General features: G+C 72.4%; 88 protein-coding genes, 1 pseudogene and 1 riboswitch (2 of these 90 cut by a window edge). Of the genes and pseudogenes, 65 read left to right on the top strand and 24 right to left on the bottom strand.

Going from position 1 to position 115,343, the window contains the following annotated elements; translation table 11 throughout:
- From ACFYXU_RS01450 to ACFYXU_RS01430, 5 genes are all read left to right on the top strand, one after another.
- Positions 1 to 272, top strand: the 3' portion of a protein-coding gene (locus ACFYXU_RS01450) for a DUF3817 domain-containing protein (RefSeq protein ID WP_329850006.1). The gene continues 82 nt to the left of window position 1, outside the view; the window shows 272 of its 354 coding nt (coding positions 83-354); the start codon falls outside the window, past its left edge; it ends in the stop codon at positions 270 to 272.
- Positions 269 to 562: an MTH1187 family thiamine-binding protein gene (locus tag ACFYXU_RS01445; RefSeq protein WP_046909184.1), complete on the top strand. Its 294-nt coding sequence runs from the start codon at positions 269 to 271 to the stop codon at positions 560 to 562. The genes ACFYXU_RS01450 and ACFYXU_RS01445 overlap by 4 nt, the downstream gene beginning before the upstream one ends.
- Before the next feature lie 220 nt (positions 563 to 782).
- The gene (locus ACFYXU_RS01440; RefSeq protein WP_376513875.1) at positions 783 to 1,505 is read left to right on the top strand and encodes a hypothetical protein; all 723 of its coding nucleotides are present in this window, start codon (positions 783 to 785) and stop codon (positions 1,503 to 1,505) included.
- Positions 1,502 to 2,185: a DUF4166 domain-containing protein gene (locus tag ACFYXU_RS01435; protein WP_376513877.1), complete on the top strand. Its 684-nt coding sequence runs from the start codon at positions 1,502 to 1,504 to the stop codon at positions 2,183 to 2,185. The genes ACFYXU_RS01440 and ACFYXU_RS01435 overlap by 4 nt, the downstream gene beginning before the upstream one ends.
- Positions 2,182 to 2,856, top strand: a complete 675-nt coding sequence (locus ACFYXU_RS01430; protein WP_376513879.1) for a TetR/AcrR family transcriptional regulator — start codon at positions 2,182 to 2,184, stop codon at positions 2,854 to 2,856. The genes ACFYXU_RS01435 and ACFYXU_RS01430 overlap by 4 nt, the downstream gene beginning before the upstream one ends.
- Before the next feature lie 43 nt (positions 2,857 to 2,899).
- On the opposite strand, the gene ACFYXU_RS01425 is transcribed toward ACFYXU_RS01430, so the two are convergent.
- A complete protein-coding gene (locus ACFYXU_RS01425; protein WP_389408066.1) occupies positions 2,900 to 3,892 on the bottom strand; it encodes a DUF5937 family protein in 993 nt (330 codons plus the stop codon).
- A gap of 77 nt (positions 3,893 to 3,969) precedes the next feature.
- Here ACFYXU_RS01425 and ACFYXU_RS01420 point away from each other — a divergent pair, with 77 nt between their 5' ends.
- From ACFYXU_RS01420 to ACFYXU_RS01405, 4 genes are all read left to right on the top strand, one after another.
- Positions 3,970 to 5,511 (top strand): MFS transporter, encoded by a 1,542-nt coding sequence (locus ACFYXU_RS01420; protein ID WP_389456178.1) that lies wholly within the window; start codon positions 3,970 to 3,972, stop codon positions 5,509 to 5,511.
- Positions 5,512 to 5,531: 20 nt separating this feature from the next.
- Complete coding sequence (locus ACFYXU_RS01415) at positions 5,532 to 6,041, top strand: MarR family transcriptional regulator (protein ID WP_329849996.1); 510 nt, start codon at positions 5,532 to 5,534, stop codon at positions 6,039 to 6,041.
- 100 nt (positions 6,042 to 6,141) lie between these two features.
- Entirely contained in the window at positions 6,142 to 6,474 is a 333-nt protein-coding gene (locus tag ACFYXU_RS01410; protein WP_329849995.1) for a DUF3817 domain-containing protein, read from the top strand.
- A 72-nt stretch (positions 6,475 to 6,546) separates the two neighbouring features.
- Positions 6,547 to 8,247: a methylmalonyl-CoA mutase family protein gene (locus ACFYXU_RS01405; protein ID WP_361402325.1), complete on the top strand. Its 1,701-nt coding sequence runs from the start codon at positions 6,547 to 6,549 to the stop codon at positions 8,245 to 8,247.
- A 150-nt stretch (positions 8,248 to 8,397) separates the two neighbouring features.
- On the opposite strand, the gene ACFYXU_RS01400 is transcribed toward ACFYXU_RS01405, so the two are convergent.
- Positions 8,398 to 9,036 carry a TetR/AcrR family transcriptional regulator gene (locus tag ACFYXU_RS01400; protein WP_376513896.1) on the bottom strand — a complete coding sequence of 213 codons (639 nt, stop codon included), beginning with the start codon at positions 9,034 to 9,036 and terminating at the stop codon, positions 8,398 to 8,400.
- 337 nt (positions 9,037 to 9,373) lie between these two features.
- On the opposite strand from ACFYXU_RS01400, the gene ACFYXU_RS01395 reads away from it, so the two are divergent.
- From ACFYXU_RS01395 to ACFYXU_RS01370, 6 genes are all read left to right on the top strand, one after another.
- The gene (locus ACFYXU_RS01395) at positions 9,374 to 10,339 is read left to right on the top strand and encodes a tetratricopeptide repeat protein (RefSeq protein ID WP_376513885.1); all 966 of its coding nucleotides are present in this window, start codon (positions 9,374 to 9,376) and stop codon (positions 10,337 to 10,339) included.
- A gap of 593 nt (positions 10,340 to 10,932) precedes the next feature.
- Positions 10,933 to 11,619, top strand: coding sequence for a DUF6230 family protein (locus tag ACFYXU_RS01390; RefSeq protein ID WP_384574851.1), 687 nt, complete (start codon positions 10,933 to 10,935; stop codon positions 11,617 to 11,619).
- A gap of 118 nt (positions 11,620 to 11,737) precedes the next feature.
- On the top strand, positions 11,738 to 12,307 hold the full coding sequence (locus ACFYXU_RS01385) for a DUF6114 domain-containing protein (protein WP_389408071.1): 570 nt from the start codon (positions 11,738 to 11,740) through the stop codon (positions 12,305 to 12,307).
- Positions 12,297 to 13,616, top strand: a complete 1,320-nt coding sequence (locus ACFYXU_RS01380; protein ID WP_389408072.1) for a hypothetical protein — start codon at positions 12,297 to 12,299, stop codon at positions 13,614 to 13,616. Before ACFYXU_RS01385 ends, ACFYXU_RS01380 begins: the two co-directional genes overlap by 11 nt.
- A gap of 232 nt (positions 13,617 to 13,848) precedes the next feature.
- Entirely contained in the window at positions 13,849 to 14,745 is an 897-nt protein-coding gene (locus ACFYXU_RS01375; protein WP_389408073.1) for an FG-GAP repeat domain-containing protein, read from the top strand.
- A gap of 32 nt (positions 14,746 to 14,777) precedes the next feature.
- Positions 14,778 to 19,244, top strand: coding sequence for a polymorphic toxin type 27 domain-containing protein (locus ACFYXU_RS01370; RefSeq protein ID WP_389456175.1), 4,467 nt, complete (start codon positions 14,778 to 14,780; stop codon positions 19,242 to 19,244).
- Positions 19,245 to 19,750: 506 nt separating this feature from the next.
- Here the strand turns inward: ACFYXU_RS01370 and pyk are convergent.
- From pyk to pta, 3 genes are all read right to left on the bottom strand, one after another.
- Positions 19,751 to 21,181, bottom strand: a complete 1,431-nt coding sequence (gene pyk, locus ACFYXU_RS01365; protein WP_329849987.1) for a pyruvate kinase — start codon at positions 21,179 to 21,181, stop codon at positions 19,751 to 19,753.
- An 82-nt stretch (positions 21,182 to 21,263) separates the two neighbouring features.
- Entirely contained in the window at positions 21,264 to 22,493 is a 1,230-nt protein-coding gene (locus ACFYXU_RS01360) for an acetate kinase (RefSeq protein ID WP_361402310.1), read from the bottom strand.
- The gene (gene pta, locus ACFYXU_RS01355; protein ID WP_329849983.1) at positions 22,490 to 24,571 is read right to left on the bottom strand and encodes a phosphate acetyltransferase; all 2,082 of its coding nucleotides are present in this window, start codon (positions 24,569 to 24,571) and stop codon (positions 22,490 to 22,492) included. Before pta ends, ACFYXU_RS01360 begins: the two co-directional genes overlap by 4 nt.
- A 306-nt stretch (positions 24,572 to 24,877) precedes the next feature.
- On the opposite strand from pta, the gene ACFYXU_RS01350 reads away from it, so the two are divergent.
- A complete protein-coding gene (locus tag ACFYXU_RS01350; RefSeq protein ID WP_376514776.1) occupies positions 24,878 to 25,903 on the top strand; it encodes an ATP-dependent 6-phosphofructokinase in 1,026 nt (341 codons plus the stop codon).
- 424 nt (positions 25,904 to 26,327) lie between these two features.
- Positions 26,328 to 27,239: a hypothetical protein gene (locus ACFYXU_RS01345; RefSeq protein ID WP_389456173.1), complete on the top strand. Its 912-nt coding sequence runs from the start codon at positions 26,328 to 26,330 to the stop codon at positions 27,237 to 27,239.
- 19 nt (positions 27,240 to 27,258) lie between these two features.
- On the opposite strand, the gene ACFYXU_RS01340 is transcribed toward ACFYXU_RS01345, so the two are convergent.
- The 4 genes from ACFYXU_RS01340 to ACFYXU_RS01325 all read right to left on the bottom strand — a co-directional run bounded on the left by ACFYXU_RS01340 (position 27,259) and on the right by ACFYXU_RS01325 (position 31,298).
- Positions 27,259 to 27,999, bottom strand: a complete 741-nt coding sequence (locus ACFYXU_RS01340) for a tyrosine-protein phosphatase (protein WP_389456171.1) — start codon at positions 27,997 to 27,999, stop codon at positions 27,259 to 27,261.
- Positions 28,000 to 28,028: 29 nt separating this feature from the next.
- Positions 28,029 to 28,700: a helix-turn-helix domain-containing protein gene (locus ACFYXU_RS01335; RefSeq protein WP_389408078.1), complete on the bottom strand. Its 672-nt coding sequence runs from the start codon at positions 28,698 to 28,700 to the stop codon at positions 28,029 to 28,031.
- 103 nt (positions 28,701 to 28,803) lie between these two features.
- The gene (locus ACFYXU_RS01330; RefSeq protein WP_329849975.1) at positions 28,804 to 29,499 is read right to left on the bottom strand and encodes a response regulator; all 696 of its coding nucleotides are present in this window, start codon (positions 29,497 to 29,499) and stop codon (positions 28,804 to 28,806) included.
- Positions 29,496 to 31,298 carry an ATP-binding protein gene (locus tag ACFYXU_RS01325; protein ID WP_389456169.1) on the bottom strand — a complete coding sequence of 601 codons (1,803 nt, stop codon included), beginning with the start codon at positions 31,296 to 31,298 and terminating at the stop codon, positions 29,496 to 29,498. Before ACFYXU_RS01325 ends, ACFYXU_RS01330 begins: the two co-directional genes overlap by 4 nt.
- Before the next feature lie 195 nt (positions 31,299 to 31,493).
- Here ACFYXU_RS01325 and ACFYXU_RS01320 point away from each other — a divergent pair, with 195 nt between their 5' ends.
- Complete coding sequence (locus tag ACFYXU_RS01320) at positions 31,494 to 32,846, top strand: cation:dicarboxylate symporter family transporter (RefSeq protein WP_389456167.1); 1,353 nt, start codon at positions 31,494 to 31,496, stop codon at positions 32,844 to 32,846.
- A 239-nt stretch (positions 32,847 to 33,085) separates the two neighbouring features.
- A complete protein-coding gene (locus ACFYXU_RS01315; protein ID WP_389456165.1) occupies positions 33,086 to 35,380 on the top strand; it encodes a HelD family protein in 2,295 nt (764 codons plus the stop codon).
- Here ACFYXU_RS01315 and glgB read toward each other — a convergent pair.
- The 5 genes from glgB to ACFYXU_RS01290 all read right to left on the bottom strand — a co-directional run bounded on the left by glgB (position 35,367) and on the right by ACFYXU_RS01290 (position 44,555).
- Entirely contained in the window at positions 35,367 to 37,601 is a 2,235-nt protein-coding gene (gene glgB, locus ACFYXU_RS01310; protein WP_376514788.1) for a 1,4-alpha-glucan branching enzyme, read from the bottom strand. The genes ACFYXU_RS01315 and glgB overlap by 14 nt on opposite strands.
- Before the next feature lie 399 nt (positions 37,602 to 38,000).
- Complete coding sequence (locus tag ACFYXU_RS01305) at positions 38,001 to 39,341, bottom strand: maltokinase (RefSeq protein WP_376514790.1); 1,341 nt, start codon at positions 39,339 to 39,341, stop codon at positions 38,001 to 38,003.
- Between the two features lie 244 nt (positions 39,342 to 39,585).
- Positions 39,586 to 41,280 (bottom strand): maltose alpha-D-glucosyltransferase, encoded by a 1,695-nt coding sequence (gene treS / locus ACFYXU_RS01300; protein WP_376514792.1) that lies wholly within the window; start codon positions 41,278 to 41,280, stop codon positions 39,586 to 39,588.
- Positions 41,277 to 43,262 (bottom strand): alpha-1,4-glucan--maltose-1-phosphate maltosyltransferase, encoded by a 1,986-nt coding sequence (locus ACFYXU_RS01295; RefSeq protein WP_389456163.1) that lies wholly within the window; start codon positions 43,260 to 43,262, stop codon positions 41,277 to 41,279. Before ACFYXU_RS01295 ends, treS begins: the two co-directional genes overlap by 4 nt.
- A gap of 351 nt (positions 43,263 to 43,613) precedes the next feature.
- Positions 43,614 to 44,555 (bottom strand): SDR family oxidoreductase, encoded by a 942-nt coding sequence (locus ACFYXU_RS01290; protein WP_376514797.1) that lies wholly within the window; start codon positions 44,553 to 44,555, stop codon positions 43,614 to 43,616.
- Between the two features lie 118 nt (positions 44,556 to 44,673).
- Between ACFYXU_RS01290 and ACFYXU_RS01285 the strand changes: the two genes are divergently transcribed.
- The 6 genes from ACFYXU_RS01285 to glgP all read left to right on the top strand — a co-directional run bounded on the left by ACFYXU_RS01285 (position 44,674) and on the right by glgP (position 53,891).
- The gene (locus tag ACFYXU_RS01285) at positions 44,674 to 45,672 is read left to right on the top strand and encodes an AraC family transcriptional regulator (RefSeq protein ID WP_376514799.1); all 999 of its coding nucleotides are present in this window, start codon (positions 44,674 to 44,676) and stop codon (positions 45,670 to 45,672) included.
- A 138-nt stretch (positions 45,673 to 45,810) separates the two neighbouring features.
- Positions 45,811 to 47,241, top strand: coding sequence for a 4-hydroxyphenylacetate 3-hydroxylase family protein (locus ACFYXU_RS01280; RefSeq protein ID WP_376514801.1), 1,431 nt, complete (start codon positions 45,811 to 45,813; stop codon positions 47,239 to 47,241).
- The gene (locus ACFYXU_RS01275) at positions 47,238 to 48,680 is read left to right on the top strand and encodes an MFS transporter (RefSeq protein WP_376514803.1); all 1,443 of its coding nucleotides are present in this window, start codon (positions 47,238 to 47,240) and stop codon (positions 48,678 to 48,680) included. The genes ACFYXU_RS01280 and ACFYXU_RS01275 overlap by 4 nt, the downstream gene beginning before the upstream one ends.
- A gap of 81 nt (positions 48,681 to 48,761) precedes the next feature.
- Entirely contained in the window at positions 48,762 to 49,868 is a 1,107-nt protein-coding gene (locus ACFYXU_RS01270) for a monodechloroaminopyrrolnitrin synthase PrnB family protein (protein WP_376514805.1), read from the top strand.
- 33 nt (positions 49,869 to 49,901) lie between these two features.
- Entirely contained in the window at positions 49,902 to 51,236 is a 1,335-nt protein-coding gene (locus ACFYXU_RS01265) for an FAD-dependent monooxygenase (protein WP_376514807.1), read from the top strand.
- Positions 51,237 to 51,335: 99 nt separating this feature from the next.
- A complete protein-coding gene (gene glgP, locus ACFYXU_RS01260; protein ID WP_376514809.1) occupies positions 51,336 to 53,891 on the top strand; it encodes an alpha-glucan family phosphorylase in 2,556 nt (851 codons plus the stop codon).
- Between the two features lie 77 nt (positions 53,892 to 53,968).
- On the opposite strand, the gene ACFYXU_RS01255 is transcribed toward glgP, so the two are convergent.
- Both ACFYXU_RS01255 and ACFYXU_RS01250 read right to left on the bottom strand, forming a co-directional pair.
- Positions 53,969 to 55,993 (bottom strand): M4 family metallopeptidase, encoded by a 2,025-nt coding sequence (locus ACFYXU_RS01255; RefSeq protein ID WP_389456159.1) that lies wholly within the window; start codon positions 55,991 to 55,993, stop codon positions 53,969 to 53,971.
- A gap of 559 nt (positions 55,994 to 56,552) precedes the next feature.
- A pseudogene (locus ACFYXU_RS01250) lies at positions 56,553 to 60,082 on the bottom strand (ABC transporter ATP-binding protein).
- Positions 60,083 to 60,351: 269 nt separating this feature from the next.
- On the opposite strand from ACFYXU_RS01250, the gene ACFYXU_RS01245 reads away from it, so the two are divergent.
- From ACFYXU_RS01245 to ACFYXU_RS01230, 4 genes are read left to right on the top strand one after another with little or no spacing between them, the layout of a single operon-like run.
- Positions 60,352 to 61,254, top strand: a complete 903-nt coding sequence (locus tag ACFYXU_RS01245) for an ABC transporter ATP-binding protein (RefSeq protein ID WP_389456157.1) — start codon at positions 60,352 to 60,354, stop codon at positions 61,252 to 61,254.
- Positions 61,251 to 62,000: an ABC transporter permease gene (locus tag ACFYXU_RS01240; RefSeq protein ID WP_376515359.1), complete on the top strand. Its 750-nt coding sequence runs from the start codon at positions 61,251 to 61,253 to the stop codon at positions 61,998 to 62,000. Before ACFYXU_RS01245 ends, ACFYXU_RS01240 begins: the two co-directional genes overlap by 4 nt.
- A gap of 17 nt (positions 62,001 to 62,017) precedes the next feature.
- A complete protein-coding gene (locus ACFYXU_RS01235) occupies positions 62,018 to 63,316 on the top strand; it encodes a sensor histidine kinase (RefSeq protein WP_389408088.1) in 1,299 nt (432 codons plus the stop codon).
- Positions 63,313 to 63,954, top strand: coding sequence for a response regulator (locus ACFYXU_RS01230; RefSeq protein WP_389456155.1), 642 nt, complete (start codon positions 63,313 to 63,315; stop codon positions 63,952 to 63,954). Before ACFYXU_RS01235 ends, ACFYXU_RS01230 begins: the two co-directional genes overlap by 4 nt.
- 463 nt (positions 63,955 to 64,417) lie before the next feature.
- Here the strand turns inward: ACFYXU_RS01230 and glgX are convergent, their stop codons facing one another.
- Positions 64,418 to 66,622 (bottom strand): glycogen debranching protein GlgX, encoded by a 2,205-nt coding sequence (gene glgX / locus ACFYXU_RS01225; protein WP_376515352.1) that lies wholly within the window; start codon positions 66,620 to 66,622, stop codon positions 64,418 to 64,420.
- Positions 66,623 to 66,787: 165 nt separating this feature from the next.
- Between glgX and ACFYXU_RS01220 the strand changes: the two genes are divergently transcribed.
- The 7 genes from ACFYXU_RS01220 to ACFYXU_RS01190 all read left to right on the top strand — a co-directional run bounded on the left by ACFYXU_RS01220 (position 66,788) and on the right by ACFYXU_RS01190 (position 73,790).
- Complete coding sequence (locus ACFYXU_RS01220) at positions 66,788 to 68,017, top strand: Ig-like domain-containing protein (protein WP_376515350.1); 1,230 nt, start codon at positions 66,788 to 66,790, stop codon at positions 68,015 to 68,017.
- A gap of 172 nt (positions 68,018 to 68,189) precedes the next feature.
- The gene (locus ACFYXU_RS01215) at positions 68,190 to 69,449 is read left to right on the top strand and encodes an Ig-like domain-containing protein (RefSeq protein ID WP_389456153.1); all 1,260 of its coding nucleotides are present in this window, start codon (positions 68,190 to 68,192) and stop codon (positions 69,447 to 69,449) included.
- An 81-nt stretch (positions 69,450 to 69,530) separates the two neighbouring features.
- Positions 69,531 to 70,298, top strand: a complete 768-nt coding sequence (locus ACFYXU_RS01210; RefSeq protein WP_376515348.1) for an enoyl-CoA hydratase/isomerase family protein — start codon at positions 69,531 to 69,533, stop codon at positions 70,296 to 70,298.
- A gap of 240 nt (positions 70,299 to 70,538) precedes the next feature.
- Positions 70,539 to 71,045 (top strand): ATP-binding protein, encoded by a 507-nt coding sequence (locus tag ACFYXU_RS01205; protein WP_389456150.1) that lies wholly within the window; start codon positions 70,539 to 70,541, stop codon positions 71,043 to 71,045.
- Positions 71,046 to 71,432: 387 nt separating this feature from the next.
- Positions 71,433 to 72,215 (top strand): polysaccharide deacetylase family protein, encoded by a 783-nt coding sequence (locus ACFYXU_RS01200; RefSeq protein ID WP_376515344.1) that lies wholly within the window; start codon positions 71,433 to 71,435, stop codon positions 72,213 to 72,215.
- On the top strand, positions 72,215 to 73,387 hold the full coding sequence (locus ACFYXU_RS01195; RefSeq protein ID WP_376515341.1) for a YncE family protein: 1,173 nt from the start codon (positions 72,215 to 72,217) through the stop codon (positions 73,385 to 73,387). Before ACFYXU_RS01200 ends, ACFYXU_RS01195 begins: the two co-directional genes overlap by 1 nt.
- A 187-nt stretch (positions 73,388 to 73,574) precedes the next feature.
- Entirely contained in the window at positions 73,575 to 73,790 is a 216-nt protein-coding gene (locus tag ACFYXU_RS01190) for an EF-hand domain-containing protein (protein WP_361402221.1), read from the top strand.
- A 245-nt stretch (positions 73,791 to 74,035) separates the two neighbouring features.
- Here the strand turns inward: ACFYXU_RS01190 and ACFYXU_RS01185 are convergent, their stop codons facing one another.
- From ACFYXU_RS01185 to gcvT, 4 genes are all read right to left on the bottom strand, one after another.
- Positions 74,036 to 75,406 (bottom strand): L-serine ammonia-lyase, encoded by a 1,371-nt coding sequence (locus ACFYXU_RS01185; RefSeq protein WP_329850414.1) that lies wholly within the window; start codon positions 75,404 to 75,406, stop codon positions 74,036 to 74,038.
- A gap of 162 nt (positions 75,407 to 75,568) precedes the next feature.
- Positions 75,569 to 76,837: a serine hydroxymethyltransferase gene (glyA, locus tag ACFYXU_RS01180; RefSeq protein WP_389408091.1), complete on the bottom strand. Its 1,269-nt coding sequence runs from the start codon at positions 76,835 to 76,837 to the stop codon at positions 75,569 to 75,571.
- Positions 76,838 to 76,868: 31 nt separating this feature from the next.
- Positions 76,869 to 77,246 carry a glycine cleavage system protein GcvH gene (gene gcvH / locus ACFYXU_RS01175; RefSeq protein ID WP_329850412.1) on the bottom strand — a complete coding sequence of 126 codons (378 nt, stop codon included), beginning with the start codon at positions 77,244 to 77,246 and terminating at the stop codon, positions 76,869 to 76,871.
- Positions 77,247 to 77,323: 77 nt separating this feature from the next.
- Complete coding sequence (gene gcvT, locus ACFYXU_RS01170) at positions 77,324 to 78,448, bottom strand: glycine cleavage system aminomethyltransferase GcvT (protein WP_376515336.1); 1,125 nt, start codon at positions 78,446 to 78,448, stop codon at positions 77,324 to 77,326.
- Positions 78,449 to 78,608: 160 nt separating this feature from the next.
- Positions 78,609 to 78,708, bottom strand: a riboswitch (glycine riboswitch).
- Between the two features lie 160 nt (positions 78,709 to 78,868).
- Between gcvT and ACFYXU_RS01165 the strand changes: the two genes are divergently transcribed.
- The 11 genes from ACFYXU_RS01165 to ACFYXU_RS01115 all read left to right on the top strand — a co-directional run bounded on the left by ACFYXU_RS01165 (position 78,869) and on the right by ACFYXU_RS01115 (position 91,912).
- On the top strand, positions 78,869 to 79,528 hold the full coding sequence (locus ACFYXU_RS01165) for an AAA family ATPase (RefSeq protein ID WP_376515333.1): 660 nt from the start codon (positions 78,869 to 78,871) through the stop codon (positions 79,526 to 79,528).
- Between the two features lie 216 nt (positions 79,529 to 79,744).
- A complete protein-coding gene (locus tag ACFYXU_RS01160) occupies positions 79,745 to 80,485 on the top strand; it encodes an enhanced serine sensitivity protein SseB (protein ID WP_329850407.1) in 741 nt (246 codons plus the stop codon).
- A gap of 79 nt (positions 80,486 to 80,564) precedes the next feature.
- Positions 80,565 to 81,356: an enhanced serine sensitivity protein SseB C-terminal domain-containing protein gene (locus tag ACFYXU_RS01155; RefSeq protein ID WP_376515331.1), complete on the top strand. Its 792-nt coding sequence runs from the start codon at positions 80,565 to 80,567 to the stop codon at positions 81,354 to 81,356.
- A 362-nt stretch (positions 81,357 to 81,718) separates the two neighbouring features.
- The gene (locus tag ACFYXU_RS01150; RefSeq protein WP_329850403.1) at positions 81,719 to 82,738 is read left to right on the top strand and encodes an ABC transporter permease; all 1,020 of its coding nucleotides are present in this window, start codon (positions 81,719 to 81,721) and stop codon (positions 82,736 to 82,738) included.
- A gap of 111 nt (positions 82,739 to 82,849) precedes the next feature.
- The gene (locus ACFYXU_RS01145) at positions 82,850 to 84,613 is read left to right on the top strand and encodes an ABC transporter substrate-binding protein (RefSeq protein ID WP_389456147.1); all 1,764 of its coding nucleotides are present in this window, start codon (positions 82,850 to 82,852) and stop codon (positions 84,611 to 84,613) included.
- A 113-nt stretch (positions 84,614 to 84,726) separates the two neighbouring features.
- Positions 84,727 to 85,725 carry an ABC transporter permease gene (locus tag ACFYXU_RS01140; protein ID WP_329850400.1) on the top strand — a complete coding sequence of 333 codons (999 nt, stop codon included), beginning with the start codon at positions 84,727 to 84,729 and terminating at the stop codon, positions 85,723 to 85,725.
- Positions 85,722 to 86,828, top strand: coding sequence for an ABC transporter ATP-binding protein (locus ACFYXU_RS01135; RefSeq protein ID WP_376513547.1), 1,107 nt, complete (start codon positions 85,722 to 85,724; stop codon positions 86,826 to 86,828). Before ACFYXU_RS01140 ends, ACFYXU_RS01135 begins: the two co-directional genes overlap by 4 nt.
- Positions 86,825 to 87,889: an ABC transporter ATP-binding protein gene (locus tag ACFYXU_RS01130; protein WP_389456145.1), complete on the top strand. Its 1,065-nt coding sequence runs from the start codon at positions 86,825 to 86,827 to the stop codon at positions 87,887 to 87,889. The genes ACFYXU_RS01135 and ACFYXU_RS01130 overlap by 4 nt, the downstream gene beginning before the upstream one ends.
- Positions 87,890 to 88,337: 448 nt before the next feature.
- Positions 88,338 to 89,015, top strand: coding sequence for a trimeric intracellular cation channel family protein (locus ACFYXU_RS01125; protein ID WP_329850394.1), 678 nt, complete (start codon positions 88,338 to 88,340; stop codon positions 89,013 to 89,015).
- 23 nt (positions 89,016 to 89,038) lie between these two features.
- A complete protein-coding gene (locus tag ACFYXU_RS01120; protein WP_389456143.1) occupies positions 89,039 to 89,890 on the top strand; it encodes a thioesterase family protein in 852 nt (283 codons plus the stop codon).
- 858 nt (positions 89,891 to 90,748) lie between these two features.
- Entirely contained in the window at positions 90,749 to 91,912 is a 1,164-nt protein-coding gene (locus tag ACFYXU_RS01115; protein ID WP_329850390.1) for a cysteine desulfurase family protein, read from the top strand.
- A gap of 52 nt (positions 91,913 to 91,964) precedes the next feature.
- Here ACFYXU_RS01115 and ACFYXU_RS01110 read toward each other — a convergent pair whose 3' ends face one another.
- Positions 91,965 to 92,639, bottom strand: a complete 675-nt coding sequence (locus tag ACFYXU_RS01110; protein ID WP_389456726.1) for an N-acetylmuramoyl-L-alanine amidase — start codon at positions 92,637 to 92,639, stop codon at positions 91,965 to 91,967.
- 61 nt (positions 92,640 to 92,700) lie between these two features.
- On the opposite strand from ACFYXU_RS01110, the gene mnmA reads away from it, so the two are divergent.
- Positions 92,701 to 93,819 carry a tRNA 2-thiouridine(34) synthase MnmA gene (mnmA, locus tag ACFYXU_RS01105; protein WP_389456140.1) on the top strand — a complete coding sequence of 373 codons (1,119 nt, stop codon included), beginning with the start codon at positions 92,701 to 92,703 and terminating at the stop codon, positions 93,817 to 93,819.
- On the opposite strand, the gene ACFYXU_RS01100 is transcribed toward mnmA, so the two are convergent.
- Entirely contained in the window at positions 93,816 to 94,370 is a 555-nt protein-coding gene (locus tag ACFYXU_RS01100; RefSeq protein ID WP_389456138.1) for an alpha/beta hydrolase, read from the bottom strand. The two genes, mnmA and ACFYXU_RS01100, sit on opposite strands and share 4 nt — an antisense overlap.
- Positions 94,371 to 94,448: 78 nt before the next feature.
- Between ACFYXU_RS01100 and ACFYXU_RS01095 the strand changes: the two genes are divergently transcribed.
- The 17 genes from ACFYXU_RS01095 (at position 94,449) to ACFYXU_RS01015 (ending at position 115,205) form a co-directional block, all read left to right on the top strand.
- Positions 94,449 to 94,982, top strand: a complete 534-nt coding sequence (locus ACFYXU_RS01095; protein WP_376513562.1) for a TIGR00730 family Rossman fold protein — start codon at positions 94,449 to 94,451, stop codon at positions 94,980 to 94,982.
- A gap of 183 nt (positions 94,983 to 95,165) precedes the next feature.
- Complete coding sequence (locus tag ACFYXU_RS01090; protein WP_389456136.1) at positions 95,166 to 95,588, top strand: hypothetical protein; 423 nt, start codon at positions 95,166 to 95,168, stop codon at positions 95,586 to 95,588.
- A complete protein-coding gene (locus ACFYXU_RS01085) occupies positions 95,585 to 97,393 on the top strand; it encodes an alpha/beta hydrolase (RefSeq protein ID WP_389456134.1) in 1,809 nt (602 codons plus the stop codon). Before ACFYXU_RS01090 ends, ACFYXU_RS01085 begins: the two co-directional genes overlap by 4 nt.
- Positions 97,390 to 97,965: a hypothetical protein gene (locus tag ACFYXU_RS01080; protein WP_389456132.1), complete on the top strand. Its 576-nt coding sequence runs from the start codon at positions 97,390 to 97,392 to the stop codon at positions 97,963 to 97,965. The genes ACFYXU_RS01085 and ACFYXU_RS01080 overlap by 4 nt, the downstream gene beginning before the upstream one ends.
- 14 nt (positions 97,966 to 97,979) lie before the next feature.
- Entirely contained in the window at positions 97,980 to 98,678 is a 699-nt protein-coding gene (locus ACFYXU_RS01075) for an SDR family oxidoreductase (protein WP_389456130.1), read from the top strand.
- Between the two features lie 11 nt (positions 98,679 to 98,689).
- Positions 98,690 to 99,679: a methionine synthase gene (locus ACFYXU_RS01070; protein ID WP_389456724.1), complete on the top strand. Its 990-nt coding sequence runs from the start codon at positions 98,690 to 98,692 to the stop codon at positions 99,677 to 99,679.
- A gap of 16 nt (positions 99,680 to 99,695) precedes the next feature.
- Positions 99,696 to 101,876: an NAD-dependent DNA ligase LigA gene (ligA, locus tag ACFYXU_RS01065; RefSeq protein WP_376513571.1), complete on the top strand. Its 2,181-nt coding sequence runs from the start codon at positions 99,696 to 99,698 to the stop codon at positions 101,874 to 101,876.
- A 315-nt stretch (positions 101,877 to 102,191) separates the two neighbouring features.
- Positions 102,192 to 104,306 carry a putative bifunctional diguanylate cyclase/phosphodiesterase gene (locus ACFYXU_RS01060; RefSeq protein ID WP_389408099.1) on the top strand — a complete coding sequence of 705 codons (2,115 nt, stop codon included), beginning with the start codon at positions 102,192 to 102,194 and terminating at the stop codon, positions 104,304 to 104,306.
- Between the two features lie 93 nt (positions 104,307 to 104,399).
- Positions 104,400 to 104,696 (top strand): Asp-tRNA(Asn)/Glu-tRNA(Gln) amidotransferase subunit GatC, encoded by a 297-nt coding sequence (gatC, locus tag ACFYXU_RS01055; RefSeq protein WP_015036350.1) that lies wholly within the window; start codon positions 104,400 to 104,402, stop codon positions 104,694 to 104,696.
- Between the two features lie 6 nt (positions 104,697 to 104,702).
- Entirely contained in the window at positions 104,703 to 106,202 is a 1,500-nt protein-coding gene (gene gatA / locus ACFYXU_RS01050; RefSeq protein WP_389456128.1) for an Asp-tRNA(Asn)/Glu-tRNA(Gln) amidotransferase subunit GatA, read from the top strand.
- A gap of 5 nt (positions 106,203 to 106,207) precedes the next feature.
- Positions 106,208 to 106,441: a hypothetical protein gene (locus tag ACFYXU_RS01045; protein ID WP_376513604.1), complete on the top strand. Its 234-nt coding sequence runs from the start codon at positions 106,208 to 106,210 to the stop codon at positions 106,439 to 106,441.
- Positions 106,442 to 106,457: 16 nt separating this feature from the next.
- The gene (gene gatB / locus ACFYXU_RS01040) at positions 106,458 to 107,969 is read left to right on the top strand and encodes an Asp-tRNA(Asn)/Glu-tRNA(Gln) amidotransferase subunit GatB (protein WP_329850375.1); all 1,512 of its coding nucleotides are present in this window, start codon (positions 106,458 to 106,460) and stop codon (positions 107,967 to 107,969) included.
- A gap of 369 nt (positions 107,970 to 108,338) precedes the next feature.
- Positions 108,339 to 110,579: an MMPL family transporter gene (locus ACFYXU_RS01035; RefSeq protein WP_389456126.1), complete on the top strand. Its 2,241-nt coding sequence runs from the start codon at positions 108,339 to 108,341 to the stop codon at positions 110,577 to 110,579.
- Positions 110,557 to 111,114: a GNAT family N-acetyltransferase gene (locus ACFYXU_RS01030; protein ID WP_384563602.1), complete on the top strand. Its 558-nt coding sequence runs from the start codon at positions 110,557 to 110,559 to the stop codon at positions 111,112 to 111,114. The genes ACFYXU_RS01035 and ACFYXU_RS01030 overlap by 23 nt, the downstream gene beginning before the upstream one ends.
- A 26-nt stretch (positions 111,115 to 111,140) precedes the next feature.
- Positions 111,141 to 111,782 (top strand): hypothetical protein, encoded by a 642-nt coding sequence (locus tag ACFYXU_RS01025; RefSeq protein WP_389456123.1) that lies wholly within the window; start codon positions 111,141 to 111,143, stop codon positions 111,780 to 111,782.
- Positions 111,783 to 111,952: 170 nt separating this feature from the next.
- Entirely contained in the window at positions 111,953 to 112,141 is a 189-nt protein-coding gene (locus tag ACFYXU_RS01020) for a hypothetical protein (protein WP_329850366.1), read from the top strand.
- A 7-nt stretch (positions 112,142 to 112,148) separates the two neighbouring features.
- Entirely contained in the window at positions 112,149 to 115,205 is a 3,057-nt protein-coding gene (locus ACFYXU_RS01015; protein ID WP_389456121.1) for an AAA family ATPase, read from the top strand.
- A gap of 12 nt (positions 115,206 to 115,217) precedes the next feature.
- Here the strand turns inward: ACFYXU_RS01015 and ACFYXU_RS01010 are convergent, their stop codons facing one another.
- Positions 115,218 to 115,343: the 3' end of a DUF6191 domain-containing protein gene (locus ACFYXU_RS01010; protein ID WP_389456119.1), read on the bottom strand. 219 nt of this gene lie beyond the right edge of the window; 126 of the gene's 345 nt are visible here — the last part of the coding sequence; the start codon falls outside the window, past its right edge — the gene reads right to left on this strand; it ends in the stop codon at positions 115,218 to 115,220.

Below are 115,343 nucleotides of genomic sequence, written 5' to 3'. Positions count from 1 at the left end.
TCTGCTCGGTGCTCAAGCGGACGACGGAGTTCAACGCGGTGCCCGTCATGGGCGCGGTCCACGGCATCCTCTTCGTCCTGTACGTCCTCTTCTGGCTGGACGCCTGGAACCGCACCCGGTGGAGCTTCGGGAAGGCCGCCCTCTACTTCGTCCTCTCGGTGCTGCCCTTCGGCGGCTTCTACGCCGAGCGGAAGCTGAAGCGCGAGGCGCAGGACGCGGTGATCGCCTCCCGCGCCCGTGCCGAGCGGGCCCAGGGCGCGGTGAAGGCATGATCGTCGCGTTCTCCGTGACCCCCCTGGGCGTGGGGGAGGAGGTCGGCGCCTACGTCGCCGACGCCGTCCGGGTCGTCCGCGAGTCCGGGCTCCCGAACCGTACCGACGCCATGTTCACCTCGATCGAGGGGGAGTGGGACGAGGTCATGGACGTCGTGAAGCGGGCCGTCGCCGCCGTCGAGGCCCGCGCGCCGCGCGTCTCGGTGGTCCTGAAGGCCGACATCCGGCCGGGTGTGACGGACGGTCTGACCTCGAAGGTCGAGACGGTGGAGCGTCACCTGGGGGCGTGATCCCCGGCGTGACGGTGGAGCGTCATCCCCGGCGTGACGGTGGAGCGTCCACCTCGCGGCCTGATCCCCGACGCCGCACTGAGGAGCCCCCGGTCCTGGACCCAGGACCGGGGGCTCCTCAGTGCCCATCGGTTGAGCGACTGCTCAAAATCGGCTACGTTCCCTCCCGAGGCAGTTTTGAGCAGTCGCTCAAAATGCTGGAGGAGCCGGGGGAACAGCCATGGGTCTCTACATCGAGACACGGATACGCACGGACCTGGAGACCCTCTGGGAACGCACCCAGGAGCCCGACCGTCACCAGCGGTGGGACCTGCGGTTCACGGAGATCTCCCCGCTCCCGCACACCGAGGGCGAGCCCCGGCACTTCCGCTACGCGACCCGCGTCCTGCCCTTCCTGACCGTCGCCGGCACCGGTGTCTCCGCGGGGGAGCGCCACCGGGCCGGCGGCGACCGGGTCTCCGCCCTGCGCTTCGCCTCGCCGCACCCGCTCTCGCTCCTCGCCGAGGGCAGCGGCTACTGGCGCTACCTCCCCACCCCCGACGGCGTCCGCTTCCTCACCGGCTACGACTACCGGCCCCGCTGGGGCCGCGCGGGCCGCACCGCCGACCGGCTCCTCCTCCGGCCCCTCATGGGCTGGGCCACCGCCTGGTCCTTCGACCGGCTGCGGCTCTGGTGCGAGCGGGACATCACCCCCGAGCGCTCCCGCGACCGCTGGCTCCTCGAAGCCGCCGCCCGGATCCTGCTCGTGGCCGTGCCCTGGCTCGCCACCCTGCTGCCCCTCGGGCTCGTGTCCCTCCTGGCCCTCCCGCTCACCGTCCTCGGACTCGCCGCCGCCGTCCTCGTACCGCCGTCCTCACGCGCCCCCGCGGCCCGGCGCTGTCTGCGCACCCCGCCCGCCCGCCACCGCGAGCCCCGGCTCCTCGCCACCCTGGAGCGGTCATGACCTCGATCTTCCGCACCGCCATGGGGGACGCCGCCTTCGAGCGGCTGCACCCCGAGCTCCAGCGGCGTTTCTCGGTCGGGCTCGCGAGCGGCGAGCTGTGCGTCGGACGCGGCGTCATGGACCGCGTCTGGCACGGCCGGGCCTTCGTGAAGCCCTTCCTCGCCCTCGGCGGGCTGCGGAACATCCTGCTGCCCCGCACCGGCCGCGACGTCCCCTTCACCATCGAGAACGTCCCCTACCTCGACTCGTACGGGCGGGAGACCGTCACCTTCGTCCGCACCTTCGCCCTGCCCGGCGGCCCCCGGCGCTTCGACGCCACCATGGTCCACAGCCCCGAGCGCGACTGCGTCCTCGACTACCTCGGCACCCACCAGCACCTCGCGAGCGACCTCCACCCCACCGCCCAGGCCGACGGCTCGCTGCTCATCACCTCCGGCGAACACCGCTTCCGCGAGGGCCCGCTCGACGTGCGCGTCCCCGAACTGCTCGGCGCCCGGGCCGAGGTGCGCGAGTCCTTCGACGAGCGCACCGGCCGCTTCCACATCGACGTCCGGGTGGTCAACCGCTACGCCGGGCCCCTCTTCGGCTACCGGGGGTCCTTCACCGCCACCTACGCCGACGTACGCTCCCACGGGGTGCGCGCCGGGCTGCGCCCCGTGCGCGAGGAGGTACGGGCATGAGCGGGCGGGCCGCGGCGGACGCGAAGGGACGGGACGCCAGGAGCCGGGAGACCCGGGAGAAGCTCCTCGACGGCGCCCTGCGCACCCTCGTCGAACAGGGCATCGCCAAGACCTCCGCGCGCGCGATCGCGACCACCGCGGGGGTCAACCAGGCGCTCGTCTTCTACCACTTCGGCTCCGTCGACGAACTGCTCTCCGCCGCCTGCCGGCACGGCGCCGAGCGCCGGGTGGCCCGCCACCGCGAGCGGCTCGGCGCCGTCACCAGCCTCTCCGAACTCCTCGCCTTCGGGCGCGAGATGCACGCTGAGGAGCGGGACGCCGGCCATGTCGCCGTCCTCGGGCAGCTGCTCGCGGGCGCCCAGACCCACCCCGGGCTCGCCCCGGCCACCGCCGCCGGGCTCGACCTGTGGATCGCCGAGATCGAGCGGGTGCTCGTCCGCGTCCTCGCCGGGACGCCGCTCGCCGGCTTCACCGACCCCGCGGGCCTCGCCCGCGCGGTCGCGGCCTCCTTCGTCGGGCTCGAACTCTACGAGGGCGTCGACCCGGCGGGCGCGGAGGCGGCGCTCACCGCGCTCGAACAGCTCGGCGCGCTGATCGCGGCGGTGGAGGAACTGAACCCGGTGGCGCGCAAGGCCGTCACGTACACGCTGCGGCGGCGGCTGGACGCGTGACCGGTCCCCCCGGGGCGAGGGGCCGAGGCCGGGCGGCTCACGGTCACCCCGGGTCCGGCTGCGACAGCGCGATGCCCAGCGGGGTCCGCTCGTACAGCACCTGGTGGCCGTAGCGCCGAGAGGTCAGCAGCCCGGCGTCCCGCAGCACCGCCAGGTGCGCCGAGACGGACGAGGGCGCCCGGCCCAGGAGGTGCGCCAGGGCCGTGGTCCCCGTCGGCTCGGCCAGGGCGCACAGCACGCCCGCCCGCACCGGGCCGAGCAGCCGGGCCAGCGCCTCCGGGGTGCGGTCCCCGGCCTCCGACCACAGGCCGCCGATCCCGCGCGCCGGGTAGACCACCGTCGGCTGCCAGGGCGGATCGAAGCCGCTCACCACGTCGGGCCAGGTGAACACCGACGGCATCAGCACCAGTCCCTGCCCCGCCAGCGGCCGGATGTGCTCACCGGCGTAGTCCACGGTGAGCGTCGAGGTCCCCGCGTCCCAGGCGAAGGTCGGGTGCAGCTCGCCCAGGAGGCGTTCGAGCCCGCCCTCCGCGAGCCGGCGCGAGTGGTACGCCACGTCCGCCTCCAGGAGCGCGCGCAGCCGGGGCCAGTCCGGGGCGATCAGCGCCTCCCAGGCGGCCCGGAGCAGCGCGGCCAGCCGCTCCACCGCCCCCGCCGGATCGGCGAGCATCCGGCGCCCCTCGGCGGTGTCCGCCGCCCCCGGCGTCTCGGCGAGCGCCCGCGCGAAGTCGTCCAGGGCCAGCGCCGGATCGGTCTCCCGCACGGCCCGGATCTCCTCCTCGACGGTGGCGGCGGGTCCGAGCGGCGGCGGATAGAGGAAGTCCGGGCTGTGCCCGCGCAGCGGCATCAGCAGTTGGAGGGGCGCGAGGTCGACCTCACGGGCGGCGTCGGCGATCCGCCGCATCCACGGCAGGTGGTACCCCTGCTTGGACGGCCGCGCGAGCACCCGCACGGCGGAGTGCGTCTCCCAGAGCGGCGAGATCGCGAACCGGATCCGCAGGGGGTCGGCCTCGCCGAAGTGCAGGTGGTACGGCACGGGCGTCCTCCGGTACGGAACATTCGCCTGGAGCCGAAAGTCTAGGGCCCGGCCGCCGCGCCGGGCACGCTGCCGCCATGCCCGAGAACGACACCCGGACGCCCTCCCGAGCGCCCGCGCCCACCCCTCCCCACGGCCCGGACGACCCGCCGGTCACCGCCCCCGCCGCCCCGGGCGCGACGCCGGAGCCGCTGCCGACGGGACCCGCGGCGACGGGCCCGGTGCCGCCGGATCCCGGGCCGCCCGGGGCCGCGACACCCGCACCCTCACCGTCCACGCCCGCGTCCACCGGGACGGCGCCCCCCGCCTCCGCCGTCGTGCCCACCAGGGCCGCTCTCCCCGCCCCCGTTCCCGCCGCCGCGTCCACCGGGACCGCGTCCCCCGCCCCCGCCTCCGCCGCCGCGCCCCCCGCCCCCGGCTACCGCGCCGTCTTCGCCGTGCGGGAGTTCCGGGTCGTCTTCGTGGCACACCTCTTCTCGCTGCTCGGGGTCGTCGTCAGCGAGCTCGCGCTCACCGTCCTCGTCTACGACCTGACCCGCTCCCCGCTCCTCTCCTCCCTCACCTTCGCGCTCGGGTTCCTCCCCTACCTCCTCGGCGGCACCCTCCTCGCCGGGCTCACCGACCGGCTGCCGCCCCGGCGGATCCTCGTCGTCTGCGACCTCGTCTGCGCCGGCTGCGTCGCCCTCATGGTCGTGCCCGCCACCCCCGTCGCCGTCCTGCTCGTCCTGCGCTGCGCCATCGCCGTCGTCTCGCCCGTCTTCAACGGCACCCGCATGGCGACCCTCGCCGACATCCTCGGCGAGGGCGACCTCTTCGTCCTCGGACGCTCGCTGCTGCGGATCGTGTCGCAGAGCGCGCTGCTCACCGGATTCGCCGCCGGCGGCGTCCTCCTCACCCTCGTCCCCCCGCGCGGCGCCCTCGCCGTCACCGCCACCACCTTCCTCGTCTCCGCGCTGCTGCTGCGTCTCGGGACCGCGCGCCGTCCCGCCCGGGCGGGTGCCGGGACCGGCGGGCTCTCCGGGACCTGGGCGGTGCTGCGGAACCGCCGGGTGCGGGCCCTGATGCTGATGTTCTGGGTCCCGCCGCTCTTCGCCGTCGTCCCCGAGGCGCTCGCCGCGCCCTACGCCGACGAGATCGGCGTCTCCACCGCCGCCCTCGGCCTCCTGATGTGCGCCCTGCCCGTCGGCACCATCGCGGGCGAGCTCTTCGCCGGATCGTTCCTGTCCGCCGCCGCCCGCGCCCGGATCGTGCTGCCGCTCGCCGTCACCGGCGTCCTGCCGTACCTCCTGTACGCCCCCCGGCCCGGCGTCTCCCTCGCGGCCGTCGCCCTCTTCCTGGCCGGAGCCACCGGCGCGTACACCCTCGGCCTCGACGCCTGGTTCGTCGCCGCCGTCCCCGAGGAGCAGCGGGGGAGGGCCATGACCCTGATGACGGCGGGCATGATGACCGTCCAGGGCGTCGGCATGGCCGGGGCGGGGATCGCCGCCGAGTTCGCCCCCGTCCACACCGTCGTGGCCGGGACCGGGGTCCTCGGCACCCTCTGCCTCCTCGCCGCCGCGGCCGAGCTGCGGGCGACCGCGCCGCGACCGAAAGGCGAGACGGGGCTGACCGGCATATGACCAGTCGGTATGGTCGACGGGTGCCGAAGCCGCTCAGTCTCCCCTTCGACCCCATCGCCCGAGCCGACGAACTGTGGCAGAAGCGCTGGGGCCCGGTCCCCTCGATGGCCGCGATCACCTCGATCATGCGCGCCCACCAGATCCTCCTCGCGGAGGTCGACGCGGTCGTCAAGCCGTACGGGCTGACCTTCGCGCGGTACGAGGCACTGGTCCTGCTCACCTTCTCGAAGGCGGGCGAGCTGCCGATGTCCAAGATCGGCGAGCGGCTGATGGTCCACCCCACCTCGGTGACGAACACGGTGGACCGCCTGGTGAGGTCGGGCCTGGTGGCCAAGCGGCCCAACCCCAACGACGGGCGCGGCACCCTCGCCTCCATCACGGAGAAGGGCCGCGAGGTGGTCGAGGCGGCGACCCGCGACCTGATGGGGATGGAGTTCGGCCTCGGCGCCTACGACGCCGAGGAGTGCGCGGAGATCTTCGCGATGCTGCGCCCGCTGCGGGTGTCCGCGCACGACTTCGACGAGGGCTGAGCACGCCTTCTACGAGGGCTGAGCACGACTTCCGCGAGGGCTGAACCGGAAGCGGAACCCCCGCGAAGATCGCCCGGAACGTGCCGTTACGCTCGGAGCCATGAAATCCAGCGTGCTGACCCGCTACCGCGTCATGGCGTACGTGACCGCCGTCATGCTGCTCGTGCTGTGCACCTGCATGGTCTTCAAGTACGGCTTCCAGATGGGCGAGGACGTGACCTTCGCGGTCTCCCAGGCCCACGGCGTCCTCTACATCATCTACCTGGTCTTCGCCTTCGACCTGGGCTCCAAGGCCAAGTGGCCCTTCGGCCGGCTCCTCTGGGTGCTGCTGTCCGGGACCATTCCCTTCGCCGCCTTCTTCGTCGAGCGCAAGGTCGTCCGCGACACGCTTCCGCTGGTCAGCGGTGTGCGCCCGGAGCCGGTCAAGGCCTGAGGACTCGCCCCCGCACGGATGTGCGGGGGTTTCCCATCGACATTTACTAGGACGTCCTAGTAAATTCGAAGCATGGACGCTGACGCCATCGAGGAAGGCCGCCGTCGCTGGCAGGCCCGTTACGACAAGGCCCGCAAGCGGGACGCCGACTTCACCACGCTCTCCGGCGACGCCGTCGAGCCGGTCTACGGGCCCCGGCCCGGCGACACCTACGAGGGGTTCGAGCGCATCGGCTGGCCCGGCGAGTACCCCTTCACCCGGGGCCTGCACCCGACCGGCTACCGCGGCCGGACCTGGACCATCCGCCAGTTCGCCGGCTTCGGCAACGCCGAGCAGACCAACGAGCGGTACAAGATGATCCTGGCCGCCGGCGGCGGCGGCCTCTCCGTCGCCTTCGACATGCCGACCCTCATGGGCCGCGACTCCGACGACCCCCGCGCCCTCGGCGAGGTCGGCCACTGCGGCGTCGCCATCGACTCCGCCGCCGACATGGAGGTCCTCTTCAAGGACATCCCCCTCGGCGACGTCACGACGTCCATGACGATCTCCGGCCCCGCCGTCCCCGCCTTCTGCATGTACCTGGTCGCCGCCGAGCGCCAGGGCGTCGACCCGGGCGTCCTCAACGGCACGCTCCAGACCGACATCTTCAAGGAGTACATCGCGCAGAAGGAGTGGCTCTTCGAGCCCGAGCCCCACCTGCGCCTCATCGGCGACCTGATGGAGCACTGCGCGGCCAACATCCCCGCGTACAAGCCGCTCTCCGTCTCCGGCTACCACATCCGCGAGGCCGGCGCGACGGCCGCGCAGGAGCTGGCGTACACCCTCGCCGACGGCTTCGGGTACGTGGAGCTCGGCCTCTCCCGCGGCCTCGACGTCGACGTCTTCGCCCCCGGCCTCTCCTTCTTCTTCGACGCGCACCTCGACTTCTTCGAGGAGATCGCCAAGTTCCGCGCCGCCCGGCGCATCTGGGCGCGCTGGATGAAGGAGGTGTACGGCGCCAAGACCGACAAGGCGCAGTGGCTCCGCTTCCACACCCAGACCGCGGGCGTCTCCCTGACCGCCCAGCAGCCGTACAACAACGTCGTGCGGACCGCCGTCGAGGCCCTCTCCGCCGTCCTCGGCGGCACCAACTCCCTGCACACCAACGCCCTCGACGAGACCCTCGCGCTCCCCAGCGAGCAGGCCGCCGAGATCGCGCTGCGCACCCAGCAGGTCCTCATGGAGGAGACCGGCGTCGCCAACGTCGCCGACCCGCTGGGCGGCTCCTGGTACGTCGAGCAGCTCACCGACCGCATCGAGGCCGACGCCGAGAAGATCTTCGACCAGATCAAGGAGCGCGGCCGCCGGGCCCACCCGGACGGGCAGCACCCCATCGGCCCGATCACCTCCGGCATCCTGCGCGGCATCGAGGACGGCTGGTTCACCGGCGAGATCGCCGAGTCCGCCTTCCAGTACCAGCGCTCCCTGGAGAAGGGCGACAAGCGGGTCGTCGGCGTCAACGTCCACCACGGCTCCGTCACCGGCGACCTGGAGATCCTCCGGGTCAGCCACGAGGTCGAGTGGGAGCAGGTCCGCGTCCTCGGCGAGCGCAAGGGCCGCCGGGACGACGCCAAGGTCCGCGCCTCGCTCGACGCGATGCTGGCCGCCGCCCGCGACGGCTCGAACATGATCGCCCCCATGCTGGAGGCCGTACGCGCCGAGGCCACCCTCGGCGAGATCTGCAACGCCCTGCGCGACGAGTGGGGCGTCTACACGGAGCCCCCGGGCTTCTAGGACCCCGCGCACGGAAGGGGCGGTACGGGAACTCCCGTACCGCCCCTTCGTCGTCCCGTGCCCCGGGCCTCTCAGGCCCCGTCGTCCGGGGGCTCCGGCGCCTGGGCTCCGTGGCCGTTCCCGGGCCCCCGGCCTCGGCCCTCCGGCCGCTCAGGCCCCCGCCGTCGCCACCGCGCCCAGGCCGCCGACCAGGAGCGCGGAGAGCCGGGCCACCCAGGGCGCGTCGACCGGCTCGGCGCTGACCAGCGCCCGGTGCACGACCGCGCCCGCGATGACGTCGAAGATCAGGTCGTCGGTGGCGTCCGCGGCCGACGGGTCGCGGCCCGGCGGGAGTTCGCCGCGCAGCTGGGCCCGCTCGCGGCCCGCGAGGACCAGCCGCTTCTGGCGGTCGACTATGGAGGCGCGGATGCGCTCCCGCAGCGGCTCGTCCCGGGTGGACTCGGCCACCACCGCCATCAGGGCGGTCTTCGTCTCGGGCCGTTCGAGGAGGGCCGCGAACTGGAGCACGACGTGCTCGATGTCGGCCTGGAGGGAACCCAGGTCGGGCAGTTCGAGTTCGTCGAAGAGGACGGCGACCGCGTCCACCACCAGCTCGTTCTTGTTGGCCCAGCGGCGGTACAGCGTCGTCTTCGCCACCCCGGCGCGGCCGGCCACGTCCCCCATCGTGAGCTTGGACCAGCCCAGCTCGACCAGGGCCGCGCGGGTCGCCTCCAGGATGGCCGTGTCGGCCTCGGTGGAGCGGGGACGCCCGGTACGGCTGCTGGGGCGGGGGTTGGTGCGGCGGCACATCGACGACATGGAAAGGGACCATACCCGCCGGTAGGTATACCGCCAGAGGCCGGTGATGTGAGGCAGTTCACCGTCCGGATCGCGCCCGCGCCCTCCCGCCGGATCCACGCCTGGAGTTACGCTACGACCTGTAGCGAAAGGCAATGAGCGGCCTGAGCGACAACCACAGTGCCGGGTGGGGACCCGGTGCGACAGAAGGCTCCGGGTGGGGACCCGGCGCCGACGAAGACGAAGGACCGTGTCGTCCGCACGCCTCGCACACCGGCGGGAGGCGCCCGGACGGCACGGTTCAGCCATGACTTACCGGTTACGCGCGCGGAAGGGGGAGGATGTAGCCATGCAGCCCCGAAACATGTCCATGAGCGGCGTCGTCGACCTCGCCGCTGTGAAGGCGGCCGGAGAGGCCAAGACGAAGGCGGAGCAGGCCCGCGCCGAAGCCGCGCGGCAGGGCGGATCCGCCGCCGTGCCCCCGTCGGCCCTGGTGATCGACGTCGACGAGGCCGGCTTCGAGCGCGATGTGCTCCAGCGCTCCGCCGAGGTCCCGGTCGTCCTCGACTTCTGGGCCGAGTGGTGCGAGCCCTGCAAGCAGCTCGGCCCCCTCCTGGAGCGCCTGGCCGTCGAGTACAACGGCCGCTTCCTCCTCGCGAAGATCGACGTCGACGCCAACCAGATGCTGATGCAGCAGTTCGGCATCCAGGGAATTCCGGCCGTTTTCGCGGTGGTCGCCGGTCAGGCGCTGCCGCTGTTCCAGGGCGCGGTGCCCGAGGCGCAGATCCGGGAGACCCTCGACCAGCTGATCCAGGTCGGTGAGGAGCGCTTCGGTCTCACGGGCATCGCCGTGGACGCGGACGCCGACACCTCGGCCCCCGCCGAGCGGCCGGCCGGCCCGTACGACGCCCTCCTCGAAGCGGCCATGTCCGCGCTCGACGCCGGTGATCTGGCGGGCGCCGTCCAGGCCTACAAGAACGTGCTCGCCGACGACCCGGCCCACCCCGAGGCGAAGCTCGGCCTCGCCCAGGCCGAACTGCTCACCCGCGTGCAGGATCTGGACCCGGGCGCCGTCCGCAAGAACGCGGCGGACGATCCGGCCGATGTCACCGCGCAGATCGCCGCCGCCGACCTCGACCTCGTGGGCGGCCACGTGCAGGACGCCTTCGGCCGCCTCGTGGAGACCGTGCGCCGCACGGCGGGCGAGGACCGGAACGCCGCACGGCTGCGGCTCCTGGAGCTGTTCGAGGTGATCGGTGCCGACGACCCGCGCGTGACGGCGGCCCGGCAGGCCCTCGCCCGGGTGCTGTTCTAGCTCCGAGGGTCGGCCGGATCGTCCGACGATTTGGCAGCAGGGTGACAAAACGCGGCCGCGCTTTACCAAAACTTGGTAATCGCGGCCGCTGTTACTTGCAGTAAATCGAACCCGTCGTTCTGTCCGGATTCATCAGATGATCTCCTGACATTCCCTGTCGCTCGAACGCACCGAGCGTGCCCGTTCGGTCCCGTCCCGCCATGACGTGGTTATCCACCCGTTACTAGCCAGTAACGAACCCCCTTGTGCGGGGGCCCGGAATGGACCACGATCGGCCACGCTCGGTCCGAACCGCACCACCCCGGAAACCACCCGGGTCCGCGGCGAGGGTCCCCACCGAGTGGACCGGTGTTCCGGCACCGGTCGTGGACAGGGGGGTTCCCGCTCTCACCGAACGGGGCCTGTCCAATCAGGCCGTGCCCGATGGCGCGGCCCATGGTTGTCGCTCGGGGGTGATCGCCGGTGATTAGGACGCGCATCGCGCCGCCTGATGCCTCGGCGCTCTCCTTCCCGAGGACGTAGCTCTTCTCCCATCCCAGGGTGGCCCCCCGGGGGTCCCTTCGGAGATGTACGTCCGAGAAGGAGGAATTCTCATGAAGTCCCAGGTTCGTGGCGGGACCAGATGGAAGCGGTTCGCCGTCGTCATGGTCCCGAGCGTGGCCGCGACGGCCGCGATCGGCGTCGGTCTGGCCCAGGGCGCGCTGGCCGCGTCCTTCAGCATTTCCGGCCAGGAGTTCAAGGTCTCGGCCCAGAGCCTTGAGGGCAACGACTTCGTCCAGTACGGCAGCGTGGACGTCGGCAAGACCCTGGAGGGCAAGGACTTCGCCGCCCCCGTGGCGGTCTCCGGCTTCTCCGAGGCCTGGATCACGAAGATGTGCCAGTCGGTCGTCACGCCGAAGGTGCCGTTCATCAACGACTCGGTCACCCTCCGCCTGGAGGCCGGCACCAAGGCCGCGTCGACCGGTGAGAAGAAGGACGCGGTCTACGCGAAGGACATCTACCTCGATGTCTCCGACCTGAAGTCCGACGCCGAGTTCGGCAACATCGACATCGGCGTCGCCGCCGGCAAGCTCAACGTGGGCCCCGACGGCAAGCCCGTCGACGGCAAGCCGGGCATCCAGCCGAACACCGCGGCCAACCCCTACGGCTTCGGCCAGCGGGCCCAGAAGGCGACGCTGAGGAACGTGGAGCAGAAGGCCTGGGCGACCACGGCCGGCACCTTCAAGCTCCCCGGTCTGCACCTGTCGCTGTCCAAGGGCACGGACACCGAGTGCTACTAGGACCGGCCGGTCCCTGAGGACCGATCGTCCTGAGGGTGGGGCCGCCGCGTGCGGTCCCACCCCCCAGGTCCCTTCTCTTCGTCTTTTCTCAGCAACACCGCTTCCAGGGAGCTGTTCCATGAGCGCCGAGATCCCCGCCTCCCGCGAAGTCCCCAAGAAGGAGAACCGGTTCAAGGTCTGGCGCCAGACCCGGCCGTTCTGGGCGGGACTGTTCACCATGATCGGCGGCGTTCCGATCGCGTACCTCCCCTACGGGGACATGCGGCTCGGCAACATGACGCTCGCCATGCAGACCACCGCCGGGTCGGCCGCGCTGATCATCGGCGTCCTGCTCATCACGCTCGGACTGACGATGTGGTTCCAGCCCATCGTCCGGGTGTTCGCGGGTGTCGCGTCGATCGTCCTGGCACTCGTCTCCATCCCGGTGTCGAACTTCGGCGGCCTCGTCGTCGGATACCTCTTCGCCCTCATCGGAGGCGCCATGTCCGCCTCCTGGGCCCCCGCGCCCCCGGTCGAGGAGACCGAGGAAGCGCAGCACGACGGTCACCCCGAGGCCTCCTACGAGGCCGGTGCGGAGCCCGAGACGCAGGCCGTGCCGATGGCCGCGTTCCCGGAGCAGCGCGAGGCGGAGCACCTGGCGACCGAAACCACGACCGACGCCAACGGCGGGAGGAACAGTGCGGGGTGACGAGAATCAGTCGGCGCTCGCGAAGGGGGGCCCGCGGCACGCGGCCCCGCGCAAGTCGCTGCTGACCAGGATCCAGGGCCCGGCCGGGAAGGCGATGGCGCTGGCCGCCATGCCGACCGCGGTACTGGTGGGCATGGGCCTCACGCCGAAGCTGGCCCTCGCGGACGACAAGGACATCCCCTTCGCCCCCGGCCCCTGTGTGACGCGCTCGGACGAGCCGACGCCGGAGGCCTCGGAGACGGCGAAGCCGGAGGAGAGCACCAAGCCGACCGCCACGGCCACGCCGACGGACACCCCCTCGGTGACCGCCACGCCGTCCGCCACCGCGACACCGCCGGCGACCCCGACGCCCACCGCGACGGCGACCGGACAGACGGCCGCGCCGCAGACGCAGACGCAGCCCCAGGGACAGGCTCAGGCGACGAACACCCCCGCGCCCACGGCCACCCCCTCGCCCACCAAGTCCAAGAACCCGCTGGACCCGCTGGGCCTGGGCGACGCCCTGAAGGACCTCTTCGACGGCCCGGACAAGACGCCGACGGCCACGCCCACGACGACGGCGCCGACGACGGCCGCCCCGACGCCGACGCAGGCCCCCGCCGACAAGGCGCCCGCGACCGACGCCCCGGCCCCGACGGCCACCGCGTCCGCGAAGCCGAAGTCGAAGTCGAAGCCGGCGGTGGACCCGGACGCCGAGCGTACGAGGAAGGCGATCGAGGCGGCCGCCGCGCAGGCCGGCGCCGAGGTCGAGGAGCTCCCCGAGGACGCCAAGGGCCTCGACGCCAAGCCGGACACGGACATACCCGACGGCGCCAAGCCCCGCTTCCCGTGCCCCGAACTCGACGAGAAGGCGCTCGCCGACGCCCAGCTGGAGCCGGGCATCCCGCTGCTCCCGGACGTGCCGTGGCGCCTGGAGAGCTCGGTGCTCAAGCTGCACGGCCTGAAGTACCACGGCATCGTCGAGGTGAAGACCGGCAGCGGCAAGATCAAGAAGGTCCTCAAGTTCACCGCCAGTGGGGTCGAGATCAAGGACCTGCACCAGATGACGGACCACTCCGAGGGCCGCACCGCCCACATCCGCTCGGAGAAGGGCTCGAACTCGACCATCACGGGCGGCACGGTGACGATGTACACGGAGGAGCTGAAGGGCAACCTCCTCGGCATCATCCCGATCACCTTCAGCCCGCAGTCCCCGCCCCCGCTGAACCTCCCCGAGGTTCTCTTCACCAACGTGAAGCTGAAGCAGGCGGGCCAGTTCGGCGGCACCCTCAAGGTCAAGGGCCTCCGCAACACGATCGAGCCCAACTGACCCCCGAACCACTCCGGGAGCCGCACACCGCCGTAGCCCGCGCTCACACCGAGCGCGGGCCACGGCGGTTCTCACAGAGACTTGAAAGAATCTTCACAGAATCAAACTGATGTTCTATTTTGATCATGGTTGAAGCGGATCCGCTTCAGCGTGCGGGCGTCGGGGGGCGGCCGTCGTGCAGCGTTCCTCCTTGCGTCCGCGCAGGCAATCCCTGTGAGGACCCACCAGATCCATGCTTCGTCCACTCGACCGCCCGCTTCGCCGGGCGGCGATCTGCGTGGCCGTACTGAGCGGCCTGCTGGCCGCGCTTCTCGCGGCCACGAGAGCACCCTCGCCATGGAATGACCGGACCGACAATGCGGCCGCGCAGCAGGCCCAGGCGGCGCCGGGTCCCGTCATGTTCCCGCTGTTCGCCCGTAAGTCCGGCCGGCTCTACGACTACGAGCCCAAGGGGACCGGCGGCGTGAAGCCGATGGTCGACATGGGCGGCGGATGGGCGGAGGCCGACGCCCTCGTCCAGGCCAACATCTCGGAGGGCGGAAAAGGCAACGACGTCTATCACCGCCTCGGCACCACACTCTTCTACACGGCCGAGCACGGCAACGACACCAAGGTCGTCGGGGGCGGCTGGCAGATCTACGACAGGCTCGTCTCCGTCGGCAACATGGGCGGATCGGCGGAACCCGATCTCGTCGCCCGTCAAACGGACGGAACTCTCTGGCTCTACCAGGGCAAGGCAGACGGCACCCTCCAGGCGCGCGTGCGCATCGGCAGCGGCGGTTGGAACGGGATGACCGCGCTTGCCGGGCGCGGCGACTACACGGGGGACGGGAAGACCGACCTGGTGGCGCGGTCGACGGACGGCACGCTCTACATCTACCCCGGCACCGGCAACCTCGTGGCGGACGGAGTGCTCGGCTCGCGCATCACTGTGGGCGGCGGCTGGAACATCCACAAGCTGATCGTCTCCACGGGCGACAACGACGGTGACGGTAAGACCGACCTGATCGCCGCGGACACGGCTGGACCGCTGTGGCTTTTCAAGGGCACGGGGAATTCCAGCGCGCCCTTCGCGCCGCGGGTCCAGATCGGCACCGGCGGCTGGGCCGCCTTCGACCACCTCTTCTGATCGGGACGGCATCACATATGCGTAGAAGAACCATGCCGCTCGCGCTCCGGCGAGGTGCTTGGAGAGGGCTCCTGGCGGCAACGGCCCTGACGACAGCGCTGGCCGCTGTTGCGTCAAGTTCCGGCCTTCAGTCATTCGAAACAGTGCGCGGCCAGTCCATTGCGTCGGCGGCGGATGTGCCGGTTGATTTCGATCTCGGAAATGCGGAATGGGTCCGCAAAGACCAGTGTCGTCTCAACTATGTTCTCCGTAAGAGCGTTGGAGAGATGGCATCCGTTGCGAGAAGCGGTTTCGCCGCCGGCAGCGAAGACCAGCTCCATGCGATTGCGTGGGATAAGTACTGGGAGGGCACGCCCCTGAGTCGTGCATTCAGTAAGGACAGGGAATATGCTGTTGCCAAGAGTGCCGAGCTGACTCAACGGGTAGGCGAATGGCAGAAAGAGCTCAATGTTCCCACCTCGTATGTTCCTGGATATAATAACTGGCCCCCGGGTGCCACGGGCGACACAGAGGACGATATTTTCGTCCAAACAGGATATACGAAATGGGTTGGCAATACATACTGGGCGGATTCTGAGAGTGACTTTTACGTCAACGTAGCCCCCGTAGCGTCGCGAGAATCTGCAGATTCTGTCCACCGACTCATGGCCTCCCTTTACCATGAAGACGAATATGCGGACATGAAAGGTTGGCAGGCCTGGAAGGACCTGACCTGGTTCCATCCGATGTATGCGGATGACGCACGCCTCGTTCTCCAGTACGGGGACTTTCCGAGGAGTGCACCCGAGCCGGACTCTGCGGAATTTCGCATCGACGTTGAAAATCTTAAAGCTCGCTTCGCCTCCTGCGTCAGCAGTAATCCGCCCGACCCGTACAACGTTCTCGGGGCTGAGGTTGCCGTCGCGTCCGTCGAGTGGCAACAGGAGATTGCAGGGCAGAAATCTCAGTTCGACGCCGTACTTGCCGCGGGAGTGCAGGCCAACAAGGCATTGCAAGTAGCGGTTCAGGCGATGGGTGAGGCGCTTGGCCAGTCCATGATCGCGAGCCGTCTCGCCTCTTGGCGGGCCTACTGGACGACTCAGTCGCCCGATTCGGACAACTATCCGACGGCCACCGAGTTCGCCGAAGTCGATAAACACATCCAGTACGCGCAAGGGCGTGCCGGTGGCCGCCTCTACGTCGCCAGCCGGGCCATGATCGATGCCAATGCACAGGTCGTGAAGGCCGAGAAGGCGAAGGCCGAGGCCTATGCGATCGCTGACGCGGCCGGTCTGCCGCGTGGCCGGGGCTTGATGTACGGCCTGCAGGCTGTACAGGTCGCTAAGGCCTCCGCTGCTGCTGCCGCCGCCGCAGTGAAAGCCACGGAAACCGCCCTTCATGCCACCCGTGCCTCGGCCGCCGACGCCAAGGCGCTGTCCGCCCTGGCGATGACCCAGGCGCACGCGGCGAAGGCCGACTTCCGCCGTGAAGCTGCGGAGGAAGCGGCTCGACAGGCGAAGGCTGCGGCCGAGGGAGCTGCCGCCCAGGCCGCGAAGGCGTCTGAGAACGCCGCCAAGGCCAAGGCTGCCGAGACCAAGGCGAAGGAAGCCGAGGCCAAGGCGAAGACCGCAGCCGAGGCCGCCGACGCCAAGCGGGTCAAGGCCCAGGCCGAGGCCGCGTACGCGAAGTCCCAGAAGGAGCTGGCGGACGCGGAAAGAGGCAAGGCCTCTGCCGCGGAGACGAAGGCGAGGAACGAGAGGCAGACGGCGGCGGACCAGCTGGCCGCCGCGCAGGCTGCGGGAGAGACGGCTGCATCCAAGAAGGACGCGGCTTTGGCCGCTGAAATCAAGGCGAGCAAGGCACGTGACGGCGCACGCGAAGCCGAACGTCGGCGTGACAGTCTCGTGGCCAAGGCGGAGGCGGCCGAGGCTCTGTTTGCTGCGGTCGACGGCACGGCCGCGGCGATTGAGGCGCGTGACGCGGCTACCAAGGCCCGGACCGCGGCCAATAATGCTGGCACAGCCGCCACTTCCGCCCGGTCTGCTGCCAATCAGGCCACCGACGCGGCGACGAATGCACGTGAGGACGCCACGCGGGCTGAGGGAGCGGCCAAGCGAGCCCAAGCTCTTGCCGACGGTGCGAAGCGTGATGTGGCGGTCACCGAGGCTGCGTTGAAGACCGCACACGCCGCCGCCGCTGAAGCCATCGACGCCGCAGGCGCCGCCAAGTGGAACGCTGTACTTGCCAAGGCCGAAGCGGAGACCGCTCAGCTCAATGCGCGTAAGGCCAAGGCCGATGCGGCTGTGGCTCGTTCGGAAGCGGTCCTGGCCGGCAGAGAAGCAGTCCGCGCTGCTGGATTCGCCTATGCCACCGCTCAGGCCGCGAAGGCGGCAGGCGAGTCGGCACAGAAGGTGATCAAGCCGGCTAACGACGCCATCGAGCTGGGGGCTCCCTACCAGGACACGGACGCGTCGGCGGGCCTTGCCGTACTGACCGGCCAGGCGGCAAAGTCGGCTGCTGTCCAACAGGCCGCACTGGCCAAGGCCAAGGCCGACCAAGCTGCCGCGGCGGCGAAGCTGGCCCAGAAGGTCGCTGCGGAGGCGAGCGCCGATGCCAAGGCAGCTGCTGTGGCGGCTGCCGAGGCCGCAGTTTCCAGCGCCCAGGCACTGGCTTCCGCGGAAGCGGCGCAGAAGTCGTCGAACGCGGCCGATGCCTCGGCCAAGGCCGCGCAGCAGTCCGAAGCGAACACGACGAAGTATCACGAGGACGCGGTCGAGGACGCGGCCGCTGCCCAGTCGTCTGCTGATACGGCTGCGAACTACGCCGATCAGGCAGATGCCGCAGCGACCGAGGCGGAACAGGACGCTGCATCTGCACGCAGCTCCGCTGACTCTGCCGAAGCGGATGCCGGCAAGGCGAACAACGTCGCCGATCGCGCGGAGCAGGACGCGACCGCAGCGGAGGAAGCGGCCGAGAACGCGCGGAACCTGGCGGTGGAGGCGGTCTATGCCGCCATTCGCACCGAGAACGACACCGACGAAGTCGAGCAGGAGCAGGAGCGATCCGGCACAGGCCCTGTGGGTATCGACGGTGTCGTGATGCGGCCCAGCGACGAGACGCTGGTCGACATCGACCCGAAGAGCGACTGTGTGGGTACGCACAGCGGTGGCGAGATCGGCTGCGAGATCGATCTCGAGTACCACATCTACGGCGAGATGGACTTCTACCTGGAGTCCTGTCCGACGCCCGGGGTCAGTCGTGCGAGCTGCGGCAGCAGCATCAAGCGTGACTATCTGATGAGTGCTCCGTTGGACGTCCGGTTCCGTGAGAACAAGGTCCATGTCGACGGCCTGGAATTGAGTGCATCTGTCCTCAAGGCGCTGGCTATGGGTGCAGTGCAGGATATTTGGGGCTGCCTTAACCTCAAACTAGGCAACTGCCTCTGGCTCGCGGGGTCCCTCCTCATACCTCCGGCGCTGTCTGTGGCTGCCAAGGCGGCCTTGGCTGTGCGTGCGGCGGTGGTGAGCGGGCTTCGGATATCTACAGCTCTGTGGGGCCTGCGTGGCTCGGGGCTGAGTGCCTCTGCGATCGCCAACCTTGAACGAGCGGGTACCGAAGCGCTCTTGGGTAGATGCTTTCCGGCCGGGACTAAGGTATCTACGGAGAGCGGCGCAAAGCCGATCGAGCAGATCAAGATCGGCGATCGAGTTTGGTCTTCCGACCCGGTTACAGGGAAGAAATCCCTTCAACGGGTGCTCAATCTTTTCAACCGCTCAGTGGACCAGCTGGTGCGGGTCGAAACAGCCACAGGATCAGTTGAGGCAACTGACTCCCACCGGTTCTGGGTGGAGAGCCGTGGCTGGGTCGAAGCGCGTGATCTGCGTGCCGGCGACAGGTTCAGGACCAAGGAAGGTGCTACCGAAAAGGTAAGAGGCACTGCCCTCGTCAAGGGCACGACCAAGGTCTATAACTTCGAGGTCGAGAACCTCAACTCGTACTATGTGTACGCAGGCCCCACCCCCGTTCTCGTTCACAACGAGTGCACGCAGGCAATCATCGGTGACCTTGTCAGGGAGGGGGATCACATCGTCCTTGGTGTCAATCCGTACTCCGACACACTTGCAGAGTCACTCAAGGGCGGGGCCCGGACGTTCAACGCCAGAGAACCCTATGGTTCACCCCATCCCAGCGGTGATGGGCGCCCGATCTGGATGGTTGCTGTCGAGAGCGCGTTCGAGACGCCGAACGTTACACTCTCGATAACCCTTGACGGCGTTGCCGACGCCACCAGCGCCGATCGGGCGATCCAGTTGCTCCTGGAGCGTGGAAAGCCGCTGATCGGTCCGGATTGGAGGCTGGCGGCGCAGGGTGGCAACGGTACGGCGTGGGAAATAGCGACCCTACGCCTCAAGGTGCTTCGTGGTTTCAAAAACTGGGACGATATCAAGTGGTATATGACCAAGCCTGGCAAGAAGGAGCCTAGTCTCGTGGAACCTTCCAAGCCCGACTGGGCTTACTAGGTCAAGCGGTGGGAGATTAAATAATGTCAGAGTTTGTGCGCCGAGGTCGGTTGTTTCGAGTGGTGAGTTTCAATCCCTCCCACCGTCAGCTGGTCCTGCGCAGCGATGCGACCTTGATCGACGGGACTGACACCAGGGTCGAGGTGTACTTCGGGCATGTCGAGCTCATGCTCCTCAAACCTCTTTACCGGGAGGGGCTTCATGTTCGACGGGCATCCGCCAGCGAGTTCGCAGAGCTGCGGGAGCGTCACCATCTGACGGCGGATGCTGCCGCCTCAACGTGGATGATCGAAGGAGGCGGAGGTGACTTCGTAGTCTCTGGTTCCCCTGCCTGGCGCGAGGCGGTCCGGAAGTTTGAGGACCCCTCCTTGTTCGACTTCTCCCAGCCCTGGCCACCGGTTTTTCGGGCGGACTCGGGCACAGTCGAATAGCCCTGCTCGCCAAACGCCGGTGGGCCGCACCCCTGGAAGGGGGTGCGGCCCACCGGCCGTTCGGTGTCGCGCGCGTCAGCCCTGCTGGGCTTCGCCCAGGTGGTGGACGCGGACCATGTTCGTGGTGCCGGGGACGCCGGGGGGCGAGCCCGCGGTGATGACCATCGTGTCGCCGGCGTTGTGGCGCTTGAGCTTCAGGAGCTCGGCGTCCACCAGGTCGACCATGGAGTCCGTGTTGTCCACGAAGGGGACCAGGAAGGACTCGACGCCCCAGCTCAGGGTGAGCTGGTTGCGGGTGCCCTCGTCCGTGGTGAAGGCGAGGATCGGCTGCTGCGTGCGGTAGCGGGACAGGCGGCGGGCCGTGTCGCCGGACTGGGTGAAGGCGATGAGCGCCTTGCCGTCCAGGAAGTCCGCGATCTCGCAGGCCGCGCGGGCGACGGAGCCGCCCTGGGTGCGCGGCTTCTTGCCCTGGACCAGGGGCTGGAGGCCCTTGGAGAGCAGCTCCTCCTCGGCCGCGGCGACGATCTTCGACATCGTCTTCACGGTCTCGATCGGGTAGGCGCCGACCGAGGACTCCGCCGACAGCATGACCGCGTCGGCGCCGTCCAGGATCGCGTTGGCGACGTCGCTCGCCTCGGCGCGGGTGGGCCGCGAGTTGGTGATCATCGACTCCATCATCTGGGTGGCGACGATGACCGGCTTGGCGTTCCGGCGGCACAGCTCCACGAGGCGCTTCTGCACCATCGGGACCTTCTCCAGCGGGTACTCCACGGCGAGGTCGCCGCGGGCCACCATGACCGCGTCGAAGGCGGCGACGACGTCGGCCATGTTCTCGACGGCCTGCGGCTTCTCGACCTTGGCGATGACGGGGACCCGGCGGCCCTCCTCGTCCATCACCTTGTGGACGTCCTTGACGTCGTCGGCGTCGCGGACGAAGGAGAGCGCGACCATGTCGCAGCCCATCCGCAGGGCGAAGCGGAGGTCGTCGACGTCCTTCTCCGACAGCGCGGGCACGTTGACCGCCGCGCCGGGCAGGTTGATGCCCTTGTGGTCGGAGATGACACCGCCCTCGACGACGATGGTCTTCACGCGGGGGCCGTCGACCTCGACGACCCGCAGCTCGACGTTGCCGTCGTTGATGAGGACCTGGTCGCCCTTGGAGACGTCGCCGGGCAGACCCTTGTAGGTCGTGCCGCAGATCGACTTGTCGCCCGGGACGTCCTCGGTGGTGATGGTGAACTCGTCACCGCGCACCAGCTCGACCGGTCCCTCGGCGAAGGTCTCCAGACGGATCTTCGGGCCCTGGAGGTCGGCGAGGACGCCGACGGCGCGCCCGGTGTCGGCGGCGACCTGTCGGACGCGGTCGTACCGCTCCTGGTGCTCGGCCTGGGACCCGTGGCTGAAGTTGAATCGGGCCACGTTCATGCCGGCCTCGATGAGAGCCTTCAGCTGCTCATACGAGTCGACGGCGGGGCCCAGCGTGCAGACGATTTTGGAACGGCGCATGAGGCGGATCCTATCGGTTTGTTTCACTGCGGAATATTCCGTCTGGCGGAAAGTACAAATGGGCGCGGGCCCGCTCAGGCGTTCACTCGTTCGAGCTGACACCCTCCAGAACGAGCGCGTAGCTCTGGCGCGCGATCTCCAGCTCCTCGTCCGTCGGCACCACCGCGACCGCCACCCGCGCGTACACGGGCGAGATGATCCGGGCCTCGTCGGACCGCACCGCGTTGAGGTCCGCGTCCACCGCGAGACCCAGCTCCTCCAGGCCCGCGATCGCGGCCTCCCGCACCGGTGCGGCGTTCTCGCCGACCCCCGCCGTGAACGCCACCGCGTCCACCCGGCCGAGCACCGCGTAATAGGCGCCGATGTACTTCTTCAGCCGGTGGACGTAGATGTCGAAGGCGAGCGCCGCCCGCTCGTCGCCCTCGTCGACCCGCCGCCGGATCTCCCGCATGTCGTTGTCGCCGCAGAGCCCCACGAGACCGGACTTCTTGTTCAGCAGGACGTCGATCTCGTCCGCCGACATGCCCGCCACCCGCTTCAGGTGGAACGTCACCGCCGGGTCGATGTCGCCCGAGCGGGTGCCCATGACCAGACCCTCCAGCGGCGTCAGGCCCATCGAGGTGTCCACGCACCGGCCGCCCCGCACCGCCGAGGCGGAGGCGCCGTTCCCCAGGTGCAGCACGATCACGTTCACCTCCTCCGGCTCCTTGCCGAGCAGCCGGGCCGTCTCCCGGGAGACGTACGCGTGCGAGGTGCCGTGGAAGCCGTACCGGCGGATCCGGTGCGCGTCGGCGGTCTCCACGTCGATGGCGTACCGCGCCGCCGACTCCGGCATCGTCGTGTGGAACGCCGTGTCGAAGACCGCCACCTGCGGCAGGTCCGGGCGCAGCGCCATCGCCGTGCGGATCCCGACCAGGTTCGCCGGGTTGTGCAGCGGCGCCACCGGTACGAGCCGCTCGATCTCGGCGAGCACCTCCTCGTCGATGACCGTCGGCGCGGTGAACCGCAGCCCACCGTGCACCACCCGGTGGCCGATCGCGGCCAGTTCGGGGGAGTCCAGGCCCAGACCGTCGGCCGCCAGCTCCTCGGCGACCGCCTTCAGCGCGGCCGCGTGGTCCGCGATCGGCCCGCTCTTCTCCCGCCTCTGGCCACCGCCGCCCTGGAGCGGCGTGTGGACGAGCCGGGAGGTGTCCTCGCCGATCCGCTCGACCAGGCCCTGCGCGAGCCGGCCGCCGTCCTTCATGTCGAGCAGCTGGTACTTGACCGACGAGGAGCCGGAGTTGAGGACCAGTACACGGGTGGGGGTCGTCATGCCGGCAGCTCCTCGGCCTGGGACTGGATCGCCGTGATGGCGACCGTGTTGACGATGTCGCTGACGAGCGCGCCGCGCGAGAGGTCGTTCACGGGCTTGCGCAGGCCCTGGAGCACCGGGCCGACGGCCACGGCGCCGGCCGAACGCTGCACGGCCTTGTAGGTGTTGTTGCCGGTGTTGAGGTCCGGGAAGATCAGCACGGTCGCCTGGCCCGCCACCTCCGAACCGGGCAGCTTCGTCGCCGCCACGGACGGCTCGACGGCCGCGTCGTACTGGATCGGCCCCTCGATCCGCAGCTCCGGGTGCGCCTCGCGGACCAGCTTCGTCGCCTCCCGGACCTTGTCGACGTCGGCGCCCGAGCCCGAGGTGCCGGTCGAGTACGAGAGCATCGCGATCCGCGGCTCCACGCCGAAGCGGGCCGCCGTCGCGGCCGACTGGGCGGCGATGTCCGCGAGCTGTACGGCGTTCGGGTCCGGGTTCACCGCGCAGTCGCCGTACACCAGCACCTTGTCGGCGAGGCACATGAAGAACACCGAGGAGACGATCGACGCGTCCGGCTTCGTCTTGATGATCTCGAACGCGGGCCGGATCGTCGCCGCCGTGGAGTGCACCGACCCCGACACCATCCCGTCGGCGAGGCCCTCCTGCACCATCAGGGTGCCGAAGTAGTTCACGTCGGACACGACGTCGTACGCCAGCTCGACGGTGACGCCCTTGTGGGCCCGCAGCGCCGCGTACTTCTCGGCGAACGTGTCGCGCAGCTCCGAGGTCTGCGGGTCGATCAGCTGCGTCTCGCCGAGGTTCACGCTCAGGTCGGCGGCCTTCTTGCGGATCGTCTCCACGTCGCCGAGGAGCGTCAGGTCGCAGACGTCACGGCGGATCAGGACGTCGGCGGCGCGCAGCACCCGCTCCTCGGTGCCCTCCGGGAGCACCACCCGGCGCCGGTCCGCCCGCGCCTGTTCGAGCAGTTCGTGCTCGAACATCATCGGCGTGACCCGGCCGCTGCGTGCGACCGAGACCCGCTTGAGGAGGTCGGCGGTGTCCACGTGCCGCTCGAAGAGCCCGAGGGCGGTCTCCGCCTTGCGCGGGGTGGCGGCGTTCAGCTTGCCCTCCAGCGCGAACAGCTCGGCCGCCGTCGGGAAGCTGTTGCCGGCCACCGAGATGACCGGCGTGCCGGGCGCGAGGCGGGCCGCCAGGGTCAGGATCTCCTCGCTGGGCCGCTCGTTCAGGGTGAGCAGCACCCCCGCGATCGGCGGGGTGCCGGCCGAGTGCGCGGCGAGCGCGCCGACGACCAGGTCGGCCCGGTCCCCGGGGGTGACGACCAGGCAGCCCGGCGTCAGCGCGTTCAGGAAGTTCGGCAGCATCGCGCCGCCGAAGACGAAGTCGAGCGCGTCCCGGGCGAGCCCCGCGTCGTCGCCGAGGACGACGGTGGCGCCGAGCGCGTGGGTGATCTGGGCGACGGTGGGCGCGGCGAGCGCCGGCTCGTCCGGCAGGACGTAGCAGGGCACGGGGAGCCGGGCCGCGAGCCGCTCGGCGATCGCCTCGCGGTCCTCGCCCGCCACCCGGTTGACGACCATCGCGAGCACGTCGCAGCCGAGCCCGTCGTACGCCCGGAAGGCGTTGCGCGCCTCGGCGCGCACGGACTCGGCGGTCTGGTCCTTGCCGCCGACCACCGGGATGACGGAGGCGCCGAACTCGTTGGCCAGGCGCGCGTTCAGCGCGAGCTCGTCGGGGAGCTGGGTGGCGGCGAAGTCGGTGCCCAGGACGAGGACGACCTCGTAGTCCCGCGCCACGTCGTGGAAGCGGTCGACGAGGAGGGACACCAGCTCGTCGGTGCCCCGCTCGGCCTGGAGCGCGGAGGCCTCGTGATAGTCCATGCCGTAGACGGTCGAGGCGTCCTGGGAGAGCCGGTAGCGGGCGCGCAGCAGGTCGAAGAGCCGGTCCGGGCCGTCGTGCACCAGCGGCCGGAACACCCCGACCCGGTCCACCTGGCGGGTCAGGAGCTCCATGACTCCCAGCTCGACGACCTGGCGGCCGTCACCGCGGTCGATCCCGGTCACGTACACGCTGCGCGTCACGCCGTGGTCTCCTGTCCAGTCCTGCGGAAGGGGCCGAGCGGTACCTTCGCGGCACCTTTGCGCGGCCCGTACGTCAAACGACACTGCTCAGAAAGCCCCGATAGGGCGGCATTACCCCCTTGACAATACCCCCGCCACTGGTTAGGTCGCCCGCCGGACGAAGGGCCCGGGGACCTGGGACGAAAGGCCTGCTCCGGGCCGCCCGGGAGGGACGCGCGGAGCGGCGACGAGCGCGGCCGTCAGGCGGACCGTGTGAGAATTGCGGTGGCTCACCACGGACCGCGACCGAGCAGGAGACACAGCACGATGCGCATCGGAGTTCTCACCGCAGGCGGCGACTGCCCCGGCCTGAACGCAGTGATCCGGTCGGTCGTGCACCGGGCGCTGACCGGCCACAACGACGAAGTCATCGGCTTCGAGGACGGGTTCAAGGGCCTCCTCGACGGCCACTACCGGCCCCTCGACCTGAACGCCGTCAGCGGCATCCTGGCCCGCGGCGGCACCATCCTCGGCTCGGCCCGCCTGGAGCGCAACCGGCTCCGCGAGGCCGCCGAGTCCGCCACCGACCTGGCCCGCGCGTACGGCATCGACGTCCTCATCCCGATCGGCGGCGAAGGCACCCTGACCGCCGCGCGGATGCTCTCCGACGCCGGGATGCCCGTCGTCGGTGTCCCGAAGACGATCGACAACGACATCTCCTCCACGGACCGCACCTTCGGCTTCGACACCGCCGTCGGCGTCGCCACCGAGGCCATGGACCGCCTCAAGACCACCGCGGAGTCCCACCAGCGGGTGATGGTCGTCGAGGTGATGGGCCGCCACGCCGGCTGGATCGCCCTGGAGTCCGGCATGGCGGGCGGCGCGCACGGCATCTGCCTCCCCGAGCGCCCCTTCCAGATCGACGACCTGGTCAAGATGGTCGAGGAGCGCTTCGCCCGCGGCAAGAAGTTCGCCGTCATCTGCGTCGCCGAGGGCGCCCACCCGGCCGAGGGCTCCATGGAGTACGCGAAGGGCGAGATCGACCAGTTCGGTCACGAGCGCTTCCAGGGCATCGGCAACCAGCTCGCCGTCGAGCTGGAGCGGCGCCTCGGCAAGGAGGCCCGTCCGGTCATCCTCGGTCACGTCCAGCGCGGTGGCACGCCGACCGCGTACGACCGGGTGCTCGCGACCCGCTTCGGCTGGCACGCGGTGGAGGCGGCGCACCGCGGCGACTTCGGCCGGATGACGGCGCTGCGCGGCACGAACGTCGAGATGGTGCCGCTGGCGGAGGCCGTGACCCAGCTGAAGACGGTCCCGCTGGACCGCATGCGCGAGGCCGAGTCGGTCTTCTAGGCCTGAGGGGCGGGCCCTCGGTCCGCCGCCGGGAGTCAGCCCCTGCGCCGGCCCGCCCGGCCAGGCTTCGGTCCGCCCCGCCGGGCGCCGGGACCTCCGCCCGTCCCGCCACACCCCGGGGCCGGGACCTTCGGCCCCCCGGGCCGGGACCTCCGCCCCCACCTCTCCCGGATCGCCTCCGGGACCCGCACGGCCCGAGTGGCCCCGACCGTCCCCCGTGGACGGTCGGGGCCACTCCGCCGTGCGCGCCCTCACCCCCGGAAATGCCGGTTTCCACTCTTGAGCCCCGGCCCGAGATCAACAAGGCTGGGGGCATGTCCCGGACATGTCCCGAGCCTGTCCGGCGGAGGGGGAGGCACGGATGACGCCGGGGGAGCACGCTCCCGATCCACGGGAGCCACGGGGGGAGCCGGCGGCGCGGCGGGTGTACGGGTCGGACCCGGCGGACGGGGACCGGGCGCCCGCGACGGACGGGGCCCGCGAGGGGGCCGGGAGCGCGGGCGACGACGCCGAGCGTACGGACGGCGGGGAGGGGCCGGGCGACGGCGAAGGGGGCGACCACGGTCACGACGGCGGTCACCCCGACAGCTACGACGGCGGCCACCACGACAACTACGACAGCGGCCACCACGACGGCTACGACGGCGGCCACCACGACGACTACGACGGCGGCCACGGCGACGGAATCGTGCCCGTGCCCGCCTGGCCCGGTGGTGCCGAGGATGCCCACGAGGAAGCGGACCGGCCCGGCACGCGGTCCCGGATACGGCGCGGTCTCGTCGCCGCCGTCGCGTTCGCCGGGCTCGTGCTCGCCGGCGTCAGCGTCGTCGCCTTCCTGCGGGACGGCCACACCGGGCATCCGCCCCGTACCCCCACCGCGCCCGCCGTCGGGGACGTCCGCATCCGGGTGGCGGGCACCGAGTTCTGCCTCGGCGAGCGGCGCGGCACCCGCACCGGACAGGTCCACCAGCTGCCCTGCGCCGCCGCGGGCGTCCCGCTCTACGCCCTGGCCGAGGCGGGCGGCGGCCGGTGGAGGATCGTTTCGGAGCACCCCGACCTCGGCCCCGGCTGCTCCGGCATACCCTCCGGCGGCCGGATACCCGACGCCGCGTTCGAGGACTCCGCGTGCGGCGACCCCACCCGGGTCGAGTCCTTCGCCCTGGAGGCGTTCGGCACTCCCGTCGAGGGGTACCGGATCGTCCCCGTGGGCTCCGCGACCCCCGGCACCTGCGTCACCGTCGTCGGCGACCGCTCGGCCGCCTGGGCGCGGCTCGCCCAGGCGCCCTGCGCGCCGGACGCGGCGGGGCAGCTCTTCGACTTCGACCGGCGCGACTGAGGGGAACGGGGCCGGTCCCCTAAGGGGTCTCCACCAGCCTGGCCCGCAGGGCCGTCACCACCGCGGGGTCGAGCCCGACGTGGCCGGTGACGTACCCGTACACCGAGCCGTACCGCGCGCGCAGGTCCGCGAGGAACAGCCGGATGATGTCGGCGGGCGCCCGTCCGTAGCCCGGCCAGCGCGGCTCCCGGCCGGGGTGCGCGGCCCGCCAGTCGCCGATCAGCCGTTCCGTGGCCAGCTCGGTGAGCGCGAAGTCGGCGAGGATCTCCTCGTCCGGGACGTCCAGGAGGGCGAGCAGCACGGCCGCGAGCAGACCCGTACGGTCCTTCCCCGAGGCGCAGTGGAAGACGAGCGGCCCCTCGGCGGCGGCGATCACCTCCAGGGCGGTGCGCAGCTCCTCCGCCCCGTCCTCGGCGACCTCGGCGAAGCGGTCGGCGAGGTGGCGCCAGGGGTCGAGGGCCGGGTCGATCGCCTCCTGGTCGTAGGGGCGGTGCTCGATGGAGAGGTTGTGCCAGGAGACCTCCTCGGTCTCCGGCAGGCGGCCCTTGCCGGCGATCTCCCACGGGTAGCGCAGGTCGATCACCGTGCCGATGCCCAGCGCGCGGAAGCGCTCCAGGTCGGCGGGACCCGCGTCCGCGAGCTTGCCGAGGGAGTCGGAGCGGTAGAGGGTCTCCCACCGCACGGTCCCGCCTCCTGCGGTCCGATAGCCGCCCAGGTCACGGAAGTTGTGGAGTCGGTCGAAGGATATGTGTCGTCTCACGGCGTCAATGTACGGGGACAGCCGGGCGGTTACGGGCCCACCGCGGCCCAGAAACGGGCGCTGATGTCCTCCAGGTAGGCGCGTCCCTCGTCGCCGGTCGTCCCGGCGGTGCCCCAGCTGCTGATCGCCGTCATCTTCCCGTGGTACTCGGTGTGGAGCTGCTGGAGCGCGGACTCGACGACCCGCTTCGGAAGCGGCACCAGCTTCACGGTCGGTTTCACGTACGCCTGCCAGCGCGTCGTCGCCGCGTCCCGCAGCGTCTCGGCGAGCGCCTCGTCGCCACCGGTCGCGGTGACCAGCTCGCGCGGTCCGAGGCCGAGCACCTCGGCGAGGGCGGCGGTCTGGCGTTCGCTGCCGCGCCAGCGGCCCTCGTCCTCCATCTTCTGGTACGCGGAGGCCGACACGCCGACCCGACGGGCGAGTTCGTCGGCCGGGAGCCCGCGCGCCACCCGGTGCTCGCGCAGGGTGGACGCGGCGGCGATCAGGTCCGCGGGGGCGCACCACAGGACGCCCGCGAGGGCCGTGAGCTCCTGCTCGCTCGGGAGGGCGAAGCCGCGTTCCCAGGCGACCACGAGGTCGGGGGCGACGAGGAGGCCGTACTGCGCCCGCAGGCCGTAGGCGACGTGTCCGGGAGCCATGCCGAGGCCCTCGCGGAGCCGGCGCGCGGCCTGGGCGTCGAAGGGTGGGGAGGGTTGGTGCACGCGGCCACGGTAAGTACCAAAAGTGACGGCTGGCTACGGTGTGTTCCCCCAACGTGCGGCACTGTAGGAATGGGGGAACCGGCCGGTAACCGCGGGGGCGCGCTCAGTGGCCGCGCGCCGGGCCGTCGAGCCACCGGTACTGGAGTTCCGGCCGCCCGATCTGCCCGTACTGGGGCGCGCGCACGGCCCGGCCCTCCGTGACCAGGTGCTCCAGATAGCGGCGCGCGGTGATCCGGGAGATGCCGACGGCCGCGCCCGCCTCGGCGGCGGTCAGCCCCGCCGGAGTCGCCCGGAGGGTACGGGTGACCGCTTCGAGCGTCGGGCCGCTGAGCCCCTTGGGGAGGGTGGCCGGGTGCGGGGCCCGGAGGGCCGCGAGGGCCCGGTCCACCTCGTCCTGCCCGGAGGCCTCGCCGGCGGCGGCGCGGAACTCGGCGTACCGGACGAGCCGGTCCCGGAGCGTGGCGAAGGTGAACGGCTTCAGGACGTACTGGACGACGCCGAGGGACACGCCCTCGCGGACGACCGCCAGGTCGCGGGCGGACGTCACGGCGATGACGTCGGCGGAGTGCCCGGCGGCCCGCAGGGCCCGGAGGAGCTGGAGGCCGTGGCCGTCCGGCAGGTACAGGTCGAGAAGGATCAGGTCGACCGGCACGCGGTCCAGAACCCGCACGGCCGCGGCCCGCGAGTGGGCGACCCCGACGACCCGGAAGCCCTCGACGCGCCCGGCGTAGAGCGCGTGGGCGTCGGCCGCGACGGGGTCGTCCTCGACGACGAGGACCCGCAGGGGGCTCGTACTCACCCGGTCACCTCCCCGTCCGCGCCGACGACACCGCGGCCCCGGCCGCCGCCCCGGGGGCCCGGAACCGCGCCGGCGCCCGGCACCGGCTCCCCGTCGGGCCCCGGCTCCCCGCCCGCCACCGGCTCCCCGCCCGGCCTCGGCAGCGCATCGGCGCCCGGCTCCCCGCCCGGCCCCGGCAGCGCGCCGGCGCCCGACTCCGCCCCCGCCTCCCCCTCCGGCAGGGGCAGCCGGACCGTGAACTCCGCGCCGCCCTCCGCCGCGTCCGTCACGCTCAGCGTTCCCGAGGCGCGGGTGACCGCCTGGCCCACCAGGGCGAGGCCGAGGCCGCGCCCGGGCCCCCGGGTGGTCCAGCCGCGCCCGAGGACCGCCTCCCGGTCGGCGGCCCGGACCCCCGGGCCGCTGTCGCCGACCCGGAGCAGCAGCTCGCCCCCGCCCGCGGGAGCCGCGACCGTGACCGTGACGCGCGCGTGCGGCGTTCCGCCGGCCGCCTCCACGGCGTTGTCGATGAGGTTGCCCAGGATCGTCACCAGGTCCCGGGAGGGCAGCGCCGCCGGGACCCGGCCGTCGTCGATGCGGCTGTCCTCGGTGAGGACCAGCTCCACGCCCCGCTCGTTGGCCTGCGCCGCCTTGCCGAGCAGCAGCGCCGCCAGGACCGGTTCGCCGACGGCGTCGACGACCCGGTCGGTGAGCGCCTGGGCGAGCTCCAGCTCCGCCGTCGCGAACTCCACGGCCTCGGCCACCCGGCCCATCTCGATCAGCGACACGACCGTGTGCAGCCGGTTCGCCGCCTCGTGGGCCTGCGAGCGGAGCGCCTCGGTGAAGCCCCGCTCGGAGTCCAGCTCGCCGGAGAGCGCCTGGAGTTCGGTGCGGTCCCGCAGCGTGACCACGGTGCCGCGCCGCTCCCCGCCCACCACCGGGCGGGTGTTGACCACGAGGACCCGGTCGGCCGTCAGATGCGTCTCGTCCACGCGCGGCTCCGAGGAGAGCAGGGCGCCGGTCAGCGGCGCGGGCAGGCCGAGTTCGGCGGCGGGCCGGCCGACGGCCGCGTCGTCCAGGCCGAGCAGCTCCCGGGCGCCGTCGTTCATCAGGGCGATCCGCCGCCGCCCGTCGAGCATCACGAGCCCCTCCCGCACCGCGTGCAGGGCGGCCTCGTGGTAGTCGTGCATCCGGCTCAGCTCGGCCGCGTTCATGCCGTGGGTGTGGCGGCGCAGGCGCGCGTTCACGACGTACGTCCCCGCTCCGCCGAGCGCGAGGGCCGCGCCCGCCATCACGAGCAGGGCCGTCACCTGCTCCCGCACCTGCTCGCTGATCTCGTCGATGGTGATGCCCGCGCTGACCAGGGCCACCACCCGCCCGTCGTCGAGGACGGGCGCCACCGTCCGGACCGAGGGGCCGAGAACGCCCAGGTGCGTCTCCGAGTAGAGCCGCCCCCGCCGCGCCTCCTCGATGTGGCCGAGGTACGTGCGGCCGATCTGGGCCGGCTCCGGATGGGTCCAGCGGGTGCCGTCCGGGGCCATGATCACCACGAAGGCGACGCCCGCGTGGCGGCGCAGCGACTCCGCGTACGGCTGGAGCGTCGCGGTCGGGTCGGCGGACCGGGCGGCGGCGGCCACGGAAGGCGAGTCCGCCACGGCGGCGGCGGTGGCCGTGGCCTGGCGCCGGGCGGTCTCCTCCGCCTGCGCGCGGTCCGTGACGTACGCGAAGACCGCGCACCCCGCCACGACGACGGCCACGAGCACGACCTGCATCGCGAAGAGCTGGCCGGCCAGGCTGCGGGGACGGGGGAGGGGGAGACGCATGCCGGTAAGTGTGCACGTGGGAACGCGCGGGGCGGCACCGCGTTCCCGAATCGTGCTGTTCGCGCGGGGTGCGCGCGGCTCCGGCCCGCTCCGGCCGTGAACGAAAGGCACGCAACCGTGACCCGGGTCACAGGCTGATGGATAGTCGCGGAGGTCCACCGGGACGTGGACACCCACCAGCACGAGGAGGACCCCGTGGCCGCACGCCGGGACCGTACCCACTATCTGTATCTGGCCGTCATCGGCGCCGTACTGCTCGGCATCGCGGTCGGGTTCCTGGCGCCGGGCGTCGCCGTCGAGCTGAAGCCGCTGGGCACCGGCTTCGTCAACCTCATCAAGATGATGATCTCGCCCATCATCTTCTGCACCATCGTCCTCGGCGTCGGCTCGGTCCGCAAAGCCGCCAAGGTCGGCGCCGTCGGTGGCCTCGCCCTCGGCTACTTCCTGGTGATGTCGACCGTCGCACTCGCGATCGGCCTGCTCGTCGGCAACCTCCTGGAGCCCGGTTCCGGGCTGCACCTCACCCGGGAGCTCGCCGAGGCCGGAGCGAAGCAGGCCGAGGGCGCGAGCGAGTCGACGTCCGACTTCCTGCTCGGGATCATCCCGACCACCCTCGTCTCCGCGTTCACCGGCGGCGAGGTCCTCCAGACCCTCCTCGTCGCCCTCCTCGCCGGCTTCGCGCTCCAGGCGATGGGCCCCTCCGGCGAGCCCGTCCTGCGCGGCATCGGGCACATCCAGCGGCTCGTCTTCCGCATCCTCGGCATGATCATGTGGGCGGCGCCCGTCGGCGCGTTCGGCGCGATCGCGGCCGTCGTCGGCGCGACGGGCGCGGCGGCCCTGAAGTCGCTGGCCGTCATCATGATCGGCTTCTACGTGACCTGCGGGCTGTTCGTCTTCGTGGTCCTCGGCACGCTGCTCCGCCTGATCGCCGGGATCAACATCTGGTCGCTCCTGAAGTACCTGGGCCGCGAGTTCCTGCTGATCCTCTCCACCTCCTCCTCCGAGTCCGCGCTGCCGCGGCTCATCGCGAAGATGGAGCACCTGGGCGTCAGCAAGCCGGTCGTCGGCATCACCGTCCCGACCGGCTACTCCTTCAACCTCGACGGCACCGCGATCTACCTGACGATGGCCTCGCTCTTCACCGCCGAGGCGATGGGCGAGCCGCTGTCCGTCGGCGAGCAGATCTCGCTGCTCGTCTTCATGATCATCGCCTCGAAGGGGGCGGCGGGCGTCACCGGCGCGGGGCTCGCCACCCTCGCGGGCGGCCTCCAGTCGCACCGGCCCGAGCTGGTCGACGGGGTGGGCCTGATCGTGGGCATCGACCGCTTCATGAGCGAGGCGCGCGCCCTCACCAACTTCGCGGGCAACGCGGTCGCGACGGTGCTCGTCGGCACGTGGACCAAGGAGATCGACCGCGCCCGGGTCACGGAGGTGCTGGCGGGCCGGATCCCCTTCGACGAGAAGACGCTGGTCGACGACCACGGGGCCCCGGCGGTGCCGGACCAGCGCGCGGACGAGGGCGAGGAGAAGGCCCGGGCGGGGGTCTGACGAGGGCCGGGCGCGGGCGTGGAGGCCCGGTCGAGACCGTGATCCCGGACGAGACCGGGATCCGGTGCCCGGACCTCCCGAGCGGCACGATGAGCCGCGTTCCCCAGGGCACACGGAAAAGCCCCGACTAGAATTGACAGTCGGGGCTTTGTCTCGCGTATATTCAAGGATTCCGTGTTCGGGCACACCACGAACATGGAGAAGTTCAATAAACGCACTGTATCGCGCCGGGAGTCGAATTGTCAACCGAGGAATTTCGGAATGAACAGCAATTCATCACCGATCTCTACGCACGACTCGACGACCTCAGGGACCAGGCCGAGGCCGCCGTCGAGCAGGCGCTGCGCACCCCCGGGGTCGGCAGCAGCCAGGGCCGGCTCGAACGGGACGTGATGGTCGCCGAGCAGTCCGGACTGCTCGCCGCGTTCAACGCCGGGGAGAGCGGGCTCTGCTTCGGCCGGCTCGTCTTCAAGGACGGCCGCGACCATCACATCGGCCGGCTCGGCATCCGCGAGGACGACCCGAACCGCACCCCGCTCGTCGTCGACTGGCGCGCCGAGATCGCACGTCCCTTCTACCTCGCCACCGGGTACGAGCCGATGGGCCTCACCCGCCGGCGCCACCTCACCACCCGGGGCCGCGAGGTCGTCTCCCTCCACGACGAGGTCCTCGACCTCGGCGACGCCACCCGCACCGGCCACGAGAGCCGCGACGCGGACGAGGTGCTGCTCGCCGCGCTCGACGCCGCCCGCACCGGCCGCATGCACGACATCGTGCAGACCATCCAGGCCGAGCAGGACGCCATCATCCGCTCCCCGCACCAGGGAGTGCTCGTCGTCGAGGGCGGCCCCGGCACCGGCAAGACCGCCGTCGCCCTGCACCGCGCCGCGTACCTCCTCTACGCCCACCGCGAGCAGCTCGCCCGGCGGGCCGTCCTCATCGTCGGACCCAACCCCGCCTTTCTCGGCTACATCGGGAACGTCCTGCCCTCCCTCGGCGAGACCGGCGTCCTCCTCGCCACCCCCGCCGAGCTCTTCCCCGGCGTCCGCGCCACCGGCACCGACACCCCGCGCGCCGCCGCCGTCAAGGGCGCCGCCGCCATGGCCGACGCCCTCGCCGCGGCCGTACGCGATCACCAGCGGGTCCCCGAGCGCGGCGAACCGCTGGTCGTCCCGCACGAGGACGGCGACCTGGTCATCGACTGGGACATGGCCCTCGAAGCCCGCCACAAGGCCCGCGAGACCGCCCTCCCGCACAATCTGGCCCGCCCCTACTTCGTCTTCCGGATCCTCGACGCGCTCGCCGAGCAGCTCGCCGACCGCATCGGCGCCGACCCGTACGGCGGCCCCAACTTCCTCGGCCCCGACGACATCGCGCTGCTCGCCAAGGGCATCGCCGCCAACCCAGAGGTCCACGCGGCCGTCGACACCCTGTGGCCCGCCCTCACCCCGCGGGACCTCCTCGCCGGCTACCTCGCCGACCCCACCCACCTCCGCGGGGACGACGCCGACGCGATCCGGCGCGACGGCGGACCCTGGACCCCCGCCGACGTCCCGCTGCTCGACGAGGCCGCCGAGCTCCTCGGCGAGGACGACTCGGCCCTCCGCGCCGCCGAGGAGGCCGAGCGGCAGAAGCAGATCCATTACGCGCAGGGCGTCCTGGACGTCTCCTTCGCCTCCCGCACCTACGAGTTCGAGGACAAGGAGGAACTCGACAAGGACGCCTCCGAGGTCCTCTCCGCGCACGACATCATCGACGCCGAGCGCTTCGCCGAGCGCCACGAGGAGGCCGACCACCGCACCGCCGCCGAGCGGGCCGCCGCCGACCGCACCTGGGCCTTCGGCCACATCATCGTCGACGAGGCCCAGGAGCTCTCCGCCATGGCCTGGCGACTCCTCATGCGCCGCAGCCCCAGCCGCTCGATGACCCTGGTCGGCGACCCCGCCCAGACCGGCGACCCGGCCGGCGTCGGCGCCTGGGAGAGCATCCTCGCCCCGTACGTCGAGGACCGCTGGGAGCACGTCCGCCTCGGCGTCAACTACCGCACCCCGGCCGAGATCATGGCCGTCGCCGCCGAGGCGCGGCGGACCGCCGACCCCGGCTTCGAACCGCCCCGCTCGGTGCGCTCCACCGGCGTCGAGCCCTGGGACCGGACCGTCGACGACCCGTTCGCGGAGGCCGCCGGCGCGGTCGCCGCCGCACTCCGCGAGGAGGGCCGGACCGCCGTCATCGCCCCGCCGGAGCTCCACCCCGGCCTGATCACCGCCCTGCCGGAGGCCTCGTACGGCCCCGACCCCGACCTGACCCGGCCGGTCGTCCTGCTCGACCCCCGGCAGGCCAAGGGGCTGGAGTTCGACACGGTCCTCGTCGTCGACCCCGACGGCATCCGGGAGAGCGCCACGCACGGGGTCAACGACCTGTACGTGGCACTCACCCGGGCCACTCAGCGGCTGGGCGTCATCAGGCCGGCCGTCACACGGGACCGGACGCCCGCCACCGCGCGGGCCGGGACGCCCGCCTTCACGCCGGCCTGAGCCAGACCGTCGCCAGGGGTGGCAGCGTCATCCGCACGCTCGACTCGCGGCCGTGCCACGGCACCGACTCGGTCTTCACCGGGTCGGTGCCCACCACGTCCGAGCCGCCGTACCGCGCCGCGTCCGTGTTCAGGACCTCCGCCCAGGCCGCGCACGTGTCCGGGACGCCGAGCCGGTAGTCGTGCCGCACCACCGGCGAGAAGTTGGACACCGCGAGCAGCGGCGAACCGAAGGCGTCGAACCGCAGGAACGCGAAGACGTTGTCCTCGGCCGCGTCGCCCACCACCCACCGGAAGCCCTCCGGCACCGTGTCCCGCTCCCACAGCGAGGGCGTCGCCGCGTACACCGTGTTCAGGTCCCGGACCAGGTCCCGGACCCCGCGGTGGTCGGCCTCCGCCCCGTACGCGGGATCCAGCAGCCACCAGTCCGGGCCGTGGTCCGCCGACCACTCCCCGCCCTGTGCGAACTCCTGCCCCATGTAGAGCAGTTGCTTGCCGGGATGTGCCCACATGTAGCCCAGGTAGGCGCGGTGGTTGGCGCGCTGCTGCCACCAGTCGCCGGGCATCTTCGACACCAGGGACCGCTTGCCGTGCACGACCTCGTCGTGCGAGATCGGCAGGATGTAGTTCTCGCTGTACGCGTAGACCATCGAGAACGTCATCTCGTGGTGGTGGTACTTGCGGTGCACCGGCTCCTTCTGCACGTACTCCAGCGAGTCGTGCATCCAGCCCATGTTCCACTTCATCCCGAAGCCCAGGCCGCCGTGGCCGCCCGGACCCACCTGGTCCGTCGCCCGTGTCACCCCGTCCCAGGCGGTGGACTCCTCGGCGAAGGTGACGACGCCGGGGCAGCGGCGGTACACGGTGGCGTTCATCTCCTGGAGGAAGCGCACCGCGTCCAGGTTCTCCCGTCCGCCGAACTCGTTCGGCAGCCACTCGCCGTGCTCCCGCGAGTAGTCCAGGTAGAGCATCGAGGCCACCGCGTCCACCCGCAGCCCGTCCACGTGGAACTCCTGGCACCAGTAGACCGCGTTGGCGACGAGGAAGTTCCGCACCTCCGTGCGGCCGTAGTCGAACTCCAGGGTCCCCCAGTCGGGATGGTGCGAGCGGCGCGGGTCCTCGTGCTCGTACAGCGGCCGCCCGTCGAACTCCGCGAGCGCCCAGTCGTCCTTAGGGAAGTGCGCCGGGACCCAGTCCATCAGCACCCCGATGCCCGCCCGGTGGAGCGCGTCCACCAGGAACCGGAAGTCGTCCGGGGTGCCCATGCGGGCCGTCGGCGCGTAGAAGCCCGTGACCTGGTAGCCCCAGGAGCCGCCGAAGGGGTGCTCGGTGACCGGCATCAGCTCCACGTGGGTGAACCCGAGGTCGCTGACGTAGGCGGGGAGCTGCTCGGCCAGCTGCCGGTAGGTGAGGCCCGGCCGCCAGGACGGCAGGTGCACCTCGTACACGGAGATCGGCGCCTCGTGCGGCGGGCGCGACCCGCGCCGCTCCATCCACTCCGCGTCGTCCCACTCGTAGTGCGACTCGGTCACGATCGACGCGGTGTTCGGCGGGCACTCCGTGCGCCGGGCCATCGGATCCGCGCGGACCGTGTGCGAGCCGTCCGGCCGCGTGATGTCGTACTTGTAGACGGCGCCGTCGCCGACGCCCGGCACGAACAGCTCCCAGACGCCCGTCGAGCCCAGCGAGCGCATCGGCAGCGCCGTGCCGTCCCAGTGCGTGAAGTCACCCGTGACCCGCACGCCGCGCGCGTTCGGCGCCCAGACGGCGAACCGGGTCCCGGCGACCCCCTCGTGCGTCATGGGACGGGAGCCGAGCGCCGTCCACAGCTCCTCGTGCCGCCCCTCGCCGATCAGGTGCAGATCCAGCTCGCCGAGCGAGGGCAGGAAGCGGTACGGGTCCTGGAGGGCGAGCTCGTCGCCGTCGTAGCGCACCCGCAGCTCGTACGCGGGCACCTTCCGGAGCAGCGGGACGAGCACCGAGAACAGGCCGTCGCCGTCGTCGTCCATCGGGAGGCGCTTCCCCTTGGCGAGGACGGTCACCTCCTTCGCCCACGGGCGCAGCGTCCGGATGACGACACCGCCCTTGACGGGGTGGGCGCCGAGCACGCCGTGCGGGTCGTGGTGCTCCCCGGCGAGCAGCCTGGCCCGGTCGCCGGGGTCGAGCGGGGGCGCCTTACGGGGCGTCTTGCCGGCCGTCTTGCCTGCGGATCGGGCGGTCACGGGGGTGCCTCCTGGGGGTACGGGGGGTTCGAAAGCGCAACGGTGGTGCGGGGTGCGGGGAAACTCGGCCGAACGGGGCGCGTTGGGCGTCGCCCACTGGAGTTGTGGGCATGCGTTCCGCCGGGGCGGAACGGGTGGGCACAACGGAACGGCGCCCTTGCCGGCGCCAGAGGCTCCTGGACTTGAACCCGCACCGGCAGGTGCAGCACATGGTGGTGCGGGTCAGGGCACAGAGCGCGGAGGCGCCGCGAAGGGCGCCGTCCCGTGTGCCCACCCTCCCCCAAGCTCTCGGCTTCGCTCGAGCAGGGGGGACCCCCATCGCCCCAGCGGGACGATTGCCCACACGGGGGGTGGCGGAGGGGCGCCGGGCCGCCGGGGCGCGGGCGCGTGCGGGGTGGATCATGGCGTGGCCGACAGGCGTTCGATCGCGGACATCGGGACCGGGAGCCAGTCCGGGCGGTGACGGGCCTCGTAGACGACCTCGTACACCGCCTTGTCCGTCTCGTACGCGCGGAGCAGCGCGGGATCCGCACGGGGGTCGGCCCCCGACGCCTCCGCGTAGCCCGCGCAGTACGCCGCCCGGCACCGCGCCGCCCAGTCCGCGTTCCAGGGGCGGTGCGTGCGGGCCGCGTAGTCGAAGGAGCGGAGCATCCCGGCGACGTCCCGGACGGTGGGCTGCGGGCTGCGCCGCTCGTCTAGCGGCTTCGCCGGTTCGCCCTCGAAGTCGATGACCGCCCAGCCGCCGTCGGAGCCGCGCAGGGTCTGTCCGAGGTGCAGGTCGCCGTGGATGCGCTGGACCGCCGCCCCGCCGCTCGCCGCGGCGAACACGGCCCGCAGGCCCGGCACGTGCGGCAGCAGCGCCGGGACGGCCTGGGCGGCCGCGTGCAGCCTGCGGTCCATCGCGGCGGCCAGCTGCTCGGTCTCGGCGCGGGCGAGGCGCCGGGTCGGCAGCGCGGAGGCGAGGGCCAGATGGACCTCCGCCGTCGCGCGGCCCAGGGCCCGCGCCTCGGTCGTGAACTCCCGTCCGTCGGCGAGCGCGTCGAGGGCGAGCCGCCAGCCGTCCCGGGAGTCCCGCAGATAGGGCTGGAGGACGCCGAGGGTGGCGGCCCCCGACTCGAACCAGGCGACCGGGGCCGGGACGCGGGCGCAGCCGGCCCCGGCGAGGGCGAGCGGCAGCTCCAGGTCGGGGTTGGCTCCCGGGCTGACCCTGCGGAAGATCTTCAGGATGAACGAATCTCCGAAGACCAGCGACGAGTTGGACTGCTCGGCGTCCAGCATGCGGGGTGCCAGGGCCGGGGGCAGTGGGGCGGTGGCGTGGAAGCGCAGCGGGCCGGTGCGGCCCGGGGAGCGCAGCCGCTCGTACAGGAGGCCCGCGAGGCGCGGGTCGCGCAGCCCCTCGTACACCGCCCGTCCGGCGAGCGGGCCCTGCCGGATCCGCCCGATCAGGGCGGGGGCGAGGCGGGGCGGGAGCTGGGTCCGTACGCCCAGGAGGAGTTGGTAGCAGTCGGCGGGCGTCCCGGCCGGGCGGCCGGGTTGTTCGACCCGTACGAGCAGGTGGAGCAGGCCGGGTCCCGTGCCGTCCAGGGGCAGCAGCTCGGTGGCCGCGTCCAGCGTGAATCCGGTGACCCGGCGGCCCTTGCCCGCGAACCAGCGCTGCCGTGGCAGCCATTCGTGGAGCAGGGGGGCGAGCGACGGAAGGAGGGCGTCCGGGGCCCGGGTGGTGGATGCGGTCTCCGGCATGGCATCGCGTCCTTTCCCCGGGGCGCGCAAGTGGGTTTCATGTGCGTTCAAATGCGCAGAGTGTCCCGGATTGCGGCTATGGCTGTCCGGATGTGCGGGACGTGTCGGAAAGGGAAGATCCGTATGGGCCCGGCAAGAAGGCCCGGATGGACCTGAATCGGCGTGGATCGTGTGTCGTTCACAGTGCCCGGAGTGGGGCGGGGGAAACCGCCCCACTCCGGTTCGAGCGGGAACCGTTCCCCGCTCAGGCCTTCTTCAGACGGAACCAGTAGAAGCCGTGTCCCGCAAGGGTCAGGAGGTAGGGGAGCTGGCCGATGGCCGGGAACCGCACCCCTCCGATGAGCTCCACGGGCCGGGTGCCGTCGAAGCTGCGCAGGTCGAGCTCGGTCGGCTGGGCGAAGCGCGAGAAGTTGTTCACGCAGAGCACCAGGTCGTCGCCGTCCTCCCGGAGGAAGGCGAGCACCGCCGGGTTGGAGGACGGGAGTTCCGTGTAGGTGCCCGTCCCGAAGGCCCGGTTCTGCTTGCGGATCTCGATCATCCGCTTCGTCCAGTGCAGCAGCGAGGACGGGGACGCCATCCCGGACTCGACGTTCGTGACCTGGTAGCCGTGGACCGGGTCCATGATGGCCGGCAGGTACAGCCGCCCCGGGTCGCAGGAGGAGAATCCCGCGTTCCGGTCGGGGGTCCACTGCATCGGGGTCCGCACCCCGTCACGGTCGCCGAGCCAGATGTTGTCGCCCATGCCGATCTCGTCGCCGTAGTACAGCACCGGCGAGCCGGGCAGCGAGAAGAGCAGCGCGGTGAACAGCTCCATCTGGTTGCGGTCGTTGTCGAGGAGCGGGGCGAGTCGCCGCCGGATGCCGATGTTGGCCCGCATGCGCGGGTCCTTGGCGTATTCGGCGTACATGTAGTCGCGCTCTTCGTCCGTGACCATCTCGAGCGTGAGCTCGTCGTGGTTGCGCAGGAAGATGCCCCACTGGCAGCCGGAGGGGATCTGCGGGGTCTTCGCCAGGATCTCGGAGACCGGGTAGCGGGACTCGCGCCGCACGGCCATGAAGATGCGCGGCATGACCGGGAAGTGGAAGGCCATGTGGCACTCGTCGCCGCCCGAGCGGAAGTCGCCGAAGTAGTCGACGACGTCCTCCGGCCACTGGTTGGCCTCGGCGAGCAGCACCGTGTCCGGGTAGTGGTCGTCGATCTCCTTGCGGACCCGCTTGAGGAAGGCGTGGGTGGCCGGGAGGTTCTCGCAGTTGGTGCCCTCCTGCTGGTACAGGTACGGCACCGCGTCGAGCCGGAAGCCGTCGATGCCCAGGTCCAGCCAGAACTTCAGCGCGGAGAGGATCTCCTCCTGCACGGCCGGGTTCTCGTAGTTGAGGTCCGGCTGGTGCGAGAAGAACCGGTGCCAGTAGTACTGCTTGCGGACCGGGTCGAACGTCCAGTTGGAGGTCTCGGTGTCGACGAAGATGATCCGGGCGTCCGCGTACTGCTTGTCGTCGTCCGCCCAGACGTAGTAGTCGCCGTACGGGCCGTCCGGGTCGCGCCGCGACTCCTGGAACCACGGGTGCTGGTCGCTGGTGTGGTTCATGACGAAGTCGATGACCACGCGCATCCCGCGCTGGTGGGCGGCGTCGACGAACTCCACGAAGTCGGCCAGGTCGCCGAACTCGGGGAGCACCGAGGTGTAGTCGGCGACGTCGTAGCCCCCGTCCCGCAGCGGGGACTTGAAGAACGGCGGCAGCCAGAGGCAGTCGACGCCCAGCCACTGGAGGTAGTCCAGTTTGGACGTGATGCCCTTCAGGTCGCCGACGCCGTCGCCGTTGCTGTCCTGGAAGGAGCGGACGAGGACCTCGTAGAAGACGGCCCGCTTGAACCAGTCGGGATCGCGGTCCTTGGCGGGCGTGTCCTCGAAGGTGTCGGGGACGGGCTCGTTGACAGTCATGAGGTGGGTGACCCTCCGGTCTGCGGGGACGGTCGCAGGACCAGTACGTGCGCGGGCGTGACGCCCGGCTCTAGGCGCACGTAGGCTGCCCTGCCCCAGTGATAGGTCTCGCCGGTGAGCTCGTCGCGCACCGGCACGGTCTCGTGCCAGTCGAGGCCGAGTTCCGGCATGTTCAACGAGAGTGAAGCCTCCTGGGTGTGGTGCGGGTCGAGGTTGACGACCACCAGAACGATGTTCGAACCCGAGCGCTTCGAGTACGCGATCACCTGAGGGTTGTCCGTCTGGTGGAAGCTCAGGTTCCGTAGCCGTCGCAGGGCCGGGTGGCGGCGCCTGATCCGGTTCAGGGCGGTGATGAGCGGGGTGATCGTCGTCCCCGCACGCTCCACCGACTCCCAGTCCCTGGGCCTCAGTTCGTACTTCTCCGAGTCGAGGTACTCCTCGCTGCCGTCCCGCAGCGGAGTGTTCTCGCACAGCTCGTACCCGGCGTACATGCCCCAGGACGGCGACAGCGTCGCCGCGAGCACCGCCCGCGCCTCGAACGCGGGCCGGCCGCCCTCCTGGAGGTAGGCGTGCAGGATGTCGGGGGTGTTCACGAAGAAGTTCGGCCGCATCTGGGCGGCCGTCTCCCCGGACAGCTCGGTCAGGTACTCCGTCAGCTCCTCCTTGGTGTTGCGCCAGGTGAAGTACGTGTACGACTGCTGGAAGCCGATCGCGCCGAGCGTCCGCATCATCGCGGGCCGGGTGAACGCCTCCGCCAGGAAGATCACGTCCGGGTCCGCCCGGTTGACCTCGCCGATCACCCGCTCCCAGAACACCACCGGCTTGGTGTGCGGATTGTCCACGCGGAAGATCCGGACGCCGTGGTCCATCCAGTGCCGCAGCACCCGGACGGTCTCGGCGACGATCCCGTCCATGTCGGCGTCGAAGGCGATCGGGTAGATGTCCTGGTACTTCTTCGGCGGGTTCTCGGCGTACGCGATCGAACCGTCCGGACGGTGGTGGAACCACTCCGGGTGCTTCTCCACCCACGGGTGGTCCGGGGAGCACTGGAGCGCGAAGTCCAGCGCGATCTCGAGGCGCAGCTCCCGGGCCCGCGCCACGAAGGCGTCGAAGTCCTCGAAGGTGCCCAGGTCCGGGTGGAGCGCGTCGTGCCCGCCCTCCGGGGAGCCGATCGCCCACGGGACGCCGATGTCGTGCGGCGCCGCCGACAGGGAGTTGTTCGGGCCCTTGCGGTGGGTCTCGCCGATCGGATGGACCGGCGGCAGGTAGACGACGTCGAAGCCCATCGCCGCGATCGCGGGGAGCCGTTCGGCGGCGGTGCGGAAGTTGCCCGGGACCGTGCGGCCCTTCACCGTCCGCACGCCCTCCGAGCGGGGGAAGAACTCGTACCAGGAGCCGAACAGGGCCCGCTCGCGCTCCACCTGGAGCGGCAACGCGGGGGAGGCGGACAGCAGTTCGCGCAGCGGGTGACGGTCCAGGGCGTCGACCACGCGCGGCGCGAGCGCCGCCGCGAGCCGCACCGCCGCCGGACGGGTCACGTCGCGCAGCGCGTCCGCCGCCGCGAGCACGGCCTCCCGGCCGCCGCCCTTCTTCGGGACGCCCTTCGCGGCCCGCTCGTGCAGCTCGGCACCCTCCGCGAGGACCAGTTCGGAGTCGATGCCGGCCGGGATCTTGATTCTGGCCGTGTGCCGCCAGGTCGCCACCGGGTCGCTCCAGGCCTCCACGGTGTACGTCCACGTGCCCTCGGCGTCCGGGGTGACCTCGGCCCCCCACCGGTCGGTGCCCGGCGCCAGCTCGCGCATCGGGATCCAGGGGCCGGGACGGCCCGACGGGCCGCGCAGCACGACATTGGCGGCGACCGCGTCGTGCCCTTCGCGGAAGACGGTGGCCGTCACCTCGAAGGACTCTCCGGCCACCGCCTTCGCGGGGCGCCGGCCGCAGTCGACCAGGGGGCGGACGTCCAGTACGGGAATGCGTCCCATGAGCGGATTCACAGCATCACCTGACGGGTTACGGGGGTGCGGGTGGTGGTGCGCTCTTTCTAGCTCCGTCGACGGCCGGCGGGTTGCGGGCATGACGGCTCCTGTCCGCGTTCACTCGGATGGCGGGTCCACAGGGATGAACCGGTGAGAACGGGAAGCTCGGGGAGGACGGGGGTCGGGGGTCGGGGGTAGGGGTCGGGGGATTCGTACCGGAGGAGCCTTCCCACGGATCTCGGGTGGGCAATCCGGTCGCTTTGTTAACTACTCGGACGTAGCCGCCTCGGCAACCACCCGACCCGGACAAGAAAGAAGCCCCGCCCTTGTGGGGGCGGGGCACCTTCGGTGGTCGGGTCAGGGGCGCGGCGAGGCGTCCGGCTCCTCCGCGTCCGTCGACCACACCTGCCAGGGCTGGCGCGCCACCCACTCCTCCACCGGCGCCTGCTCCAGGCCGAGGACCTCCGACGACACCCCGTCGTCGTCCGCCATGAGCAGCGGATCCGCCCCGCTCGCCATGTAGTGGTAGATCCCGGCGACCCCGGCCGCCGACTCCGGGCCGAGCAGCTGCGCCAGCCCCCGCTCGAACACGGCCGGATCCAGCTCCTCGTACCGCACCGCCCGCCCGAGGGCCCGCCCGAAGGCCCCGGCCAGCTCCCGGCCCGTCAGGGCGCGGTCGCCGCCGATGTCGAAGGTGCGGCCGTCCAGGCCGTCCCGGGACAGCGCCGCGAGCGCCGCCTCCGCGAGGCCCCGGTGCGACAGCCACGCGGTCCGCGCGGACTCCGGCAGCGGATAGGCGAGGACGCCGTCCTCCACCAGGGCCGGCCCGTTCCACGGCGAGAACAGGTTGTCCAGGTACACCGGCGGCCTGAGCACCACCAGCGGCACCCCGCTGTCCCGCAGCACCCGCTCCGCCAGCCGCCGCGTCTCGAAGGCCGACACGTCCGTCGGACCCAGCGGCAGACGGGTGTTGGTGTTGAACACGAGACGGGAGGTGCCTGCCGCGAGCGCCGCCTCCGCGATGTTCCGCGCGTACGCCTCGACCCGCTTCTCGTCGTACACCAGCGGCATCGTGACGAAGGCGTGCGTGGTCCCCGCGAAGAGCCGCCGCACGTCCCCCGGGACCCCCAGGTCCCCGGAGAGGAAGAAGGCCCCCGGGAGCGGCGGACGGTCCGCCTCCGGGCGCCGGGTCAGGGTCCGCACCCGGTGGTGCCGCTCGGCGAGGAGACGCGCCACCGCGCCCCCCTGGAAGCCGGTCGCGCCCACGACCGCCACCCGCATCGGAATCTCACTGGACATGTGTGTCTGAGGCCCTTCGATAGGCTGTCACCGCTGCCGTGTCGGCGTCCCTCCAGGCTCGCCGCGACGGCTTCGTCCGTTCAATTAACAAACCGGGGCGGAAGTTGAAGGATCGTCCATGGAAATCGTGGGAACCGACCGTCACGACCGGAACGACACCGGCGACCCCCTGGACGGGGGCGAGCACGAGGACCTCCTGAGCGACCTCCTCAAACCCCTCCGGCTCACCGGCGTCTTCGACAGCCGCTGGCACGTCCGCGCCCCCTGGGCCATCGAGGGCGACGCCGAACACAGCTGCGCGGTCCTCCACTACGTCGTCGAGGGCGACTGCTGGATCACCACCGACGACGAGCCCCCCGTCGAACTCCACGCCGGAGACCTCGTCGTCTTCCCCACCGGTGCCGCGCACCGCCTCTCCGACCGGCCCGAACGCCAGGGCGTCCCGCTCAAGGCCGTCCTGCCCGAGCGGCAGCCCGGCACCTCCGGCGAGATCGTCATCGAGGGCACCGGACCCGAGAGCCGCCTGCTGTGCGCCGGGCTCCACTACGACGCCAGCGCCGCCACCGGCCTCTACACCTCGCTGCCCTGGGCCCTCGTCCTCGACGGCGCCCAGGTCGACCGCGAACCCCTGCTCCGCGACACCCTCCGGCTGCTCGCCTCCCCCGACCGGCCCGTCGGCCCCGGCGACCGCCTCATCACCCTGCGCGCCTTCGAGATGGCGCTCGTCCTCGCGCTCCGCCCGCTGCTCTGCGCACTCGCCGGCAACCCGGCCTCCCTGCCGCTGCTCCGCCACCCCGGGATCAGCCGCGCCGTCGTCATGATGGCGACCCGCTTCGCCGAGCCGTGGACCATCGACGTGCTCGCCCGCGAGGTCGGCATGTCCCGGTCCGCGTTCACCGCCGCCTTCCGGGAACTGGTCGGCGACTCCCCGGCCCGCTACCTCGCCGGCCGCCGCATGCAGGAGGCCGGCCGGCTCCTCTCCGAGACGTCCCTCCCGCAGTCCGCGCTGCCCGCCCGCGTCGGCTACCGCAGCGCCGTCGGCTTCCACCTGGCCTTCCGCAAGTGGTTCGGAGTGACCCCCGGCGAGTACCGGGCGGGGCAGGTCAGGGCCGCCTGATCCGCCCGACCTGACATCTTCGGGTGCCCCTGGACGGATCTTAAGGACACCTGGACGGACGTTCATTGTCCGTCCGGTGCGCCCCGGAGAGGCTCGGGACCGGCAGAGGCGCGGCACCCGAGGAGAGGCGACACACCGGTGACGAGGTCCGGGCACGAGTATCTGGAGGGCCTGCGCGACGGGCGCGAGGTCTGGCTCGACGGCGAGCGGGTCGCGGACGTCACCGCCCACCCCGCCTTCCGCGCCTCCGCGGCCTCCTTCGCCGGCCTGTACGACCTCGCCGACGACCCCGCGCACCGCCCCGTCCTCGTCCGGGACGGGGTCCGCCGCGCCGGCCTCGTGCCCCGCTCGTACGAGGACCTCGTCGCCCGCCGCCGCGCCTTCCGCACCACCGCGCGGGCGAGCTACGGCTTCCTCGGCCGCACCCCCGACTACATGGCCGCCGGCACGGCCGGCTTCGCCGCCGCGCCCGCCGTCCTCACCGGCGAGACCTTCGACGGCGCCGGCCAGGCGGTCGCCCTGAACCGGCGGATCACCGAGGACGACCTGCACACCGCGTTCACCCTCACCAACCCGCCCGCGGGCCACGGCGGGGACGACCTCACCCTCCGGGTCGTGCGGGAGCGCGACGGCGGGATCGTCGTCCGGGGCGCCAAGACCATCGGGACCGGCGCGGTCTTCGCCGACGAACTCCTCGTCGGCACCATCGAGCCGCTCGCCCCCGACGACACCGCGCACGCCGTCACCTTCTCCGTGCCCCTCGCCACCCCCGGCCTCAGGCTGATCTCCCGCACCTCCTACGAGGAACGCGCCCGCTCCGTCTTCGACCAGCCGCTCTCCTCCCGGTACGACGAGAACGACGCGATGCTCGTCTGCGAGGACGTCTTCGTGCCCTGGGAGCGGGTCCTCACCTACCGGGACCCGGTCACCACCGGCGCGATCTGGTGGCAGACCCCCGCCTACCTGAACCTGGTCCACCAGTCCGCCACCCGCTTCTGGACCAAGCTGGAGTTCCTCACCGGCCTCGCCATCCTCCTCACCCGCTCGAACGGCACCGACACGCTGCCGGCCGTCACCCAGGCCGTCGGCCGCCTCCTCGGCATGGTCGCCCAGGCCAAGGCCTTCGTCCTCGCCGCCGAGGCCTCCCACGAGCAGGTCGAGGGCGGACGCGGCGGCGTCCGCCCCGGGCAGGAGATCTCCTTCGCCCAGCGGATCATGGCCGGGGAGCTCCACCCGCGCGCCGTCCAGGACATCAAGCTCCTCGCCGGCGGCGCCCTCGTCCAGCTCCCGGCGAGCGGCCGCGACCTCCTGCACCCCGAGCTCGGGCCGCTGGTCCGCCGCTACTTCGCGACGCCCGGCCACCCCGCCGAGGAGCGCATCAAGCTCCTCAAACTCGCCTGGGACGCCCTCGGTTCGGAGTTCGCCGGCCGCCACGAGCAGTACGAGCGCTTCTACCACGGCGCCCCGCACGTCTACCTGACCATGCAGACCTGGGCCGGCTCGGCGGGGGAGTGCGAGAGCCTCGCCCAGGCCTGCCTCGACGGCTACGGCCTGGGGACCACCCGGTGACCGGGCCACCGCCGGGCCCGCGGCGCGGCGCACTCGCCCTGCTCGCCTCCACCCAGCTGCTGCTCATCATGGACACCGCGATCGTCAACGTCGCCCTGCCGTCCGTCGGCGCGGACCTCGGCTCCGGCGCCGACGGGCTGTCCTGGGTCGCCAACGCCTACCTCATCACCTTCGGCGGGCTGCTCCTCCTCGGCGGACGCGTCGCCGACCTCCTCGGCCACCGGCGGGTCTTCCTCGGCGGCCTCGGCCTGCTCGCCGTCGCCTCCGCCGCCGGTGGTCTCGCCCCGGGCGCCGACACCCTCGTCGCGGCCCGCGCCGTCCAGGGCGTCGGCGCCGCCCTCGCCGCGGCCGCCGCCTTCGCGCTGCTCCTCCTGCTCTTCCCCGACGGCCCGCCCCGGCACAAGGCCCTCGGCGCCTTCGCCGCCATGGGCGGCCTCGGCGGAGTCCTCGGCACGGTCCTCGGCGGCGTCCTCACCGACCTCCTCGGCTGGCGCGCCACGTTCTGGCTGAACGTGCTCCTCGCCGCCGTCCTCGCCGCCCTCGCCCTCCGCGTCCTCGCCCCCCGCCCCCCGGCGGCGCTCCGCGGCGGCTTCGACCTCACCGGGGCGCTCACCGCCACCGCCGGCCTCGGCCTCGTCGCCTACGCCCTCGTCGGCGGCGCCGGCGCCGGATGGCTCTCCGCCCGCACCCTCGGCGCAGGCGGAGCGGGCCTGGCCCTGCTGCTCGCCTTCGCCGCCGTCGAGACCCGGGCCGCCGCCCCCCTCGTCCCGCCGGCCGTCCTCGGCCGGCCCGCGCTCCGCCTGGCCAACCTCCTCGCGGCGCTCGCCCAGACCACGCTGTTCCCGATGTTCTTCCTGGTCAGCCTCTACCTCCAGAGCGTCCTCGGGTACGCGCCCCTCGGCGGCGGCCTCGGACTGCTGCCGCTCTCCCTCGTCGTCGTCGCGGTCGCCCCGCAGACCGGCCGGATCATCTTCCGCCTCGGCCTGCACCGGACCATGACCCTCGGCTTCGTCCTGCTGTGCGCCGGAACCCTCTGGCTGGCCCTGGCCCTCACCCCCGACGGCACCTTCGCGAGCACCGTCCTCGCCCCGAGCCTCCTCCTCGGCGCCGCCCTGCCGCTGGTCATGGTCACCACCAACGTGGCCGCCACGGCGGAGGCCGCGCCCGAGGAGACCGGCCTCGCCTCCGGACTCGTCAACACCAGCCAGCAGTTCGGCTCCGTCCTCGGCCTCGCCGTCCTCGTCGCCGTCGCCACCGGCCGCACCGGAGACACCACCGGAGCCGCCGACGCCGCACGCGCCGCCGCCGAGACCGCCGGCTTCCGCGCCGCCCTGCTCACCGGCGCCGCCCTCGCGGCCCTGGCCGCCCTGCTCTCCGTACGCCTCCACCTCCCCGAGCGGGCCGCCGCACCCGAGGACCGGGTGCCCGATCCGTACTGACCGGCGCCGCACCACCGGACCCCCGACCGGACCCGTACCGCGACGCCCACGACACACCCCCCGGAAGTAAGGAGCCCCGACTTGTTCGGCGACCCGCGTCACACGACCGAGGAGATACGCGCGGCCGACCCGCTGGGCGCCGACGCCCTGCTCGCCGCGGTGCCCGCGATGAACGCGCGCGCCGACACCGCCGCGCTGACCGTCGCCCTGCGCGCCCTCGTCCCCGACCTCGAACGGGCCGCGCAGTGGAACGTCGGCGGCGCCCTCGCCGCGATGCGCGACCTCGGCATCCTCCTCGGCTCCCTCAAGCGGCACGGCGTCCAGCCGCTCGCCGCCGTGCCCGAGGCGCTGCCCGTGCTGGAACTCCTCGGCCGCCGCACGGACATGATCCCCCGGGACACCGTCCACCACTACACGACCTGGAACCCCACGGGCCCCCGCCGCCGCAGCTACACCGGCCACCCCATCGAGGCCCTCCTCCAGGACGCCGTGCGGATGGTCTTCCCCGGGCTCGTCGCCGCCCTCGACGACTGCGCCCGCATCGCCCGCCTCGAACCGTACGACCACGGCTTCGCCGCCGCGCTCCACCGCGTCGCCGGCCATGTGCGCGCGATGGTCGACGCCATCGACCTCACCGTCGCCGAGGTCCCGCCCGCGTACTTCGCCGTCACCCTCCGCCCGTACTTCGAGGAGGTCGAGATCGACGGCCGCGACTACCTGGGCCCGGCCGCCGCACAGGTCCCGCTCTGGCTGGTCGACCTGACGCTGTGGCAGTGCGACCGCTCCGACGCCGCCTACGACGCCTTCCTCACCGAGTCCCTGCCGTACGCCCTGCCGTCCTGGCGCGCCTTCCACGCCCGGCACCACGGCGGGATCTCCGCCGTCTCCAAACTGTCGGCGGCCGTCAGCTGGGAGGGCGCCGACCGGCTCCCTCCCGCGCTCCACGACTCCGCCGAGGCCCTCGGCCGCGTCCTGCGGATCCTGAAGACCTTCCGGGCCCGGCACCTCGGCATCGCCCGCAAGGCGTACAGCGACGAGGTGCGGCTGTACGAGGAGGGCAGCGGCGGGGCCCCCGTCGTGCTGCTGCGCTCCATCCTGGACCTGACCAGGGAGAACGAGACCATGGTGCGCCGCGCGACCGCGCGGCGCCGTCCCGCCGGGGCCCCCGTCGGCCCGACGGCCGCGTAGGACAGGCCCCACCGGCGCGAAGGAGCAGTCGAGATGTCCCCCCACCCCCCGTACGGACCCCCCTACGGCCACAGCCCGCACATCGTGATCGCCGGCGGCGGCGTCGCCGGACTCACCGCCGCCCTCGCCCTGCACAACGCCGGATTCGAGCGGATCACGGTCGTCGAGGCCGCCGCCGCCATCCGCCCGGTCGGCGCCGGACTCAACCTGATGCCGAACGCCGTCCGCGAACTCGACGCGCTCGGCCTGCTCGACGCCCTGGAGGCCGGCGCCCTGCGCACCCGCGAACTCCGCTACTACCACCGCTCCGGCGGCCTGATATCCCGCGAACCCCGCGGCCTCGCCGCCGGCTACCGCTGGCCCCAGCTGTCCGTCCACCGCGGCCACCTCCAGCAGGTCCTGGCCGGTGCCGTCCGCGCCCGGCTCGGCGCCGCCGCCCTGGTCACCGGCGTCAAGGTCACCGGCCTCGACACGCTCCCCGACGGCCGCCCCCGGCTCCGCCTGGAACACCGCGACGGCCCCGTCCGCGGCCGGGCCTCCCTCGAACCCGACATCCTGGTCGGCGCCGACGGCATCCGCTCCGCGGTGCGCGCCGCGCTCAACCCGGCGGAGGGCGGGCCCCCGTGGAACGGGATGCTCGTGTGGCGGGGCGTGTCCCGCGTGCCCGCGCGGGCCGTCGGCTCCTTCATGCTCATCGCCGGCGACGACCGGCAGAAGGCCGTCGTCTACCCCATGGGCCGCCCCACCGGACCCGGCCGGGAGGTCCTCGTCAACTGGGCGCTCGCCCGCCCCGCCGACACCCCCGACGCCGCCCGCGAGGACGGCCCGCGCGGCGACTGGAACCGCGCCGTCCCGGTCGAGACGTTCCTCCCGTACTACGAGGGCTGGGAGTTCGACGGGGTCAGCCTCCCCGACGTGCTGCGCGCCGCCGACACCGCGCACGAGTACCCGATGGTCGACCGCGAACCCCTCGACCGGTGGACCCACGGCCGCACCACCCTCATCGGCGACGCCGCCCACGCCATGTACCCCATCGGCTCCAACGGGGCCACCCAGTCCATCGTCGACGCCCGCGCCCTCGCCCACGCCCTCGCCCGGCACCGCGACCCCGCCGAGGGACTCGCCGCCTACGAACGGGAGCGCCGCCCCGCCATGACCGCCCTCCAGCACGCCAACCGGCAGCTCGGCCCCGAGGTCGTCATCAACCTCGCGCACGCCCGCGCCCCGCACGGCTTCACCGACATCCGCCAGGTCATCCCCGCCGAGGAACTCGCCGCCATCGCCGGACGGTACGCCGCCACCGGCGCCTTCGACCCGGCCACCGTCAACCAGGGATCCCCCTACGAGGCCGCCGTGTCCTCCCCCTGACGCCCCGTGGCCCGCCGGGCGGACAGGGCCTACCGTTCTTGGTGGCACACAGCGTGGTGCGCCGCCTCCGCTCCGTACTCGCCTGCGAAGGTGGACAACGTGAAGGCAATCCGTCGATTCACCGTGCGTCCCGTCCTCCCCGACACCCTTCGACCCCTCGCCGACCTCGCGCACAACCTGCGGTGGTCCTGGCACGAGCCGACCCGGGAGCTCTTCGCGTCCCTGGCCCCCGAGGGCCCGGCCGGCACCGATCCCGTCCGGGTCCTGGGCGCCCTGGAAGCGCCCCGGCTCGCCGCGCTCGCCGCCGACCAGGACTTCCTGGCCCGGCTGCGCACCGCCGCCGAGGACCTCGACCGCTATCTGCGCGACCCCCGCTGGTACCAGGGCCGTCCCGGCGACGCCCCGGCCGCCGTCGCCTACTTCTCGCCCGAGTTCGGCGTCGCCGCCGCCCTGCCCCAGTACTCCGGCGGCCTCGGCATCCTCGCCGGCGACCACCTCAAGTCCGCGAGCGACCTCGGCGTCCCGCTGATCGGCGTCGGCCTGCTCTACCGGCACGGCTACTTCCGGCAGTCCCTCGGCCGGGACGGCTGGCAGCAGGAGCAGTACCCCGTCCTCGACCCCGGTGAGCTGCCCGTCAGCCTGCTCCGCGAGGACGACGGCACCCCCGCCCGGATCACCCTCGCCCTGCCCGGCGGCCGCAGCCTCCACGCCCACCTGTGGATCGCCCGGGTCGGCCGCGTGCCGCTCCTCATGCTCGACTCCGACGTCGAGGAGAACGCCCCCGGCGAACGGTCCGTCACCGACCGCTTGTACGGCGGCGGCAGCGAGCACCGGCTGCTCCAGGAGATGCTCCTCGGCATCGGCGGCGTCCGCGCCGTCCGCACCTACACCCGGCTCACCGGCCACCCCGCACCCGAGGTCTTCCACACCAACGAGGGCCACGCCGGCTTCCTCGGCCTCGAACGCGTCCGTGAACTCCAGGGCGAGGGAGTCGACTTCGACAGCGCCCTGGAGACGGTCCGGGCCGGGACCGTCTTCACCACCCACACCCCCGTCCCGGCCGGCATCGACCGCTTCGACCGGGCCCTCGTCGCCCGCCACCTCGGCGAGGACGGCGCCCTCCCCGGCGTCGACCTCGGCCGGATCCTCGCCCTCGGCGACGAGACCCCGCTCGGCGGCGAACCCGGAGTGTTCAACATGGCCGCCATGGGCCTGCGCCTGGCCCAGCGCGCCAACGGCGTCTCCACCCTGCACGGCGCCGTCAGCCGCTCCATGTTCGCCGGACTCTGGCCGGGCTTCGACACCGAGGAGGTGCCCATCACCTCCGTCACCAACGGCGTCCACGCCCCCACCTGGGTCGCCCCCGAGGTCACCCGCCTCGCGCCGGACGCGGGCGACCGGGAGCTGTGGGAGCTGCGCCGCACCCTCCGCGAACGGCTCGTCACCGACGTACGGGAGCGGCTGCGGGCCTCCTGGCGGCAGCGCGGGGCCGCCGCGGCCGAACTCGGCTGGACCGAGACCGTCCTCGACCCCGACGTCCTCACCATCGGCTTCGCCCGCCGGGTCCCCTCGTACAAGCGGCTCACGCTGATGCTGCGGGACAAGGACCGGCTGCGGGCGCTGCTCCTCCACCCCGAGCGGCCCGTGCAGCTCGTCGTCGCCGGCAAGGCGCACCCGGCCGACGACGGCGGGAAGCGGCTCGTGCAGGAACTCGTCCGGTTCGCCGACGACCCGCGCGTCCGCCACCGCATCGTCTTCCTGCCCGACTACGGCATGGAGATGGCCCGCGGCCTCTACCCCGGCTGCGACGTCTGGCTGAACAACCCGCTGCGCCCCCTGGAGGCCTGCGGCACCAGCGGCATGAAGGCCGCCCTCAACGGCTGCCTCAACCTCTCGGTCCTCGACGGCTGGTGGGACGAGTGGTTCCGCCCGGACTTCGGCTGGGCCATCCCCACCGCCGACGGCGCTGCGGCCGCCGACGAGGACCGCCGCGACGACCTGGAGGCCGCCGCCCTCTACGAGCTGATCGAGCGCCGGGTCGCCCCCCGCTTCTACGACCGGGGCCCCGACGGGGTGCCGGCCGGCTGGACGGCCATGGTCCGCCGCACCCTCGCCGACCTCGGCCCGAAGGTCCTCGCCGACCGGATGGTCCGCGAGTACGTCGACCGGCTGTACGTGCCCGCCGCCGCGGCCCACCGGGCGCTGACCCCGGACCGGGCGCGGGACCTGGCGGCCTGGAAGGCCCGGGTCCGGGAGGCCTGGCCCCGGGTGACCGTCGACCACGTCGAGGTCGGCGACGGGCTCGCGGACGACCTCGCCGACGCCGAGCTGGGCGCCACTCCCGTCGTCCGGGTCCGGGTCGCGCTCGGGGCGCTCGGCCCCGACGACGTCGAGGTGCAGGCCGTCACCGGCCGGGTCGACGCCGACGACACCCTGGCGGCCACCCGCACGGTCACCCTCAAGCCGGCCGGCGGCCCCGACCTGGAGGGCCGCCTGCCCTACGCGGGCACCCTGGAGCTCGACCGGACCGGGTCCTTCGGCTGCACCGTCCGCGTCCTGCCCGCCCACCCGCTGCTCGCCCACCCGGCCGAACTCGGCCTCGCCGCCCTCCCGGAGGAGACGTCGGGGGAGGGAGCGGGGGTGCTGCTGCGGTGACGCCCCGGGGGGTGTCCTGAACGCGCGGGCGCCCGGAGGGAAGAGTCCCTCCGGGCGCCCGTTGCTTCGTTCCGGCCTTACGGGAAGGTCAGCTTGAAGCTGTTGATGTAGCCGGTGTCGACCGAGGCCTTGTCCTGGACGCGGAGCTTCCAGACGCCGTTGGCGACCTCGGAGGAGGCGTTGACGGTGTAGGTCTGGTTGATGTTGTCCGCGCTGCCGCCGGCCCGGTTGTGCAGGTTGTAGACGGAGCCGTCGGGGGCGATCAGGTCGACGATCAGGTCGCCGATGTAGGTGTGGACGATGTCCACGCCGACCTTGAGCGTCGAGGGCGCGTTGCCCGTGACGCCGGTGACCGTGAGGGACGAGGTCACCGCGGCGCCGTTGTCCGGGATGGAGACGTCGGCGTCGTTCGTGAAGACCTTGCCGCCACCGGGGCCGCCGGGGCGGGAGCCGACGTTGATCCCGGCCCAGGCGTTCTCGACGGCCGTGACCTCGGCGCTGCCCGCGCCGTACAGCTCGGTGGCCGCCGCGACGGTGCCCGTGCGGGCGCCGGCGTAGTTGGTCGACGAGCCGAACTTGGTGGTGAGCGCCTTGAACCAGATCAGGCGGGCCTTGTCGATGCCGATGCCGGTGACCGGCAGGCCGTCGGAGGTCGGCGAGTCGTAGCTCACGCCGTTGACGACCTTGGCGCCGCTGCCCTCGGAGAGCAGGTAGAAGAAGTGGTTCGCCGGGCCCGAGGAGTAGTGGACGTCGATCGAGCCGATGCCGGAGTACCACGCGTCCTTCGACGCGCCGTCCTTGCTCGGCTTGTCCATGTAGCGCAGCGGGGTGCCGTTGCCGTTGATGTCGATCTTCTCGCCGACGAGGTAGTCGCCCTTGTCGTTGGCGTTGTTGGCGTAGAACTCGACGGCCGCCGCGAAGATGTCCGAGGTGGCCTCGTTGAGGCCGCCGGACTCGCCGCTGTAGGTCAGGTTGGCGGTGGCGGCGGTGACGCCGTGCGTCATCTCGTGGGCGGCCACGTCGATGGACGTGAGCGGCTTGTTGTTGCCCGAGCCGTCGCCGTACGTCATGCAGAAGCAGCTGTCCTGCCAGAACGCGTTGACGTAGGCGTTGCCGTAGTGGACCCGGGAGTACGCGCCGACGCCGTCACCGCGGATGCCGGAGCGGCCGTGCACGTTCTTGTAGTAGTCCCAGGTGAGCGCGGCGCCGTAGTGGGCGTCGGCGCCGGCCGTCTCCTTGTTGGAGGGGAGGCCGTTGCCCCACGTGTCCGTGGTGTTGGTGAACAGCGTGCCGGTGCCGGACGAACCACCGTTGAGGTTGTACGTCTTGTGGTTGCCGCGGCCGGTGTCGGTCAGCGTGTACGAGGGCGCGGTGCCGAGGGTCACCTGGCCGCTGTACTGCGTGTTGCCGATGCCGTTCTCGACGCCCTGCCACTCGTAGAGCTTCGCGCCGGTCTTGGCGTCCGTCACGACGTGCAGCTCGTTCGGGGTGCCGTCGTGCTGGAGGCCGCCGACGACGGTCTCGTACGCGAGGACGGGCGCGCCCTGCGCCATCCACACGACCTTGCGCGGGGCGTGGTCGGCGGCGGTCTTCTTGGAGCCCTCCGCGGCGGCGCGGCCGATGGCCTGCTTCTCCGCGGCGGCCGGGGCGACGGCCGCGGCGAGGTCGACGTTCTTGAGCTCGGCGCGGTTGGACTTGATCACGCCGGTGGTGGCGCCGGCCTTGGTCTCGGCGACGATCAGGTCACCGCCGAGGACGGGCAGTCCGGCGTAGGTGCGCTCGTACCGCGTGTGGGTCGTGCCGTCGCGGTCCTGGACGACGTCGCGGACGACCAGCTTCTCCTGGGCGCCGAGGCCGAGGGACTTGGCCGTGGCGGCCTTGTCCGCGTCCGCCGCCTTGATCAGCGCGGAGCGCTGGGCGGGGGAGAGGTCGGCCGGGAGCTTGCCGGGGTTGGCCTTGCCGGCGGACAGCGCCTTGGGGGCCGCGGCGAAGGTGTCCGTGCCGGCGGATGCGGTGCCGGCCTGCACACCGATGGTGAGCATGGCGGCGGCGGCGATCAGGGCGCCGGTCGCGGTGGCACGGCGGCTGGGCGTGGATCTCACGCAGACTCCTAATGCGAGGGGGGTACCGGCGGCCTTGGGTGAGTCCGTCCGGGCGGTGCAAGGAGAGCTGTGGAGCACGTTCGGGTGAAGCGGTGAACTGTGGTGCGAACAACCGGTGAGAGAGTTGCAGGAATGACGGGGACCTGTCAGGACCGCGTCGGGAAGTTGGCCGGAAATCGTCCGGTGCTCGTGGGACCGTGTTCGTTAACCGGACGTTTCGCCGATCATGGCCGCGATGCCGCCCCACGTTCGCAGGAGCGGCGTTCGACGGGTCTCCGACGGGCTCGGCCCGCCGTGTACGTCACGGGTGACCCCGCCGAGGAGGGGATACGGAGGAGCCGGCGCCCTCCCGGGGCGGCGTGGCGCGTTCTCTACCCTCCACAGGCCCTCCACACGCCCTCCGCACGCCCGCGCTCCTCCGCGCCCGCTCTTCCGCACCGGTCCGCGCCCGCTCCTCCGCGCCGAGCCGCCCCGCTCCTCCCGGCCCCTCCGCGTCCGCTCTCCGCGCCGCGTCCGCTTCCCGGGGCCGTCCGGCGGTGCCCCCGCGCCCGCCGGACCCTCAGCCCACCAGGCTGTCCCGCCAGGCCTGGTGCAGGCCCGCGTAGTGGCCCTCGCCCCCGACCAGGGCCGACGGACGGCCGTCCTCGACGATCCGGCCCGCCTCCATCACCAGCACCCGGTCCGCCACCTCGACCGTGGACAGGCGGTGCGCGATCACCACCGCCGTACGGCCCGCCAGGACCGTGTCCATCGCCCGCTGCACCGCCCGCTCGCCCGGCACGTCCAGCGAACTCGTGGCCTCGTCCAGGATCAGGACCGCCGGGTCCGCGAGCAGCGCCCGGGCGAAGGCCACCAGCTGGCGCTGGCCCGCGGAGATGCGCCCGCCGCGCTTGCGGACGTCCGTGTCGTAGCCGTCCGGGAGCGCCGTGATGAAGTCGTGCGCCCCGATCGCCTTCGCCGCGCCCTCGATCTCCGCGCGCGTCGCGTCCGGGCGTCCGAGCGCGATGTTGTCCGCGACCGTGCCCGAGAAGAGGAAGGCCTCCTGGGTCACCATCACCACGCTGCGCCGCAGGTCGGCCGTGGTGAGGGCGCGGAGGTCCACGCCGTCCAGCTCCACAGCGCCCGAGGTCGGGTCGTAGAAGCGGGCCAGGAGCTTCGCCAGGGTCGACTTGCCCGCGCCCGTCGCGCCCACCACCGCCACCGTCTGGCCCGCCGGGATCGTCAGGTCGAACACGGGCAGCACCTCGCCGCCCGTCCGGTAGCCGAAGCCGACGCCGGAGAAGGTGATCCGGCGGCCGCCCGAGCGGGGCGGCAGCTCCTGGGGCGCGGTGGTCTCCGGGACCCCCGGCTCCTGCGCGAGCAGGCCGGCGATCTTGGCCAGGGAGGCCGCGGCCGACTCGTACGAGTTCAGGAACATGCCGAGGCGGTCGATCGGGTCGTACAGGCGGCGCATGTAGAGCACCGCCGCCGCGAGCACGCCCAGTTCGAGCGAGCCCGCCGCCACCCGGTAGGCGCCCCACAGGCACATGCCGGCGACCGCCGTGTTCGCCACCAGGCGGGAGCCGACCACGTAGCGGGCCATCTCCAGGAGCGCGTCCCCGTTGCTGCGCTCGTGGCGGTGGTTCAGCCCCGCGAACTCGGCGTCGTTGGCGTGCTCCCGGCGGAACGCGCGGACCGGGCGGATGCCGTTCATCGTCTCCGCGAACTTCACGATCACGCCCGCGATCGCCGTGGAACGCTCCGCGTACACCCGGCCCGCGCGGGCCCGGTAGAGGCGCACGAGGAGGTACAGCGGCAGGAAGCTCGCCACCGCCACCGCGCCGATGCCCCGGTCCAGCCAGAGCAGGATCAGCGAGATCGACACGAAGGACAGGACCACGCCGATCAGTTCCTGCAAACCCTCCTGGAGCAGCTCGCGCAGGGACTCGACGTCCGTCGTCGAGCGCGAGATCAGCCGGCCCGAGGTGTACCGCTCGTGGAAGTCGACGCTCAGCAGCTGCGCGTGGCGGAAGATCCTGCCGCGCAGGTCCAGCAGCACGTCCTGGCTGATCCTGGCCGCCCCGCGCACGAACACGTACTGGAGGAGGCCCGAGAGCCCCGCGCACAGCAGATAGCCGAGCGCCACGGCGACCACCGGGCCGTGGTCCCCGGCGCGGAAGGCCGGCACCCCCCGGTCGATGGCGTACGCCACGAGCAGCGGGCCCGCCTGGAGCGAGGCCTCCCGGAGCAGCAGCACCAGCGCCGCCACCGTGAGTCGGGCGCGGTGGGTGCCCAGCAGGGAGCGGAGCAGGGCCCCGGTCGCGCCCCGGGGCGCCGGGAGGTCGTCGCGGTCGAAGGGGTCGGCCGGGGTGTCCGTCATCGGTTCTCGGTCCCTTCGCCGGACATCAGCCAGGCGTACTCGGTGCTGGTGCGCAGCAGTTCCTGATGGGTGCCCACGGCCGTGATCCTGCCCCCCGAGAGCAGCGCGACCCGGTCGGCGAGCATCACCGTCGACGGGCGGTGCGCCACGACCAGGGCCGTCGTCTCCCGCAGGACCTCCCGCAGGGCCGCCTCGACCCGGGCCTCCGTGTGGACGTCGAGCGCCGAGAGCGGGTCGTCGAGGACCAGGAAGCGGGGCCTGCCGACCACCGCCCGGGCCAGGGCGAGGCGCTGCCGCTGGCCGCCCGACAGGCTGAGGCCCTGCTCGCCGACCTGGGTCGCCGCGCCCTCCGGGAGCCGGTCGACGAAGCCGTCGGCCTGCGCGACGCCCAGGGCGCGCCGGAGCTCCGGGTCGCCCGCCCCCTCCGCGCCCATGAGCACGTTCTCCCCGACGCTCGCCGAGAACAGCGTCGGCTCCTCGAAGGCCATCGACACGAGGGCCCGGAGCTTCCGCCGCTCCATCAGGGCGATGTCCTCGCCGTCGAGGAGGATCCGGCCGGCCGTCGCCTCGTGCAGGCGCGGGACCAGGGCCGTGAGCGTCGTCTTGCCGGAGCCCGTGCCGCCGACCAGGGCCAGCGTCTCGCCGGGGCGGATGTGCAGGTCGATGCCGTCCAGGACCGGCGGGGTCCCGTCCGGGGCGTCCGGGTAGCGGAAGGTGACGTTCTCGAAGCGGACCCCGTCCGGTGTGCCGGGGGCGTCGGTCCCGCTCGTCTCCGGTTCCTCCGGGGCGTCCATCACCTCGAAGTAGCGCTCCGTCGCGGTCGCCGCCTCCTGGCTCATCGCGAGCAGGAAGCCGATGGACTCGACCGGCCAGCGCAGGGCCAGGGCCGTCGACAGGAACGCCACGAGGGTGCCCGCCGACAGGTTCCCGTCCGCGACCTGCACGGTGCCCAGCACCAGGGCCGCGCCGATGGCGAGCTCCGGCACGACGGTGATGACCGCCCAGATCATGGCGAGCAGCCGGGCCTTGGCCAGTTCCGTCCCCCGCAGGCGTCCGGCGAGGTCGCGGAAGGCCCGCGCCTGGCTGCGGTGCCGGCCGAAGCCCTTCACGATCCGGATGCCGAGGACGCTCTCCTCGACGACCGTCGTCAGGTCGCCGACCTGGTCCTGCGCCGCGCGCGCCACCGCCCCGTACCGGCGCTCGAAGAGGTTGGAGACCAGCACCAGCGGGAGCACGGGCGTGAGCAGCAGCAGGCCGAGGGACCAGTCCTGGGCCAGCAGGAGGACGTAACCGGCGAGGATCGTCACGCCGTTGACCAGCAGGAAGGTCAGCGGGAAGGCCAGGAACATGCGGACCAGCATCAGGTCCGTCGTACCGCGCGAGAGCAGCTGGCCGGACGCCCAGCGGTCGTGGAAGGCGATCGGCAGGCGCTGGAGCCTGCCGAACAGGTCGGCGCGCATCCGGGCCTCCACGGAGGACAGCGGACGCGCCACCAGCCAGCGGCGGTAGCCGAAGAGGACGGCCTCGGCGATCCCGAGGAGCAGCAGATACAGCGCCCCCAGCCACACGCCCCCGGGGTCCCGGTCCGCGACCGGGCCGTCCACCAGCCACTTCAGGACGAGCGGGATCACCAGCGACAGACAGGAGGCGACGATCGCGACGGCCGCGGCGGTGAACAGCCGGACCCGCACGGGCCGCACGTACGGCCAGAGACGGAGGAGGACGCGCACGGTCGAACGGTCCGGGGGGTCCGGACGGTCCGAGGGGGCCGGACGGTCCTGACCATGCGGGCGGTCCGGACCGTCCGTGCGGTCCGAACGTTCCGGACGGTCCGGGGGCGGGGGGAGTGGTTTCTCGGGCATCAGGTCCGACCCTACGGTTCGCCCCTGTCGCGGCTCATCCGGTTTTCGGTCGTACCCCGGCATCATCCGATCGGCCGATGCCGGTTCGAGCGCGATGGCCGATGGGCGGGAGCGCGCCCGCTCGGCAGTCTGGGGACATGACAGCGATCGAGGTGCGGGAACTGCACAAGGCGTACGGCGGCCGGAAGGTCGTCGACGGGGTTTCGTTCGAGGTCGGCGAGGGGGAGATCTTCGGGATCCTCGGCCCCAACGGCGCCGGCAAGACCACCACGGTGGAGTGCGTCGAGGGACTGCGGACCCCCGACGCGGGGACCGTGCGGGTGTGCGGGTACGACCCCGGCACCCGGCGCGACGAGCTCACCCGGGTGCTCGGGGTCCAGCTCCAGGAGAGCGACCTCCAGGCCAAGCTGACCGTCCGCGAGTCGCTCGACCTGTACGCCTCCTTCTACGAGCGGCCCGCCGACCGACGGGAGCTCGCCGAGCGGCTCGGACTGCTCCCGCACCTGGGGACCCGCTTCGCGAAGCTGTCCGGAGGCCAGAAGCAGCGGCTGTTCATCGCCCTCGCGCTCCTCGGCCGCCCCCGGGCCGTCGTCCTCGACGAACTCACCACCGGTCTCGACCCGCGGGCCCGCCGCGAGGTGTGGTCGCTCGTGGAGTCCCTCCGGGACTCCGGGGTGACCGTGCTGCTCGTCACGCACTTCATGGAGGAGGCCCAGCGGCTCTGCGACCGGATCGCCGTCCTCGACCGGGGACGGATCGCCGCGCTCGACACCCCGGAGGGGCTGATCGGGCGGGCCTCGGCCGCCAAGGAGATCTCCTTCGACGCGGACACCCCCCTCTCCTCCGAGGCCCTGCGGGCCCTGCCCGGCGCGGTGTCCGTCACCACGGCGGACGGCCGGACGGCCGTCGCCGGAACGGAGGAGACCGTCGCTTCCTTCGTCTCCCTCCTCGCCCGCGAGGGCGTCACGGCCGGGCAGCTCCGGGTCGCCGACGCCACCCTCGACGACGCCTACCTCGACCTGACGGGAACCGACCGATGAGCGCCTCCAGCCCCGCCGCGACCGTCCTGCGCACCGAGCTCCGCCTCTTCGGCCGTGAACCCGCCGCCCTGTTCTGGGTGATGCTGTCGCCCACGGTGCTGCTCGTGGTCCTCGGCCTGATCCCCTCCTTCCGGGAGGCCTCCGAGGACCTCGGAGGACGCCGGGTCATCGACGTGTACGTACCGGTCGCCGTCCTGTTCGCCCTGATCATGGCCGGGCTCCAGGCCATGCCCCCGGTCCTCGCCGCCTACCGCGAACGCGGCATCCTGCGCCGGATGTCCACCACCCCCGTCCGGCCCGCGACGCTGCTCACCGCCCAGCTCGTGGTGCACGGGGCCGCCGCGCTCGTCTCCTCGCTCCTCGCGATCACGGTGGGCCGGCTCGCCTTCGGCGTCGCCCTCCCGGAGAACCTCGCGGGATACGCCGTCGCCCTGCTGCTCGCCGTCGCCGGGACCCTGGCCCTCGGGGCGGCCGTGTGCGCGGTGTCCCGGACCCAGAAGATCGCCACCGCCGTCGGTTCGGCCGTCTTCTTCCCCTCCATGTTCACGGCCGGCGTATGGGTGCCCGTCCAGTCCATGCCGGATACGCTGCGCCGGATCGTCGAGTTCACCCCGCTCGGCGCCGCGTCCGAGGCCCTCGACGCGGCCGCCTCGGGCGGCTGGCCCGCCGGCGCGGCGCTCGGGGCTATGGCCCTGTGGACGGCCGCGCTGACCGGCGCCGCGGTGCGCTGGTTCCGCTGGGAATGAGAGAAGGGGGCGGCGGGGTGCCCACCACCGTCGAGGAACGCTGGCGGCAGTTCTTCCGCTGGGGACCGTACGGACTGCTCGGCGTCGCCACCGCGATCGCCGTCGGGTCGGCGGACCTCTTCATGGACCGTACGGAACGGATCACGACCGCCGTACTGGTCGTGGCCGCGCTCCTGCTCCAGGTGCGGTGGAACGTCCGGTGCGCCCGGATCGTCGCGGCCACCGGCTGGGGCGACGACGTCCCGGGAGCCGCGCTGGTCCTCGTGCCGGGGGCCCCCGGGCCCGCCTCCGCCGCCCACTTCGCCGTCCGCACGGTCATCGCCGCCGTCCTGACCTGGATCAACCCGTTCTTCGCGGTCTACGCCTGCGTCGGCTACTTCGACGCGGTCCAGCTGCTGCCCCGCCGGCTCGCCCGCGCCGGGATCCTCGTCACCGCCGTCACCATGGCCGGATCCCAGTCCGGCGGGCTGCCGCCCACCTCCCTCGTCCAGTGGCTCGCCTTCGGCGGCCTCCTCGCCCTCAACGGCGTCCTCTCCCTCGGCTTCACGCACCTCGCCGAGAAGGACGCCGAGAAGGCCGCCGAACGGGCCGCGACCATCGCCGAACTCGGCCGCGCCAACGCCCGCCTGGAACAGGCCCTCGCCGAGAACTCCGCCCTCCAGGCCCAGCTCCTCCTCCAGGCCCGCGAGGCCGGGGTCGCCGACGAGCGGCGCCGGCTCGCCGCCGAGATCCACGACACCATCGCCCAGGGCCTCACCGGCATCGTCACGCAGCTCCAGGCGGCCTCCGCCGAGCCCGGCGGCGAGCGCGCCGAGGCGCACCTGCGGCGGGCGGCCGACCTCGCCCGGCACAGCCTCGGCGAGGCCCGCCGCTCCGTGCGGAACCTCGGCCCGGCCGCCCTGGAGCACGACGACCTCCCCGAGGCCCTCCGCAAGACGGTCGACGCGTGGGCCGAACGCACCGGCGTCGACACCCGGTTCACCGTGACCGGCACCGAGGCACCGCTGCACGACGAGGTCGCCGCGACGCTGCTGCGCATCGCGCAGGAGGCCCTGTCCAACGCCGCCCGCCACTCGGGGGCCGCCCGGGCCGGCGTCACCCTCTCCTACATGGGCGACGAGATCACCCTGGACGTACGGGACGACGGCCGCGGCTTCGATCCGCGGGCCCGCCGCGAACGTCCGGGCGACGGCGGCGGGTTCGGGCTCGACGGCATGCGGGCCCGTGCCGAGCGGCTCGCCGGGACCGTCGCCGTGGAGACCGCGCCCGGGGAGGGTACGGCGATCTCCGCTCGCGTACCGTTGGGCGCGCCATGAACGACATCACGCTCCTCATCGTCGACGACCACCCCGTCGTACGGGACGGCCTGCGCGGCATGTTCGCCGCCGAAGGCTCCGGCTTCCGCGTCCTCGGCGAGGCCCCCGACGGCGTCCGGGGCGTCGCCCTCGCCCTGGAACTCGACCCCGACGTCGTCCTCATGGACCTGCGCATGCCCGGCGGCGGCGGGGTGGACGCGATCGCCGAGCTCGCCCGGCGCGGCGCCCGCGCCCGGGTCCTCGTCCTCACCACGTACGACACGGACACCGACACCCTCCCGGCGATCGAGGCCGGCGCCACCGGCTACCTCCTGAAGGACGCGCCCCGCGAGGAGCTGTTCGCGGCGGTGCGGGCGGCGGCCGAGGGGCGCACGGTCCTCTCCCCGGCGGTCGCGTCCCGCCTCGTCACGGCGGTCCGGACGCCGGCGGCGGCCGGCACCGCGCTGTCCGCCCGGGAGGGCGAGATCCTCGCCCTCGTCGCGAAGGGCACGGCGAACCGGGCGATCGCGGCGGAGCTGTTCATCAGCGAGGCGACGGTGAAGACGCACCTCACCCACATCTACGCGAAGCTCGCGGTCAACGACCGGGCGGCGGCGGTCGCCAAGGCCTACGACCGAGGAATCCTGGGCAACCCCTGACGGGCCCCCGGGGGCGCGGCCCCCGCCCCCGCGTGCCCGCACCCACGCGGGGCTGCGCCCCACCCCGTGTGCCCGCGCCGCCCTGTGCGGGCCTTCGCCCCGCGCCCGCGCGCTCACGCCCCCGTGTGCCCGCGCCCGCTTCGGGCGGTGCCCGTCGCCCACCCCCGTGTGGGCAATCGTCCCGCTGGGGCGGGACGGGTGGGCACACGGGACGGCGCCCTCTCGCGGCGCCTCCGCTCCTTGTGCCTGGACCCGCACCGCCCAGTGACCGTGCACGGGGGTGCGGGTTCAGGCACGGGAGCCTCTGGCGCCGGCAAGGGCGCCGTTCCGTTGTGCCCACCCGTTCCGCCCCTTGCGGAACGCCTGCCCACAACGGGCGGAACGCGGCCCACAACGGGCGGGGCGCGGCCCACAACGGGCGGGGCGCGGCCAACAGCGGGCCCCGACGGAAGGTGCCGTCCAGCTACGTCGTCACGCGGAGCAGTACCACCGACCTCGCCCCCACCGTGATCGTCCCTCCCCCCGCGTGCGGTGTTCCGGGGGCCTCCGACTGGTCCTCCCTCGACGTGTCCACGATGAGTTCGTACGTCGCCGCCCACGGCGGTCCCGGGAGGCGGAACTCCAGCGGGCGGGAGCCCGCGTGCAGGACCGCGAGGAAGCTGTCGTCGGTGATCTGCTCGCCCCGCTCGTCCCGGCCCGGGATGTCCCGGCCCGACAGGTAGAGCCCGAGCGTGGCCGTCGGCGCGTACCAGTCCCGCTCCGTCATCTCGGCGCCCTCGGCGGTGAACCAGGCCAGGTCCCGCAGCCCGTCCGCGCCCTGCGGCCGGCCGGAGAAGAAGGCCCGGCGGCGCAGCACCGGGTGGCGGTGGCGCAGCGCCAGGAGCCGCCGGGTCAACGCGAGGAGGCCGCCCCGGCCGGGGTCGTCCGGCAGCGACCAGTCGAGCCAGCCGAGCTCGTTGTCCTGGCAGTACGCGTTGTTGTTGCCGCCCTGCGTGCGGCCCGTCTCGTCGCCGGCGACGAGCATCGGGACCCCGGTGGACAGCAGCAGGGTGGTGAGGAGGTTGCGCTGCTGCCGCAGCCGCAGGGAGTTGATCGCGGGGTCGTCGGTCTCGCCCTCCGTCCCGCAGTTCCAGGAGCGGTTGTCGTGGGTGCCGTCCCGGTTGCCCTCGCCGTTGGCCTCGTTGTGCTTGCGCTCGTACGTCACCAGGTCGCGGAGCGTGAAGCCGTCGTGGGCGGTGACGAAGTTGACGGAGGCGTACGGGCGGCGCCCGCCCCAGGCGTACAGGTCGCTGGAGCCGGACAGCCGGTAGCCGAGGTCCCGCACGTCGGGCAGCGCCCCGCGCCAGAAGTCCCGCACGGCGTCCCGGTAGCGGTCGTTCCACTCGGTCCACAGCGGCGGGAAGGCGCCGACCTGGTAGCCGCCGTTGCCCACGTCCCAGGGCTCCGCGATGAGCTTCACCCGGCGCAGGACCGGGTCCTGGGCGATGACCGCCAGGAAGGGGGAGAGCATGTCGACGTCGTGCATCGAGCGGGCGAGCGCCGCCGCCAGGTCGAAGCGGAAGCCGTCCACGCCCATCTCGGTCACCCAGTACCGCAGGGAGTCGGTGATGAGGCGGAGGACCTGCGGCTGCACCACGTGCAGGGTGTTGCCGCAGCCGGTGTAGTCGGCGTAGCGGCGGGCGTCGGACTGGAGGCGGTAGTAGCCGCGGTTGTCGATGCCCTTCAGGGAGAGGGTGGGGCCCAGCTCGCCCGCCTCCGCCGTGTGGTTGTAGACGACGTCGAGGATGACCTCGATCCCGGCCGCGTGCAGCGCCCGCACCATCCGCTTGAACTCGCCGACCTGCTGCCCGGCCGTCCCCGAGGAGGAGTAGCCGGCGTGCGGGGCGAAGTAGCCGACGGAGTTGTAGCCCCAGTAGTTGCGCAGCCCGCGCCGCAGCAGGTGGTCCTCGTGCGCGAACTGGTGGACGGGGAGCAGCTCGACCGCGGTCACGCCGAGCCGGACCAGGTGGTCGACCGAGGCGGGGTGGGCGAGCCCCGCGTAGGTGCCCCGCAGGTGTTCGGGGATGCCCGGGTGCAGCCGGGTGAAGCCCTTGACGTGCACCTCGTAGATGACGGAGTCCTGCCAGGGCGTCTTGGGCCTGCGGTCGTCGGACCAGTCGTCGTCGTCGTGGACGACGACGCCCTTGGGGACGAACGGCGCCGAGTCCCGGTCGTCGCGGACGGTGTCGGCCACGTGCTGCTGTGGCCAGTCCCGGACGTGCCCGTACGCCTCCGGGGGCAGCTCCGCGAAGTCGCCGTCGACGGCGCGGGCGTACGGGTCGAGGAGCAGTTTCGCCGGATTCCACCGGGCGCCCGTCCACGGGTCCCAGCGGCCGTGCACCCGGTAGCCGTACCGCTGCCCCGGCCCCACGCCCGGCACGAAGCCGTGCCAGATCTCGTGCGTCAGTTCGGTCAGCGGCAGCCGGATCTCCGACCCGGAGCCGTCGAAGAGGCACAGCTCCACCGCCTCCGCCCCGCCCGCCCAGAGGGCGAAGTTGGTCCCCGTGACCCCGCCGGGGCCGACCCGGCACCGGGCCCCCAGCGGGGTCGGCGCCCCCGGCCACACCGGTGGCCCGGCCCGCTCCAGGGCATGCTCCGGTACCGCCTCCTGCTCGGCTGCGCTCGCCACCGTCCCGGCCTCCCGCGGCTCGTCGGGCCCGCACCCGGGGGAGCGGCGGCGTCCCGGCCGCCGCTCCCTCGCGTGGTTCTCCCCCCTGTTCTGCCCGTCGGGCCGTGCTCCCAACATGACCCGCACGCACGTTTCCCCTGGAGGGTGGCCGTCGTTGGGCCGGGCGTGAGACTTGTATGGAAGCGGGCGAGGCGCGCCCTCGTGGCGGCGGGACTGACGGCGGGGCTGGCTGCGGGGCTCGCGGGCTGCACCGGAGCGGACGGCGGAGGGGGCGTCGGCCTCGGTCTGCCGGGCGGGGCGAGGGCCCCGGGCGACGTCATCCGGGTGAGTCCGGAGGACGGCGGCCGGGCGGTGCCGGCGGAGGGTCCGGTCGAGGTGGCGCTGGACAGCGGGCGGCTCGAACGGGTCACCGTCGCCCAGGTCGAGGACGGCCGGCGGACCCAGGTCGCGGGGGAGATCTCGGCGGACGGGCTGCGCTGGCGGCCCCGGTCCGGCACGCGGCTCGCGCTGGCCGCCAAGTACAGCGTGGACGCGGTCGCGCTCGACGGGCACGGACGCCGCTCGGCCCGGCACACCACCTTCACGACGGTGGTCCCCGAGTCCCGCTTCATCGGCTACTTCAAGCCGGAGAACCGCTCCACGGTCGGCACCGGCATGATCGTCTCCTTCGGCTTCAACATGCCGATCGAGAACCGGGCGGCGGTCGAGCGCGCCGTCCGCGTCACCTCGGACCCGCCGGTGGAGGTCGTCGGCCACTGGTTCGGCAAGGAGCGGCTCGACTTCCGCCCCGCCGCGTACTGGCGCCCCGGCACGAAGGTCACCGTCGAGATCGGCCTGCGGGACGTCGAGGGGGCGCCCGGGGTGTACGGCATCCAGCGCAGGACCGTCGGTTTCACCGTCGGCCGCTCCCAGGTGTCCCTGGTCGACGCCGAGGCGCACACCATGGAGGTCCGCAGGGACGGCGAGCCGCTCGCCACCGTGCCGATCACCGCGGGCGCGCCGAAGACCACCACGTACAACGGGAAGATGGTCGTCACCGAGCTGTACGACGTGACGCGGATGGACGGCAGGACGGTCGGCTTCGGCGGCGAGTACGACATCAAGGACGTGCCGCACGCGATCCGCCTTACCGACTCGGGCACCTTCCTGCACGGCAACTACTGGGCGGACCCGTCGACCTTCGGCTCCGCGAACGTCAGCCACGGCTGCGTGGGCCTGCGGGACGAGAAGGGCGGCAGCGCGGACTCCCCGGCGGGCTGGTTCTTCGACCGGACGCTCATCGGCGACGTGGTGGAGGTGGTCCACTCCCACGACAAGGAGGTGGCCCCCGACAACGGTCTCGGCGGCTGGAACCTGGACTGGAACGGCTGGAAGGCGGGCTCCGCGCTGCGCTGAACCCCTCCGTGTGCCCCGCGAGCCCTCTACCACGCCGATCGGGACGGAACGGTGACATGCGCGAAGAACTTTCGTGTCCTGCCGTGTGATTGTCTAGCGCTGTGTGCGCGACCGGATGCGCACGGGGGTGGGGCCGTGGCACAGCCAGGCCGTGCGAGGGGAGACGAGCACAGTGAACGGGCAGCCGATATCGGGGGCATCGGTCAGGAGCGGGCGCGGGCGGCGCGGGGGCGTCGTGCTGAAGGCCCTGGCGGCGGGGGCGATGCTCGTCGTCCTGACCGCCTGCGGAGGCGGCGAGACCGCCACCGGCGGGGGCGCGGGGGGCCAGGGCCCGGCGACCAAGGGCGGCGGCGACCAGGGGAACGCGGCCTCCCAGGCGGTCGTGACGATCCTTCCGAAGGACGGCGCCGACTCGGTCGCCACCAGCGGGGCCCTCAAGGTCACCGCCGAGCAGGGCAAGCTGACCACGGTCACGGTCGCGGACTCCAAGGGCACCGAGATCGAGGGCCGGATCGCCGCGGACGGCGCCAGCTGGTCGCCGACCGCGCACCTGTCCGCGGCCACCCGGTACAAGGTCCACGCGATCGCGAAGGACACCGACGGGCGCGAGTCGGCGAAGGACACCACCTTCACCACCCTCGTCCCGAAGAACACCTTCATCGGCCAGTACACGCCCGAGGACGGGTCGACCGTGGGCGTCGGCATGCCGGTCTCCATCAACTTCACCCGGGGCATCACCGACCCCGAGGCCGTCGAGAAGGCCATCAAGGTGACGGCCGTCCCGGCCGTCGAGATCGAGGGCCACTGGTTCGGCAACGACCGGCTCGACTTCCGTCCCAAGGACTACTGGGCCTCCGGCACCAAGGTCACGGTCGCGCTGAACCTGGACGGCGTCGAGGGCCGCCCGGGCGTCTACGGCAAGCAGAAGAAGACGATCTCCTTCACCATCGGCCGCCGTCAGGTGTCCACCGTCGACGCGAGCGCCAAGACCATGAAGGTCGAGCGCGACGGCACGATCATCAAGACGCTGCCCATCACCGCGGGCGCGCCGTCCACGACCACGTACAACGGTCAGATGGTCATCAGCGAGAAGTACAAGGTGACCCGCATGAACGGCGCCACGGTCGGCTTCGGCGGCGAGTACGACATCAAGGACGTGCCGCACGCGATGCGCCTGTCGAACTCGGGCACCTTCGTCCACGGCAACTACTGGGCCCCCGCCTCCACCTTCGGTTCGTCGAACGTCAGCCACGGCTGCGTCGGCCTCCAGGACGCGCGGGGCGCGGGCGACGGCGCGATGCCGGCGGCCTGGTTCTTCGACAGCTCGATCATCGGCGACGTCGTGATCGTGAAGAACTCCAAGGACAAGCAGATCACGCCGGAGAACGGCCTCAACGGCTGGAACATGGACTGGTCGGAGTGGATCGCCTAGTCGTCCGCGACGAGGTGCGGGCCCGGTGCTGTGAGCAACAGCACCGGGCCCGCCGGCGTTAACGGACACTAACCTTTCCCCATGACTGTGAACCTCGAAGTCGCCGAAGGCGTCGGCACGATCCGCCTCGACCGCCCCCCGATGAACGCCCTGGACGTCGCCACCCAGGACCGGCTGCGCGAGCTGGCCCAGGAGGCGACCGACCGCGACGACGTGCGGGCCGTGGTCCTGTACGGCGGCGAGAAGGTGTTCGCGGCCGGCGCGGACATCAAGGAGATGCAGGTCATGGACCACGTGGCCATGGTCAAGCGCTCGCGCGCCCTCCAGGACTCCTTCACCGCCGTCGCCCGCATCCCCAAGCCGGTCGTCGCCGCGATCACCGGGTACGCCCTCGGCGGCGGCTGCGAGCTGGCGCTCTGCGCCGACTACCGGATCGCCGCCGACAACGCCAAGCTGGGCCAGCCGGAGATCCTCCTCGGCCTGATCCCCGGCGCGGGCGGCACCCAGCGGCTGTCCCGTCTCGTCGGCCCCTCCAAGGCCAAGGACCTGATCTTCACCGGCCGGATGGTGAAGGCCGACGAGGCACTCACGCTCGGCCTGGTCGACCGGGTCGTCCCGGCCGCCGAGGTGTACGAGCAGGCGCACGCCTGGGCCGCGAAGCTGGCGCAGGGCCCGGCCGTCGCCCTGCGGGCCGCGAAGGAGGCGATCGACCAGGGCCTGGAGGCCGACATCGACACGGGTCTCGCCATCGAGCGCACCTGGTTCGCCGGGCTGTTCGCCACCGAGGACCGCGAGCGCGGGATGCGCAGCTTCGTCGAGGAGGGCCCGGGGAAGGCGAAGTTCGCCTGATCCCAAGGGAAGGGGCGGCCCCCGTGTGCGAGAGCGACCGCCCGGCCCGGGAGGCGACGGCCCTCGCGCGGCAGGGTGACAGCCCTCGCCCGGGAGGGTGACGACCTCTCACGAGAAGGTGACGGACCCTCACGAAACGGGTGACGGTCCTTCACGGGGCGGGTGACGTTCCTTCACGGGTGGGGGCCGATTCCACCGGAACGGCCCCCGCGCCCGGCTCCGTGCGGCCATGATGGGGGCATGTCGGGCCTGGAGGGTAGGGAACAACCGCGGCAGCGCGCGAGCGCCGCCGCGCCGCGGTCGTCACCGGCCGCGGACGACGAACAGGCCTTCGACCAGGTGGAGTTGTACGGCAACCCGGCCGAGGAGGACGTCCGGCTGCCGTCCCGCCCCGAGTCCGCGTGGGTGGCCCGCAGGCTCACCCAGCACGTGGTGCTCCGGCAGTGGGGTCTCGGCCCGCAGATCGCCGAGCACGCGGTGCTCCTCGTCTCGGAGCTCGTCGGGAACGCCGTCCGGCACACCGGGGCCCGGGTCTTCGCCCTGCGTTTGCAGCGGCGGCGCGGCTGGATCCGGATCGAGGTGCGCGACCCCTCCCGGGGGCTGCCGTGTCTGATGCCGGTGCACGAGCTCGACGTCAGCGGCCGGGGCCTCTTCCTGGTCGACAAGCTCGCCGACCGCTGGGGCGTCGACCTGGCGCCGCGCGGCAAGACGACCTGGTTCGAGATGCGGGTCGCGGACCGCCCCTGATTCCCGTGGCCCCGGACGCACGGAAGCCCCCGTGCGCCATGGTGAGGCGCGTGGGGGCTTCCGTGTGATGCGCCGTGGACGGGGGGGTGTATCCACGGCCGCTCTGTCGACCTGGCCCGGGTCAATGGGGGTCGTGTCTCCGACTATGGCAGACAGGTGGCCTTGCCGCCAAAAGTCCCTAGTGGGGCAAGCTGGGATAAAAGCGGACAGTTCAACGGTGAATCGTTGGTGACGTGCAGCACCGACCTTGTAAACAGTGAATGGCTATGCGGTTCATCGTTTGTTTCCCGGGAGCGTCCGCATGCTGGACGCCCCGCACATACCTGCAAACGTCCTGAATTGGCCTAATCGTGATGAACCGGGCCATACCCCCCTTTCAATGGTCGCGTGAAGCCGACCGACCGCCGAGGAGCCCTCCGGGCGGGCGCGGCCGCCGCCCTCGCGGGAGCCCTCGCCACCGCCTGCGGCCCGGACCCCCGCCCCGCCCCCGACGCCGGGCACAGCACCGCAGCCGGCCGCAGCCCCGCCCCCGCGCCCGCCGCCGCCCCGGCTCCCCGGCACTTCCCCGGACAGCCGGACGAGATCGCGCACGGCCCGCGCGACCGGCCCCGGGTCGCCCTCACCTTCCACGGCCAGGGCGACCCCGCCCTCGCCACCCGACTCCTCACCGAGGCCGAGCGGGCCGGCGCCCGCGTCACCGTCCTCGCCGTCGGCAGCTGGCTCGACGCGCACCCCGCCCTGGCCCGCCGCGTCCTCGACGGCGGCCACGACCTCGGCAACCACACCCAGCGCCACATCGACATCAACGCGATGACCGAGACCGAGGCCCTCGCCGAGATCGAGGCCTGCGCCACCCGGCTGCGCCGGCTCACCGGCTCCGTCGGCACCTGGTTCCGGCCCTCGCGCACCCAGCACGCCGGCCCCTCCGTGCTGCGCGCCGCCCGGCGCGCCGGATACCCGCACGTCCTCTCGTACGACGTCGACTCCCTCGACTTCACCTCACCCGGCGCCGCGGCCGTCGTCCGCAACGTCACCGGGCCGGTCCGCGCCGGATCCGTGGTCAGCCTGCACTTCGGCTACCCGGACACCGCCACCGCGCTGCCCGTCCTCCTCGCCGAACTCGACCGCCGCGGCCTGAGCGCGGTCACCACCACGGAGCTGCTGAGCTGATGGCACACGTCACGAAGAGAACACGCATCCTCCTCGCCGCCGCCCTCCTCGCCGGTCTCGCCGGCTGCGGCACCCCGAACCACTCCGAGGGCGCCGCCCCCGTGAAGAAGGCCGCCGTGCCCGAACCGGCCGCGGCCCCCGCCGGGCTGCCGGGGATGCCGCCCCCGCTCGACCCCCACGACGTGTACGCCGCCGACCGGCCGAACCGGCTCTCCCCGGTGGTCAAGAACTTCCCCTCCCGGGTCTACGTCCCCAACACCAACTCCAACACCGTCTCCGTCATCGATCCCACGACCTACCAGGTCGTCGAGACCATCCCGGTCGGCGCCCAGCCGCAGCACGTCGTCCCCTCCTGGGACATGAAGACCCTCTGGGTGAACAACGACCGGGGCCACACGCTCACCCCCATCGACCCCGCCACCGGCGTCGCCGGGAAGCCCGTCGAGGTCCACGACCCGTACAACCTCTACTTCACGCCGAACGGCAAGTACGCCATCGTGATGGCCTCGCTCGACCGCGAGCTCGTCTTCCGCGACCCGCACACCATGGCGCGGAAGAAGTCCGTCCCGGTCAGCTGCTACGGCGTCAACCACGCGGACTTCTCCGCCGACGGGCGCTACTTCGTCGTCTCCTGCGAGTTCTCCGGCGAACTCCTCAAGGTCGACACCGAGAAGATGGAGGTGATCGGCCAGCAGAAGCTGCCCTTCGACGGCGCGATGCCGCAGGACGTCAAGATCTCGCCCGACGGCAAGACCTTCTACATCGCCGACATGATGGCGCACGGCATGTGGGTCCTGGACGGCGAGAAGTTCACCACCCCCACCCTGCTCCCCACCGGCAAGGGCTGCCACGGCCTCTACATCAGCCGGGACTCCCGCGAGATGTACGTCTCCAACCGGGGGGAGGGCACGGTCTCCGTCTTCGACTTCGGGCAGAACAAGCTCACCAAGAAGTGGAAGCTCCCGAACGGCGGCTCCCCCGACATGGGCGGCGTCTCCGCCGACGGGAAGGTCCTCTGGCTCTCCGGGCGCTACGACTCCGAGGTCTACGCCATCGACACCACGACCGGGAAGCAGCTCGCCCGCATCCCCGTCGGCAGCGGCCCCCACGGCCTCGCCGTCTACCCCCAGCCCGGCCGCTACTCCCTCGGCCACACCGGCATCTTCCGCTAGGGCGTGTCGTCACACTCCCGTCTGCCCCGCGGGCGACGACGGGAGTGGGACGACACGCCCTAGCGGGGTCCCGGCGCGAGCCGCCCACCGGCTCCCCGGACCCCGTCGTTCATGCCCCCCGCATCCGGCACCCGGGGGCCAGCTAATCTGACCCCCGTCAGAAAAGCACCGAGAAGGGGCGGACACAGTGGCGGACATCGACGACGCACGCAAGGCATTCAACAGCTTCGACACCGACGGGGACGGTTTCATCACCGCCGCGGAGTACAAGAGCCTCATGGCGAAGCACGGCGACTTCAACGTCACCGAGACCGTCGCCGAGGTGCTCATCAAGCAGCGCGACGACAACGGCGACGGGGTGCTGTCCTGGGACGAGTTCTGGGCGCACTACAGCAAGGCCTGAGCCGGCGCCTGACGCCAGGCCCCATCCACCGGGTCCCGGTGGGCGCAGCGACCCCGTGTCGCCGCCCGCCCGGGGCCCGGCGTCGTCTCCGGCGGGTGCCGGGCCCCGGGGCCCCTGCGCCCTGCTGGACGCCCACGAGACGGGCCGGAGCCTGGTGCCGGCCCCGGCGTGAGGACCGGCGCGCGGGGAACGGGAACGGCCGGCCCCGGGAACCCCGGGACCGGCCGTCCGGCCGAGTGAACGGTTCAGCACTCGATGATGTTCACCGCGAGACCGCCGCGCGCGGTCTCCTTGTACTTGACGCTCATGTCGGCGCCCGTCTCCTTCATGGTCTTGATGACCTTGTCCAGGGAGACCAGGTGGCTGCCGTCGCCGCGCATCGACATCTTCGCCGCCGTGACGGCCTTGACCGCCGCCATGCCGTTCCGCTCGATGCACGGGATCTGCACCAGGCCGCCGACCGGGTCGCAGGTCAGGCCCAGGTTGTGCTCCATGCCGATCTCGGCCGCGTTCTCCACCTGCTCCGGGGAGCCGCCGAGGACCTCGGCGAGCGCGCCCGCCGCCATCGAGCAGGCCGAGCCGACCTCGCCCTGGCAGCCGACCTCGGCGCCGGAGATCGAGGCGTTCTCCTTGAAGAGCATGCCGACCGCGCCGGCCGCCAGCATGAAGCGGACGATGCCGTCGTCGTCGGCGCCGGGCACGAAGTTCGTGTAGTAGTGCAGGACCGCGGGGATGATGCCCGCGGCGCCGTTCGTCGGGGCGGTGACCACCCGGCCGCCCGCCGCGTTCTCCTCGTTCACGGCCATGGCGTAGAGGGTGATCCACTCCATGGCGTGCATCTTCGGGTCGCCCTCGGAGCGCAGCTTGCGGGCCAGGTTCGCGGCGCGGCGGCGGACCTTCAGGCCGCCGGGCAGGATGCCCTCGCGGGACATGCCGCGCGAGACGCAGGACTGCATGACCCGCCAGATCTCCAGGAGGCCCTCGCGGATCTCGTCCTCGGTGCGCCAGGCCTTCTCGTTCTCCAGCATCAGCGCGGAGATCGACAGGCCGGTCTCCTTCGCGAGGCGGAGCAGCTCGTCGCCGGTGCGGAAGGGGTACTTCAGGACGGTGTCGTCGGGGACGATCGGGTTCTCGCCCGCGACCGCGTCCTCGTCGACGACGAAGCCGCCGCCGACCGAGTAGTACGTCTTCTCCAGGACCGGGCCGCCCTCCGCGTCGTACGCGAAGACTGTCATGCCGTTGGCGTGGTACGGGAGCGCCTTGCGCCGGTGCAGGATCAGGTCGGCGTCGAAGTCGAAGGGGATCTCGTGCGCCCCGAGCAGGTTGATCCGGCCGCTCGCCTTGATCCGCTCGAACTCGTCGTCGGCGGTCTCCACGTTCACCGTGCGCGGGGAGTTGCCCTCCAGGCCCAGCAGGACCGCCTTCGGGGTGCCGTGGCCGTGGCCGGTGGCGCCGAGCGAGCCGTACAGCTCCGCCCGTATCGCCGCCGTGTGGGCGAGCAGCCCCTCGTTCTTCAGCCGGCGGGCGAACATCCGGGCAGCCCTCATGGGGCCCACCGTGTGGGAGCTGGACGGACCGATGCCGATCGAGAACAGGTCGAAGACCGAGATGGCCACGGGAGGACTCCTTGTGGGGGCTGGACGCCTTTGTCTGCCGGGGTGGTGCAGAGGGGGCTGAGCAAGGGACGGGGCACCGCGCTCACTGTCCAGTGTGCGCGGTGCCCCGGAGCTTTCGTACGAACGACCGCGGACGGGCCGCAGAACAAAAGGGTACGAAACTTACTTCAGGCCGGGGTACAGCGGGTGCTTGTCCGCGAGCGCGGTGACCCGGGCCTTGAGGGAGGCGGCCTTGTCCGCGTCGAAGCCCGGCTTCAGGGTCTCGGCGATGACGTCGGCGACCTCGGCGAAGTCATCGGCCTGGAAGCCGCGGGTCGCGAGCGCCGGCGTGCCGATGCGCAGACCCGAGGTGACCATCGGCGGGCGCGGGTCGTTCGGAACGGCGTTCCGGTTGACCGTGATGCCGACCTCGTGGAGACGGTCCTCGGCCTGCTGGCCGTCCAGCTCCGAGTTCCGCAGGTCCACCAGGACCAGGTGGACGTCCGTGCCGCCGGACAGGACGGAGACGCCGTGGGCGGTGACGTCGTCCTGGACCAGGCGCTCGGCGAGCGCGCGGGCGCCGTCCAGGGTGCGCTGCTGGCGCTCCTTGAACTCCTCCGAGGCCGCGACCTTGAAGGAGACGGCCTTGGCCGCGATCACGTGCTCCAGCGGGCCGCCCTGGAATCCGGGGAAGACGGAGGAGTTCAGCTTCTTCGCGAACTCCTTCTTCGCCAGGATGATGCCGCCGCGCGGGCCGCCGAGCGTCTTGTGCGTGGTGGAGGTCACCACGTCCGCGTACGCGACCGGGTTCGGGTGCAGACCGGCGGCGACCAGGCCGGCGAAGTGGGCCATGTCGACCCACAGGTAGGCCTCGACCTCGTCCGCGATGCGGCGGAACTCGGCGAAGTCCAGCTGGCGCGGGTAGGCGGACCAGCCCGCGATGATCACCTTGGGGCGGTGCTCCTTGGCGAGGCGCTCGACCTCGGCCATGTCGACCAGACCGGCCTCGTCCACGTGGTACGCGACCACGTCGAACTGCTTGCCGGAGAAGTTCAGGCGCATGCCGTGGGTGAGGTGGCCGCCGTGCGCCAGGTCCAGGCCCAGGATCGTGTCGCCGGGCTGGGCGATCGCGAAGAGGGCGGCCTGGTTCGCGGAGGCGCCGGAGTGCGGCTGGACGTTGGCGTACTCGGCGCCGAACAGGTCCTTGATCCGGTCGATCGCGATCTGCTCGGCCACGTCGACGTGCTCGCAGCCGCCGTAGTAGCGGCGGCCGGGGTAGCCCTCGGCGTACTTGTTGGTGAGGACGGAGCCTTGGGCTTCCATGACCGCGACCGGAGCGAAGTTCTCCGAGGCGATCATCTCGAGGGTGGACTGCTGACGGCGGAGCTCGGCGTCGACGGCGGCGGCGACGTCGGGGTCCAGCTCGTGGAGGGGAGTGTTCAGAAGCGACATGAATCGATCCCTAGGGGTCTCGGGCCCGGTCTCAGCCGGCGGAGAACGCGGTGTACTCGTCGGCGGTGAGCAGCTCCTCCGGCTCACCCGCGACGCGCACCTTGAACAGCCAGCCACCCTCGAACGGAGCCGTGTTCACCAGCGACGGGTCGTCCACCACGTCCTGGTTGGCGGCGACGACCTCGCCCGTGACGGGGGAGTACAGGTCGCTCACGGACTTCGTCGACTCCAGCTCGCCGCAGGTCTCGCCCGCGGTGACGGTGTCGCCGACCTCGGGGAGCTGGGCGTAGACGACGTCACCGAGCGCGTTGGCCGCGAACTCCGTGATGCCGACGGTCGAGACGCCGTCCTCGGCGTCCGACAGCCACTCGTGCTCCTTGGTGTAGCGCAGCTGCTGGGGGTTGCTCATGACCTGATTCTCCTGGATCGGGGGAGTACTGATGAACGTGGGTCTCGCGGGATGAGACCGGGGATGAGACGACTGCGTCACTTCTGGCGCTTGTAGAACGGCAGCGCCACGACCTCGTAGGGCTCGTGGGTGCCGCGGATGTCCACCCCCGCGCCCGGGGTGCCGGGCGTGGCGTGCGCCGCGTCCACGTACGCCATCGCGATCGGCTTGCCGAGGGTCGGGGACGGCGCGCCGGAGGTGACCTCGCCGATGACCTCGCCGTCCTTGACTACCTGGAAGCCGGCGCGCGGGACCCGGCGGCCCTCGGCGATCAGGCCGACGAGCTTGCGCGGCGGGGCGCTCTCGGCGCGCTCGGCGGCCTTCTCCAGCGCCTCGCGGCCGACGAAGCGGCCCTCGTTGGTCGTCTTCTCGAACTTCACGACCCGGCCCAGGCCCGCGTCGAAGGGGGTGAGGGCGGTGGTCAGCTCGTGGCCGTACAGCGGCATGCCCGCCTCCAGGCGGAGCGTGTCGCGGCAGGACAGGCCGCACGGGATCAGGCCGACGCCCTCGCCCGCCTCGGTCAGCGCCCGCCACACGCCCTCGGCGTGCTCGGGCTTCAGGAACAGCTCGAAGCCGTCCTCACCGGTGTAGCCGGTGCGGGCGATCAGCGCCGGCACGCCCGCGACGGTGCCGGGCAGGCCGGCGTAGTACTTCAGGCCGTCCAGGTCGGCGTCGGTGACCGACTTCAGGATGCCGGGGGACTCCGGGCCCTGGACGGCGATCAGGGCGTACGCGTCGCGGTCGTCGCGGACCTCGGCGTCGAAACCGGCCGCGCGCTCGGTCAGGGCGTCGAGGACGACCTGGGCGTTGGAGGCGTTGGCGACGACCATGTACTCCGTCTCGCCGAGGCGGTAGACGATCAGGTCGTCGAGGATGCCGCCGTCCTCCCGGCAGATCATCGTGTAGCGGGCGCGGCCGTTGCCCACGGTCGAGATGTTGCCGACCAGGGCGAAGTCCAGGAGCTCCACGGCCTGCGGACCCGTGACCGTGATCTCGCCCATGTGCGAGAGGTCGAAGAGGCCGGCCCGGGTGCGGACGGCGTTGTGCTCGTCGCGCTCGCTGCCGTACCGGAGCGGCATGTCCCAGCCGGCGAAGTCGGTCATGGTCGCGCCCAGCGAACGATGCAGGGCATCGAGGGCGGTCAGACGGGGGGCAGTGCTCATGGGTGGCTCCCGGGTCCCAAGGGCGTGATCGGTGACGAAAACACATGACGGGCGAGGACGTCCTCCCCATCTGTCATGGAACCTGAGAGGTTCACCGAGGGCATCCTCGGCTTGCACCTTGGGTGGGGACACGACACGGTGTCCCGCTTTTCAGATCTGCCTCATCCACGCGGTACGGGGCCTGAGAGATTCAAGGGAGGGTCTTGCTCCTTCGGCGCCCGGACGCGCTCGGCGGTCCGGAACTCTCCCGCGCGGATTCGAGCGGCCGGTATGCGATTGTGCGGCGACTGTGCGCGCCTGGCGCGCACATCATTGCACGCGGTGTCGGCGGGGCAAATCGCTTGTGTCGCATTACTGATTCTTTACACTTCTTGGGCAAGGGTCTCCTCAGGTCTCCTGAGACCCGACAGGGGGAGCGCGATGAGGATCCAGCACACCGGCGCCTACGCCACCAGTACCGGCATACCGTCCCAGCGGGCGCGGGCCAGGAGCCGCCGCGGCCGTCTCCTGCGCGACCTGCGCGAGCGCGGCGGCCGGGGCCCCCGTGCCCTCACCTTCGCCGCCGGTGACCTCGTCGTCGTCTCCGGGCTGCCCGGCAGCGGCAAGTCCACCCTCATGAAGCGCGCCGCCGCGGACGGCGGCATCGACTCCCAGGACGCCCGCGAGCGCTGGGCGGCCCGCATGCCGCGCCTCCTGCCGTACGCGGTCTACCGGCCCCTCGTCCGGATCGCGCACTACGCCGGGCTGCGCCGGGTCCTGCGCTCCGGCGCCAGTGTGATCGTCCACGACTGCGGCACCCAGTCCTGGGTTCGCGGCTGGCTCGCCCGCGAGGCGAGACGGCGCGGCCGGGCCCTGCACCTGGTCCTCCTCGACGTCACCCCGGACACCGCGCGGGCCGGCCAGCAGGACCGGGGCCGGGGCGTCTCCGCGTACGCCTTCGCACGCCACCGGCGGGCCGTGGGCCGGCTCCTGCGGGCCGCCGAGGCCGGCAGCCTGCCGCACGGCTGCGCCTCGGTGACCCTCCTCGACCGGGACGCCGCCGACTCCCTCCACCGGATCGGCTTCCGCGAGGCGGCCTGAGGGGGGCATGGGGGAAACGGGCCCGGTCCCGAGGCGGGCCGGAGCGAGCCCGCCGGGGAAACGGGCCCAGGCCCCGAGACGGGGGTACGGGCGGTGTCCGACGGCCGTCCCGGGACGCCCGTACCCTTCACTTCTGGCCACGGCGGCGGCGGGGCGGCGTTAGGGTGCTGCCGGGCGGCCGGTGCGGCAGGCCGTGCGAGAAGGGGAAGAGCGACCGTGGACGTGACGTGGCCGGGCAACGAGCTCGAAGAGGTCCTTGCCGCCTCACTCGGCAACCCCGGGGCCGGCGGCCGGCTGGTCGAGGTGCTGGGCCGCAGCCAGGTCTGGGTGCCCCTGCCGAACGGCGGCGGCCCCGACAGCCCCGGCCTCGACCTCGCCACCCTGGAGATCGACGGCGCGGCCTACGTCCCCGTCTTCAGCTCCGAGCAGCAGTTCCTCGCCTGCGTCGGCGACCACATGTCCTTCACCGTCGCCCCCGCCCGTGACTTCGCCCGCGGCCTGCCCCCGCAGCTCGGCATCGCCGTGAACCCCGGCGGCACCGTCGGCGTCCCGCTGCCCCCGCCCGCCGTCGCCGAGCTCTGCCGCGCGGGCCGCACCCCGCTCGACGGCCCCGCCAGCGGCGGCCGCGTCCGACTCTTCGAGCCCGACTGGCAGGACGACCCCGTCGACTTCCTCGCCGCCGCCTCCGCCGAGTTCGAGGCCACCGGGGTCGTCGCCACCGCCCGCCGCGCCCTCGCCAGCGTCGAGGGCACCGAACCCGCCCTCTTCGTCGGCGTCCAGCTCACCGGCTGGGACGGCGTCGACCGGAACGCCCCCCTGGACGCCCTCGGCCGCGCGCTCGGCCGGATCGAGGTCGCCTGGCCGGTCAACCTCATCCTGCTCGACATGGCGCAGGACCCGGTCGGCGACTGGATGCTGGAGCGGGTGCGCCCCTTCTACCAGCGCGCCGCCGTGTGAGCGGCCCCCTGTTTAAGCTGAACTGAACTGGATCGCTGGACCGACGTACGTGGTGGACGGAAGAGGGGCGGGAAACACGGTGAGCGCGTCAGGCACCGCTTCGACCGGGACGGTCGAGCACATGCTGCGCCAGGTGGCACCCGGACGCTACGACGCGTACGAGCAGTTGCTGCACGCCCTCGCCGACGGCGAGCTCTGGATGCTGCTGTGGCAGGGCGCCCCCGGCTCGCCCGACGCCCAGTACGGGAACATGGAGGTCGACGGCTTCGGCTACGCGCCCTGCGTCACCTCCGCCCAGGAACTCGCCGCCTCCGGCTGGAACCGCGCGCACGAGCTCGTCACCGGCCGCGACATCGCCCGCGCGCTCTACCCCGACCGCTGGGGCGTCTGGCTCAATCCGCACGCCCCCGGCGGCGGCGTCGGCATCCCCTGGGCCGACCTGCGGCGCATCGCCACCGGCCTCGACCGGATGCCCGCCGGACCGCTGCGCGTCACCGAGCCCGCCCTGGAGATCCCGCAGTTCTACGCCCTGCTCACGCAGAACGCGCACCGCACCCCGGCCGTCCGGGCGCTGCGCCGCGGCTGGGTGCAGCCGGCGCTCGGCTCCCCGTACCTCGCCATCGGCCTCGACCTGTACGACACCTCCGCCGCGGCCGTCGACACGGTCCGCTCGATGATGCGCCAGTCGATCGGCTCCGTCCCCGACGGACTGCCCGTCTCGACCGTCGCCCTCTCCGACGCGTACGACCCCGTCGCGCTCTGGCTGCGGGCGAACGCGCGTCCCTTCTACGACCGCGAGGCGCACGCCGGACGCGGATCCGCCGCCGTGCCGGGGTACGGATACCCGCCACCGGCCCCGTCCGGATACTGAGACGTCCCTCGTGTCCCACTTGTCGCCAAAGGCCTCCGGAGTCCGCTCCGGAGGCCTTCGTTCACCCCAATACGACCGTGCGCGGCACGAGTTGAGCGACATGTCCGATTGCGGGGAAGAGGGCCCCGGTTGGTCCGCTCACGTGATCACGACGTCCGCATAACGGAAGTCGCAGCACCGCATCACGTTTGAGCAACCATTCCTCGCCAGGGCTGGCGGGTGATCACAAGCGCATTGAAGACTCCCCGGAACACCGGGCGTTCGGCTCCTTTCGAGCAGGTGCCCAGCATGTTGTTCCACCGAGCCGCCACCCGCGGCGGGCAAGGGCCGGCTACCGGCGGCCGAGAGGGGTCCTCACCACGATGACGGCACCACTGCGCGAGACGAGTGCGGGCGAGGCGACCGCCACCGTCGACGGCGCGCCCGGCATTCCGGACCACTCCGGCGCCTCCGGCACGGCGATCGAGGGGCGCTCGCCCTGGAAGATCGCCTGGACCCGCCTCAAGCGCGACAAACTGGCCCTCGCGGGCGCCTTCGTCGTCCTCTTCCTCATCCTCGTCGCGATCTTCGCACCGGTCATCGTCGGCCTCCTCGGCCACCCGCCGGACGAGTTCCACGAGGACCAGATCGACCCGCTCTTCGGTACGCCCATCGGATCCTGGGGCGGCGTCAGTTCCGACTTCCTCTTCGGCGTCGAGCCCGTCAACGGCCGCGACGTCTTCAGCCGGATCGTCTACGGCGCCCGGATCTCCCTGCTCGTCGCCTTCCTCGCGGCGGTCTTCGCGGTCTTCCTCGGCACCGTCCTCGGCGTCATCGCCGGCTACTTCGGCGGCTGGGTCGACGCCGCCCTCAGCCGGATCATGGACGTCATGCTCGCCTTCCCGCAGCTGCTGTTCACGATCGCCCTGGTCTCGGTGCTGCCCAACCAGTTCCTCGGCCTGGACGGATCGGGCGTGCGCATCGCCGCGCTCGTCGTCGTGATCGGCTTCTTCGGCTGGCCCTACGTCGGCCGCATCGTCCGCGGCCAGACCCTCTCGCTGCGCAACCGCGAGTACGTCGAGGCCGCCCAGAGCCTCGGCGCGGGACGCCTCTACATCCTGCGCCGCGAGCTGCTGCCGAACCTGCTCGCCCCGATCATGGTCTACGCGACCCTGATGATCCCGACCAACATCCTCACCGAAGCGGCGCTCAGCTTCCTCGGCGCGGGTGTGAAGCCCCCCACCGCTTCCTGGGGCCAGATGCTGTCGACGGCCATCACCACCTACGAGTCGGACCCCCTCTTCATGGTGATCCCCGGCCTCGCGATCTTCATCACCGTTCTGGCGTTCAACCTCTTCGGCGACGGCGTGCGTGACGCGCTCGACCCGAAGGGCTCCCGCTGATCGTTCGCCGACGACACGCAAGACCCGCCCCTGCCGCAGGCGACAGGAGGCCCACCCCAATCGGCGGACCGCCGTGACGGCCCCGCCACTATCCCGGAGGTTGCTGGACCCATGCTGAAGAGCTCTCAGCGCAGAATCGCCGCGGGCGCGCTGCTTGCCGCGGCCACGATGGTCGTCACCACCGCCTGTGGCGGCGGCAACGGCGACGGTGGCGACAAGGGCAAGACGGGCGCGGCCGGCTTCGACGCCGCCGTGAACAAGGTCGCCAACGCGTCCGACAAGAAGGGCGGCGAGCTGAAGTTCATCGGCTCGCAGGAGGCCGACAACTGGGACCCCCAGCGCGGCTACTACGGGTTCGTGTGGGACTTCGCCCGCTACTACACCCGTCAGCTCGTCACCTTCAAGGCCGAGCCGGGCGCCGCCTCCACCGAGCTGGTCCCGGACCTCGCCACCGACGCGGGCAAGGTCTCGGCCGACGGCCTCACCTACACCTTCACGCTGAAGGACGGGGTGACCTGGGAGGACGGCAAGCCGATCACCTCCAAGGACATCAAGTACGGCATCGAGCGCATCTGGGCCCAGGACGTCATCTCCGGCGGCCCGATCTACCTCCAGCAGGTCCTCGACCCCAAGGGCGAGTACAAGGGCCCGTACAAGGACACCGCCGCGGACAAGCTCGGCCTCAAGGCGATCGAGACCCCGGACGACAAGACCATCATCTTCAAGCTCCCGGTCGCCAACGGTGACTTCCTCCAGATGCTGGCCATGCCGGCGGCCTCCCCGGTCCGCCAGGACAAGGACACCAAGGCCAAGTACGGCCTGAAGCCCTTCTCCTCCGGCCCGTACAAGTGGGACTCCTACACCCCCAACAAGTCCATCAAGCTGGTCCGCAACGACAAGTGGGACGCCAAGACGGACACCGTCCGCAAGGCCCTGCCGGACAAGATCAGCGTCACGTTCACCACGAACGCCGACGACATGGACAACCGCCTGGTCGAGGGCGAGTACGACCTCGACATCAACGCGACGGGCGTCGGCGCCGCCGCGCGCCAGAAGGTGCTCCAGCAGCACAAGGGCAACGTCGACAACCCGCAGACGGGCTTCATCCGCTACGCGGTCTTCCCGCAGACGGTGATCCCCAACATCGAGTGCCGCAAGGCGATCATCTACGCCGCCGACTCGAAGTCCCTCCAGACCGCCCGCGGCGGCCCGCAGGCCGGTGGCGACATCGCCTCCAACATGCTGCCGCCGGCCATCAAGGGCGCCGACCCGAAGGCCGACCCGTACGGCAAGCTCGGTGGCGCCCCGGACCTGGTCAAGGCCAAGGACGCGCTGAAGAAGTGCGGCAAGCCGAACGGCTTCAAGACCACGATCGCGGTCCGCAACAACAAGAAGATCGAGATCGCGACCGCCGAGTCCCTCCAGCAGTCGCTGGCCAAGGTCGGCATCGAGGCCCAGATCGACCAGTTCGACGGCGCCCAGACCTCCGGCATCATCGGTTCGCCGAAGGTGGTCAAGGAGAAGGGCTACGGCATCATCATCATGGGCTGGGGCGCCGACTTCCCGACCGGTCAGGGCTTCCTCCAGCCGCTGGTCGACGGCCGCTTCATCCTCCAGAGCGGTAACAACAACTTCTCGGAGCTGAACGACAAGGCCGTCAACGGCCTGTTCGACCAGGCGCTGAAGGAGACCGACCCGACCAAGGCCGGCGAGCTCTACAAGCAGATCAACACGAAGGTGTCGGAGGCCGCGGTCTACCTGCCCTTCACCCACGAGAAGAACATCATCTGGCGCAGCTCCCGGCTGACCAACGTCTACACGGCGGACGCCTACAACGGCCGCTACGACTACGCGTCGCTCGGCGTCGTCAAGTAATCCGACCCGCTTCACCGGCGCACCACCCGCCGCCAGGTCCGAAGGGCAGGTGATGGCCGCCCCGGCGGCCGGGGAACCCGATCGGGTTCCCCGGCCGCCGACCGGCCGACCGCATGCTTGCATACATAGTCCGACGGCTCTTCGCAGTCGTCGCGATGCTGCTCGTCGTCACGCTCGTGACGCTCAGCATCTTCTTCCTCATCCCCAAGATGACCGGCAGCGACCCTGCCGCGATGTTCGTCGGCAAGCAGGCGGATCCGGCTTCCATCGAGGCCATCCGGCAGAAGCTGGGCCTGGACGAGCCGATCCTGGTGCAGTTCTGGCACTTCGTCTCCGGCATCTTCGTCGGCCGGGACTACACCGGCGGCGGCGACACCATCCACTGCGCCGCGCCCTGCTTCGGGTACTCGTTCCGTACCGAGCAGGACGTCTGGAGCATGCTGGTCGACGCCTTCCCGGTCACCCTGTCCATGGTCGTCGGCGCGGCCGTGCTGTGGCTGGTCCTCGGCGTCTCCACCGGCGTGGTCTCCGCGCTCAAGCGGGGCACGCTCATCGACCGCGCGGCGATGATCACCGCGCTCGCCGGCGTCTCGCTCCCCATCTTCTTCACCGCCATGCTGGCGATGCTCGTCTTCCGCACCCAGCTCCACTGGGTCGACGCCTCGTACGTGCCGATCACCGAGTCCTTCGGTGGCTGGTTCGGCGGACTGCTCCTGCCCTGGGTCACCCTCGCCTTCCTGTACGCGGCGATGTACGCGCGCCTCACCCGCGCCACCATGCTGGAGGTCCTCGGCGAGGACTACATCCGCACCGCGCGGGCCAAGGGTCTGCCGGAGCCGGTCGTGCTCGGCAAGCACGCCATGCGCTCCACCATGACCCCCATCCTGACCATCTTCGGCATGGACCTCGGCGCCCTCATCGGCGGCGCGATCCTGACCGAGACCGCGTTCAGCCTCCACGGCCTCGGCGGCCTCGCCATCAAGGGCGTGAGCGAGCGTGACCTGCCGCTGATCCTGGCCGTCACCCTCATCACGGCCTCCTGCGTCGTCATCGCCAACCTCGTCGTGGACCTCCTGTACGCGGTGATCGACCCCCGAGTGAGGCTCGCATGACGGACAAGCTGACGAAGACGGGCGCGGCCCTGGGCGAGCCCGTCGACACCGGGACGTCCGCCCCGTCCGAGGCCTTCCTCGACGTGCGCGACCTGAAGATCCACTTCCCGACCGACGACGGTCTCGTCAAGTCGGTCGACGGCCTCAGCTTCCAGCTGGAGAAGGGCAAGACCCTCGGCATCGTGGGCGAGTCCGGCTCCGGCAAGTCGGTCACCTCGCTCGGCATCATGGGCCTGCACACCGTCGGACAGTACGGCCGGCAGAAGGCGCGGATCTCCGGCGAGATCTGGCTCAACGGCCGCGAGCTGCTCTCCGCGGACCCGGACGAGGTCCGCCGGATGCGCGGCCGCGAGATGGCGATGATCTTCCAGGACCCGCTGTCCGCGATGCACCCGTACTACTCGGTCGGCAACCAGATCGTGGAGGCGTACCGCATCCACAACGACGTCGACAAGAAGACGGCGAAGAGGCGGGCCGTCGAACTCCTCGACCGGGTCGGCATCCCCGAGCCCGCGAAGCGGTTCGACAACTACCCGCACGAGTTCTCCGGCGGCATGCGCCAGCGCGCGATGATCGCCATGGCGCTCGTCAACAACCCCGAACTGCTCATTGCCGACGAGCCGACCACCGCGCTCGACGTCACCGTGCAGGCGCAGATCCTCGACCTGATGCGGGACCTCCAGAAGGAGTTCGGCTCCGCGGTGGTCATCATCACTCACGACCTCGGCGTCGTCGCCGAGCTCGCCGACGACATCCTCGTCATGTACGGCGGGCGCTGCGTCGAGCGCGGACCGGCCGAGTCCGTCTTCTACGAGCCGCAGCACCCCTACACCTGGGGCCTGCTCGGCTCGATGCCGAGGATCGACCGGGAGCAGACCGAGCGGCTCATCCCGGTCAAGGGCAACCCGCCCAGCCTCATCAACATCCCGAGCGGCTGCGCCTTCAACCCCCGCTGCCCGTACGCGGACGTCCCCAAGGGCGGCATCACGCGCACCCAGCGACCGGAGCTGGCACCGGCCGGGGACCGCCACTTCTCGGCATGCCACATGCCGCAGGAGGAGCGGACCCGCATCTGGACCGAAGAGATTGCGCCGAAACTGTGAGCGACAACATCGAGCCCCTGCTCAAGGTCACCGGCCTGAAGAAGCACTTCCCCATCAAGAAGGGGCTGCTCCAGCGCCAGACCGGTGCCGTCAAGGCGGTCGACGGCCTCGACTTCGAGGTCTACCCCGGTGAGACCCTCGGCGTCGTCGGCGAGTCCGGCTGCGGCAAGTCGACGATGGGCCGGCTCATCACCCGGCTCCTCGAACCGACCGACGGCACCGTCGAGTTCCAGGGCAAGGACATCTCGCACCTCGGCGTCTCGGGCATGCGCCCGTTCCGCCGGGACATCCAGATGATCTTCCAGGACCCGTACGGCTCGCTGAACCCGCGCCACACGGTCGGCTCGATCGTCTCGGCCCCCTTCAAGCTCCAGGGCGTCGAGCCCGAGGGCGGCGTGAAGAAGGAGGTCCAGCGCCTGCTGGGCCTGGTCGGCCTCAACCCCGAGCACTACAACCGCTACCCGCACGAGTTCTCCGGCGGCCAGCGCCAGCGCATCGGCATCGCCCGCGCCCTGGCCCTGAAGCCGAAGCTGGTCGTCGCGGACGAGCCCGTCTCGGCCCTGGACGTCTCCATCCAGGCGCAGGTGGTGAACCTCCTGGACGACCTCCAGAAGGAGCTCGGCCTCACGTACGTGATCATCGCCCACGACCTCTCCGTGATCCGGCACGTCTCGGACCGCATCGCGGTGATGTACCTGGGCAAGGTCGTGGAGCTGGCGGACCGCAAGTCCCTGTACGAGTCGCCCATGCACCCGTACACCCGGGCCCTGATGTCCGCGGTCCCGATCCCGGACCCGCGCCGCCGGGGTGCCAAGAGCGACCGGATCCTGCTGAAGGGCGACGTCCCGTCCCCGATCGCCCCGCCGCCGGGCTGCCGCTTCCACACCCGGTGCTGGAAGGCCACGGACCTGTGCAAGACCCAGGAGCCCCCGCTCCTGGAACTCCGCCCGGGCCAGCGAGTCGCCTGCCACCACCCGGAGAACGCGGAGCCGGTCACGATCCCGGCGGCCCGCGAGTCGTCGACCCCGCCGCCGCCGGAACCCGCAGCCCCCGAAAAGTAGCCGCGTGGGCGCCCGTTGTGGGCAATCGTTCCGCTGGGGCGATGGGGGTCCCCCCTGCTCGAGCGAAGCCGAGAGCTTGGGGGAGGGTGGGCACAACGGAACGGCGCCCTTGCCGGCGCGGGAGGCCCTTGTGCCCTGACCCGCACCTCCGTGCACGGTCACTGGGTGGTGCGGGCCAGGGCACAGTTCGCGGAGGCGCCGCTGAGGGGCGCCGTCCCGTGTGCCCACCCGTCCCGCCCAGCGGGACGATTGCCCACACGGGGGCGGGCGAAGGCCCACGCGGGCGCGGGAGCACCACGCCGGCGCCGCCGCGGGCCCCACACGGGACGGGGCTCGGGCGTAGCCGCGTCCCCCACACGCGCGGGCCCAGGGCCACCGTCCCGCAGCCGACGCGGCCGCCCCCACCACACCGGCCGCCCCACCCCGCCGCACCCGGGACAATGACCCCGTGCTCCACGAACTGTTCACCCCCTCCGTCCAACACGCCCTCGACCTCGTCGGCATCTTCGTCTTCGCCATCTCCGGCGCCCTCCTCGCCGTCCGCAAGAACTTCGACGTCTTCGGCATCGCCGTCCTCGCCGAGGTCACCGCCCTCGGCGGCGGTCTCTTCCGCGACCTGGTCATCGGCGCCGTACCCCCCGCCGCCTTCACCGATCTCGGCTACTTCCTGATGCCGCTGATCGCGGCGGTCCTCGTCTTCTTCCTCCACCCGGAGGTCGAGCGCACCCAGACGGCGGTGAACGTCTTCGACGCGGCGGGCCTCGGGCTGTTCTGCGTGACCGGCACGATCAAGGCGTACGACTACGGCCTGGGCCTCACCTCCTCCGCCGCGCTGGGCCTGGCGACCGCGGTCGGCGGCGGTGTGCTGAGGGACGTGCTGGCGAACGAGGTCCCGTCGCTGCTGCGCTGGGACCGGGACCTGTACGCCGTCCCGGCGATCGTGGGCGCGACGATGGTCGTGCTGTGCATCCGGTTCGACACCCTCAACGCGTTCACGAGCGGCACCGCCGTCGTGACCGCCTTCGTCCTGCGCCTGCTCGCCCTGCGCTTCGAGTGGCGGGCGCCCCGCGCCTGGAACCGGCGCTCGTCCGCGAGCGAGGAACCCGAAAAAGCTACCGCTCAGTAGCTACCTGCGGTACCGTCGGAGCCATGAGCACGAGCACCGAGCCGGCCGCCGCCGTCACGAGCGAGTTCGACCGCGACACCGCCGTCACCCTGAGGGAGACCGGCGTGTACGACGCCGAGCTCTCCGCCGGCTGGACGATCATCCACGCCGTCAACGGCGGCTACCTCCTCGCCCTGCTCGGCCGCGCCCTCGGCGACCACCTCCCGCACCCGGACCCGTTCACGATCTCGGCGCACTACCTCACGCCGTCCGTGCCGGGCCCCGCGGTGATCCGGACGCAGACCGTCCGATCCGGCCGCACGCTCTCCACCGGCCAGGCCTCCCTCTTCCAGTACGCCGAGGACGGCACCGAGGTCGAGCGCATCCGCGTGCTCGCCTCGTACGGGGACCTCGACGCGCTCCCCGACGACGTCCGCACCTCCGCGACGCCGCCGGAGATGGCCCCGATCGAGAACTGCTTCAGCGCGGCGGACAACCCGGCCCCGAGGATCCCCGGCTCCTCCGCCATCGCGGACCGCCTGGACCTCCGCCTGGACCCGTCCTGCGTCGGCTGGGCGGTCGGCGCGCCCTCGGGCCGGGGCGAGATGCGGGCGTGGTTCGGCCTGGCCGACGGCCGCGAGCCCGACGCCCTCTCGCTGCTGCTCGCGGTCGACGCGCTGCCGCCGACCTCCTTCGAACTGGGTCTCCAGGGCTGGACGCCGACGGTCGAGCTCACGACCCATGTGCGCTGCCGTCCGGCCCCGGGCCTGCTGCGGGTCTCGATCACCACGCGGAACCTGGCGGGCGGTTTCCTGGAGGAGGACGCGGAGGTCTGGGACACCGCGAACCGCCTGGTGGCCCAGTCCCGCCAACTCGCCCGAGCCCCCCGCGCCTGACTCCTGCACTTGGCGTGCCCGGCCCCTGACCCCGCACTCGGCGGGCCACTGGACCGGGCGGGCCCCGGCAGTGCCAGGCCCCAGGACCCGGAGGGTTCCCGCCCCGGCCCCCGGCACCTTGCGGGCCTCCGTCGCTACGGCCCGCGCCCGCCTCCCACGTCCCCGTCCGGGCCTGCACCCCGCGCGTGTCCGCCCCCTGGCGCGGGCTTGAGCCCCGCTCCTGTGCACGCGCCACCCGTTGCGGGCCCTTCGCCCCCGTGCCCGCGTGCCTGCGCCCTGCGTGGGCCTTCGCCCCCGCCCTGCGCGTGCCGCGCCCGAGCGGGCCCGTGCCCGTTGTGGGCGTGCCTCGCCCCGTGCGGGCTGCGCCCGCTGCCCGTGTGGGCAATCGTCCCGCTGGGGCGATGGGGGTCCCCCCTGCTCGAGCGAAGCCGAGAGCTTGGGGGAGGGTGGGCACACGGGACGGCGCCCCTTCGCGGCGCCTCCGCGTCCTGCGCCTTGACCCGCACCGCCCAGTGACCGTGCACGGGGGTGCGGGTCAGGGCGCGACAGCCTCTGGCGCCGGCAGGGCGCGGGTCCGTTGTGCCCACCCGTTCCGCCCCGGCGGAACGCATGCCCACAACGGGCGGGGCGCCCGCCCTCAACGGTGGGCGCGGCCACAACGGGGGTCGGCGAGGGCGCCGTCCACAACGGCGCGGTGCAGGCCCACGACGGGCGGGGCCGCCGCCCGCACCGCAGGGCCCGCGCTCCCCACCGGACCGCCAAGGCCCCCCAGCCGGAGGCCCCGCGGCCGAGAACCGCCCCCCCCAGAACAGGCCAGGCGCCGGACCCGCCACCCCGGGCTCGTAGAATCGACCCACCATGGCTTACCTCGACCACGCCGCGACCACGCCCATGCTGCCCGAGGCGATCGAGGCGATGACCGCCCAGCTCGCCGTCACGGGCAACGCCTCCTCCCTGCACGCCGCCGGACGGCGCGCCCGGCGGACCGTCGAGGAGGGGCGCGAGACCCTCGCCGCCGCACTCGGCGCGCGGCCGAGCGAGGTCGTCTTCACCTCCGGCGGCACCGAGGCCGACAACCTCGCCGTGAAGGGCCTGTACTGGGCCCGCCGCGCCGCCGACCCCCGCCGCACCCGCGTCCTGGCCAGCCCGGTCGAGCACCACGCCGTCCTCGACGCCGTGGACTGGCTCGCCACCCACGAGGGCGCCACCGTCGAGTACCTCCCGGTCGACGCCCACGGCCGCGTGCACCCCGACGCCCTGCGCGAGGCGATCGCCCGCGACCCCGGATCCGTCGCCCTGGCCACCGTCATGTGGGCGAACAACGAGATCGGCACGATCATGCCGATCCGTGAACTCGCCGACGTCGCCGCCGAGTCCGGCGTCCCCCTGCACGCCGACGCCGTCCAGGCGCTGGGTCAGATCCCGGTCGACTTCGCCGCATCCGGACTCGCCGCGATGACGGTCTCCGGCCACAAGATCGGCGGCCCGTACGGCATCGGCGCCCTGCTCCTGGGGCGCGAGCACACCCCCGTTCCCGTGCTGCACGGCGGCGGACAGGAGCGGCACGTCCGCTCCGGCACCCTCGACGTGCCCGCGATCGCCGCCTTCGCCGTCGCCGCCCGGCTCGCCGCCGAGCGGCAGGAGGAGTTCGCCCGCGAGGTCGGCGCCCTGCGCGACGAGCTCGTGACCACCGTCCGGGAGCTCGTGCCCGACGCGATCCTCGGCGGCGACCCGGTCGGCCGTCTCCCAGCCAACGCCCACTTCACCTTCCCCGGCTGCGAGGGCGACTCCCTGCTCCTGCTGCTCGACGCCGCCGGCATCGCCTGCTCCACCGGCTCCGCCTGCACCGCCGGGATCGCCCAGCCCAGCCACGTCCTGCTCGCCACCGGCACCGACCCCGACCTGGCCCGCGGCACGCTGCGCTTCTCCCTCGGTCACACCTCCACCAAGGAGGACGTGGCGGCCGTCGCCGGGGCGATCGGCCCCGCCGTCGACCGCGCCCGCACCGCCGGCCTCAGCTGACGCCCGCGGACCTCAGCTGACGTCCGCCGGCCTCAGCCGACGTCCGCCGGCCTCAGCCGAGCCGCGAGCGGGCCCTGCGGACGAGCTCCATGTAGCGCTCCCAGTCCCAGTGCGGACCGGGGTCGGTGTGGTCGGTGCCCTCGACCTCGACGTGCCCGATGATGTGCTCCCGGTCCACGGGTATCCCGTACCGGGCGCATATGTCGGCGGTGAGCCGCGCCGACCCCTCGTACATCGCCGTCGTGAAGTCCTGCGGCCGGTCGACGAAGCCCTCGTGCTCGATGCCGACGCTCCGCTCGTTCATGTCGCGGTTCCCGGCGTGGAACGCGACGTCGAGCTCCCGGATCATCTGCGCCACATGGCCGTCCTTGCGGACCACGTAGTGCGCGGCGGCCCCGTGCGAGGGGTCCTTGAAGACCTTCAGGGCGGACGCGTAGCTGCCCTGGACGACATGGATCACGACCCGGTCGACGGTGTAGTCGTCCGGCCGGTCGGCCCGCCGCCAGTTCGCCCGCGCCGCCGAGGTCCACTCGGCGCCCTTGTGGTCGAGCACGCCCTCGACGCGCTTCTTCTCCATCCCCGGCAGCCGCCACCACAGCCGCCCCAGCTCGTCCCTGGCCAGCGCGGCCGTGCCCAGTGCGGCGGCCGCGCCACCGATCAGTACGGCCCGGCGGCCCACCCGCCGGCCGTCCGCCCCGCTCCCCTTGCCCTTCGGCTTGCTCCCCATGCCACCGAGAACGCTCACCACCGCGACCTCGGTTCCCGCGGCCCCGTACCCTGGTGGGGCTATGACTAAGACTCTCCGCGTCCTCGCCGCCATGTCCGGCGGGGTGGACTCCGCCGTCGCCGCCGCCCGCGCCGCCGAAGCCGGCCACGACGTCACCGGCGTGCACCTGGCCCTCTCCGCGAACCCTCAGTCCTTCCGCACCGGAGCGCGCGGCTGCTGCACCATCGAGGACTCGCGCGACGCGCGCCGGGCGGCCGACGTCATCGGCATCCCCTTCTACGTGTGGGACCTCGCCGAGCGGTTCCGCGAGGACGTCGTCGACGACTTCGTCGCGGAGTACGAGGCGGGCCGCACGCCCAACCCGTGCCTGCGCTGCAACGAGAAGATCAAGTTCGCGGCGCTCCTCGACAAGGCGCTCGCCCTCGGCTTCGACGCGGTCTGCACCGGCCACTACGCCACCGTCGTCCTGAACGAGGACGGCACCCGCGAGCTGCACCGGGCCTCGGACATGGCCAAGGACCAGTCGTACGTGCTCGGCGTGCTCGACGAGAAGCAGCTGGCGCACGCGATGTTCCCGCTCGGCGACACCCTCACCACCAAGGACGAGATCCGGGCGGAGGCCGAGCGGCGCGGGCTCGCGGTCGCGAAGAAGCCCGACAGCCACGACATCTGCTTCATCGCCGACGGCGACACCCAGGGCTTCCTCGCCGCCCGCCTGGGCAAGGCGGACGGCGACATCGTCGACGAGTCGGGGACGAAGGTCGGCAGCCACGAGGGCGCGTACGGCTTCACCATCGGCCAGCGCAAGGGCCTGCGGATCGGCCACCCGGCGGCGGACGGCAAGCCCCGCTACGTCCTCGACATCTCGCCGGTGAACAACACGGTCACCGTCGGCCCCGCCGAGGCGCTCGACGTCACCGCGCTCACCGCGATCAAGCCCCGCTGGTGCGGCACCGCCCCCGAGGGCCCCGGCCGCTACACCGCCCAGCTCCGCGCCCACGGCGGAGAGACGCCGGTGAGCGCGGCGATGGAGGACGGCGAGCTGCGGGTCTCCTTCGACGAGCCGGTCCGCGGCGTGGCGCCCGGGCAGGCGATCGTCCTGTACGACGGCACGCGCGTGGTGGGCTCGGCGACCATCGCCACGACCACCCGGCGCACCGCCGAGACCGCCACCGCCTAGACGGCCCCCTCCGGGGGCTCCTCCAGGAACTCCGCCAGGACCGGGGCCAGGACGTGCGGGGCCACCTCGCCCGTCTGCCCGGTCAGGGTGCGGTGCCGGGCCCGGGGGAGCGCGGCCGACAGGTCGCGGGCCGTCCGCCGGACCGCCGCCGGGCTCGCGCCCCCGTCGACCACGAGCACGCGCGTGTGGACCGTCCGTACGAGTCCGTCCGCGAGCGGCTCCGGCTCGTACACCGACACCGCCCCGACCGGGAGCCCCGCCGCCGCCCCGGCGAGCGCGAGGACGGCTCCCGTCCCGGCGCCGTGCAGGGCCGCGCCCGGACCCGCCGCCCCCAGGACGGCCGCCAGGTCCTCGATCTCCCGCTCCACGGCGGCGGCTCCGCGCCGCTCGTACGTCACGACGCGGAAGCGCCGGGCGAGCAGCCCGGCGAGCACCCGCCCGGCGCCGTCCGGCCCGTCCACGAGCACGACGGCCCGCCCTGCCCCGTACCGCTCGTACGCGATCTCCGTACCGTCCCGCGACACGACACGGCCCCTGCTCACCTCGTCCATGGCAGGGCAGACCGGGGCCGTCGCGGAAACTCATCGCCGCCCGCCGGACCTTTTCGGCGACCGCCTACGGTGGAGGCCATGAACATCTGCGTCTTCCTCTCCGCCGCCGACCTCGACGAGCGCTACACGGCCCCCGCCCGCGAGTTCGCCACGCTCCTCGGCAAGGCCGGCCACACCCTGGTCTGGGGCGGCTCCGACACCGGCCTCATGAAGGTCGTCGCGGACGGCGTCCAGGACGCGGGCGGCCGGCTCGTCGGCGTCTCCGTGGACTTCCTCGCCCACAAGGCCCGGCCGAACGCCGACGAGATGGTCGTCGCCGGGGACCTGGCCGAGCGCAAGGCACTGCTCCTCGCCAAGTGCGACGCGATCGTGGTCATGGTGGGCGGCACGGGCACCCTCGACGAGGCCACCGAGATCCTGGAGCTGAAGAAGCACGGCAAGCACGCCAAGCCGGTCGTCCTCCTCAACACGGAGGGCTTCTACGACGGACTGAGGGCCCAGTTCCGCCGCATGGAGGACGAGGGCTTCCTCCCGCTCCCCCTCGCCGCCCTCGCCCACTTCGCGGACGACGCCCCCGCGGCCCTCGCCCACCTGGAGTCCGCCCTGAGCTGAGGAGAACGTTTCTGCGGATGCTTCTGCAATGTACGTTCGACTGCCCTGATGGCTGATCCCCGTCATTCCCTACCTACTCCAGCCATTTTCTCCGCCGGAACCCGTTCGCGATTGCGTTCGCGATCGCGACCTCGCTAGCGTCGTGCGGCGCGAGGACCGCAGGCCGGACAGACGGGGGAGACGGTGTCGTACACAGAGCGCTGGCAGCAGCTCTTCGGCCCTGCCGACGGTGGAGGGGCCGTGGGGGGCCTCGCCTCGGCGGGAACCGGCGGGGGTGCGAGCGGCCGGCTCCGGCACAGCCGCGGACCCTGGACCAGCGCCTCCGGCACCGCCGGCGACCTCCGTACGAGTGCCGAGACGAGCCGGTCGGCACTCGGCCCCGGGCACGAGGGCATCGAGGCCGCAGCCGCCGGTCTCACCTCCGTCGCGGTGCTCAGGAGCGTGCGGACGTCCTGGGAGGAACGCCTGCAGGCGTTGCGCGACGAGTGCGAGCAGCTCGACGGGACCCTGTTGACGGTCGCCAAGGAGATGGGCGAGACCGAGACCGCCGTCGAGAGGTCCTTCAAGGACGTCGACGGCGGCGGCACGGCGGGCGACCGACGGTGACCGGAACGCTCACCTGGCGGCTGCTCCGCGACCTCAGGACCGCCGCACTCACGGACGCGGGCGACACCTGGCACGAGGTGTCGAACCGCTCGGACTCCGACCGCGTCCGCGTCGACCGCGCGATGTCCGCGAAGCTCCGCGAGACGCAGGAGAGCGAATCGGCCGAGGCCGCGCTCGGCCGGCTCCGGCGCCTGAGCCGCAACTTCCAGTACCTGCACGGCGAGTGCGGCCTGGTGCGGACGGCGCTCAACGGTCTCGCCGGTGATCTCGCCGAGCCGCAGAACCGGCTGAAGCAGGCCCTCGCGGACGCCGCCGCCCTGCACTTCACCGTCCACGAGGACGGTTCCGTGAGCTATCCGGCGGCCCCGGTCGAGGACCTGACCGGGGCGGAGAGGGAGGCGCCGGGCAGCAGCGTCCGGGGCAGCTCCCGCCTGCCTCTGGAACCCCCAGGCCCCGGCTTCGGCGGGACGTCGCCGGTGGACCCGGGCTTCCGGGGCTTCGCGCCGCTCAACCCGAACGCGGCGAAGGCCCAGGACGTGGCGGACCGGATCGCCCGCGCCGTTCGGTCCGCGCGAGAGATCGACGCCCGGTACGCGCGGACCCTCGGCGGCCTCAGGGCGGAGAAGGGTCTCGACGTCACCGAGGCCACCCTGAAGGACGTCTTCCGCGACACCGCCGACGTCCGTGCGACCGCCGGAAGGCACCTGGGCGCGGGCGTTCCGGAGGACCGGAGCCCCGCCGAGCGCAAGAAGTGGTGGGACGGCCTGAGCGACGAACAGCGCCAGGAGTACCTGGAGGTCGCGCCGGACCTGGTGGGCGGCCTGGACGGCATCCCGGCCGCCGCGCGCGACGAGGCGAACCGCACCTACCTGCCGGTCCTCATGGACGAGCTGTCCCGACGGGGCGGCGAGGACGCGGCCACCAAGCTCGACGCGCTCCGCAGGATCCAGGCCCGGCTGAGGAGCCCGAGCGACCCGCCGATGTTCCTGCTGGGCATCGGCGCCGAGGGCAACGGGCGGGCGATCGTCTCGTACGGCGACCCGGACACGGCGAAGAACGTGTCGGCGTACGTCCCGGGCCTGGGGACCAGACTCGACGGCGACTTCGTCGACGACACGATGAAGCGGGCGCAGGACACGGCCAAGGGCGCCCGGCGCCATGATCCTTCCAGCGCCTCCATCGTCTGGCTCGGCTACGACGCCCCGCAGAACGTCGACGTCATGTCCGAGGGGGACGCTCAACGGGGCGCCCCCGCGTACAACCGGTTCATGGCGGGGCTCTCGGCGACCAACGAGAACCCGGACCCGCATGTGACGGCGATCGGACACTCCTACGGTTCGCTCACCGTGGGCACGGCCGCCCGGCAGCCCGGCGGGATCCCCGGAGCGGACGACATCATCCTGCTCGGCAGCCCCGGCGTGGACGCGCAGAAAGCGACGGAACTGGGAGTCGGGGCGGACCACGTCTTCGTCGGCGCCGCCGACAACGACCCCGTGACGCATCTGCCGTCGCGGGACGAGGCGGCATTGGGCTGGGTGGTGGGAGGCCCGGCGGGCGTTCTCGTCGGACGGGACCTCTTCGACGTCGGCGACGACGACGTGTACTTCGGCAAGGATCCGGCGAGCGAGGCCTTCGGAGCGCGGCGTTTCAAGGTCGACGACGGACCGGCCATGATCCGGGAAGCGGGCGCGTTCGGCGCCCACTCCCGGTACTTCACGCCCGAGCAGGACCCCGAGTCGGCGAAGAACATCGCGAGGATCGTGGCCGGGCGGTCCGACGAGATCACCACGGAGGAACACCGATGAAGAGGCTGGGGCGGACCGCCGGGGTCGTCGTCCCCGTCACCCTGGCAGGCGTGGCCCTGGCGGGCTGCGGAGCGCAGGTCGGCAGCGGAGCGAGGGCGGACATGAACATGCAGGAAGCGGCGGAGCGCGCGGACGCGATGCTGGACGCGACGCTGGGCGCGGTCGTGCCCGAGGTCCAGTGGGCGCATGACACGACCACCAGCGGCAGCTGTACGGTGACCCGGCGGCGGGCGGTGACGACGGTCGTCTCCGCACAGCGGCGCGGGAGCTTCCTCGGCGTGATCGAGCGCTTCTGGAAGAAGTCCGGCTACGAGATCACCGGTGTGAACCGGAGCCAGGACGCGCCGGCCATCTTCGCCAGGACTCCGGAGGACTTCCGCCTGTCCGTGGAGGTCGCCTACAAGGGCCAGGCCTTCTTCGACGTGACCACCCCGTGCGTCGAAAAGTCGGACGTCGCCGAACCCGCCTCCGAGCCCAGCGGGCCCGCGTACCCCTACGGCCGGATCCCCACCCCCCACGCCCGCTCCGACTTCTGGTCCGCCACGGCTCCCGCCCCCGCCCCCTCCGGCTGACTGCGGATGGGAGCATGGCTCCCATGGCTACACATGTGATCACCGGAGCCGGTTCCGGCATCGGCGCCGCCGTCGCGCGCCGTCTTCACGCGCGCGGGGACGAGCTCGTGCTCCACGCGCGCGACGCGGGGCGGGCGAAGGAGCTCGCCGCGCTGTTCCCCGGCGCGCGGACGCTCGTCGGGGACCTGGCCGAACCGGACCGGCTGTCCTGGGCCTTCTCGCACCAGAGCCTCCCGGACCGGGTGGACACCCTGCTGCACATCGCGGGCGTCGTCGACCTGGGACCGGTCGGGGAGCTCACCCCGAAGACCTGGCACCACCAGCTGAACGTCAACCTGGTCGCCCCGGCCGAGCTGACCCGGCACTTCCTGCCCCAGCTGCGGCTCTCCCAGGGCCACGTCGTCTTCGTGAACTCGGGCGCCGGGCTCAACGCGCACGCCGAGTGGGGCGCGTACGCCGCCTCCAAGCACGGCCTGAAGGCGCTCGCGGACTCGCTGCGCCACGAGGAGCACGCCCACGGCGTCCGGGTGACCTCGGTCTACCCCGGCCGCACCGCCAGCCCCATGCAGGTGAAGGTCCATCAGCAGGAGGGCAAGGAGTACGACGCCTCCCGCTGGATCGATCCCGAGTCCGTCGCGACGGCGATCCTCACGGCGATCGACCTCCCGCGCGACGCGGAGATCAACGACCTCACCGTGCGCCCGGGGCGGTAGACGTGGGTGACATGAAGCTCTTCGGCCCCGCCACCGGCGTCGGCTCCCTGCCCGGCGGCGACGCCCGCGAGGCGGCCAAGACCGTCACGGGGTCCTTCGAGGACTTCCCGTACCTCGCCGAACTGCCCGCCCGGGGCCCCGGCGCCGACATGATCGGCCGGACGACCGGGATGCTCGTCGACCTCTACGCGCACGTGGAGCCGAGCGGCTGGCGGATCAGCGACCGGCCCGGCCGCGACACCAAGCGCGCCCGTTCCTGGCTCGGCGAGGACCTCGACGCCCTGGAGGAGTTCACCCAGGGCTACGAGGGCCCGCTCAAGGTCCAGGCCGTCGGCCCGTGGACGCTCGCCGCGGCCCTGGAGCTGCGCGGCGGCGAGGCCGCCCTCGGCGACGCCGGAGCCCGCCGCGACCTGGCCGGCTCCCTCGCGGAGGGCCTCCGCGCCCACCTGGCGGACGTCGCCCGGCGCGTCCCGGGCGCCGACCTCGTGCTCCAGCTCGACGAGCCCTCGCTCATCGCCGTGCTGCGCGGGCAGATCCGCACCGCGAGCGGCTACCGCACCCACCGGGCCGTCGACCGCCAGGTCGTCGAGAGCGCCCTGCGGGACGTCATGGCCGTGCACGACGGGCCCGTGGTCGTCCACTCCTGCGCGCCGGACGTGCCGTTCGCCCTGCTGCGGCGGGCCGGCGCGGCGGGCGTCTCGTTCGATTTCTCGCTCCTCACCGAACGTGACGAGGAGGCGATCGGCGAGGCCGTGGAGGGCGGGACGAAGCTCTTCGCCGGTGTGGTGCCGTCCACCGACACGGCATTGTCCGACCCGGGCGGTAGCGTCATGGGAGTCAGGACGCTGTGGCGCAGGCTGGGGCTGAATCCGGGGACTCTCGCGGAGTCCGTGGTGGTCACCCCGACGTGCGGGCTGGCGGGCGCTTCGCCCGGCTACGCCCGGGCGGCGCTCGCCCACTGCTCCAGAGCGGCACGGTCGCTCGCGGACAACCCTGAGTAACGGGAGGACGAGAACGGTGGCAGTCGAACAGGGGGCTCTGCCCGCCGAGGCACGGGAGAAGCACGCCGACCTGGCCGAGCAGGTCGAGGAGCACCGCTTCCGGTACTACGTGAAGGACCAGCCGGTCGTCAGCGACGGCGAGTTCGACCGGCTCCTGCGCGCGCTGGAGGCGCTGGAGGAGGAGTACCCGGAGCTGCGGACGCCGGACTCGCCGACCCAGAAGGTGGCCGGGCAGTACGAGACCGAGTTCACCGCCGTCGAGCACCGGGAGCGCATGCTCTCCCTGGACAACGCCTTCGACGAGGAGGAGCTCGCGACCTGGGCCGAGCGCGTCGCCCGGGACGTCGGCTCGCCCGGCTACCACTACCTGTGCGAGCTCAAGGTCGACGGCCTCGCGGTCAACCTCACGTACGAGCACGGGCGGCTGACCCGCGCCGCCACCCGCGGCGACGGCCGCACCGGCGAGGACATCACGCCCAACGTCCGGACGATCACCGACATCCCCGAGCGGCTGCGCGGCGAGCGGATCCCGGACCTGGTGGAGATCCGGGGCGAGGTCTACTTCCCGATGGAGGGCTTCGAGGCGCTCAACGCCCGCCTGGTGGAGGCGGGCGACAAGCCCTTCGCCAACCCGCGCAACGCGGCCGCGGGATCGCTCCGGCAGAAGGACCCGAAGGTCACCGCCTCGCGCCCGCTCCACATGGTGGTGCACGGCATCGGCGCCCGCGAGGGCTTCGACATCGACTGCCTCTCCCACGCGTACGAGCTGCTCCGCGAGTGGGGCCTGCCCACCGCCCGGCACAACCGGGTGGTCGACTCGCTCGACGGCGTGCGCGAGTTCATCGCGTACTTCGGGGAGAACCGCCACTCCGTGGAGCACGAGATCGACGGGGTGGTCGTCAAGCTCGACGAGATCCCCCTCCAGGGCCGTCTCGGCTCCACCGCGCGCGCCCCGCGCTGGGCCATCGCCTGGAAGTACGCGCCGGAGGAGGTCAACACCAAGCTCGTCGACATCAAGGTCGGCGTCGGCCGCACCGGGCGCGTCACCCCGTACGCCCAGGTCGAGCCGGTGACCGTGGCCGGCTCCGAGGTCGAGTTCGCGACCCTTCACAACCAGGAGGTCGTCAAGGCCAAGGGCGTGCTGATCGGCGACACGGTCGTGCTGCGCAAGGCCGGTGACGTCATCCCCGAGATCCTCGGCCCGGTCGCCGACCTGCGGGACGGCACCGAGCGGGAGTTCGTGATGCCCGCCGACTGCCCGGAGTGCGGGACGCCGCTGAAGCCGATGAAGGAGGGCGACATCGACCTCCGCTGTCCCAACGCCCGCACCTGCCCGGCCCAGCTGCGTGAACGTCTCTTCTTCCTCGCCGGGCGCCAGTGCCTGGACATCGAGAACTTCGGCGCGGTGTCCGCCGCGGCCCTGACCCGGCCGCTGGAGCCCGCCGAGTCCCCGCTGGTGGACGAGGGCGACCTCTTCGACCTGACGATCGAGCAGCTGCTGCCGATCAAGGCGTACGTCCTCGACCCGGACAGCGGACTGCCCAGGCGGGACCCGAAGACCGGCGAGGAGAAGATCGTCACGGTCTTCGCCAACCAGAAGGGCGAGCCGAAGAAGAACGCGCTCGCCATGCTGGAGAACATCGCGGCGGCGAAGACCCGCCCGCTCGCCCGCTTCATCAACGGGCTCTCCATCCGGCACGTGGGGCCGGTCGCGGCCGAGGCGCTGGCCCGGGAGTTCCGCTCGCTGGAGCGGATCGAGCAGGCGAGCGAGGAGGAGCTGGCGGCCGTCGACGGCGTCGGCGGGATCATCGCGGCGGCGGTGAAGCAGTGGTTCTCCGAGGAGTGGCACCGCGAGATCGTGCGCAAGTGGCGGGCCGCCGGGGTCAGCCTGGAGGACGAGGGGGCCGGCGAGGACCAGGGCCCGCGTCCGCTGGAAGGCCTGACGGTCGTGGTGACGGGGACGCTGGAGAAGTTCACCAGGGATGGCGCAAAAGAGTCCCTCCAGCGGCTCGGAGCGAAGGTGACCGGTTCCGTTTCGAAGAAGACCGCCTTCGTCGTGGTGGGTGAAAACCCTGGTTCGAAGTACGACAAGGCGATGCAGCTGAAGGTTCCGGTTCTGGACGAGGAAGGCTTCTCCGTCCTGCTCGAACAGGGACCCGACGCCGCTCGGGAGGCCGCGGTCCCGGTCGCCGAGTAGCCTCCCGACGCCCCCTGGAAGCTCACCCGTTCGGCGCATACCAGATCGTTACGGGTGGCTGGGTCGCATTCGGGCAAGACAAGGAGAGCGCTGCCCGTCGGGGCCTTCGGCGGCCTAGTCTGGTGACCGTGCGTCCAGTCCTGCACGCCCGCGTCGCGAGGGCTCTGCCGGCGTGGCGTCAGGACATCGGCCCCGTGACACCCCGTGCGGCCGCCCGCGGGCGGCCGCACGCCGGATGCCCGGCCGGACGACGGACGGCCGCGGCAGCGCGGCCATCGCACACCGACGGCACCGCCGCCTGTGAGAGGGACGGGAATGGAACCGACCGAGAGCGCCGCCCCGGTCCCACGGCCGCACGGCCGTGTGGTCCCCCTGGGCTTCCCCTCCCGGCTGTCCGCAGCCGTGGCGGGCGTCGCCGCCGTCGTGCTCGCCGTCGGGCTCCAGCGAGCCGTGAGCGGCGGACACGGACTCTTCCCCGGCGGCGTCACCGGCTGGTCCCTCGCCCTCCTCACCGGACTCATCGTCGGCCACCTCGTCGCCCTCGGCCGGGACCGCTGGTGGGGCGGCACCGGCTCCGGCGGCGCCCTCACCCTCGCCGTCCTCCTGCTCTACGGCTGGGTGCCCGCCGGACTCGTCTCGCTCACCGTCGTCGCCCTGGTCGGCGCCGCCCGCCGGCACCGCTGGCGCCAGAGCCTGCTGCACGGCGCCGCCGACGTCCTCGGAGTCGGCGCCGCCGCCCTCGTCCTCGCCCTCTTCGGCGACGTACCGACCGTCGAACAGCCCTGGCAGCCCCTCGACTGGACGATCGCGGACCTCCCGGAAGTCGTCCTCGCCGCGGGCACCTACCTCGTGGTCACCCGCCTCCTCCTGTGGTACACGCTCGCCCCCCACGGCCGCGGACTGCCCACCATCGCCCGCACCGCACTCCTGCGACAGGGCCTCGTCGCCGTCGCCCTCCTCGGCATCGCCCCGCTCCTGTGCGTCGTCGCCGCCACCCGGCCGGTCCTCCTGCCGCTCTTCGCCGTCCCCCTCATCGCCCTCGACTCCACCCTCTGGATCGCCCGCGCCCGCGCCGAGGAGCAGCTCCGCGACCCGCTCACCGGGCTCCCCAACCGCCAGTGGCTCCTGGAGCGGGCCTGGACCGCCCTGGAGGAGGCCGAGGGCGAGGGGGCCCGCGCCGCCCTCGTCCTCATCGACCTCGACCGCTTCCGCTCGGTGAACGACACCCTCGGCCACCTCGCCGGCGACCGGCTGCTCCTCCAGATCGCCGAACGCCTCCGCCTCGCCCTGCCGCGCGGCGCCGAGGCCGCCCGGCTCGGCGGCGACGAGTTCGCCGTCCTGCTCCCCACCTGCGACTCCACCACCAGCGCCCAGCGGGTCGCCCGGCACCTCGTCGCCGAGCTGTCCTCCCCGCTCGACCTCGACGGGCTCACCCTCGTCCTGGAGGCCAGCGCCGGAGTCGCCGTCTTCCCCGACCACGCGCTGGACGCCGAGGGCCTGCTGCGCCGCGCCGACGTCGCCATGTACCAGGCCAAGCGGGACCGCACCGGAGTCGAGGTCTACGAGTCCAAGCGGGACTCCAACACCCCCGACCGGCTCGGCCTCCTCGGCGACCTCCGCCGCGCCCTGGACGCCGGCGAGGTGGAGCTCCACTACCAGCCCAAGGTCCGCTTCGACGGCCAGGTCGCCGGCCTGGAGGCGCTCGTCCGCTGGGTCCACCCCGAGCGCGGGAAGGTCCCCCCGGACGAGTTCATCGCCATCGCCGAGTCCTCCGGCCTGATGCCCCACCTCACCGAGTACGTCCTGGAGACCGCCCTCGCGCAGGTCGCCCGCTGGCGCGCCCAGGGCCTCAACGTCCCGGTCGCCGTCAACGTCTCGCCGCGCGACGTCCACACCCCCGGCTTCGCCGGCGCCGTCGCCGCCCGGCTCGCCCGCCACGGCGTCCCGGCCGGCGCCCTCCAGCTGGAGATAACGGAGCACGTGCTCCTGGAGGACCCGCAGCGGGCCGCCGACACGCTGAACGGGCTCACCGGCCACGGCGTCAAGATGTCCCTGGACGACTTCGGCACCGGCTACTCCTCCCTCGTCCACCTGCGCAGGCTGCCCGTCAGCGAACTGAAGATCGACCGCTCCTTCGTCGCCCGGCTCGCCGTCGACACCGAGGACGCCGAGATCGTCCGCTGCACCCTCGACCTCGCCCACTCGCTCGGCCTCCTCGTCGTCGCCGAGGGCGTCGAGGACGACGAGACCTGGGAGCGCCTGCGCGACCTGGGCTGCGACGCCGTCCAGGGCTGGCTGGTCGCCGCCGCCATGCCGCCCGCCGAGGCCACCGCCTGGCTCCTGGCGCGCGGCGAGCACGGCTGGCGCCGCCCCGCCGACATCGCCGCCGAGGTCGACCTGGACCACCCTTCGGGCCAGGTCGTGCAGTGACCCGCACCCTCCCGGGGCAAACCGTTTAACGGGCAGCGGCACCGGCGTCCTAGGATGGTCCGACACCATCAAGCTCACCCCGTGAGGATCCGCATGCCTGGCATCACGCGCGAGGAGGTCGCCCACCTCGCACGGCTGGCGCGTCTGGAGCTGAAGGGCGAAGAACTCGATCACTTCGCCGGCCAGCTCGACGACATCATCGGCGCGGTCGCCCGCGTCTCCGAGGTCGCCGACCAAGACGTACCGCCGACCTCCCACCCGCTGCCGCTGACCAATGTCATGCGCGCGGACGAGGTCCGTCCGTCGCTCACCCCCGAGCAGGCGCTCTCCGGCGCCCCGGCCCAGGAGCAGCAGCGTTTCAAGGTGCCGCAGATCCTGGGGGAGGACTAACACGTCATGACGGACAACATCATCATCAAGCTCACCGCGGCCGAGATCGCCGGGAAGATCGCCACCGGCGAGCTGACCGCCGTCGAGGTCGCCGAGGCGCACCTCGCGCGCATCGAGGCCGTCGACGAGAAGGTCCACGCCTTCCTGCACGTCGACCGCGAGGGCGCCCTCGCCCAGGCCCGCGCCGTCGACGAGAAGCGCGCCCGGGGCGAGAAGCTCGGCCCACTCGCCGGTGTGCCGCTCGCGCTCAAGGACATCTTCACCACCGTCGGCATGCCGACGACCGTGGGCTCGAAGATCCTGGAGGGCTGGATCCCGCCGTACGACGCGACCCTGGTCAAGAACCTCAAGGCCGCCGACGTCGTCATCCTCGGCAAGACCAACATGGACGAGTTCGCGATGGGCTCCTCCACGGAGAACAGCGCCTACGGCCCGACCGGCAACCCGTGGGACCTGACCCGGATCCCCGGCGGCTCCGGCGGCGGCTCCTCGGCCGCCCTCGCCGCGTACGAGGCCCCGCTGGCCATCGGCACGGACACCGGCGGCTCGATCCGCCAGCCCGCGGCCGTCACCGGCACGGTCGGCGTCAAGCCGACCTACGGCGGCGTCTCCCGCTTCGGCATGGTGGCCTTCTCGTCCTCCCTCGACCAGGGCGGCCCCTGCGCCCGCACGGTCCTGGACGCGGCCCTGCTCCACGAGGCGATCGCCGGGCACGACCCGCTCGACTCCACCTCCATCGACGCCCCGGTCCCGCCGGTCGTCGAGGCGGCGCGCAACGGCTCGGTGGCCGGCATGCGCGTCGGCGTCGTCAAGCAGTTCCGCGGCGAGGGCTACCAGGCCGGCGTCGTGCAGCGCTTCGACGAGTCCGTCGAGCTGCTGAAGTCGCTGGGCGCCGAGATCGTCGAGCTGGACTGCCCGACCTTCGACCTCGCGCTCTCCGCGTACTACCTGATCGCGCCGTCGGAGTGCTCCTCCAACCTGGCCCGCTTCGACGCCATGCGCTACGGCCTGCGGGTCGGCGACGACGGCACCCGTTCGGCCGAGGACGTCACCGCCCTCACCCGTGAGGCCGGCTTCGGCGACGAGGTCAAGCGCCGCATCATCCTCGGCACCTACGCGCTGAGCTCCGGCTACTACGACGCCTACTACGGCTCGGCGCAGAAGGTCCGCACCCTCATCACCCGCGAGTTCGAGAAGGCCTTCGAGGAGGTGGACGTCATCGTCTCCCCGACGACCCCCACCACCGCCTTCCCGATCGGCGAGCGCGCCGACGACCCGATGGCGATGTACCTCGCGGACCTGTGCACCATCCCGACCAACCTGGCCGGCAACGCCGCCATGTCGCTGCCCTGCGGCCTCGCGCCCGAGGACGGCCTCCCGGTCGGTCTGCAGATCATCGCCCCCGCCATGAAGGACGACCGGCTGTACAAGGTCGGCGCCGCCGTCGAGGCCGCCTTCGTGGAAAAGTGGGGACACCCGCTGCTCGAGGAGGCTCCGTCGCTGTGAGTGCCATGGCAAAGAAGGCCAAGAACTTCAAGAAGTCCAAGACCGGGCTCTACGTCTCGCTCGCGACCACCGCGTTCGGCGTCGTCAGCGTCGCCAAGCAGGCCAAGCTGGCCCGCAACGACAACGACATGCTGCGGCTGATCGACTCCGCCGTGTCCGCCGCCGCCATCGCCACCGGCCTGGCGATCCTCTACCGGGAGCTCAAGCGCCTGGGCGACGACGACGTCCTGCTGGGCTGAGAGGGAAAGTCTCACCGTGACTGTCACTGAACTGCTGTCGTACGAAGCGGCGCTCGCCGAGTACGACCCCGTCATGGGCCTGGAGGTCCATGTCGAGCTCGGCACGAAGACGAAGATGTTCTGCGGCTGCTCGACCGAGCTGGGCGCGGAGCCCAACTCGCAGACCTGCCCGACCTGCCTCGGCCTGCCCGGCTCGCTGCCGGTGGTCAACGCGATCGGCGTCGAGTCCGCCATCAAGATCGGCCTCGCGCTGCACTGCGAGATCGCCGAGTGGTGCCGCTTCGCCCGGAAGAACTACTTCTATCCGGACATGCCGAAGAACTTCCAGACCTCCCAGTACGACGAGCCCATCGCCTTCAACGGCTACCTGGACGTCCAGCTGGAGGACGGCGAGGTCTTCCGCGTGGAGATCGAGCGCGCCCACATGGAGGAGGACACCGGCAAGTCCACCCACATCGGTGGCGCGACCGGCCGCATCCACGGCGCCTCGCACTCGCTGCTCGACTACAACCGGGCCGGCATCCCGCTCATCGAGATCGTCACCAAGCCGATCGAGGGAGCGGGCGAGCGGGCCCCCGAGGTCGCCAAGGCGTACGTCGCCGAGCTGCGCGAGCTGATCCGTGCCCTGGGCGTCTCCGAGGCGCGCATGGACAAGGGCCAGATGCGCTGCGACGTGAACCTGTCGCTGCGTCCGAACGGCACGAAGACCTTCGGCACCCGCTCGGAGACGAAGAACGTCAACTCGCTCCGTTCGGTGGAGCGCTCCGCGCGCTTCGAGATCCAGCGCCACGCGGCCGTCCTGTCCTCCGGCGGGACGATCGTGCAGGAGACCCGTCACTTCCACGAGGACGACGGCTCCACCACCTCCGGCCGCATCAAGGACAACGCCGAGGACTACCGGTACTTCCCGGAGCCCGACCTCGTCCCCGTGGCCCCGGCCCGTGCCTGGGTCGAGGAGCTGCGTGCCGGTCTGCCCGAGCTGCCGCGGCTGCGCCGCAACCGGCTCCGCGAGGAGTGGGGCGTCTCCGAGGTGGAGATGCAGGCCATCCTCAACGCGGGCGCGGTCGACGCGATCGTCGCCACCACCGAGGCGGGCGCGGACGCGGCCTCGGCCCGCAAGTGGTGGATGGGCGAGCTGGCCCGCAACGCCAACGAGCAGGGCGTCTCCCTGGAGGAGCTGCCGATCACGCCGGCGGACGTGGCCCGGGTCTCGGCCCTGGTCGCCGGCGGCGACCTCAACGACAAGCTGGCCCGCCAGGTCATCGAGGGCGTCCTCGCCGGCGAGGGCACCCCGGACGAGGTCGTCGAGAAGCGCGGTCTGAAGGTCGTCTCCGACGACGGCGCGCTCGGCACGGCGGTCGACGAGGCCATCGCGGGCAACGCGGCCATCGCCGACAAGATCCGCGGCGGCAAGGTCGCGGCGGTCGGCGCCCTGGTCGGCGCGGTCATGAAGGCCACCCGTGGCCAGGCGGACGCGGCGAAGGTCAAGGACCTGATCCTGGAGAAGCTCGGCGTCACCGAGGGCTGATCCCGCCCCCGTACGGCTCAGGGCGGCCCCGCACCGGACTTCCGGTGCGGGGCCGTTCCGCGTCCCCCGGCGGACACGCTGCCCCCGGGCGCGTGACCAGGCGCGGCGCGGTGCGCCCGGCGTCCCGAATCCCCGGTGACCTGCGGCCCCTCCCCGTGAGAGGCTCCGCTCCGCTCCGCCGCCCCGGCTGGAGCGGGGGAGGGAACGGAACACGTCGGTGGAACCCACGGAGTACGTCGCCCGGCTGCGCGCGCAGGCCTTCCCGCGACGGGGCGACGCACTCTGTGAGGATCGCCACGAAAGGGGCAAAGGATCACGTTCGGCTGCAAGAGTGGGGCGCGAGTACAGATCCAGTCAGGAGCCCCTCCTTTGGCCGCAATCGCACGGTGGTGCCTTCGGCATCGTCTCGTCGTCGTCCTCCTGTGGCTCCTCGCTCTCGGCGGCACCGCCGCCGGCGCGACCCTGGCCGGCAGCGCGTACTCCAACGACTACGAGGCCCCGGGCACCGAGTCCGGACGGGCCACCGCCCTGCTGGAGCGGGGCTTCCACGGCCTCGGCGGCGACAGCGACACCATCGTCTGGCACACCGACCGTGGCAGCGTCCGCGCCGACGCCGTCGAGCGGCGCACCACCGCGATGCTCGACCGGGTCGCCGACCTGCCCGGCGTCGCCGCCGTCACCTCCCCGTACGGCGACACCGCGGGCCAGGTCAGCGAGGACGGGCACACCGCCTACGCCACCGTGACCTTCGACGCGCAGGCCGACGACATCCCCGAGGCCCAGGCCCGCGCCCTCGTCGACACCGCCAAGGCGGCCGCCACCGACGACCTGCGGGTCGAGCTCGGCGGCAGCGCGGTCGCCCTCACCGAGGGCCCCGGCGGGCACATCGCCGAGGTCGTCGGGGTCGCCGTCGCGGCCGTCGTCCTCTTCCTCGCCTTCGGCTCGCTCGCCGCCGCCGCGCTCCCCATCGCGACCGCGCTCGTCAGCGTCGGCATCGCGTACTCCGGGATCGTCCTCCTCGGCCATCTGATGACCGTCGCCGATTTCGCCCCCATGCTGGGCATGCTCGTCGGCCTCGGCGTCGGCATCGACTACGCCCTGTTCATCGTCACCCGGCACCGCAGAGGCCTCAAACGCGGCCTGTCCGTCACCGAGGCCGCCGAGACCGCCGTCGCCACCACCGGACGCGCCGTCGTCTTCGCCGGAGCCACGGTCTGCATCGCCCTGCTCGGCATGCTGATCCTGCGGCTCGGGTTCCTCAACGGCGTCGCGATCGCCGCCTCGCTCACCGTGCTCCTCACGGTCGCCGCCTCCGTCACCCTGCTGCCCGCGCTCCTCTCGTTCATCGGCATGCGGGCGCTGTCCCGGCGCGAGCGCCGGGTGCTCACCGAGCGCGGACCGCAGCCCGAGCTGCCCACCGGCTTCGCCGCCCGCTGGTCCGCCTTCGTCGAGCGGCACCCCAAGCTGCTCGGCGCCGTCGCCGTCGTCGTCATGGGCGTCCTGGCGCTGCCCACGCTCTCGCTCCACCTCGGCACCTCCGACCAGGGCAACGGCCCGGCCACCTCGACCACGCGCCAGGCCTACGACCTGCTCGCCGACGGCTTCGGGCCGGGCGTCAACGGGCCCCTCACCCTCGTCGCCGGCCTCGACGGCGCCGACGACCGGGTCGCCCTCGACCGGCTGCCGTCGGCGCTCGCCGCCACCAAGGGCGTCGCGTCGGTCTCCCCGGTCACGTACAACGGCGCGGGCGACACCGCCGTCCTCACCGTCGTGCCCGACTCCGCGCCGCAGTCCAAGGCGACCAGCGAGCTCGTCGACCGGCTCCGCACGGACGTCCTCCCGAAGGCCGAGGACGGCACGTCCCTCGACGTCCACGTGGGCGGCGTCACCGCCTCGTACGACGACTTCGCCGAGATCATCGTCGGCAAGCTGCCGCTCTTCGTGGGCGTCGTCGTCGCGCTCGGCTGTCTGCTGCTCCTGCTCGCCTTCCGGTCGCTCGGCATCCCGCTCAAGGCCGCCGCCATGAACGTCGCCGCCGTCGGCGGTGCCTTCGGCATCGTCGTCGCGATCTTCCAGTGGGGCTGGGGGAGCGAGCCGCTCGGCCTCGGCAGCGCCGGACCGATCGAACCCTTCCTCCCCGTGATCATGGTCTCCGTCCTCTTCGGACTCTCCATGGACTACCAGGTCTTCCTGGTCAGCCGGATGTACGAGGAGTGGCTGGAGACCGGCGACAACCGGCGGGCGGTCCGGGTCGGCCTCGCCGAGACCAGCCGCGTGATCAACTCCGCGGCCGTCATCATGATCGCCGTCTTCCTGGCCTTCGTCCTCAGCGGGGACCGGGTCATCGCGATGTTCGGCATCGCGCTCGCGGCGGCCGTCGCCCTCGACGCCTTCGTGCTGCGCACCCTGCTCGTACCCGCGCTCATGCACCTGCTCGGCGGCGCGAACTGGTGGCTCCCGAAGTGGCTCGACCGGCTGCTGCCGAGGATCAGCATCGAGCCGCCCGAGTGCCGGGAGGCCGCCGACGCGCGTGCGAAGATCCCCGTACAGCGCGTGACGGCTTCGGCCGCGGAGGAGAGGAACGACGATGTTCGCGATATCGCTGGGTGACGACGGCGCCGAGCTGCGGCCCCTGGAGCCCTGGCAGGCCGAGGAACTGCTCGCCCACATGGACCGGGGCCGGGAGTTCATCGGGCAGCACATCGCCCTCCCCGACTTCGTCGCCGACCTCGCGTCCGCCCGCGCCTACCTCCGCTCGTACGCCGAGAAGGCCGCGGACGACGCCGGCCGCCTGTACGGCATCTGGAGCGAGGGCACCCTCGTCGGCGGGGTCCTCTTCCGCACCTTCGACGTCGCGAACGGCACCGCCGAGGCCGGCTGCTGGCTGGAGCCCTCCGCCGCCGGGAAGGGCCTGATCACCCGGGCCTGCCGGGTCATCATCGACTGGGCGATCGAGGAGCGCGGCATCCACCGCGTCGAGTGGTACGCCTCCACGAAGAACCTGGCCAGCGTCGCCGTCGCCCGCCGCCTCGGCATGACGAAGGAGGGCGTCGTGCGGGAGAACTACCTCTACCGCGGCACCCGCGCCGACACCGAGATCTGGGCCGTCCTCGCCCCCGAGTGGCGCGCGGCGAAGGCGTCTTAAGCCGCCTCTCATGTGGGCGCCCTAGCGTGCGCCGCATGGACACCAAGACGACCGAGAAGACCGCGACCGCGAAGAACGACGAGGCCGCGGAGCGCGCGACCGCCGAGACGGCGGAGACCACCCCGGAGGCCGGGACCGTCCCGGCCGACGCGCGTGCCGAGGCGGCCGCCGCGCCGGACGCGAAGCTCGACGCCGAGATCGCCGAGACCCCCCAGACCGCCGAGACCTCCGAGACTGCCGAGGACGACGACCTGGAGGACCTGGACGCGGACGCGGACGCGGGGCGGACCGCCACCGGCATCGGCGCCGGCGCCGCGGCCGTGGTCTCCGCCGCCCTCGCCGCCGTCGCCCTCACCGGCACCTGGACCGGCAAGGTCGTCTCCGAGCGCGAGACGCTCATCGGGCAGATCAAGACCTCCAACGGTGGCAGCCCCGCCCAGCAGATCAGCGAGATCTACGGCGACGCCTGGCACAGCACCGCGCTGGTCAACGGCGTCTTCGCGCTCCTCGCGCTGATCGTCGGCGTCCTCGTGCTCACCCTGCCCCGGCGCGCCCCCTGGGTCCGCTCCGTCGCCGTGGCGGGCGCCGTCCTGGGCGGTCTGGGGCTGCTCCTCTCGGCGGGCACCTACTTCGACCTCTTCCTGAGCCTCCCGTCCACCGGCTCCTGAGGCCCTGAGGTGTCGGGGGGTGCCGTCTAAGGCCCCCTCAGGACCCGCCTAAGGCCCCCCGTACCCCGAACATGCGGCACTCGCCCGATGTGGCGGCACCCCCTGGGACACGAAAGTGGAGGCATCGCAGAGAGCGATACCGAAACCGGGGAAACCCAGGGGAGCACACCATGTTCGCGTACGAACTCCACACCCTGCACCACGCCGAGCTCATCGCCGAGGCCGCCGCCCACCGGCTCGCCCAGGAGGCCGCGGTGACCCGCCGGGGCCTGCGCCTCTTCGGCCGCCGTCACGCGGGCCAGGACACGGAGGGGCAGGTGACCGACGGCGGGCGCGGCCGCTTCGCCCGGGCCGCGTGATCCCCGTATGAGCGACGGCACGGAAGTCTGTGCGATGCTCGGCGCCGTGGAGACCAGGTCAGTCAGTCCCGTCTTCGTCGGCCGCGCCGGCGAACTCACCGCCCTCACCGAGGCGCTCTCCCGCGCGACCGCGGGAGAGCCCCAGGCCCTGCTCATCGGCGGCGAGGCGGGTGTCGGCAAGACCAGGCTCATCGAGGAGTTCCTCGACACGGCCCGCGACCGGGACGCCGTCGTGGCGCTCGGTGGCTGCGTCGAACTCGGCGCCGACGGACTGCCCTTCGCCCCCTTCTCCGCCGCCCTGCGCGCCCTCCGCCGCCGCATCCCCGCCGAACTCGACGCCGCCGCCGAGGGCCACGAGGGCGAACTCGCCCGCCTCCTGCCCGAACTGGGCGACCCCGGCAGCCACGAGCCCTCCGACGAGGACTCCACCGGCCGCCTCTTCGAACTGACCGTACGGCTCCTGGAGCGGCTCACCGCCGACCGCACGATCGTGCTCGTCCTGGAGGACCTGCACTGGGCCGACGCCTCCACCCGGCACCTGCTCACCTACCTCCTGCGCACCCTGCGGCGCGGCCGGATCGTGGTCGTCGCCAGCTACCGCGCCGACGACATCCACCGCCGCCACCCGCTGCGCCCCCTCCTCGCCGAGCTCGACCGGCTCCGCACCATCCGCCGCATCGAACTCTCCCGCTTCACCCGCACCGAGGTGCACCGCCAGCTCACCGGCATCCTCGCCGCCGAACCCGACCCCGGACTCGTCGAAGAGGTCTTCGAACGCTCCGACGGCAACGCCTTCTTCGTCGAGGAACTCGTCGTCTCCCACGAGGCCGGCTGCGCCGCGGGCCAGCTCAGCGACTCCCTGCGCGACCTCCTGCTCGTCCGGGTCGAGGCGCTCCCCGAAGCCGCCCAGCGCGTCGCCAGGATCGTCGCCGAAGGCGGCTCCACCGTCGAGTACGGCCTCCTCGCCGCCGTCGCCCGGCTCACCGAGGACGAACTCATCGAGGCCCTGCGGGCCGCCGTCGGCGCCAACATCCTCCTCGCCGTCCCCGACGGCGACGGCTACCGCTTCCGCCACTCCCTCGTCCGCGAGGCCGTCAGCGACGACCTCCTGCCCGGCGAGCGCTCCCGCCTCAACCGGCGCTACGCCGAGGCACTGGAGGCCGACCCCGGGCTCGTACGCGCGCACGAGCGGACCACCCGGCTCGCCACGTACTGGTACCACGCGCACGCCCCGGAGAAGGCCCTCCCCGCCGTCCTCCAGGCCTCCGTCGAGACCCGAAAGCGCCACGCCTACGCCGAGCAGCTCCGCCTCCTCGAACGGGCCATGGAGCTGTGGGACGAGGTGCCCGCGCAGACCCGCGACTCGGTGCGCCCCATCGACTACGCCGACGCCTACCCCGCCTGCGGCTGCGACCCCGAGACCTCCTCGCTGCGCTACCTCGACCTGCTCGCCGAGGCCGCCGTCGCCGCCCGGCTCAGCGGCGAGCGGGAACGGGCGGCGAAGATCTGCCGGACGGCCCTGCGGATCCTCGACGAGGCCGAGAACGACCCGCTGCGCGCCGCCTGGTTCTGGACCGAGATGGCCCGGCTCCAGTCCAACCTCGGCCGCGGCGACGGCTGGCCGGAGATCGCCCGCGCCCAGGAACTCGTCAAGGGCCTCCCGCCGTCCGCCGTCCACGCCACGGTCCTGGTCGGCGCGGCCGGCTGGGGCATGCTCCGCAACCCCGGCCCCGAGGCGATCGCCGCCGCCGAACGCGCCGTCGAGTACGCCCGCTTCGTCAAGGCCGAACCGATCGAACTGAACGCCCGGATCACCCTCGGCACCATCCTGGTGTCGGCCGGCGACCCCGAGGGCGGCCTCGCCGCCATGCACGAGGCCCGCGAACGGACCGTCGCCCTGGGCCAGTTCCACGAGGCCGCCCGCGCCCATGTGAACCTCTCCTCGTCCATGGAGGCGCTCGGACGCTCCCGCGAGGCCGTGGAGATCGCCACCGCCGGCATCGAACTGGCCCGCTCCCGGGGCCTCGTCGACAGCGCCGGCTGGATCCGCGCCAACCTCGCCGAGTCGCTCCTCTCGCTCGGCGAGTGGGACCGGAGCAAGGAGGAGGCCGAGCGGCTGCTGCGCTCCGGGGCGAGCAGCACCAAGCCCGGTGGCACCGCCCTCCTCCAGCTCGCCCACCTCGCCGTCGCACGCGGCGAGACGGCCCGGGCCGCCGAGCACCTCGCCGAGGCGAGCACCCGCTACGGCACCCGCGACCCGATCCCGCAGTACACCCTGCCCATGGCGCAGGCCGCGATCGAGATCGCCGCCGCCGAGGGGCGCCTCGCGGACGTGCGGGAGCAGCTCGCCGCCACCGCCGAGACCGGCTTCCCGCCCGGCACCCACCGCTACGGCTGGCCGCTCGTCCTCACCGCCGTCACCGCGGAGGCCGACAGCAGGGGACTGCCCGCAGCCGACGAGGGCCGTGCCGAGGCGCTCGCCGTGGTCCGCCGCTGCGTCCGCGGCCTCGCCACCCCGGCCCCGGTCTGGGAGGCCTACTCCCAGCAGGTGTACGAGGAGCTCGCCCGCGCCGAGGGGCGCGGCACCGCCGCCCGCTGGGCCGAGGTCGTCGCCTCCTTCGAGCCGCTGGAACGCCCCCACCGCCTCGCCGTCGCCCGCCACCGCCTCGCCGACGCCCTGCTCGTCGAGGGCGGCCGCCGCGAGGAGGCCGCGGCCCTGCTCCGCGAGGCCCAGGCCACCGCCGTGCGGCTCTCCGCGCGTCCGCTCCGGGAGGACGTGGAGCTCCTCGCCGCCCGCGCCCGCCTCTCCCTCGCCGCGGAGCGGCGCACCCCGGCGCCGGTCGAGCCGGGAGAGGACGGCTTCGGCCTGACGCCCCGGGAGCAGGACGTGCTGCGCCTGGTCGCGGACGGCCGCACCAACCGCCAGATCGCCGAGGAGCTGTTCATCTCACCGAAGACGGCCAGCGTCCACGTCTCCAACATCCTGGCCAAGCTCGGCGTCGCCGGCCGGGGCGAGGCCGCCGCCCTGGCGCACCGCCTGCACCTCCTCGACCCGGCCCTCTGAGCCCTGGGGGCCTCAGCCGCCCTTGACCCGGTCCTCTGAGCCCTGGGCCTCCTCGGCGCCCGTGACCCGGCCCTCCGAGACCTCGGGGTCCTCGGCCGCCGCGTCCTCCTCGCCCCGGCCCCGCGCGGGCTCGGGGTC

The sequence above is a fragment of the Streptomyces sp. NPDC002232 genome, from assembly GCF_042890295.1.
Classification (GTDB): Bacteria; Actinomycetota; Actinomycetes; order Streptomycetales; family Streptomycetaceae; genus Streptomyces.
This window is presented reverse-complemented; position numbering and strand designations above follow the sequence as displayed.

Coding starts and splice junctions, on each gene's coding strand:
- ACFYXU_RS01445 (WP_046909184.1), top strand. CDS start 269: ATGATCGTCGCGTTCTCCGTGACCCCCCTGGGCGTGGGGGAGGAGGTC.
- ACFYXU_RS01440 (WP_376513875.1), top strand. CDS start 783: ATGGGTCTCTACATCGAGACACGGATACGCACGGACCTGGAGACCCTC.
- ACFYXU_RS01435 (WP_376513877.1), top strand. CDS start 1,502: ATGACCTCGATCTTCCGCACCGCCATGGGGGACGCCGCCTTCGAGCGG.
- ACFYXU_RS01430 (WP_376513879.1), top strand. CDS start 2,182: ATGAGCGGGCGGGCCGCGGCGGACGCGAAGGGACGGGACGCCAGGAGC.
- ACFYXU_RS01420 (WP_389456178.1), top strand. CDS start 3,970: ATGCCCGAGAACGACACCCGGACGCCCTCCCGAGCGCCCGCGCCCACC.
- ACFYXU_RS01410 (WP_329849995.1), top strand. CDS start 6,142: ATGAAATCCAGCGTGCTGACCCGCTACCGCGTCATGGCGTACGTGACC.
- ACFYXU_RS01405 (WP_361402325.1), top strand. CDS start 6,547: ATGGACGCTGACGCCATCGAGGAAGGCCGCCGTCGCTGGCAGGCCCGT.
- ACFYXU_RS01400 (WP_376513896.1), bottom strand. CDS start 9,036: ATGTGCCGCCGCACCAACCCCCGCCCCAGCAGCCGTACCGGGCGTCCC.
- ACFYXU_RS01395 (WP_376513885.1), top strand. CDS start 9,374: ATGCAGCCCCGAAACATGTCCATGAGCGGCGTCGTCGACCTCGCCGCT.
- ACFYXU_RS01390 (WP_384574851.1), top strand. CDS start 10,933: ATGAAGTCCCAGGTTCGTGGCGGGACCAGATGGAAGCGGTTCGCCGTC.
- ACFYXU_RS01385 (WP_389408071.1), top strand. CDS start 11,738: ATGAGCGCCGAGATCCCCGCCTCCCGCGAAGTCCCCAAGAAGGAGAAC.
- ACFYXU_RS01375 (WP_389408073.1), top strand. CDS start 13,849: ATGCTTCGTCCACTCGACCGCCCGCTTCGCCGGGCGGCGATCTGCGTG.
- ACFYXU_RS01370 (WP_389456175.1), top strand. CDS start 14,778: ATGCCGCTCGCGCTCCGGCGAGGTGCTTGGAGAGGGCTCCTGGCGGCA.
- pyk (WP_329849987.1), bottom strand. CDS start 21,181: ATGCGCCGTTCCAAAATCGTCTGCACGCTGGGCCCCGCCGTCGACTCG.
- ACFYXU_RS01360 (WP_361402310.1), bottom strand. CDS start 22,493: ATGACGACCCCCACCCGTGTACTGGTCCTCAACTCCGGCTCCTCGTCG.
- ACFYXU_RS01350 (WP_376514776.1), top strand. CDS start 24,878: ATGCGCATCGGAGTTCTCACCGCAGGCGGCGACTGCCCCGGCCTGAAC.
- ACFYXU_RS01325 (WP_389456169.1), bottom strand. CDS start 31,298: ATGCGTCTCCCCCTCCCCCGTCCCCGCAGCCTGGCCGGCCAGCTCTTC.
- ACFYXU_RS01305 (WP_376514790.1), bottom strand. CDS start 39,341: ATGCCGGAGACCGCATCCACCACCCGGGCCCCGGACGCCCTCCTTCCG.
- treS (WP_376514792.1), bottom strand. CDS start 41,280: ATGACTGTCAACGAGCCCGTCCCCGACACCTTCGAGGACACGCCCGCC.
- ACFYXU_RS01295 (WP_389456163.1), bottom strand. CDS start 43,262: ATGGGACGCATTCCCGTACTGGACGTCCGCCCCCTGGTCGACTGCGGC.
- ACFYXU_RS01290 (WP_376514797.1), bottom strand. CDS start 44,555: ATGTCCAGTGAGATTCCGATGCGGGTGGCGGTCGTGGGCGCGACCGGC.
- ACFYXU_RS01285 (WP_376514799.1), top strand. CDS start 44,674: ATGGAAATCGTGGGAACCGACCGTCACGACCGGAACGACACCGGCGAC.
- ACFYXU_RS01265 (WP_376514807.1), top strand. CDS start 49,902: ATGTCCCCCCACCCCCCGTACGGACCCCCCTACGGCCACAGCCCGCAC.
- ACFYXU_RS01245 (WP_389456157.1), top strand. CDS start 60,352: ATGACAGCGATCGAGGTGCGGGAACTGCACAAGGCGTACGGCGGCCGG.
- ACFYXU_RS01240 (WP_376515359.1), top strand. CDS start 61,251: ATGAGCGCCTCCAGCCCCGCCGCGACCGTCCTGCGCACCGAGCTCCGC.
- ACFYXU_RS01230 (WP_389456155.1), top strand. CDS start 63,313: ATGAACGACATCACGCTCCTCATCGTCGACGACCACCCCGTCGTACGG.
- ACFYXU_RS01210 (WP_376515348.1), top strand. CDS start 69,531: ATGACTGTGAACCTCGAAGTCGCCGAAGGCGTCGGCACGATCCGCCTC.
- ACFYXU_RS01205 (WP_389456150.1), top strand. CDS start 70,539: ATGTCGGGCCTGGAGGGTAGGGAACAACCGCGGCAGCGCGCGAGCGCC.
- ACFYXU_RS01195 (WP_376515341.1), top strand. CDS start 72,215: ATGGCACACGTCACGAAGAGAACACGCATCCTCCTCGCCGCCGCCCTC.
- glyA (WP_389408091.1), bottom strand. CDS start 76,837: ATGTCGCTTCTGAACACTCCCCTCCACGAGCTGGACCCCGACGTCGCC.
- gcvH (WP_329850412.1), bottom strand. CDS start 77,246: ATGAGCAACCCCCAGCAGCTGCGCTACACCAAGGAGCACGAGTGGCTG.
- gcvT (WP_376515336.1), bottom strand. CDS start 78,448: ATGAGCACTGCCCCCCGTCTGACCGCCCTCGATGCCCTGCATCGTTCG.
- ACFYXU_RS01165 (WP_376515333.1), top strand. CDS start 78,869: ATGAGGATCCAGCACACCGGCGCCTACGCCACCAGTACCGGCATACCG.
- ACFYXU_RS01150 (WP_329850403.1), top strand. CDS start 81,719: ATGACGGCACCACTGCGCGAGACGAGTGCGGGCGAGGCGACCGCCACC.
- ACFYXU_RS01145 (WP_389456147.1), top strand. CDS start 82,850: ATGCTGAAGAGCTCTCAGCGCAGAATCGCCGCGGGCGCGCTGCTTGCC.
- ACFYXU_RS01140 (WP_329850400.1), top strand. CDS start 84,727: ATGCTTGCATACATAGTCCGACGGCTCTTCGCAGTCGTCGCGATGCTG.
- ACFYXU_RS01135 (WP_376513547.1), top strand. CDS start 85,722: ATGACGGACAAGCTGACGAAGACGGGCGCGGCCCTGGGCGAGCCCGTC.
- ACFYXU_RS01120 (WP_389456143.1), top strand. CDS start 89,039: ATGAGCACGAGCACCGAGCCGGCCGCCGCCGTCACGAGCGAGTTCGAC.
- ACFYXU_RS01115 (WP_329850390.1), top strand. CDS start 90,749: ATGGCTTACCTCGACCACGCCGCGACCACGCCCATGCTGCCCGAGGCG.
- ACFYXU_RS01110 (WP_389456726.1), bottom strand. CDS start 92,639: ATGGGGAGCAAGCCGAAGGGCAAGGGGAGCGGGGCGGACGGCCGGCGG.
- mnmA (WP_389456140.1), top strand. CDS start 92,701: ATGACTAAGACTCTCCGCGTCCTCGCCGCCATGTCCGGCGGGGTGGAC.
- ACFYXU_RS01100 (WP_389456138.1), bottom strand. CDS start 94,370: ATGGACGAGGTGAGCAGGGGCCGTGTCGTGTCGCGGGACGGTACGGAG.
- ACFYXU_RS01095 (WP_376513562.1), top strand. CDS start 94,449: ATGAACATCTGCGTCTTCCTCTCCGCCGCCGACCTCGACGAGCGCTAC.
- ACFYXU_RS01080 (WP_389456132.1), top strand. CDS start 97,390: ATGAAGAGGCTGGGGCGGACCGCCGGGGTCGTCGTCCCCGTCACCCTG.
- ACFYXU_RS01075 (WP_389456130.1), top strand. CDS start 97,980: ATGGCTCCCATGGCTACACATGTGATCACCGGAGCCGGTTCCGGCATC.
- ACFYXU_RS01070 (WP_389456724.1), top strand. CDS start 98,690: ATGAAGCTCTTCGGCCCCGCCACCGGCGTCGGCTCCCTGCCCGGCGGC.
- ACFYXU_RS01060 (WP_389408099.1), top strand. CDS start 102,192: ATGGAACCGACCGAGAGCGCCGCCCCGGTCCCACGGCCGCACGGCCGT.
- gatC (WP_015036350.1), top strand. CDS start 104,400: ATGCCTGGCATCACGCGCGAGGAGGTCGCCCACCTCGCACGGCTGGCG.
- gatA (WP_389456128.1), top strand. CDS start 104,703: ATGACGGACAACATCATCATCAAGCTCACCGCGGCCGAGATCGCCGGG.
- ACFYXU_RS01045 (WP_376513604.1), top strand. CDS start 106,208: ATGGCAAAGAAGGCCAAGAACTTCAAGAAGTCCAAGACCGGGCTCTAC.
- ACFYXU_RS01030 (WP_384563602.1), top strand. CDS start 110,557: ATGTTCGCGATATCGCTGGGTGACGACGGCGCCGAGCTGCGGCCCCTG.
- ACFYXU_RS01020 (WP_329850366.1), top strand. CDS start 111,953: ATGTTCGCGTACGAACTCCACACCCTGCACCACGCCGAGCTCATCGCC.
- ACFYXU_RS01015 (WP_389456121.1), top strand. CDS start 112,149: ATGAGCGACGGCACGGAAGTCTGTGCGATGCTCGGCGCCGTGGAGACC.